This window comes from Thermopolyspora flexuosa, from assembly GCF_006716785.1.
GTDB lineage: Bacteria > Actinomycetota > Actinomycetes > Streptosporangiales > Streptosporangiaceae > Thermopolyspora > Thermopolyspora flexuosa.
Map to the genome: position 1 here is coordinate 2,527,837 of NZ_VFPQ01000001.1, position 112,974 is coordinate 2,640,810.

The 112,974-nt window shown below is 74.1% G+C and carries 101 protein-coding genes, 1 tRNA gene and 1 pseudogene (1 of these 103 only partly in view); 64 read left to right on the forward strand and 39 right to left on the reverse strand.

Going from position 1 to position 112,974, the window contains the following annotated elements; translation table 11 throughout:
• The 5 genes from FHX40_RS10620 to FHX40_RS10640 form a co-directional block, all read left to right on the forward strand.
• Nucleotides 1-70 carry the final stretch of an alpha/beta fold hydrolase gene (locus FHX40_RS10620; RefSeq protein WP_142259451.1) on the forward strand. 638 nt of this gene lie to the left of the window's left edge, so only the last 70 of its 708 coding nucleotides appear in the window; the start codon falls outside the window, past its left edge; the stop codon is at nt 68-70.
• Nucleotides 71-112: 42 nt separating this feature from the next.
• The gene (locus tag FHX40_RS10625) at nt 113-394 is read left to right on the forward strand and encodes a muconolactone Delta-isomerase family protein (protein WP_142259452.1); all 282 of its coding nucleotides are present in this window, start codon (nt 113-115) and stop codon (nt 392-394) included.
• A gap of 46 nt (nt 395-440) precedes the next feature.
• On the forward strand, nt 441-1,346 hold the full coding sequence (locus tag FHX40_RS10630; protein ID WP_142259453.1) for an EamA family transporter: 906 nt from the start codon (nt 441-443) through the stop codon (nt 1,344-1,346).
• 32 nt (nt 1,347-1,378) lie between these two features.
• Nucleotides 1,379-1,777 carry a hypothetical protein gene (locus FHX40_RS10635; RefSeq protein WP_142259454.1) on the forward strand — a complete coding sequence of 133 codons (399 nt, stop codon included), beginning with the start codon at nt 1,379-1,381 and terminating at the stop codon, nt 1,775-1,777.
• Between the two features lie 111 nt (nt 1,778-1,888).
• A complete protein-coding gene (locus tag FHX40_RS10640; RefSeq protein WP_142259455.1) occupies nt 1,889-2,131 on the forward strand; it encodes a hypothetical protein in 243 nt (80 codons plus the stop codon).
• A 475-nt stretch (nt 2,132-2,606) separates the two neighbouring features.
• On the opposite strand, the gene FHX40_RS10645 is transcribed toward FHX40_RS10640, so the two are convergent.
• Both FHX40_RS10645 and FHX40_RS10650 read right to left on the reverse strand, forming a co-directional pair.
• On the reverse strand, nt 2,607-2,897 hold the full coding sequence (locus tag FHX40_RS10645) for a hypothetical protein (RefSeq protein ID WP_142259456.1): 291 nt from the start codon (nt 2,895-2,897) through the stop codon (nt 2,607-2,609).
• The gene (locus tag FHX40_RS10650; protein WP_142259457.1) at nt 2,894-3,268 is read right to left on the reverse strand and encodes an ATP-binding protein; all 375 of its coding nucleotides are present in this window, start codon (nt 3,266-3,268) and stop codon (nt 2,894-2,896) included. Before FHX40_RS10650 ends, FHX40_RS10645 begins: the two co-directional genes overlap by 4 nt.
• 558 nt (nt 3,269-3,826) lie before the next feature.
• On the opposite strand from FHX40_RS10650, the gene FHX40_RS10655 reads away from it, so the two are divergent.
• The 6 genes from FHX40_RS10655 to FHX40_RS10680 all read left to right on the forward strand — a co-directional run bounded on the left by FHX40_RS10655 (nt 3,827) and on the right by FHX40_RS10680 (nt 9,967).
• The gene (locus tag FHX40_RS10655; RefSeq protein WP_142259458.1) at nt 3,827-4,672 is read left to right on the forward strand and encodes a helix-turn-helix domain-containing protein; all 846 of its coding nucleotides are present in this window, start codon (nt 3,827-3,829) and stop codon (nt 4,670-4,672) included.
• 8 nt (nt 4,673-4,680) lie between these two features.
• Complete coding sequence (locus tag FHX40_RS10660) at nt 4,681-4,881, forward strand: DUF397 domain-containing protein (RefSeq protein WP_142259459.1); 201 nt, start codon at nt 4,681-4,683, stop codon at nt 4,879-4,881.
• Nucleotides 4,882-4,981: 100 nt separating this feature from the next.
• Nucleotides 4,982-5,182, forward strand: coding sequence for a DUF397 domain-containing protein (locus FHX40_RS10665; protein WP_142259460.1), 201 nt, complete (start codon nt 4,982-4,984; stop codon nt 5,180-5,182).
• A gap of 258 nt (nt 5,183-5,440) precedes the next feature.
• On the forward strand, nt 5,441-6,103 hold the full coding sequence (locus tag FHX40_RS10670; RefSeq protein WP_142259461.1) for an ABC transporter ATP-binding protein: 663 nt from the start codon (nt 5,441-5,443) through the stop codon (nt 6,101-6,103).
• Between the two features lie 28 nt (nt 6,104-6,131).
• Entirely contained in the window at nt 6,132-6,938 is an 807-nt protein-coding gene (locus FHX40_RS10675) for an ABC transporter ATP-binding protein (protein WP_170198792.1), read from the forward strand.
• On the forward strand, nt 6,935-9,967 hold the full coding sequence (locus FHX40_RS10680) for an ABC transporter permease (protein WP_142259462.1): 3,033 nt from the start codon (nt 6,935-6,937) through the stop codon (nt 9,965-9,967). Before FHX40_RS10675 ends, FHX40_RS10680 begins: the two co-directional genes overlap by 4 nt.
• A 26-nt stretch (nt 9,968-9,993) precedes the next feature.
• Here FHX40_RS10680 and erm read toward each other — a convergent pair whose 3' ends face one another.
• The 4 genes from erm to FHX40_RS10700 form a co-directional block, all read right to left on the reverse strand.
• Nucleotides 9,994-10,749 (reverse strand): ErmE/ErmH/ErmO/ErmR family 23S rRNA (adenine(2058)-N(6))-methyltransferase, encoded by a 756-nt coding sequence (gene erm / locus FHX40_RS10685; protein ID WP_373286868.1) that lies wholly within the window; start codon nt 10,747-10,749, stop codon nt 9,994-9,996.
• A 416-nt stretch (nt 10,750-11,165) separates the two neighbouring features.
• A complete protein-coding gene (hypB, locus tag FHX40_RS10690; RefSeq protein WP_142259464.1) occupies nt 11,166-11,990 on the reverse strand; it encodes a hydrogenase nickel incorporation protein HypB in 825 nt (274 codons plus the stop codon).
• 2 nt (nt 11,991-11,992) lie between these two features.
• Nucleotides 11,993-12,331 carry a hydrogenase maturation nickel metallochaperone HypA gene (locus tag FHX40_RS10695; protein ID WP_142259465.1) on the reverse strand — a complete coding sequence of 113 codons (339 nt, stop codon included), beginning with the start codon at nt 12,329-12,331 and terminating at the stop codon, nt 11,993-11,995.
• 122 nt (nt 12,332-12,453) lie between these two features.
• Nucleotides 12,454-13,542 (reverse strand): AraC family transcriptional regulator, encoded by a 1,089-nt coding sequence (locus FHX40_RS10700; protein WP_229788154.1) that lies wholly within the window; start codon nt 13,540-13,542, stop codon nt 12,454-12,456.
• Nucleotides 13,543-13,716: 174 nt separating this feature from the next.
• On the opposite strand from FHX40_RS10700, the gene FHX40_RS10705 reads away from it, so the two are divergent.
• The 18 genes from FHX40_RS10705 to FHX40_RS10790 all read left to right on the forward strand — a co-directional run bounded on the left by FHX40_RS10705 (nt 13,717) and on the right by FHX40_RS10790 (nt 31,468).
• Nucleotides 13,717-14,253: a helical membrane plugin domain-containing protein gene (locus FHX40_RS10705; protein WP_142259466.1), complete on the forward strand. Its 537-nt coding sequence runs from the start codon at nt 13,717-13,719 to the stop codon at nt 14,251-14,253.
• Between the two features lie 134 nt (nt 14,254-14,387).
• Nucleotides 14,388-15,359: an NADH-quinone oxidoreductase subunit B family protein gene (locus FHX40_RS10710; RefSeq protein WP_142259467.1), complete on the forward strand. Its 972-nt coding sequence runs from the start codon at nt 14,388-14,390 to the stop codon at nt 15,357-15,359.
• 102 nt (nt 15,360-15,461) lie between these two features.
• Nucleotides 15,462-17,069 carry a nickel-dependent hydrogenase large subunit gene (locus tag FHX40_RS10715; RefSeq protein ID WP_142259468.1) on the forward strand — a complete coding sequence of 536 codons (1,608 nt, stop codon included), beginning with the start codon at nt 15,462-15,464 and terminating at the stop codon, nt 17,067-17,069.
• Nucleotides 17,070-17,092: 23 nt separating this feature from the next.
• Nucleotides 17,093-17,905, forward strand: a complete 813-nt coding sequence (locus FHX40_RS10720; protein ID WP_142259469.1) for a hydrogenase maturation protease — start codon at nt 17,093-17,095, stop codon at nt 17,903-17,905.
• A gap of 47 nt (nt 17,906-17,952) precedes the next feature.
• Complete coding sequence (locus tag FHX40_RS10725; RefSeq protein ID WP_170198793.1) at nt 17,953-19,230, forward strand: hypothetical protein; 1,278 nt, start codon at nt 17,953-17,955, stop codon at nt 19,228-19,230.
• A gap of 2 nt (nt 19,231-19,232) precedes the next feature.
• Entirely contained in the window at nt 19,233-19,592 is a 360-nt protein-coding gene (locus FHX40_RS10730; protein ID WP_142259470.1) for a hypothetical protein, read from the forward strand.
• Entirely contained in the window at nt 19,589-20,551 is a 963-nt protein-coding gene (locus FHX40_RS10735; RefSeq protein ID WP_229788155.1) for a Rieske 2Fe-2S domain-containing protein, read from the forward strand. Before FHX40_RS10730 ends, FHX40_RS10735 begins: the two co-directional genes overlap by 4 nt.
• Nucleotides 20,548-21,741: an NHL repeat-containing protein gene (locus FHX40_RS10740; RefSeq protein WP_170198794.1), complete on the forward strand. Its 1,194-nt coding sequence runs from the start codon at nt 20,548-20,550 to the stop codon at nt 21,739-21,741. The genes FHX40_RS10735 and FHX40_RS10740 overlap by 4 nt, the downstream gene beginning before the upstream one ends.
• 172 nt (nt 21,742-21,913) lie before the next feature.
• Nucleotides 21,914-24,289, forward strand: coding sequence for a carbamoyltransferase HypF (gene hypF, locus FHX40_RS10745; RefSeq protein ID WP_142259471.1), 2,376 nt, complete (start codon nt 21,914-21,916; stop codon nt 24,287-24,289).
• Nucleotides 24,286-24,561 carry a HypC/HybG/HupF family hydrogenase formation chaperone gene (locus FHX40_RS10750; protein WP_229788156.1) on the forward strand — a complete coding sequence of 92 codons (276 nt, stop codon included), beginning with the start codon at nt 24,286-24,288 and terminating at the stop codon, nt 24,559-24,561. Before hypF ends, FHX40_RS10750 begins: the two co-directional genes overlap by 4 nt.
• Complete coding sequence (locus FHX40_RS10755) at nt 24,558-25,310, forward strand: HypC/HybG/HupF family hydrogenase formation chaperone (protein ID WP_229788157.1); 753 nt, start codon at nt 24,558-24,560, stop codon at nt 25,308-25,310. The genes FHX40_RS10750 and FHX40_RS10755 overlap by 4 nt, the downstream gene beginning before the upstream one ends.
• Entirely contained in the window at nt 25,307-25,978 is a 672-nt protein-coding gene (locus FHX40_RS10760) for a D-sedoheptulose-7-phosphate isomerase (protein WP_142259472.1), read from the forward strand. Before FHX40_RS10755 ends, FHX40_RS10760 begins: the two co-directional genes overlap by 4 nt.
• A gap of 35 nt (nt 25,979-26,013) precedes the next feature.
• On the forward strand, nt 26,014-27,162 hold the full coding sequence (hypE, locus tag FHX40_RS10765; RefSeq protein ID WP_244941590.1) for a hydrogenase expression/formation protein HypE: 1,149 nt from the start codon (nt 26,014-26,016) through the stop codon (nt 27,160-27,162).
• Nucleotides 27,163-27,189: 27 nt separating this feature from the next.
• The gene (locus FHX40_RS10770; RefSeq protein ID WP_142259474.1) at nt 27,190-27,462 is read left to right on the forward strand and encodes a HypC/HybG/HupF family hydrogenase formation chaperone; all 273 of its coding nucleotides are present in this window, start codon (nt 27,190-27,192) and stop codon (nt 27,460-27,462) included.
• Between the two features lie 92 nt (nt 27,463-27,554).
• On the forward strand, nt 27,555-28,688 hold the full coding sequence (gene hypD / locus FHX40_RS10775; RefSeq protein WP_142259475.1) for a hydrogenase formation protein HypD: 1,134 nt from the start codon (nt 27,555-27,557) through the stop codon (nt 28,686-28,688).
• A complete protein-coding gene (locus tag FHX40_RS10780) occupies nt 28,685-29,458 on the forward strand; it encodes a DUF6390 family protein (RefSeq protein WP_142259476.1) in 774 nt (257 codons plus the stop codon). The genes hypD and FHX40_RS10780 overlap by 4 nt, the downstream gene beginning before the upstream one ends.
• 49 nt (nt 29,459-29,507) lie before the next feature.
• Nucleotides 29,508-29,603, forward strand: a tRNA-Sec gene (locus FHX40_RS10785).
• Between the two features lie 32 nt (nt 29,604-29,635).
• Nucleotides 29,636-31,468 carry a selenocysteine-specific translation elongation factor gene (locus FHX40_RS10790; protein ID WP_142259477.1) on the forward strand — a complete coding sequence of 611 codons (1,833 nt, stop codon included), beginning with the start codon at nt 29,636-29,638 and terminating at the stop codon, nt 31,466-31,468.
• A 622-nt stretch (nt 31,469-32,090) separates the two neighbouring features.
• Here FHX40_RS10790 and rraA read toward each other — a convergent pair.
• Together rraA and FHX40_RS10800 are read right to left on the reverse strand one after the other, a co-directional pair.
• The gene (rraA, locus tag FHX40_RS10795; protein ID WP_142259478.1) at nt 32,091-32,561 is read right to left on the reverse strand and encodes a ribonuclease E activity regulator RraA; all 471 of its coding nucleotides are present in this window, start codon (nt 32,559-32,561) and stop codon (nt 32,091-32,093) included.
• A gap of 113 nt (nt 32,562-32,674) precedes the next feature.
• Entirely contained in the window at nt 32,675-33,598 is a 924-nt protein-coding gene (locus FHX40_RS10800) for an SDR family oxidoreductase (protein ID WP_142259479.1), read from the reverse strand.
• 140 nt (nt 33,599-33,738) lie between these two features.
• On the opposite strand from FHX40_RS10800, the gene FHX40_RS10805 reads away from it, so the two are divergent.
• Entirely contained in the window at nt 33,739-34,653 is a 915-nt protein-coding gene (locus FHX40_RS10805) for a PaaX family transcriptional regulator (protein ID WP_211350231.1), read from the forward strand.
• Nucleotides 34,654-34,818: 165 nt separating this feature from the next.
• Here the strand turns inward: FHX40_RS10805 and FHX40_RS10810 are convergent, their stop codons facing one another.
• From FHX40_RS10810 to FHX40_RS10825, 4 genes are read right to left on the reverse strand one after another with little or no spacing between them, the layout of a single operon-like run.
• Complete coding sequence (locus FHX40_RS10810) at nt 34,819-35,277, reverse strand: MaoC family dehydratase (RefSeq protein WP_142259480.1); 459 nt, start codon at nt 35,275-35,277, stop codon at nt 34,819-34,821.
• Nucleotides 35,278-35,313: 36 nt separating this feature from the next.
• Nucleotides 35,314-36,987 carry an AMP-binding protein gene (locus FHX40_RS10815; protein ID WP_142259481.1) on the reverse strand — a complete coding sequence of 558 codons (1,674 nt, stop codon included), beginning with the start codon at nt 36,985-36,987 and terminating at the stop codon, nt 35,314-35,316.
• A 1-nt stretch (nt 36,988) separates the two neighbouring features.
• Nucleotides 36,989-37,900 carry an amidohydrolase family protein gene (locus tag FHX40_RS10820; protein WP_280525111.1) on the reverse strand — a complete coding sequence of 304 codons (912 nt, stop codon included), beginning with the start codon at nt 37,898-37,900 and terminating at the stop codon, nt 36,989-36,991.
• Entirely contained in the window at nt 37,897-38,817 is a 921-nt protein-coding gene (locus FHX40_RS10825; RefSeq protein WP_142259482.1) for an SDR family NAD(P)-dependent oxidoreductase, read from the reverse strand. Before FHX40_RS10825 ends, FHX40_RS10820 begins: the two co-directional genes overlap by 4 nt.
• Nucleotides 38,818-39,551: 734 nt before the next feature.
• Here FHX40_RS10825 and FHX40_RS25045 point away from each other — a divergent pair.
• The gene (locus FHX40_RS25045; RefSeq protein WP_170198795.1) at nt 39,552-39,698 is read left to right on the forward strand and encodes a hypothetical protein; all 147 of its coding nucleotides are present in this window, start codon (nt 39,552-39,554) and stop codon (nt 39,696-39,698) included.
• Nucleotides 39,699-39,824: 126 nt separating this feature from the next.
• Here FHX40_RS25045 and FHX40_RS10830 read toward each other — a convergent pair whose 3' ends face one another.
• The gene (locus FHX40_RS10830; RefSeq protein ID WP_142259483.1) at nt 39,825-40,313 is read right to left on the reverse strand and encodes a hypothetical protein; all 489 of its coding nucleotides are present in this window, start codon (nt 40,311-40,313) and stop codon (nt 39,825-39,827) included.
• A 284-nt stretch (nt 40,314-40,597) separates the two neighbouring features.
• On the opposite strand from FHX40_RS10830, the gene FHX40_RS10835 reads away from it, so the two are divergent.
• From FHX40_RS10835 to FHX40_RS10855, 5 genes are all read left to right on the forward strand, one after another.
• A complete protein-coding gene (locus FHX40_RS10835; RefSeq protein WP_142259484.1) occupies nt 40,598-41,059 on the forward strand; it encodes an Lrp/AsnC family transcriptional regulator in 462 nt (153 codons plus the stop codon).
• A 170-nt stretch (nt 41,060-41,229) separates the two neighbouring features.
• Nucleotides 41,230-43,617: a HelD family protein gene (locus FHX40_RS10840; RefSeq protein WP_211350425.1), complete on the forward strand. Its 2,388-nt coding sequence runs from the start codon at nt 41,230-41,232 to the stop codon at nt 43,615-43,617.
• A 667-nt stretch (nt 43,618-44,284) separates the two neighbouring features.
• Complete coding sequence (gene lnt / locus FHX40_RS10845) at nt 44,285-46,018, forward strand: apolipoprotein N-acyltransferase (RefSeq protein ID WP_229788159.1); 1,734 nt, start codon at nt 44,285-44,287, stop codon at nt 46,016-46,018.
• Complete coding sequence (locus FHX40_RS10850; protein ID WP_142259486.1) at nt 46,018-46,770, forward strand: polyprenol monophosphomannose synthase; 753 nt, start codon at nt 46,018-46,020, stop codon at nt 46,768-46,770. Before lnt ends, FHX40_RS10850 begins: the two co-directional genes overlap by 1 nt.
• 897 nt (nt 46,771-47,667) lie before the next feature.
• A complete protein-coding gene (locus tag FHX40_RS10855; protein WP_142259487.1) occupies nt 47,668-48,237 on the forward strand; it encodes an FxsA family protein in 570 nt (189 codons plus the stop codon).
• A gap of 343 nt (nt 48,238-48,580) precedes the next feature.
• On the opposite strand, the gene FHX40_RS10860 is transcribed toward FHX40_RS10855, so the two are convergent.
• From FHX40_RS10860 to FHX40_RS10895, 8 genes are all read right to left on the reverse strand, one after another.
• Nucleotides 48,581-48,925: an RNA polymerase-binding protein RbpA gene (locus FHX40_RS10860; protein WP_142259488.1), complete on the reverse strand. Its 345-nt coding sequence runs from the start codon at nt 48,923-48,925 to the stop codon at nt 48,581-48,583.
• Between the two features lie 129 nt (nt 48,926-49,054).
• Entirely contained in the window at nt 49,055-50,431 is a 1,377-nt protein-coding gene (locus FHX40_RS10865) for an MFS transporter (protein ID WP_229788160.1), read from the reverse strand.
• Nucleotides 50,398-51,201, reverse strand: coding sequence for a glycerophosphodiester phosphodiesterase family protein (locus tag FHX40_RS10870; protein ID WP_142259490.1), 804 nt, complete (start codon nt 51,199-51,201; stop codon nt 50,398-50,400). The genes FHX40_RS10865 and FHX40_RS10870 overlap by 34 nt, the downstream gene beginning before the upstream one ends.
• Nucleotides 51,202-51,367: 166 nt before the next feature.
• Complete coding sequence (locus tag FHX40_RS10875; protein ID WP_373286842.1) at nt 51,368-51,979, reverse strand: TrmH family RNA methyltransferase; 612 nt, start codon at nt 51,977-51,979, stop codon at nt 51,368-51,370.
• A gap of 68 nt (nt 51,980-52,047) precedes the next feature.
• On the reverse strand, nt 52,048-52,644 hold the full coding sequence (locus FHX40_RS10880) for a class I SAM-dependent methyltransferase (RefSeq protein ID WP_142259491.1): 597 nt from the start codon (nt 52,642-52,644) through the stop codon (nt 52,048-52,050).
• Nucleotides 52,645-52,724: 80 nt separating this feature from the next.
• Entirely contained in the window at nt 52,725-53,672 is a 948-nt protein-coding gene (locus FHX40_RS10885) for a VWA domain-containing protein (protein ID WP_142259492.1), read from the reverse strand.
• Nucleotides 53,669-54,631: a DUF58 domain-containing protein gene (locus FHX40_RS10890; RefSeq protein WP_142259493.1), complete on the reverse strand. Its 963-nt coding sequence runs from the start codon at nt 54,629-54,631 to the stop codon at nt 53,669-53,671. The genes FHX40_RS10885 and FHX40_RS10890 overlap by 4 nt, the downstream gene beginning before the upstream one ends.
• A gap of 4 nt (nt 54,632-54,635) precedes the next feature.
• Nucleotides 54,636-55,775, reverse strand: coding sequence for an AAA family ATPase (locus FHX40_RS10895; protein WP_142259494.1), 1,140 nt, complete (start codon nt 55,773-55,775; stop codon nt 54,636-54,638).
• A 100-nt stretch (nt 55,776-55,875) separates the two neighbouring features.
• Here FHX40_RS10895 and FHX40_RS10900 point away from each other — a divergent pair, with 100 nt between their 5' ends.
• The 7 genes and pseudogenes from FHX40_RS10900 to mnhG all read left to right on the forward strand — a co-directional run bounded on the left by FHX40_RS10900 (nt 55,876) and on the right by mnhG (nt 63,347).
• Entirely contained in the window at nt 55,876-56,613 is a 738-nt protein-coding gene (locus FHX40_RS10900; RefSeq protein ID WP_189136116.1) for a hypothetical protein, read from the forward strand.
• 473 nt (nt 56,614-57,086) lie between these two features.
• Nucleotides 57,087-59,966 (forward strand): Na+/H+ antiporter subunit A, encoded by a 2,880-nt coding sequence (locus tag FHX40_RS10905; RefSeq protein WP_211350233.1) that lies wholly within the window; start codon nt 57,087-57,089, stop codon nt 59,964-59,966.
• Nucleotides 59,963-60,319: pseudogene (locus tag FHX40_RS25775) on the forward strand (Na(+)/H(+) antiporter subunit C); the annotation flags it as partial. The gene FHX40_RS10905 and the pseudogene FHX40_RS25775, both read left to right, overlap by 4 nt.
• Before the next feature lie 92 nt (nt 60,320-60,411).
• Entirely contained in the window at nt 60,412-61,986 is a 1,575-nt protein-coding gene (locus tag FHX40_RS10915; RefSeq protein ID WP_142259497.1) for a Na+/H+ antiporter subunit D, read from the forward strand.
• A complete protein-coding gene (locus FHX40_RS10920; protein ID WP_229788161.1) occupies nt 61,983-62,669 on the forward strand; it encodes a Na+/H+ antiporter subunit E in 687 nt (228 codons plus the stop codon). The genes FHX40_RS10915 and FHX40_RS10920 overlap by 4 nt, the downstream gene beginning before the upstream one ends.
• Nucleotides 62,666-62,977, forward strand: a complete 312-nt coding sequence (locus tag FHX40_RS10925) for an MrpF/PhaF family protein (protein WP_142259498.1) — start codon at nt 62,666-62,668, stop codon at nt 62,975-62,977. Before FHX40_RS10920 ends, FHX40_RS10925 begins: the two co-directional genes overlap by 4 nt.
• Nucleotides 62,967-63,347, forward strand: coding sequence for a monovalent cation/H(+) antiporter subunit G (mnhG, locus tag FHX40_RS10930; RefSeq protein ID WP_142259499.1), 381 nt, complete (start codon nt 62,967-62,969; stop codon nt 63,345-63,347). The genes FHX40_RS10925 and mnhG overlap by 11 nt, the downstream gene beginning before the upstream one ends.
• Nucleotides 63,348-63,675: 328 nt before the next feature.
• On the opposite strand, the gene FHX40_RS10935 is transcribed toward mnhG, so the two are convergent.
• Nucleotides 63,676-64,425: a DeoR/GlpR family DNA-binding transcription regulator gene (locus tag FHX40_RS10935; RefSeq protein ID WP_142259500.1), complete on the reverse strand. Its 750-nt coding sequence runs from the start codon at nt 64,423-64,425 to the stop codon at nt 63,676-63,678.
• A gap of 71 nt (nt 64,426-64,496) precedes the next feature.
• Here FHX40_RS10935 and FHX40_RS10940 point away from each other — a divergent pair, with 71 nt between their 5' ends.
• Together FHX40_RS10940 and FHX40_RS10945 are read left to right on the forward strand one after the other, a co-directional pair.
• Entirely contained in the window at nt 64,497-65,543 is a 1,047-nt protein-coding gene (locus FHX40_RS10940; protein ID WP_142259501.1) for a helix-turn-helix transcriptional regulator, read from the forward strand.
• A gap of 233 nt (nt 65,544-65,776) precedes the next feature.
• Nucleotides 65,777-66,409: a LysE family translocator gene (locus tag FHX40_RS10945; RefSeq protein ID WP_142259502.1), complete on the forward strand. Its 633-nt coding sequence runs from the start codon at nt 65,777-65,779 to the stop codon at nt 66,407-66,409.
• 81 nt (nt 66,410-66,490) lie between these two features.
• On the opposite strand, the gene FHX40_RS10950 is transcribed toward FHX40_RS10945, so the two are convergent.
• Nucleotides 66,491-67,003, reverse strand: coding sequence for a MarR family winged helix-turn-helix transcriptional regulator (locus FHX40_RS10950; protein WP_142259503.1), 513 nt, complete (start codon nt 67,001-67,003; stop codon nt 66,491-66,493).
• Between the two features lie 203 nt (nt 67,004-67,206).
• Between FHX40_RS10950 and FHX40_RS10955 the strand changes: the two genes are divergently transcribed.
• From FHX40_RS10955 to FHX40_RS10965, 3 genes are all read left to right on the forward strand, one after another.
• Nucleotides 67,207-70,389: an efflux RND transporter permease subunit gene (locus FHX40_RS10955; RefSeq protein ID WP_142259504.1), complete on the forward strand. Its 3,183-nt coding sequence runs from the start codon at nt 67,207-67,209 to the stop codon at nt 70,387-70,389.
• A 104-nt stretch (nt 70,390-70,493) separates the two neighbouring features.
• A complete protein-coding gene (purB, locus tag FHX40_RS10960) occupies nt 70,494-71,927 on the forward strand; it encodes an adenylosuccinate lyase (protein WP_142259505.1) in 1,434 nt (477 codons plus the stop codon).
• Between the two features lie 369 nt (nt 71,928-72,296).
• Nucleotides 72,297-73,061, forward strand: coding sequence for a MerR family transcriptional regulator (locus FHX40_RS10965; RefSeq protein WP_142259506.1), 765 nt, complete (start codon nt 72,297-72,299; stop codon nt 73,059-73,061).
• 125 nt (nt 73,062-73,186) lie between these two features.
• On the opposite strand, the gene FHX40_RS10970 is transcribed toward FHX40_RS10965, so the two are convergent.
• The 4 genes from FHX40_RS10970 to FHX40_RS10985 all read right to left on the reverse strand — a co-directional run bounded on the left by FHX40_RS10970 (nt 73,187) and on the right by FHX40_RS10985 (nt 77,452).
• Nucleotides 73,187-74,164 carry an aldo/keto reductase gene (locus FHX40_RS10970; protein WP_142259507.1) on the reverse strand — a complete coding sequence of 326 codons (978 nt, stop codon included), beginning with the start codon at nt 74,162-74,164 and terminating at the stop codon, nt 73,187-73,189.
• Between the two features lie 55 nt (nt 74,165-74,219).
• On the reverse strand, nt 74,220-74,603 hold the full coding sequence (locus tag FHX40_RS10975) for a M24 family metallopeptidase (RefSeq protein ID WP_142259508.1): 384 nt from the start codon (nt 74,601-74,603) through the stop codon (nt 74,220-74,222).
• 147 nt (nt 74,604-74,750) lie between these two features.
• Nucleotides 74,751-75,836, reverse strand: a complete 1,086-nt coding sequence (locus FHX40_RS10980; RefSeq protein ID WP_142259509.1) for a tyrosine-type recombinase/integrase — start codon at nt 75,834-75,836, stop codon at nt 74,751-74,753.
• 335 nt (nt 75,837-76,171) lie between these two features.
• On the reverse strand, nt 76,172-77,452 hold the full coding sequence (locus FHX40_RS10985; protein ID WP_142259510.1) for a hypothetical protein: 1,281 nt from the start codon (nt 77,450-77,452) through the stop codon (nt 76,172-76,174).
• 844 nt (nt 77,453-78,296) lie between these two features.
• On the opposite strand from FHX40_RS10985, the gene FHX40_RS10990 reads away from it, so the two are divergent.
• The 5 genes from FHX40_RS10990 (at nt 78,297) to FHX40_RS11010 (ending at nt 83,700) form a co-directional block, all read left to right on the forward strand.
• Complete coding sequence (locus FHX40_RS10990) at nt 78,297-79,301, forward strand: tyrosine-type recombinase/integrase (protein ID WP_142259511.1); 1,005 nt, start codon at nt 78,297-78,299, stop codon at nt 79,299-79,301.
• 314 nt (nt 79,302-79,615) lie between these two features.
• A complete protein-coding gene (locus FHX40_RS10995) occupies nt 79,616-80,548 on the forward strand; it encodes an ABC transporter ATP-binding protein (protein ID WP_142259512.1) in 933 nt (310 codons plus the stop codon).
• 40 nt (nt 80,549-80,588) lie between these two features.
• Nucleotides 80,589-81,458, forward strand: coding sequence for an ABC transporter permease (locus tag FHX40_RS11000; protein ID WP_229788162.1), 870 nt, complete (start codon nt 80,589-80,591; stop codon nt 81,456-81,458).
• 10 nt (nt 81,459-81,468) lie between these two features.
• Entirely contained in the window at nt 81,469-82,269 is an 801-nt protein-coding gene (locus FHX40_RS11005) for an ABC transporter permease (protein WP_229788163.1), read from the forward strand.
• A 183-nt stretch (nt 82,270-82,452) separates the two neighbouring features.
• Nucleotides 82,453-83,700, forward strand: a complete 1,248-nt coding sequence (locus FHX40_RS11010) for an FAD-dependent oxidoreductase (RefSeq protein ID WP_142259514.1) — start codon at nt 82,453-82,455, stop codon at nt 83,698-83,700.
• Nucleotides 83,701-83,773: 73 nt separating this feature from the next.
• On the opposite strand, the gene FHX40_RS11015 is transcribed toward FHX40_RS11010, so the two are convergent.
• From FHX40_RS11015 to FHX40_RS11025, 3 genes are all read right to left on the reverse strand, one after another.
• Nucleotides 83,774-84,346, reverse strand: coding sequence for a GNAT family N-acetyltransferase (locus FHX40_RS11015; protein WP_142259515.1), 573 nt, complete (start codon nt 84,344-84,346; stop codon nt 83,774-83,776).
• Nucleotides 84,347-84,825: 479 nt separating this feature from the next.
• Entirely contained in the window at nt 84,826-85,851 is a 1,026-nt protein-coding gene (locus tag FHX40_RS11020) for an aminotransferase class V-fold PLP-dependent enzyme (RefSeq protein WP_142259516.1), read from the reverse strand.
• 238 nt (nt 85,852-86,089) lie between these two features.
• Entirely contained in the window at nt 86,090-87,310 is a 1,221-nt protein-coding gene (locus FHX40_RS11025; protein WP_142259517.1) for an MFS transporter, read from the reverse strand.
• A 301-nt stretch (nt 87,311-87,611) separates the two neighbouring features.
• Between FHX40_RS11025 and FHX40_RS11030 the strand changes: the two genes are divergently transcribed.
• On the forward strand, nt 87,612-88,616 hold the full coding sequence (locus FHX40_RS11030) for a radical SAM protein (protein WP_244941591.1): 1,005 nt from the start codon (nt 87,612-87,614) through the stop codon (nt 88,614-88,616).
• A gap of 123 nt (nt 88,617-88,739) precedes the next feature.
• Nucleotides 88,740-89,606: an alpha/beta fold hydrolase gene (locus FHX40_RS11035; protein ID WP_142259518.1), complete on the forward strand. Its 867-nt coding sequence runs from the start codon at nt 88,740-88,742 to the stop codon at nt 89,604-89,606.
• A gap of 88 nt (nt 89,607-89,694) precedes the next feature.
• On the opposite strand, the gene FHX40_RS11040 is transcribed toward FHX40_RS11035, so the two are convergent.
• Nucleotides 89,695-90,864, reverse strand: a complete 1,170-nt coding sequence (locus FHX40_RS11040) for a L,D-transpeptidase (RefSeq protein WP_142259519.1) — start codon at nt 90,862-90,864, stop codon at nt 89,695-89,697.
• Between the two features lie 267 nt (nt 90,865-91,131).
• Between FHX40_RS11040 and recD2 the strand changes: the two genes are divergently transcribed.
• The 4 genes from recD2 (at nt 91,132) to FHX40_RS11060 (ending at nt 96,990) form a co-directional block, all read left to right on the forward strand.
• Entirely contained in the window at nt 91,132-93,402 is a 2,271-nt protein-coding gene (gene recD2 / locus FHX40_RS11045) for an SF1B family DNA helicase RecD2 (RefSeq protein ID WP_229788165.1), read from the forward strand.
• Nucleotides 93,403-93,662: 260 nt separating this feature from the next.
• Entirely contained in the window at nt 93,663-95,228 is a 1,566-nt protein-coding gene (locus tag FHX40_RS11050; protein WP_142259521.1) for a hypothetical protein, read from the forward strand.
• 758 nt (nt 95,229-95,986) lie between these two features.
• A complete protein-coding gene (locus tag FHX40_RS11055) occupies nt 95,987-96,619 on the forward strand; it encodes a hypothetical protein (protein ID WP_142259522.1) in 633 nt (210 codons plus the stop codon).
• Complete coding sequence (locus FHX40_RS11060; RefSeq protein ID WP_170198796.1) at nt 96,616-96,990, forward strand: hypothetical protein; 375 nt, start codon at nt 96,616-96,618, stop codon at nt 96,988-96,990. The genes FHX40_RS11055 and FHX40_RS11060 overlap by 4 nt, the downstream gene beginning before the upstream one ends.
• 281 nt (nt 96,991-97,271) lie before the next feature.
• Here the strand turns inward: FHX40_RS11060 and argG are convergent, their stop codons facing one another.
• Nucleotides 97,272-98,720 carry an argininosuccinate synthase gene (gene argG, locus FHX40_RS11065; RefSeq protein WP_142259524.1) on the reverse strand — a complete coding sequence of 483 codons (1,449 nt, stop codon included), beginning with the start codon at nt 98,718-98,720 and terminating at the stop codon, nt 97,272-97,274.
• 125 nt (nt 98,721-98,845) lie between these two features.
• Nucleotides 98,846-99,781: a TetR/AcrR family transcriptional regulator gene (locus tag FHX40_RS11070; protein WP_170198797.1), complete on the reverse strand. Its 936-nt coding sequence runs from the start codon at nt 99,779-99,781 to the stop codon at nt 98,846-98,848.
• A gap of 170 nt (nt 99,782-99,951) precedes the next feature.
• Here FHX40_RS11070 and FHX40_RS11075 point away from each other — a divergent pair, with 170 nt between their 5' ends.
• Entirely contained in the window at nt 99,952-101,214 is a 1,263-nt protein-coding gene (locus FHX40_RS11075; protein ID WP_229788166.1) for an MFS transporter, read from the forward strand.
• A 156-nt stretch (nt 101,215-101,370) separates the two neighbouring features.
• Here FHX40_RS11075 and FHX40_RS11080 read toward each other — a convergent pair whose 3' ends face one another.
• A complete protein-coding gene (locus tag FHX40_RS11080) occupies nt 101,371-102,576 on the reverse strand; it encodes a cysteine desulfurase-like protein (RefSeq protein WP_142259527.1) in 1,206 nt (401 codons plus the stop codon).
• Between the two features lie 182 nt (nt 102,577-102,758).
• Between FHX40_RS11080 and FHX40_RS11085 the strand changes: the two genes are divergently transcribed.
• Nucleotides 102,759-103,280 carry a beta-class carbonic anhydrase gene (locus tag FHX40_RS11085; protein WP_142259528.1) on the forward strand — a complete coding sequence of 174 codons (522 nt, stop codon included), beginning with the start codon at nt 102,759-102,761 and terminating at the stop codon, nt 103,278-103,280.
• 613 nt (nt 103,281-103,893) lie between these two features.
• Here the strand turns inward: FHX40_RS11085 and FHX40_RS11090 are convergent.
• A complete protein-coding gene (locus tag FHX40_RS11090; protein WP_244941592.1) occupies nt 103,894-104,976 on the reverse strand; it encodes a hypothetical protein in 1,083 nt (360 codons plus the stop codon).
• Nucleotides 104,977-105,367: 391 nt separating this feature from the next.
• Here FHX40_RS11090 and FHX40_RS11095 point away from each other — a divergent pair, with 391 nt between their 5' ends.
• Together FHX40_RS11095 and FHX40_RS26050 are read left to right on the forward strand one after the other, a co-directional pair.
• Complete coding sequence (locus FHX40_RS11095) at nt 105,368-106,618, forward strand: cytochrome P450 (RefSeq protein ID WP_425329291.1); 1,251 nt, start codon at nt 105,368-105,370, stop codon at nt 106,616-106,618.
• 213 nt (nt 106,619-106,831) lie between these two features.
• A complete protein-coding gene (locus tag FHX40_RS26050) occupies nt 106,832-107,491 on the forward strand; it encodes a class I SAM-dependent methyltransferase (RefSeq protein WP_142259531.1) in 660 nt (219 codons plus the stop codon).
• Nucleotides 107,492-107,548: 57 nt separating this feature from the next.
• Here the strand turns inward: FHX40_RS26050 and FHX40_RS11105 are convergent, their stop codons facing one another.
• From FHX40_RS11105 to FHX40_RS11115, 3 genes are all read right to left on the reverse strand, one after another.
• Nucleotides 107,549-107,923, reverse strand: a complete 375-nt coding sequence (locus tag FHX40_RS11105; protein ID WP_142259532.1) for a DoxX family protein — start codon at nt 107,921-107,923, stop codon at nt 107,549-107,551.
• A 140-nt stretch (nt 107,924-108,063) separates the two neighbouring features.
• Nucleotides 108,064-108,738: a response regulator gene (locus FHX40_RS11110; protein WP_142259533.1), complete on the reverse strand. Its 675-nt coding sequence runs from the start codon at nt 108,736-108,738 to the stop codon at nt 108,064-108,066.
• Nucleotides 108,735-109,862, reverse strand: coding sequence for a sensor histidine kinase (locus FHX40_RS11115; protein ID WP_142259534.1), 1,128 nt, complete (start codon nt 109,860-109,862; stop codon nt 108,735-108,737). The genes FHX40_RS11110 and FHX40_RS11115 overlap by 4 nt, the downstream gene beginning before the upstream one ends.
• A gap of 220 nt (nt 109,863-110,082) precedes the next feature.
• On the opposite strand from FHX40_RS11115, the gene FHX40_RS11120 reads away from it, so the two are divergent.
• Nucleotides 110,083-110,556 carry a DUF6223 family protein gene (locus tag FHX40_RS11120; protein ID WP_229788168.1) on the forward strand — a complete coding sequence of 158 codons (474 nt, stop codon included), beginning with the start codon at nt 110,083-110,085 and terminating at the stop codon, nt 110,554-110,556.
• Between the two features lie 93 nt (nt 110,557-110,649).
• Here the strand turns inward: FHX40_RS11120 and FHX40_RS26255 are convergent, their stop codons facing one another.
• Nucleotides 110,650-112,944 (reverse strand): TSUP family transporter, encoded by a 2,295-nt coding sequence (locus FHX40_RS26255; RefSeq protein ID WP_142259535.1) that lies wholly within the window; start codon nt 112,942-112,944, stop codon nt 110,650-110,652.
• Between the last annotated feature and the right edge of the window lie 30 nt (nt 112,945-112,974).

The window sequence follows — 112,974 nt, forward strand, 5'->3', positions numbered from 1 at the left end:
CGGGCACGAGGCGATGGTCACCGCCCCGGCCGAGCTCGCCGCGCTGCTGCTGAAGATCGCCGAGTCCTGACCCGCCGTACCGTCCCGACCAGCCTTTCGACCGGGAGAGCACGTGGAGTTCCTCGTCCGGACCGTGAACAACCTGCCCCCCGACACGCCGCCCGAGCGCCGGGAGGAGCTGCGCCGCGCCGAGCGCGCCCGCGCCAGGGAGCTGCGCGAGGCGGGCATCCTCAAGCGGCTGTGGCGGGTGCCGGGGACCACCGGGACGGTCGGCCTGTACGAGGCGGCGGACGCCACCGAGCTGCACGACGCGCTGGCGTCGCTGCCGATGTTCCCGTGGATGACCATCACGGTGGAGCCGCTGGCCACCCACCCGCAGGAGCGGGAGGCCTAGCCGCGGTGCGGCCCGGCCTCCCGTCATCCGGAAACGACGCCGCATCGTGACGAAGACCCCGGTCGTCGCCGCCACGGCGGTCGCCCCGATGCTGTGGGGCACCACCTACGTGGTGACGACCGAGTTCCTGCCGCCCGGCCGCCCGCTGCTCGTCGGGGCGGTGCGGGCGCTGCCCGCCGGGATCGTGCTGTGCGCCGTCGTCGCCGCGCTCGCCGGGCGGCTCGCGCTGCCCCGGGGCGCGTGGTGGTGGCGGTCGGCCGTGCTCGGCGCGCTCAACATCGGGCTGTTCTTCCCTCTGCTGTTTCTGTCGGCCTACCGGCTGCCCGGCGGCATCGCCGCCATGATCGGCGCGATCAGCCCGTTCGTGGTCGCGGGGTACGCGTACCTGCTGCTCGGCGAGCGCCCCACGCGGCGGCTGCTCGCCGCCGCGGCCGTCGGAGCGGCCGGGGTCGCGCTGCTCGTGCTGCGCTCGGCCATCGCCCTCGACCCGATCGGCCTCGCCGCGGCCGGCGGCGCGGCGCTCACCATGGGCCTCGGCACCGTGCTCGGCCGCAAGTGGGGCCTGCCGCAGGGCTACCGGAACCGCGGCACCGCCCTGCTCGCCCTCACCGGCTGGCAGCTCGCCGCGGGCGGCGCGGCGATCCTCGCCGTCACGTTCCCGCTCGAGGGCGCGCCGCCCGCGCTCACCTGGACGAACGCGGCCGCCCTCGGCTACCTGTCGCTCGTGGTCACCGCGCTGGCGTACCTGCTGTGGTTCCGCGGCGTGACCACGCTCGCCCCCACCCAGAACACCCTGCTCACCCTGCTGAGCCCGCTCGTGGCCACCGTGCTCGGCTGGGCCGTGCTCGGCCAGGCGTTGTCGCCCGGCCAGCTCGTGGGGATCGCCGCGGTGATCGGCGCGGTGCTGCTCGGCACCTCCGCCCCGCACGAGGCCGGCCCGGCGGAGCGGTGACCCGCCCCGGACCACGGTGCACGAGGGCACGGATGACCGCGAATGCGCCGTGCTTGCGTGAAACCACGCACACGCGGCGCAATGTTCGTTATTGTTTTGTAACAACCGGCGAGGATGCGTTCCGTGTCAGGGGTGCGCTGATCAACATGCCGCTGGTCAGCGGGCGGTACGGCGTGCTTCCCTGCCGTCGCGCTCCGGCGCGTGTGGCGGGGCGGTGCGTCCGGCCGGCCGGTGAGCGGCGGGTGAAAAAGCTCACTTTTGGTACGTTTGTCCGTTATCCGCGCCGGATTCTGGCAGGGTGGAACACCGTGTCGGAGTCCTTGCCGACACCTGCCGATGAGAACATTGGCGGGACGGTGTCCCCGGGGATGGAGCCGGGAAAACGGGATGACGAGCGGTGGTCCGTTGCGGGAGACGGTGAGGCAGGATGAAGTGAGCGACCGATTCCTGCGTGCGACCGTCGCCGCGCCTCAGGCCCGGATGTCGGCGGCCACGCCGATCACCCTGCTGTCCCACTCTTTCTGGAAAACAGGACGACGCCAATGAGTATTCAGTTGTGCGACCGATGCGGCCGGGTTCCGGTGGTCCAGGAGCGCTCCGCCTACAGCGTCGAGCGTGCCAACCTGATCGTGCGCCACGGCTTCTGCGCCTGCCCTCCGGCCGCGAACGCCGAGCCCGAGCCCGTCGTGCGGAGCGGGAACGAGCCGGAAGTCGTCACGCGGACCGGTCCCCAGCCCATCGTGACCGAGGCGTTGGAGAGCGCGGGAGCACGGCAGAGCCACTGATCCGCCACCGGCGCCAATGATCTTCGCATGCCCGGCCCTCCTACGCAACCGTAAGTCAGGCGCCGTGTGGAGTGCGTGGACACCGCCGTCCACGCTCCGGGCCGCCGGGCACGAACGGGCGCCCGCCGGCTACCTGTCGGGTCCGTAGCGCGCCTTGTGACGCCCTGCGAAGGCAGGCCAGCGCACGGCAGCGGGCTGCTCTCACATCGTGACGCGCCCGTGGGCCGCCGTACTCCGGCTCACGCGGCGTGGACCGGGTTTGAGGCCGGTCAGGACCCCCAGCGTCCTGTGCTGATCTCGACGTCCACCGTCTTCCACAGTGAGCACGTCGTCCTTTCCCTGTGGCCTGAGTGCCCGGCCGGGCGGTGGGGCGGGTGTGGGGCCCGGCCGGGCGGCTTGTGGAAGTACGCCGCTCGGTCCCTACTTCTCGCAGGGCGATTCCGTGCCGCCGTACCCGGATGCGCATGCCGAGGACTCATCGATCAACCGGCCGACGGGGGAGCGGCCGAGGATGGTCCAGTAGTGAGATCGCGAGCTGGTTGGACAGTTCGTTCATGAGCTGGATGAGGGTGGGACGGGCGAACCAGCCGACCTCCCCGGCTCTCCGGGTCTGTCGCGTCGGCGACTCACGCCGCCACGCCCACCACCAGATCTGGGTGCCTCGTCCCTTCACGTTCACGGGCCAGCGGTAGACACGCCAGCCCGGATGGTCGTGCCGCAGGATCTCCAGGAGACGTTCCTCGCGGCCGGGTGAGGGGCCCGTCATGGCACATCCGTTCGGTAGTCGAACCACACGCGCTTGCCTCGATCGAGCGGGATGACTCCCCAGCTCCTGGTGTACGCTGCGACGATCTGCAGTCCTCGGCCGCCGTCGTCGTCGGCGGCAGGGGTGCGGGGCCGGGGCAGCCCGGGACCGCGATCCGTGACCTCGCCCCGGACGCATCCCTCGCCCAGGGCCAGGGTCAACGTGATTTCGGGACGGCCGTGGCGGACGGCGTTGGTGACGAGCTCGCAGATGACGGTAAGCAGGTCGTGGGCGTCGTCGAGTCCGTTGTCCGCCAGGTACTTACGTGCGGTGGCACGGATCTCGGGAACCGCCTGGCGGTGGGCAGGGACGTGCCAGGTGCGCTCGGTCATAACGGGTCCTTGCCGAACCGCGGCAAAGCCGCGGATGCCGTGTCGGTGGTGGGGTTCTGCGGGATTGACGGTCAGGGCCGACCGAGGACGGCCGGGCCGCGTTGTACACCGGCGGTCGGCACGTTCATCGCGGGAGGCCGGCCCCAGGTGGGATGTGCGGCCCGTCTTCGCCGATGCGAGCGCACCGGTCGTGAGCGAGGACGCTCCCGGAGGGTGGCTGACGCGCGGTCCGTCATTGAAGACCGCGGCGCCTGCCCCTCGATAAGTCGTTCCAGCTCGTTAGGCGTGTCCGCGTCCACCGAGCCGCGCTGACGGGCGAGCGGATGGTGAGCGGTGAGCTGCACCCAGGCCCACGTGCGGTTCTCAGGAATGTCGAAGATCACCCAGCCGGGGAACCGCTCGCGTGGCCTGCGGAACCGTTCCTTGGACATCTTCCTCACGTACCGTGATCAAGCGATTACACTCCTATAGTCGTTCTTCAAGAGAAGACTCGCAATAGCAAACTTCATATAGGAAAGAAATTCCGGTTCGTCCCGATTGTGTAATTTGACAGGGATCATGACAAATTACAGCCCTACGGTTCGCCGACGCCGCCTCTCCCTGGAACTCGCCCGGCTCCGGAAACGCGTCAACCTGACCGCGACCGAAGCGGCGAAACGGCTGGAATGGGATCCGGCCAAGGTCGCCCGGATGGAACGCAACCAGTGGAAGCGCCCGGATCTGCACGACATCCGGCTCCTGTGCGACCTGTACGGCGCGAGCGACGCCGAGCGGGAAGCGCTGCTCACGCTCGCCCGCCAATCCCGTCAACGCGGCTGGTGGGCCGCCTACTCGGACGTTTTCCGGTCGAGCCTGCCGGATTTCGAGGCGGAAGCCTCGTTCATCCGCACATACGAGGCGCTGCTTATCCCCGGCCTGCTGCAGACGCCGGCGTACACCGCCGCGGTGCTGCGCGGCGGCGACGTCCTGGACGAGGTCACCGTCCAACGGTGGGTGGAGGCCCGCCAGGCGCGTCAGGAGATCCTCTCCCGCGAGCGGCCGCCGGTCCTCATGGCGGTGATCGACGAGGCTGCTCTGCTGCGCATGGTCGGAGGCCCCAAAGTGATGCGGGAGCAGATGCAGCACCTCATCGAGATGGCCGCCCGCGAGAATGTCACACTCCAGGTGTTGCCGCTGGCCGTTGGGGCGCACCCGGCGCAGACCAGTGGCGCATTCATGATTCTGGATTTCCCGGAGGACCCGAGCCTGGTTTACATGGAGACCTCCACGGATAATCTTTGGCTGGAAAAGCCGCCGGAAGTCCAGCACTACACGGCCGTCTTCAGCAAGCTGCAGTCGCTGGCGTCGTCCCCGGACGCGTCACTGCGGCACCTGGAGTTACTGGCCGATCGAATCGAAGGGTGAGGAGAGGCATGCAGGCGATCACCCGGCCGTCCGACGGCTGGCGTAAGTCCAGCTACAGCGGAGTCAACGACAACTGCGTGGAGGCAAAGGCCCTGCAGGACGGCAGCGTCGCGGTTCGCGACAGCAAGAACCCCGGTGGCCGTGTCCTACGGTTCAGCAGGAAGGAGTGGGGGGCGTTCCTTACCGAAATCAAGGCCGGCCGATTGTAGGCACCTGGAGGCTCGGCGATCGGTGGAAAGTCTATGGCGAACCTTCGGCGGCAGAGGCTTCGGAAGCCGGCACTATACGGCACCAAGCGTGAGGAGAAGCATGCAGGAGGTCATCCGGCCGTCCGGTGGCTGGCGTAAGTCCAGCTACAGCGGAACCGGCGACAACTGCGTGGAGGTGAAGGTGCTGGACCATGGTGGCATCGGCGTCCGTGACAGCAAGAACCCGGACGGCGATGTCCTACGCTTCGGCGGCAAAGAGTGGGGTTTGTTCCTTGCCGAAATCAAAGTCGGCCGATTGTAGGCACACGGCGGCCCGGCGACCGACAGAAAGGCTCTCGGCGTAACGCCAGAGCCTTTGCACTTACCTAAGGGCCTTCGGCATGACGTTCCCGAGTGTTTCGGACATGTATTTCAGTCGACTTGCTGTCTGCGCCAGCCGTACCATCGGCGCACAGGCGAGATTGTGACGCGTTCGTGACGAGGGTGTCCCCCGGGGCACACGATTCCGATCTGGACTTGGAGTCTGACAGGACCGTCGAGGGATTCGCCGGAGGCGCGCATGGCCGAGCCCGCGTTGGCCTGCCACGCACTGCACTGCCGGGCTGGTGGCAGGGACCTGTTCACCGATCTCTCGTTCCAGGTGCACGCCGGGGAACGGCTCGCGCTGATGGGGCCGTCCGGGTCGGGGAAGACCACCCTGCTCACCACCCTTGCCGGGCTGCTGCCGCCCGTGGGCGGGCAGGTGCTGGTGGGCGGGGTGCCGCTCGCCGAGAACCCCGGGCTGCGCCGGGAGATCGCGCTCGTCCTGCAGTCGTACGGCCTGCTCACCCTGCTGACCGCGGCGGAGAACATCGAGGTGGTGCTGCGCGCGGCCGGGCGCGATCCGCGGCAGGCGATCGCGGAGGCGGCCGCGGCGCTGGAGCGGCTGGGGCTCGGGAGGCACGCCGGCCATCTGATCGAGGAGTTGTCCGGTGGCCAGCAGCAGCGGGTGGCGATCGCCCGGGCGATCGCGCTGCGTCCCCGCGTGCTGCTCGCCGACGAGCCCACCGCGGAACAGGACGCGGCGAACCGTGCGCTCGTGCTCGATGCGCTGATTGCCGCCGCGGACCGTGGCGCGGCGCTGGTCATCGCCACCCACGACCCGGAGGTCGCCGAGCGGTGCGACCGGGTGATCGAGCTGCGCGCGGCCGTCCCCCGGGCGCAGGGCTCCCCGGCCAGGTGATCCGGATGCGCACGGGGGTGACGCCACGGTGACGGCGGCGGTGCGGTGCCAGGGCATCGTGCAGATCTACAAGGCCCGGGAGCTGGAGGTCGTCGCGCTGCGCGACGTCGACCTGGTGGTCGAGGAGGGGGAGACGGTCGCGCTGCTCGGTCCCTCCGGGGCGGGCAAGTCGACCCTGTTGTGGCTGATGGCCGGGCTGCTGCGGCCCAGCGCCGGGCGGCTGTGGCTGCACGGCACCGAGGTGTCCCGGCTGCCGCAGGCCACGCTCGACCGGTTGCGGGCCGCCGAGATCGGGGTGGTGCTGCAGAACCCGGCGCGGAACCTCATCCCGTACGCCACGCCGGCGCAGAACCTGGCGTTCGCCCAGCGGCGGCCGGACCGGCGCCGGATCGGGGAGCTGCTCGAGCGGGTCGGGCTCGCCGGGGTGCGCCGCCCGGCGGGCGGGCTGTCCGGGGGTGAGCAGCAGCGGCTCGCCGTGGCGGTGGCGCTCGCCAACCGGCCCCGGCTGCTGCTCGCCGACGAGCCCACCAGCCAGCTCGACCTCGCCTCCGGCCGCGCCGTGATCGAGCTGATCCGGCAGACCGCGGCGGAGTACGGCACCACGGTCGTCGCCGTCACCCACGACGAGGCGGTCAGCCGGGCGCTGGGCCGTACCGTCACCATCCGGGACGGGCGGGTCGGCGCGGAGGGCCGCCGCGGCGAGGACCTGGTGGTGGTCGGCCGGGAGGGTGCGCTGCAGCTGCCGCCGGAGTACCACCATCTGCTGCCGCCGGGCAGCCGGGTGCGGGTGGAGGCGATCGAGGACGGCGTCGCGCTGCGGAGGGTCGAGCCGTGACCGGGCGGATCGCGGCCGCGGCGGCGCGGATCGCGCTCGGCGGCGGGATGCTGCTGCGCGGGCTGTGGGAGCGGCGCCGGCCGTCGCTGCTCGTGCTCGTGGTGGCGATCGTGCCGGTGGCGAGCGCCGCGGCCGGGCCGATCGTCGCCGACGCGGCCTCGACCGCGCTCGCCCGCGCCGGGGTGCAGGAGGGCACCGCGCCGGAGCGGCGCGGCTGGCGGCTCAGCTCCGAGGGCGGGCAGGTGGCCGGGTCGGCCCGGGAGCTCGCCGCGAGCGCGCCGTTCCTGCTGCCGCCGATCGACGGCATGGAGATCGTCGGCCCGGAGAGCCGGACCGGCCGCCTCCACCCGCTGATCTGGCAGGACGGCCAGTGCGACCACGTCGAGCTGGTGGCCGGGCGCTGCCCGGAGAACGCCCGGGAGATCATGGTGAGCGAGGCGAGCCGGTTCCGCCTCGGCTCGGCCGTACGGCTCACCGCGATCACCGACGCGTCCGGGCGGCCCGCCCCGCTGCGGGTGGTCGGCGTCTACCGTCCGGACCCGCCCGGCGACCCGTTCTGGTTCGGGCGCAACCTGTTCCCGCAGACCGCCGGGTTCGGGCAGGACCGGGGGGACGCGCTGTTCACGGTCCCGGCGACGGCCCGCGAGACGCGGACCCCGGGGAACGTGCCGTGGACGTCCACCGCGATCGTGATGATCGACCCGGCGCGGTTCACCGCCGGTGGCGTCGCGGCCCTCGAGGCCGCGCACGCGCTCACCCGGCGCCTCGGACCGGACAACCTGATCGTGGTCTCCCAGGTGCCCACGCTCATCGCCGAGCTGCGCGCGCAGAGCGGCGGGGTGGGCGTGCCGAGCCTGCTGGTGATCGCGCAGCTGGTCGCGCTCGGCTGGCTGCTGCTCTTCCTCACCGTCCGCGACCTGGTGACCGCCCGCGGGCCGGAGATCGCGCTCGCCCGGCTGCGCGGCCACGGCAGGCTGCGGGTGTGGCGGTTCGCGCTGGCCGAGCCGCTGATCCTGCTCGCGGCCGCGTTCGCCGCCGGGCTCGCGCTCGCCGAGCGGGCCGCGCAGTTCGCCGCCGACCGCGTGCTGCCGGTGCCGCAGCCGGTCGCGCTGAACGGCGCGGCGGTGCTCGCCGGGGCCGCGGTGCCGCTCGGCGGCCTGGTCGCCGCCGCGATCGCGGCCCGGAACATGGCGGTGCGGCCGATCACCGAGGAGTGGCGGCGCACCCCGCGCAGCCGGGCCCGCGGCTGGGTGATCGACGCGGTGGTGCTCGCCGTCACCGGGATCGGGCTGGTGGAGCTGCTCGGCGGCGGCGCCATCACCCAGACCTCCGGGCAGCGGGCGAGCTCGCTCGCCGTACCCGGGCTGCTCGCGGTCGCCGCTGCGCTGCTCGCCTGCCGGGCCGTGCCGTTCCTCGCCCGTCGCCTGTTCGGCCTCACCCGCCGGGCCGGCGGGGTCGCCGCGTTCCTCGCGCTGCGGCAGGTCGGGCGCGGGCCCGCCACCGCCGGGAGCGTGATCGTGCTCGCCACCGCGTTCGGCATGGCCTCGTTCTCGGCGGCGGCCGCGGCGGTGGTCGACGCCAACCACGAGCGCGTCGCCCGCGCGCACAACGGCGCCGACGCGGTGCTCACCGTCAACCCCGACAGCGTCGACGGGGCCGCCGGGCTCGCCGCGGCGGTGGCCCGGGCCGACCCGTCCGGGCGCGGGGCAGCGCCGGTGCTCGCCGTACCCGGGCCGCCCAAGATGATCGCGACCGATCCGGAGCGGTTCGCCCGGGTCGCGAACTGGGACCCGGCCTGGGCCGACCGGCCGCTCGCCGAGCTGGCCGCGCGGCTGCGCGCCGAGCCCGCGCCCCGGATCACCTTCACCGGGGACCGCATCCGGCTGCGGATGCGGCCGGTACGGGTGCCGCGCAACTGGCGGGCACAGCTCCACCTCGACCTGCGCGTGCCCGGTGAGCCGAAGGGCGTCTCGTTGCCGCTCGGCTCCCCGGACCGTCCGGTCGCGGAGTGGGGGCTGCCGCGGCGCTGCCATGTCGAGACGTGCGAGCTGCGGGGGATCCGCGGCGACGTGTCGATCGTCGCGCTCGGCGGCGACACCGAGCGGGAGGTGGTGCTGCGCATCCTCGCCACCGGCCTCGAGGTACGGCAGGGCGGACGCTGGCGGGCGCTCGACGCCGGGTTCACCGACCCGGCCAGGTGGCGGGGCACCGTCGCGCCCGGCGAGCGCGGGCTGACGCTCCTGCTCGCCGCGTACGGCGGGCTGCGGGCCGAGCCGGCCGTCTACCCCGACCCGGTGCCGGTGCTCGCCAACGGGCCGCTGACCAAGGACTTCCTGCCCGGCCTCGACCAGGCGTACCTGGCCAAGGGACGCCCGGTGGCGCAGACCGCCGCGCTGCCCGGGCACGACGAGGTCGGCACCGTGGTGGACCTCAAGGTCGCCGACGCGGTGGCGCTGTCGGTCGACCCGCGGGTCTCCTTCGAGGTGTGGGTGGCGCCCGGGCACCTGGCGGCCGTGCGGGCGGGCCTCGCCGCGCAGGGCATCGCGACCGGGGAACCGCGCCGGGTCGCCGACCTGGTCACCGGCTACCGCACCCAGGCCCCGGGCCTCGCGCTCATGCTGCTGCCGCCTGCCACGATCGCCGCGGCCGCGCTCGCGCTCGGCCGGGCCGTGCTCGCCCTGTACACCGCGGCCCGGCGGCGCCGCTACGAGCTGTCCGCGCTGGATGCGGCGGGCGTGCGCACCCGCTCGCTGCGCGCGGCGCTGCTGCTGGAGCAGCTCATCACGCTCGTGGCGGGCACGGTCGCCGGGGTGCTCGCCGGGACGGTGGCCGCCCGGCTCGCCCTGCCGTACATCCCCGAGTTCGCCCGGCCGCCGGTCACCCCGCCGCTGCTGTTCGACCCGCCCCCGGCGCCGCTCGCCGCCGTGGTCGGCGCCGCGCTGCTCGCGGCGCTGCTCGCCGCGACGGTCACCGCCGAGATCCTGCTGCGCGGCATCCGCGTCGAGCGGCTCCGCCAGGCGCCCGCCTGACCGGGCGCCCGGCGGCCGCCCACCGGTCAGGCCAGCTCGTGGAAGAGGGCGATCCACCGGTCCGGGTGGACGAAGGCGACCACCGCGTCCCGCGGGATCCCGGCCCGCTCGAACGCCCGCCGCAGCCGGTGGCGGTCGTGCCGTTCCCGCAGCGAGGCGTACAGGCTGCCGCCCCGGCCGCCGAAGCCCAGCTCGACCAGCGCCCGGTACGCGCCGAGCGCGTGCGGCGGGACGAGCGGGACCGGGCGGCGCTCGACGCGCAGGATCGCCGAGTCGACCGACGGCGCGGGCCGGAAGGCCGTGCGCGGGATGCGGCCCGCGGTGCGCCAGGCGAACAGCGGCCAGCTGCGCACGGTCACCAGGCTCCAGCGGCCGTAGCCGCCGGCGCGCTTGCGGGCGTACTCGGCCTGGGTGACCAGGGTGGCGGCGGTCATCGCGTCGGCGCGCAGGCACCAGTCCACGATCGCCGAGGTGAGGTGGTAGGGGATGTTGCCGACGACGGCGAACGGCTCGCGCGGCGGTACGGCGAGCAGGAAGTCCCCGCCGACGACGCGGACCGCGCGGTCGCCGCGGGTGCGTGCGGCGAGCCGGGCCGCCGCCACCGGGTCGATCTCGTAGGCGAGCACGCGGCGGCAGGCCCGGGCGAGCGCGAGGGTGAGCGCGCCGTCCCCGGCGCCGGGCTCGACCACGAGGTCGGCGGGGCGCAGCCGGGCGGCGGCGACCACCCGCTCGACCGCGCGCGGATCGATCATGAAGTTCTGCGAGAGCAGGCGCCGCCGCAGGTTGCCGGACGCGGGGAACGCGGCCGGTCCGGCGGCAGGCGGACGACGATGGTCGGCGTTGGAACGCGCCACGAGGATGCCCTTTCGGCTCCGAGACGACAGACGGGATCTCGGAGGCCCCGGGCACCGTCAGGTACGCGTCATGACGGCGTCATGAGGCGAGTCCGCGCAGGCCAAGGCCGCGCGCAGGCCGTACGGGAGCCGTTGAAAGGGCGCCGGAAAGCCGCGCGGTTGGCGTGCTGGGACTCAGCGGGCGTCCCGTCGGGCCGGGGCCCGGCGGGCGCGAGGACGCATCGCCGTGCCCGGCCCGGATCCGGGCAGGCCGGCCATCGCAAAGACCATCACGCGGCCGACGCTACGCACCCGGCGCGCCGGCACGCAAACGATTTTCCCCCGGCGGCGTGTCCCCGCCGGGCTCAGACGGCGCCGGGGGAGCGGCCGGTGACCGTGGTGAGCCAGGAGCACCACGCGTCCAGGCCCTGGCCGGTCTTCGCGCTCACCTCGAGGGTGATCGCCTTCGGGTTCACCGCGCGCAGGTTGGCGTAGAAGGCGCCGAGGTCGAAATCGAGGTAGGGGAGCAGGTCGATCTTGTTGACGAGGACGAGGTCGGCGGTGCGGAACATCACCGGGTATTTGAGCGGCTTTTCCTCGCCCTCGGTGATGGAGAACACCATCGCGCGGGCGTGCTCGCCGACCAAGAATTCGGCCGGGCAGACGAGGTTGCCGACGTTTTCGATGATGACCAGGTCGAGTTCCTTCAGCGGCAGCCGGGGGAGGGCCGAGCGCACCATAGGGGCGTCGAGGTGGCATTCGCCGCCGAACCCGTCACCGGTGTTGACCAGGGCGATCGCGGCGCCGAAACCCTCGAGGCGGTCGGCGTCGAGGCTGGTCTCGATATCGCCCTCGATGATGCCGATGCGGTGCCGGTCGTGCAGTCGCCGCAGCGTCTCCCGCAGCAGCGTGGTCTTTCCCGCGCCGGGCGAGGACATGAGGTTGACGACGGTCACCCCGGCGGCGTCGAAATCGGCGCGGTTGGCCTCGGCGGTGCGCTCGTTCTCCCCGAAAATGCGCTCCAGAACGGTGACCCGTTCCGTTCCGGTCTCGTATCCGGAATGGTCGCCGATCACGTCGCCGAACCGGCCGCCGGGCGCGTTCCCGTGGTCATGCCCATGACCATGCTCGTGATCGTGCCCGTGGCCGTGCCCGTGGTCGTTGTCGTCGTGCCGGTGGAACCGTCCCATGTTCAAGCCTCCGCGAGCTCGAGCGAGGTGATCAGGAACTCCTCGCCCGCAAGGATCGACACCCGGGTCCCGTCACAGCCGCCGCAGCGCAGCACGGGGGCCTCGAGCGTCTCGGTCCGGCCGCAGTCCTCGCACCGGATCCGCGCCGGGACGCTCTCCACCCGCAGCTCCGCGCCGGCGAGCGGGGTGTCCTCGACCACGAGCGACCAGCAGTAGGCGAGCGTGTCGGGGACGACCTGCCGCAGGTGGCCGATCCGGACGTGCACCACGCGCACCGGCCGGCCGGCGGCGTGCCGGTTGACGATGCCGGCGATCGAACGGCAGATCGACAGTTCGTGCACGGACGCCCCCTCGCCTTCCTCGGTGCGCTCCCGTGCGCGCCGACGTTACCCGGTCCACCCGCCGCTCTGCCACCCCGGTCCCGCCCCGCGGCGGTACGGCACGGCCGCTCCGGGCCGTACGGTCAGGCCGGGGAGCCCGAGCCGCGGCGCAGCGTGTCCGAGGGGGACTCGCCGTACCGCTTGCGGTACAGCGCGGCGAAGTGGCTCAGGTGGGAGAAGCCCCACTTCTCGGCGATCTGGGTGACGGTGACCCCGTCGGCCGGGATCGCGTCGGTGAGCTCCTCGCGCACCCGCTCCAGCCGCCGGTCCCGCAGGTAGTTCATCGGCGTGGTGCCGAGCTCGGCCTGGAAGCCCTGCTGGATCGCCCGCACGGACATGTTCACGTGCCGGGCGATGTCGCTCATCGTGATCGGCTCGGCGAGGTTCGCCTCGATGAAGTCGAGGGTGCGCCGCACCGCCGGCCGTACCGGCTTGCCCTGCGGGCGCACCAGCTGCTCGTAGTAGTTGGACGGCTGCACGAACAGCAGGCTGCTCATGATCAGCTCCTCGAGCGGGCCGATGCCGAGCCCGCGCTGCACCAGCGAACCGGAGTGGTAGATCTCGGTGTTGAGCAGCTGCAGCGCGCCGTTCCACCGCACCGCGGTGTCGGTGATCAGGTCCATCTGCGGCTCGAACACGATCGGCCGGGTGAGCGTGCGGCCGAGCAGCCGGGTGAGGTAGCCGTTGAGCGCCTCCGCCCCGATCTGGATGATCAGCTGCGGCGAGTCGTGGTCGAACCGCATCACCACGTGCTGCCCGGGGCAGGTGACGATCGCCCGGGTGGTGTTCGCCTCGATCGACCGGCCGTCGTCGTCGCACAGCGCCCGGCCGTTCATCGGCATGTGCACCGCGACGTACGGCCCGGCCGCGGGGAACTCCAGCGTGGCCGCGACGTGCAGGTCGAGGTAGAGCATGGACACGTCCCGCAGCCGCACCCCGTGCATCGTGGCGGCGAAGCCCTTGGCGCCGAACCCGACCAGGGTGAGCCGGCACGGCGACAGCGCCTGGCCGATCAGCGTCTCCGCCTCCTCGACGTCCTCGGTGTAGAAGAGCTCGTGCTTCTCCAGGGCGCGCGGAATGCCCCGGGACCGGGCGCGCGGGCGCACCGGGTTGACCGTACGGCGGGCGTCGATGAACCCGAACTTGGCGAGCCGGGACACTCCCTCGGCCACCCCCTGACCATGTCACGTAAACGATCTTCGTCCTGATGGCATCAGGTGTTCGCTTTCGTGATGATAGGTGCGCCCATCGGATAGCCAGTGCGCGTTACGTGTTTCTAACATTGGCGGCCAAAGAAAAATCCGCGGTTTTTACCCGTTCGGCGACTCAATCGTCCGGAGGCGTCCATGACCCTGGACCCAACCCTCATCGCCCCTTCGCCCGGGGACGCCGTCGTGGCCAAGCTGGAGGACCCGCGGGTCGCGGCCGCGCTGTGCGACCTGCTCGAGCACGCGGACCTGCTGGCCGTGCTGGTCACCGGGCTGGACGCCATGATCCGTCGCGGCGACACGATCACCGGCGGCCTCGCCAAGGCCGTCGGCGACTGGCGCGAGGCGATGGCCGAGACCGCGGGGGACCGCGAGCCGGTCGACCTGGCCAAGCTCGCGTCCAGCCTGCGCACCCTGTCCGCCGCGGTGAGCGACGCCACCCCCGGGCTGGAGGCGCTGTTCCGCTCCGCCCTCACCGACCCGCGCGCGGTCGACGTCGCCTCCTCTGTGGCACGTTCCATCATCGCGGGCGCCGAGGCGGCCAAGCGGGAGCCGGCCAAGCCCATGGGCGCGTTCGCGCTGCTGCGCACGCTCAAGGACGAGGACGTCGCCCGCGGCCTGAACTTCCTCATCCACGTCGCCCGGGCGTTCGGCCGGGAGCTCAAGGAGTCCTGAGCCGCGCCCGCCCGGAGGCGGACCCAACCACCGTCACCCCCACCCTCTCTCCCCCAACCGACCGTCCTTCGCCCACCTCGGCTCGAAAGCCGCCCACGGCAGCGGGCGCGGCGATTCGCCGGCAAGGAGTACCCATGTCATCAGTGCTGTGGTTGCAAGGCGGGGCCTGCAGCGGCAACACCATGTCGTTCCTCAACGCCGAGGAACCCAACGTCGTCGACCTGATCACCGACTTCGGTCTCGATCTGCTGTGGCATCCCTCCCTCGGCATGGAGCTCGGGGAGCACGCCCAGAAGATCTTCCGGGACTGCGCCGAGGGCCGCCGCCCCCTCGACATCTTCGTGTTCGAGGGCACCGTCATCCAGGGCCCGGACGGCACCGGCCGCTACGACATGTTCGCCGAGCGGCCGATGAAGGACTGGGTCGCCGACCTGGCCAAGGCCGCCCAGATCGTCGTGGCGATCGGCGACTGCGCCTGCTGGGGCGGCATCCCCGCCACCGACCCCAACCCGTCCGGCTCCACCGGCCTGCAGTTCCACAAGCGGGAGCGCGGCGGCTTCCTCGGCCCCGACTTCCGCTCCAAGATGGGCCTGCCCGTGATCAACATCCCGGGCTGCCCGGCGCACCCGGACTGGATCACCCAGGTGATCGTGGCCCTCGCCACCGGCCGCGCCGGCGACATCGCCCTCGACGAGCTGCACCGGCCGCAGACGTTCTTCAAGACCTTCACCCAGACCGGCTGCACCCGGGTGCAGTTCTTCGAGTACAAGCAGGCCACCCCGTCGTTCGGCGACGGCACCCGTACCGGCTGCCTGTTCTACGAGTTCGGCTGCCGCGGCCCGATGACCCACTCGCCGTGCAACCGCATCCTGTGGAACCGGCAGTCGTCCAAGACCCGCGCGGGCATGCCGTGCATCGGCTGCACCGAGCCGGAGTTCCCGTTCTTCGACCTCGCCCCCGGCACGGTGTTCAAGACGCAGAAGGTCAGCGGCACCATCCCCAAGGAGATCCCCGAGGGCACCGACCACCTCACCTACATGGCCCACGCCGCCGCGGCGCAGATCGCCGCACCCCAGTGGTCCAAGGAGGACATGTTCGTCGTCTAGGCCGCGCCCGGCCGCGGCCCCGCGCCGCGGCGCGATGCGACCGCGAGACGGTATGCGGCGCGCCTCCCGCGACGCGCCGGTTGAGAAAGGACTGATCGGCGAATGACAGCGATCGACCTGTTCGTCAGCCCGCTGGGCCGGGTCGAGGGCGACCTCGACGTGCGGGTGACGATCGAAGACGGCGTGGTCACCTCGGCCTGGACGGAGGCCGCGATGTTCCGCGGCTTCGAGATCATCCTGCGCGGCAAGGACCCGCAGGCCGGGCTGATCGTCACCCCGCGCATCTGCGGCATCTGCGGCGGCAGCCACCTGTACAAGTCCGCCTACGCCCTCGATGTGGCGTGGCGCACCCACCTGCCGCCGAACGCCACCCTGATCCGCAACATCTGCCAGGCCTGCGAGACCCTGCAGAGCATCCCGCGCTACTTCTACGCGCTCTTCGCGATCGATTTGACCAACAAGAACTACGCCAAGTCGCCGCTGTACGAGGAGGCGGTACGCCGCTTCGCCCCGTACACCGGCGAAAGCTACGGCCGCGGCGTGGTGCTGTCGAACAAGCCCGTCGAGGTGTACGCGATCTTCGGCGGGCAGTGGCCGCACTCCAGCTTCATGGTCCCCGGCGGCGTCATGTGCGCCCCGACCCTGTCGGACGTCACCCGGTCGATCGCGATCCTGGAGCACTGGAAGAACGAGTGGCTCGAGAAGCAGTGGCTCGGCTGCTCGATCGAACGCTGGCTGGAGAACCGCACCTGGGAGGACGTGCTCGCCTGGGTCGACGAGAACGAGTCCCAGCACAACAGCGACCTCGGGTTCTTCATCCGGTACGCCCTCGACATCGGCCTCGACAAGTACGGCGCCGGCGTGGGCAACTACATCGCCAGCGGCACCTACTTCGAGCCGACCAAGTACGAGAACCCCACGATCGAGGGCCGCAACGCCGCCCTGATCGGCCGCTCCGGCGTCTACGCCGGCGGGCAGTGGTTCGAGTTCGACCAGTCCCGCATCCGCGAGGACGTCACCCACTCCTTCTACGAGGGGGACAAGCCGCTGCACCCGTTCGAGGGCGAGACCCGGCCGATCGACCCCGAGCGCGGCCGGGCCCAGGGCAAGTACAGCTGGGCGAAGGCGCCCCGCTACGACGTGCCGGGCATGGGCTACATCCCGCTGGAGACCGGCCCGCTCGCCCGCCGCATCGCCGCCGGCGCGCCGGGCGCCGAGCCGCACCAGGACCAGGACCCGCTGTTCGTCGACATCCTCAACAAGATCGGCCCGTCGGTGCTGGTCCGCCAGCTCGCACGGGTGCACGAGGCGCCCAAGTACTACCAGTGGGTGCGCGGCTGGCTCGACCAGCTCGACCTGCACGAGCCGTTCTACACCAAGCCGGTCGAGCACCCCTCCGGCAAGGGCTTCGGCTCCACCGAGGCGGCCCGCGGCGCGCTGTCCGACTGGATCGTCATCGAGGACGGCAAGATCGCCAACTACCAGGTGATCACGCCGACCGCGTGGAACATCGGCCCGCGCGACCGCGACGAGGTGCCCGGCCCGATCGAGAAGGCGATGGTCGGCACCCCGATCAAGGACCCGGAGGACCCGGTCGAGCTCGGCCACGTCGCCCGCAGCTTCGACTCCTGCCTGGTGTGCACCGTGCACGCCTACGACGGCAAGACCGGGCGCGAGCTGAGCAGCTTCGTCATCAACGGCATGGTCTGACGCGAGGAGACGGGGGCGAGGGCATGGCGAGCGACGGCGGAGAGACCGGCCCTCGGGTGCTGGTGATCGGGTGCGGCAACCTGCTCCGCGGCGACGACGGGGTGGGCCCGATCCTCGTGCGGCACCTGTGGGAGCGGGGCATCCCGCCCGGCGCGCAGATCGTCGACGGCGGCACCGCCGGCATGGACGTCGCGTTCCGCATGCGCGGCGCCCGCCGCGTGGTGCTCGTCGACGCCGCCCGCACCGGCGCCGAGCCCGGGACCGTCTACCGGGTCCCGGGCCCGGCCGTCGCCGAGCTGCCGCCGCTGGCCGGGATGAACGCCCACAGCTTCCGCTGGGACCATGCCCTCGCCTTCGCCCACTGGCTGCTCAAGGACGACTACCCGGACGACGTGACGATCTTCCTGATCGAGGCCGCGTGCCTCGATCCGGGCGCCGAGCTGTCCGCCCCGGTACGGCGCGGCATGGAGCGGGTGATCGGCATCCTCGAGGCCGAGTTCCTCGCCCCGCTCGGCGGCCCCGAGCCGGACCGCCGGGTGGAGTTCACCGCCGACGGCCACCTGCACCTGGCCCCCCGCCTGGTCGCCCGGCACTTCCCCTCGGGCGCCGCCGCCGCGATCCGCCGGGGCGGCGAGCTGTGGCTCATCCCCCGCCCCGACGGGCCCGCCCGGCCCGGCGAGCTGCCGCTGCACCCCGGCACCCCGGACGGCGGGCACCGCATCGCCGTACGGGACGCGCTCGACGGCCTCGTCCCCACCGGGGCGCGCACCGCGATCTGGGACGACGCCCACGGCGCCCTGCGCATCCCCCTCACCCCGGAGGGGCGGCCCGCATGACCGAGACCACCCAGGCGGACGCCGCGGATCACGTGAAAGGGCGTGGCATGGCTGAGCGAACCACCACCGGACAGGCCCCGGACCGCACCGCGACCGGGATCACCACCGAGCCGCCCGCCCGGCCGCAGCCGATCGGGGCGTTCCCGCTCCCGGCCGGGTTCCTGCTCGTGCCCGCCGGGCCGGAGACCGAGCCCGCCCGGCGCGACCTCGTCGCCGGCAAACTGCCCCACACCTGGCCTGAGGCGCTGCGCGCGCACGAGCTCGCCTTCGCCGGCGACACCGACGGCGCGCTCGCCCACCTCGCCGGCGACGACCCGGTCACCCGGTACAACCGCTTCGTCATCGACCCCGACGCCGACGACCCCGCCGCGCTGCGGCAGGCGCTCGGCGAGCCGTACGGGGTGCTCGCCGACGTGGTCGCCTTCACCGTCGGCCGCGCCCCCGAGCCGCCCGCGCTCGGCGACGCCGACGGCGAGGTGGCCGCGCTCGTGCTCGCCGCCCAGGCGAGCCACGCCCTCGGCCGCGGCGAGCCCGCCCGCGCCGCCGAGCTGCTCGAGGAGGCCGCCGGGCGCGTGCCGCAGGAGGCCGCCCCGCTCGCCGGGGTGCTGCTCGGCTCCGCCGCGACCATCCGCAAGGACACCGAGGGCGCCACACCCGAGGTGATCGCCGCGCTGGAGCGGGCGCTTGGCCTGGTCGACGGCACCGACCTGCGGGTCGGCCGGGCCGAGCTGCACCTGGCGCTCGGGCTCGCCCTGCACGACCGGGCCGCCGAGGACGTCGGCGCCGCCGGCCGTGCCGTACCGCACTACCACGCCGCGCTGCAGCTCGTCACCTCCGCCGAGGCCCCGCAGGTGTGGGCCGCGGCGCACGCCAACCTCGGCGCCGCCTACCTCACCATGCCGATGCGGCAGGCCTCCGACCGGCTGCGGGTGGCGGTCGCGATGCGGTCGCTGCGCGCCGCGCTCACCGTCTACACCCGCGAGACCCACCCGGCCGAGTGGGCGAGCACCCAGCTCAACCTCGCCAACGCCCTCGTCTACGCCCCCTCGTCGCACCAGGCCGACAACCTCGTCGAGGCGGTCGAGCTGTACGAGGAGGTGCTCGCGGTGCGCGACCGCGAGGCCGACCCGCTCGGCCGGGCCCGGGTGCTGGCCAACCAGGGCAACGCGCTCGCCCACCTCGGCATGTTCGAACCGGCCGCGGAGAAGCTGGCCGAGGCCGAGGCGCTGTTCACCGAGGCCGGCGACGCCGAGGCGGCGCGCACCGTGCGCGACCTGCTCGACGGCGTGACCCGGCAGGCCGCCGTCGCCAAGGCGGGCGGATAGCCGTGGACCTCTACCAGCGCCAGCAGTTCGACATGCTGCTGCTCACCGCCGCCGACCGCCTCGCCGAACGCGCCGTGCAGCGGTGCGGCGGCCACGCCGAGGCGCTGCGGCGGCTGCGCGAGAACCCCGACGGCGAGGGCGTGTGGCTCACCGACTACGTGGACGCGCTGTTCGCCGAGTTCTGCCTCGACGACGCCGACGGCGCCGCGTTCGTGCTGCGCGCCCTGCGCACCCGCAAGGTCGCCGTCTCGGCCGAGGGCACCGTCACCGACGTGCTGGTACGGCTCGCCAAGGCGGCCTTCGCCGACCTGCTCGCCGCCAAGGTGATCGAGGCCCTCGACCGGGCCGAGCGCTACGGATGACCGATGAGGACGACCCGATGACCACGACCCCGCACGCCGGACCGGCCACCAAGCCCGACACCACCGGGCCGGACATCACCGAGCTCGCCGCGCGGGTCGACGAGGCCGCGCGCCGCGTCGCCGAACTCGACGAGCCCGCGCGCAAGGCGGCCGAGGAGCTCCGGCAGGCGGTCGAGGCGGTGCACCGCGCCGGACTCGTCACCATCGTGCGCCGCATGCGCGCCGACGAGCACGCCCGCGAGCTGCTGTTCGCGCTCGTCGACGAGCCCGAGGTGCGCATGCTGCTCATGCTCCACGGGATCATCCGCCCCGACCCGGCCACCGAGGCGGCCCGCGTCCTCGCCGGGCTGCGGCCCTGGCTGCGCGAGCAGGGCGCCGACGCCGAGCTGGTCGCGGTCGAGGACGGCGTCGCCCACGTCCGCCTCGACGGCGGCGGCCCGGCCTGCTCGGGCACCACCGCGGTGCTGCGCGACACGGTGGAGCGGGCGATCGTCGACGCCGTGCCCGCCATCCACCGGGTCGAGTACGCCCCGTCCCGGCCCGCGGCCACGTTCATCCCGCTCACCGCGATCCGGGTCGGCCGCCCCGACGCCGCCGACACGCCCCCCGCCGCCGAGGGGTGGGTGCGGACCATGCCGGTCGACCAGGTGCCGCAGGGCGTAGTCACCCCCATGCGGCTCGCCGCCGGCGGCCGGGAGGTGGAGGTGATCGTGGTCCGCCTCGCCGACCGGATCACCGCCTACGTCAACGCCTGCGCCCACCAGGGCCTGCCGCTCGACGCCGCGCTCGTCGACGCCGAGGACGGCACCCTCACCTGCCCCTGGCACGGCCTGTGCTACGACGCCCGCAGCGGCGAGTGCCTCAGCCTCCCCGGCGCCGCGCTGCGCCCGCTGCCGGTGCGCGTCGCAGGCGGCGAGGTGTGGATCCAAGCGACGGCCGCGGAAGGGGAGGCCGGATGAGGACGGTGCGCGTCTCGGTCTCCACCGCCGCCCGCCCCGGCCCCGGCGCGCGGGACGGGGCCGACCTGTCCGGCGGCTGGCGGCCGCACACCTGGATCGGCGCCCCCGCCCCCGGCGGCCTCGCCCTGCCCCCGGCCCACCCCACCATGGCCTGGCTGTACGCGCCGCGCGGCGTCTACCTCGACGACCGGTACCTGGTCGTCGCCGACTCCGGCAACCACCGGGTGCTCGTCTGGCACGGCGTGCCCGACCGCGACGGCACGCCCGCCGACGTGGTGCTCGGCCAGCCGGACGGCGAGAGCGAGGGCCCGGCCGCGGGCGGGCGCGGCCCCGAGCACGGCCTGCACCTGCCCACCGGGGTCCTCGTGCACGACGGCCGGCTCGTGGTCGCCGACGCCTGGCACCACCGCGTGCTCGTCTGGGACCGGGTGCCGGAGGACTCGGGGCGGCCGCCCGACCTCGTGCTCGGCCAGCCGGATCCTTCCGCCGCCGAGCCGAACCGCGGCGGGGAATGCTCGGCCACCACCATGTACTGGCCGTACGGCGTCGCCGTGGTCGGCGGCCGGTTCTACGTCGCCGACACCGGCAACCGGCGCGTGCTCGGCTGGTCGGGCGGCATCCCCGACTCGCCGGACCGGCCCGCCGACCTCGTGCTCGGCCAGCCCGGCCCGCAGGCCCGCGAGGAGAACCGCGGCGAGGGCGCCGGGCCGCGCAGCTTCCGCTGGCCGCACGACATCGCCGGGACCGACACGACCCTGCTCGTCGCCGACGCCGGCGACCACCGCGTGCTCGGCTGGCGGCCCCACCCGCAGGCCGACCGCGACGCCGACCTCGTGCTCGGCCAGCCGGACTTCCACAGCACCGCCGAGTTCCCCTACGGCCCGCAGCGCCCCGACCGGCTGCGCTTCCCCTACGCCATCTCCACCGGCCCCGACGGGGACGGGCTGCGGCTGGCGGTCGCCGACACCGCCAACAACCGCATCCTGCTCTGGCACGACCTGCGGCCCGGGACCGCGGGCCCGGCCGACGCGGTGCTCGGCCAGCCCACCTTCGCCGAAGGCGGCGAGAACCGCTGGGCGGCGGTCGCCCCCGACACGCTCTGCTGGCCGTACGGCATCTGCCTGCACGGCGACCTGCTCGCCGTGGCCGACTCGGGCAACAACCGCGTCATGATCTGGAGGCGCGGATGAGCGCGACGAATCGCCGGATGTCCGGCGCGCGTCGATACGCCGGGACGGCACGGATGCGGGTTAGGGTCGGTAGGACCGGCCCGGGACCCGCAACGCCGCAGGTCAGATACCCTGCAAGGGCCTCCGGGCGGTCCGGATGCGGCACACATCGCGAGGCGCCCGGGAGGCGAGCATGAGCGGAACACGGACGCCTTCGGCGTTCGAGCGCCCGCCCGCCGCGCTCACCCGGCGGCGGATCACGGTCGAGGGCGTGGTGCAGGGGGTCGGGTTCCGGCCGTTCGTCTACCGCCTCGCCGCCGAGCTCGGCCTGGCCGGGTTCGTCGGCAACGACTCCCGCTCGGTGTTCATCGAGGCCCAAGGGCCTGAGGAGGACATCGAGACGCTGCTGTGGCGGCTGCGCGCCGAGGCGCCCCCGCTCGCCCGCATCACCGCGGTGCACGAGCGGGAGCTGCCCGTCGACCCGGCCGACCGCGCCTTCCGCATCGCCGAAAGCCGCGAGGCCGCCGGAGCGCGCACCCTCGTCTCCCCGGACGTGGCGCCGTGCGACGACTGCGTGCGCGAGCTGTTCGACCCGGCCGACCGCCGCTACCGGCACCCGTTCATCACCTGCACCAACTGCGGCCCCCGCTTCTCCATCATCCGCGAGCTGCCCTACGACCGGGCCGCCACCACGATGGCCGCCTTCCCGATGTGCGAGGCGTGCGCCGCCGAGTACCACGACCCGCGCGACCGGCGGTTCCACGCCCAGCCGCTGTGCTGCCACGACTGCGGGCCGCGGCTGGCGTTCCACGCCGCGCCGTACCGCGGGGAGGCGGTGACCGGCACCGACGCCGCGCTCGCCGCCGCCCACCGGGCGCTCGCCGCCGAGCGGATCGTGGCGGTGAAGGGCATCGGCGGCTACCACCTCGCCTGCCTGCCGCACAGCGACCGCGCGGTCGGGCTGCTGCGCGAGCGCAAGAACCGGTCCGGCAAGGCGTTCGCGGTCATGGCCCGGGACCTGGCGGCGGCCCGCCGCCTCGCCGAGATCGGCCCCGCCGAGGAGGCCGCGCTCACCGGCCCGGCCCGGCCGATCGTGCTGCTGCGCCGCCGCCCCGACGCGCCGGTCTCCCCGCTGGTGGCCCCGGGCAACCCGCTGATCGGCGTGATGCTGCCGAACTCGCCGCTGCACCACCTGCTGTTCGCCCCGGTGCCCGGCCACGACACCCCCGTGCCGGACGTGCTCGTGCTCACCAGCGCGAACGTCTCCGACGAGCCGATCTGCTTCGACGATGAGGACGCCCGCACCCGGCTGCCCCGCCTGGCCGACGCGGTGCTCACCCACGACCGGCCCATCCACGTGCCGTGCGACGACTCGGTGGTGCGCGTCGTCGACGACCACGAGCTGCCGATCCGCCGCTCCCGCGGCTACGCCCCGCTCCCGGTACGGCTCGGCCGCCCGGTCCCGCCGATCCTCGCCGTCGGCGGCGAGCTGAAGAACACCTTCTGCGTCACCTCCGGCGAGCACGCCTTCGCCTCCGCGCACGTCGGCGACATGGGCAGCCTGGAGACGCTGCGCGCCTTCGAACGCGCCACCGGTCAGCTCACCGCCCTCTACGGCGTGACCCCCGGGCACCTGGCCGCCGACACCCACCCCGGCTACCTCACCCGCACCTGGGCCGAGCGCAACGCGGACGGCCGCCCGGTCCACCTCGTCCAGCACCACCACGCCCACGCCGTCTCCCTGCTCGCCGAGCACGGCAGGCTCGGCGAGCCGTGCGTCGCGGTCACCTTCGACGGCACCGGCCACGGCCTCGACGGCCAGGTGTGGGGCGGCGAGATCCTGCTGGTCGAGGCCGACGCCCACCGCTTCACCCGGGCCGCCCACCTGCGCGCCGTACCGCTGCCGGGCGGCGACGCCGGGGTGCGCAACCCCTGCCGCATGGCGCTGTCCCACCTGGACGCGGCCGGCATCCCGTGGGAGGCGGACCTGCCGTGCGTGGCCGCCTGCACCCCGGCCGAGCTGAAGGTGGTCCGCGCCCAGCTCGACCGCGGCATCGGCTGCGCGGACTGCACGAGCATGGGGCGGCTGTTCGACGCGGTGTCCTCCCTGCTCGGGGTACGGCACCGCATCGGCTACGAAGGGCAGGCCGCGCTCGAGCTGGAGGCGCTCGCCGCCACCGCCACCGGCGACGACGCCGACGGGGTGCCGCCGCTGCGCATCGCGGTCGGCGACGACGGCGTGCTCGACCCGGCCCCGCTGCTGCACGGCCTGGTCGCCGGGCTACGCGCCGGCGTGCCGACGGCGGCGCTCGCGGCCGGCTTCCACCGCGCGGTCGCCGACGCGGTCACCGAGGCCGTGGCCGCGATCGGCCGCGCCCACGGCGTCCGGCTCGCGGGGCTCACCGGCGGCGTGTTCCAGAACGTGCTGCTGCTGCGCGCCTGCCGCGACCGGCTGCGCGCGGCGGGCTTCGAGGTGCTCACCCACCGCGTCGTGCCCCCCAACGACGGCGGCCTCGCCCTCGGCCAGGCGGCCGTGGCGGCCCTGCGCGTGAACGCGAAGGAGGAATGACGATGTGTCTCGGCATCCCCGGAAGGATCGTCGAGGTGTGGGAGGAGAACGGCACACGGATGGCCCGCGCCGACTTCGCCGGTGAGCTACGCAAGGTGTGCCTCGCCTACCTCCCCGACCTGGCCGTCGGCGACCACATCCTCGCCCACGCCGGGTTCGCCCTCACCCGCCTCGACGAGCAGGAGGCCAAGGCCACCCTCGAGCTGATGCGCGAGTACGCCATCATCGACGCCCCGGCCGCCGATCCCACCACGACGGGGGTGACCAAGTGACCACAAACACCGCGGTCCCCGAGCGGGACGAGGTCCTGCTCGACGAGACCGGCGCCAGGGACCTCGCCGCCGCCGCGCTCACCCTCGCCCGCCGGTTTGCCGCCGGGGCCACGCTGTGGTGCGTCGCCCCCTCCTGGGAGCCGCACGCCCACCACGTCGCCGTCGAGTTCGTCCACCCGGTCATCGTCGGCAAGCGGGCCCTGCCCGCGGTCGCGCTCACCGGCCCCGACCTGGTCGACCAGGCCCGCCTCGCGGTACGGCCCGGCGACGTGATCGTCGCCATCGCCGCCGCCGACGACCCGCAGGTGCGGTCGATCATGCGCCGCGCCCCCGCCTGGGGCGCCACCACGCTGTGGATCGGCAACGGCCCCCGGCCCCCGGCCGGCGCCGCCGACCACGTGCTGTGGGTCGACGAGCCCGACCCGCTCACCCCCGCCACCGGCCGGTTCGTGCTCCGCTACCACCTGCTGTGGGAGCTCACCCACGTCTGCTTCGAGCACCCCGGCCTGCTCACCCCCGACACCGGCGGCGACTGCGCCGGCGAGGTCTGCGTCACCTGCTCCGACGAGGGCCGCCTCGCCGAGGTGATCGGCCCGGCCGGCGACCTCGGCGGCACCCTGGTGCGCACCGCCACCGGCGAGGAGCAGGTCGACACCACCCTCGTCGGCCCGGTCGCCCCCGGCGACCTGCTGCTCGTGCACGCCGGCGCGGCGATCACCCGCCTCGACGACGAGGAGGCCACCCGATGAGCTCGGACACCGGATTCCTCTATCCCTTCCTCGAGGCCGAGGAGCGCGACGCCGACCGGCTCCTCGCCGACCTCGCCGAGTCGGCCCGGGCGAAGGCCGCCGAGAGCGCCGCGCTGCGGCGCCGTACCCTCGCCGAGTGCGCCGGCCTGATCGAGACCGCCGCCGCCGAGCTGGCCCGCCGGTTCGCCGCGGGCGGCCGCATGTACGTGTTCGGCAACGGCGGCAGCGCCACCGACGCGGCCACCCTCGCCGCCCTGTTCGCCCGGCCGCCCGCCGCCGAGGGGGTGCGGCCGCTGCCCGCCTGGTCGCTCGCCGCCGACGAGGCCGTGGTCACCGCCCTCGGCAACGACGTCGGCTTCGACCTGATCTTCTCCCGGCAGCTGATCGCCCGGGCCCGGGAAGGCGACATCGCCGTGGCGCTGTCCACCAGCGGCAACTCCGCCGACCTGACCACGGCGCTCGCCGAGGCGCGCCGCCGCGGCCTGTACACGATCGGGTTCGCCGGGTACGACGGCGGCGCTTTCGCCGCCGAGGGCACGGTCGACGCCTGCTTCGTGGTGCGCTCCCAGAGCGTGCACCGCATCCAGGAGTCCCAGGCCCTGCTCGGCCACCGGCTGTGGGCCGCGGTGCAGCGCCACCTCGCCGCCCACGGGGGAGGGCCGCGATGACCACGACGGGCGCAGGCGAAGGCAACGGAACGACGGTGAGGCAGGACGTGGACGACAAGCACGCGAGCGGCACGAGCACGACGGGCGCCGCGAACGGGCGGCGCGGGCCGAGGTTCAGCGAGGACCAGGTGCTGGAGCGCATCGACGCCTTCCGGCGCCGCCGCCCCCGGCTGCACGAGGAGGTGGTCACCCTCGCCCACGGCGCGGGCGGCAAGGCCTCGGCCGCGCTCGTCGACGCGGTGTTCCTCGAGGCCTTCAGGGACGAGGAGCTGGACCGGCGCGGCGACGGCGCCGTGCTCGAGCTGCCCACCGGCGAACGCCTCGCGTTCAGCACCGACTCGTTCGTGGTGCACCCGCTGCGCTTCCCCGGCGGCTCCATCGGCCATCTCGCCGTGCACGGCACCGTCAACGACCTGACCATGATGGGCGCCCGCCCGCAGTGGATCTCCGCCGCGTTCGTCATCGAGGAGGGCCTGCCCGTCACCGACCTGCAGCGGATCGCCGCCGACATGGCCGAGGCGGCCCGCGCCGCCGGGGTGCGCATCGTCACCGGCGACACCAAGGTGGTCGCCTCCGGCGCCGCCGACGGCCTGTTCATCACCACCGCCGGCGTCGGCGTCATCCCGGCCGGCCGTACCCTCGCCGCCGACCGGGTACGGCCCGGTGACCGCGTGCTGCTGTCCGGCACCATGGGCGACCACGGCATGGCCGTGCTGCTCGCCCGCGGCGACCTGGGCATCGAGAGCGACATCGTCTCCGACACCGCCCCGGTCAACCACCTCGCCGAGGCCCTGCTCGAGGCCGCCCCGAACACCCGGTGGCTGCGCGACCCCACCCGCGGCGGCGTCGGCACCGTGTGCAACGAGCTCGCCCGCGACACCGGCCTGGGGGTGGTGCTCGAGGAGTCCCGGCTGCCCATCGCCCCCGACGTGGCGGGCGCCTGCGAGATGCTCGGCATCGACCCGCTCTACGTCGCCTGCGAGGGCCGCTTCCTCGCCGTCGTGCCCGCCGACGAGGCCGACGCCGCGCTCGCCGCGCTGCGCGCCCACCCGCTCGGCGCCGGGGCCGCGATCATCGGCGAGATCACCGAGCAGCCCGCCGCCACGGTGGCGCTGCGCACCGACTTCGGCGGCACCCGCATCGTGGACATGCTCGTCGGCGATCCGCTGCCGCGCATCTGCTAGCCGTACGCGAACACAAGGGGGCGTCACATGTGTCTGGGCATTCCCGGCCAGGTCGTCGAGATCGTCGACCCCGAGCAGCACCTGGCCAAGGTCGAGGTGAGCGGCGTGCGCCGCACGATCAGCGTGCGGCTCCTCGCCGACCAAGGGCTCGGCCCCGGCGACTGGGTGCTGGTGCACGTCGGCTTCGCCATGGCCAAGATCGATGAGGAGGAGGCCGCGCTCACCCTCGACGCCATGCGCAAACTCGGCCAGGCCTACCAGGACGAACTCGAGGCGTTCGACTCCACGGCGATCGTCTAGCGGCGACCCGAGGCCCGCGCCACCGCACCCCCCGACACCCGACCACCGCCCGGAGCCGATCCGCGGCGAACCCACGCACAAAGGAGATGCCGATGCGCTTCGTGGACGAGTTCCGCGACCCCGCGGCCGCGCGCGCCCTGGTGGCCGCCATCGCCGAGCTTGCGGGATCGGACCACTTCAAGTTCATGGAGGTGTGCGGCGGCCACACCCACACCATCTACCGGCACGGCATCGAGCACCTGCTGCCCGAGAACGTCGAGCTGGTGCACGGCCCCGGCTGCCCGGTCTGCGTCATCCCGATGGGCCGGGTCGACGACGCGCTGTGGCTCGCCGAACAGCCCGACGTCATCTTCACCACGTTCGGCGACATGATGCGCGTGCCCGGCAGCCGCGGCAGCCTGCTCGAGGCCAAGGCCCGCGGTGCCGACGTCCGCTTCGTCTACTCACCGCTCGACGCGCTGCGCATCGCCGTCGACAACCCCGGCAAGCAGGTGGTGTTCTTCGCCGTCGGGTTCGAGACCACCGCCCCGTCCACCGCCGTCACCCTGGTGCGCGCCCGCGACCTCGGGGTGAGGAACTTCTCGGTCTTCTGCAACCACGTCACGATCGTCCCGCCGATCAAGGCGATCCTCGAGTCGCCCGACCTGCGCCTGTCCGGCTTCCTCGGCCCCGGCCACGTCTCCACCGTCGTCGGCACCCGCCCCTACGAGTTCGTGCCCAAGGTGTACGGCAAGCCGCTCGTGGTCGCCGGGTTCGAGCCGCTCGACATCCTCGCCGCCGTCGCCATGCTGCTGCGGCAGATCCGCGAGGGACGCTGCGAGGTGGAGAACCAGTACGCGCGGGTGGTGCGCGACGAGGGCAACCCGCAGGCGCTGCGGCTGATGGCCGAGACCTTCGCGCTGCGGCCCCACTTCGAGTGGCGCGGCCTGGGGTTCATCTCGCAGAGCGCGCTCAGGCTCGCCCCCGCGTTCGCCGAGTTCGACGCCGAGCAGCGGTTCGACATGCCGGGCGTGCGGGTCGCCGACCCCAAGGCCTGCCAGTGCGGCGAGGTGCTCAAGGGCGTCATCAAGCCGTGGGAGTGCAAGGTGTTCGGCACCGCCTGCACCCCCGAGACCCCGATCGGCACCTGCATGGTCTCCCCGGAGGGCGCCTGCGCCGCCTACTACAACTACGGCCGCATGCACCGGGAGGCCGCCCAGCTCGTCGGGCGGGGCGGCGGGCGATGACCGCCGCCACCGGCTTCGCCGGGGAGCGGCTGTTCGCCCGCTACGCCTACGCCCCCAACGACCTGGGCTACTGCGGGCCCGCGCAGTCGCGCATCCTGCTCGAGTGCGGCGCGGGCGGCGGCGACCCGGCCCGGGTGCGCGAGGTCGCCCGCGCCTTCACCGGCGCCTGGCCGTACCTGCGGATCCTCGCCCGCCTGGCCGGGGCCGCCGACCCGCTCGACCCGCGCGTGGTCGACGCCTACTGGATCGGCGGCGGCCTCGGCGACCAGGTCGACGGGCGGGCGTTCGGCAAGGAGCTGCTCGCCGAGATCGGCGCCCAGGCCGGGCACTACTGGCGGCACCTCACCCCCGAGCTGGTGGAGGAGGCCGCGCCCAACCACTGCTTCCACGTGTTCGGCGTCTACCCCTGGTCGCGGCTGCTCGGCGCGGGCGCCGGCGACCACCCGCTGCGGGTGCTCGACGGCTGCCGCATCAACTGGGGCACCGTGCTGGAGCGGCCGGACGCCGGGCGGGTGAAGGTGCGCAGCCGCCGCCTGCTGTGGGACGGTACGCGGCTGTCGCTGTCCGAGCCGCGCGACGGCGAGGCCACCCTCGCCGTCGACGGGCACGCCTTCGTCCCCGACGTGCGGCCGGGGGACCGGGTCGCGCTGCACTGGGGCCTGGTCTCCGACCGGCTCACCGAGGAGCAGGCCGAGCGGCTGCGCCGTACCACGCTCGCCCAGCTCGAGGCCACCAACCGCCGCCTCGCCCGGGCCGCCGCCACCCCCTGAATCCCGCCGGCCGGGGTTTGATCCGCGCCCTCGGGAAAGAAGCGGGCCCGGAGGCGTCAGGGTTCCTGGTGGTCCCCTTGGTCTTCAAAACCAATGGGCGGCGCACCGCGTCGCCGGCGGGTTCGATTCCCGTACGCCTCCGCCACCGCACCACAGCGACCGGGGCCGGGGGCAGGCATGCAGGTGATCGCCACCGCGGGACACGTCGACCACGGCAAGTCCACGCTCGTGCGCGCGCTCACCGGCGTCGACCCGGACCGGTGGGCCGAGGAGCGGCGCCGGGGCATGACGATCGACCTCGGGTTCGCCTGGACCGGCCTGCCGTCGGGGGAGCGGGTGGCGTTCGTCGACGTGCCGGGGCACGTGCGGTTCGTCGGCAACATGCTCGCCGGGGTCGGGCCGGTGCCCGCGGTGATGTTCGTGCTCGCCGCCGACCAGGGCTGGCAGGCCCAGTCCCAGGAGCACTGGGAGGCGATCGAGGCGTTCGGGGTGAGGCACGGGCTGCTCGTGGTCACCCGCACCGACCTGATGGACCCCGAACCCGCCCTCGCCGAGGCCCGCGAGCACACCACCTGGCCCGCGGTCACCGTCAGCGGCCGCACCGGCGAGGGGCTGGACCGGCTGCGGCACGCGCTCGACCGGCTCGTCGCCGGCCTGCCGCCGCCGGACGTGCACGCCCCGGTGCGGCTGTGGATCGACCGGGCGTTCACCATCACCGGCGCGGGAACCGTCGTCACCGGCACCCTCGCCGCGGGCACGCTGCGCGCCGGTGACGTGCTCGACCTCGGCGGCGAGCGGGTGCGGGTCAAGGCGCTGCAGACCCTCGGCGAGCCGGCCGGCCGGGTCGAGGCGACCGCGCGCGTCGCGGTCAACCTGCGCGGCGTCGACCGCGACCGGGTGGCCCGCGGCATGACCCTGCTCACCCCCGGCGCCTGGGTGGAGACCGGCACCGTCGACGTACGGCACGGCGCGGGGGAGCGGCCGCCGCGCGAGGCGGTGCTGCACATCGGCTCGGCCGCGGTGCCGGTCCGCATCCGGCCGTTCGCGCCGGGCACCGCCCGGCTCACGCTCGCCCGGCCACTGCCGCTGCGGATCGGCGACCGGGCCCTGCTGCGCTGCCCGGGCCGCCCCATCGCCGGGGTGGTCGTGCTCGACGTGCACCCGCCCGTGCTGCGGCGCGGCGGGGCCGGGCGGCGGCGCGCCGCGCAGCTCGCCCCCTACGCGGCCGACCCGGACGGGCCGGGCGGGCCGCGGCTGCCGGACGCCGCCACGGTCCTGTCCTGGCGCGGGGTGGCGCGCCGCGCCGAGCTCGCCGCGAGCGGCTGCGACCTTGCCGGCCTGCAGGCGCCGGGCGCGGACGGCTGGCTCGCCGACCCGGAGCTGTGGGCGTGCCTCGCCGGGAGGCTCGGCGAGCTCGCCGCGGCCGAGCCCGGGCTGCCGGTCGACGCGGCGCGCGCCGCCCTCGGCCTGCCCTGCCGTGGGCTGGTCGAGGCGCTGGTGCGGGCCCGGCCGCCGCTGCGCGTGGAGGGCGGCCGCATCGTCGGCACCGGACTGCCCGCGCCGGTCGCCGCCGCGGTCGAGCGGCTGCGCCGCGAGCTCGCCGCCGCGCCGTACCGGGCGCCGGAGGCGGACGATCTGGCCCGGCTCGGCCTCGACGCCCGGGCGATCGCGCTCGCCGCCCGGGCCGGGCTGCTGCTGCGCCTGCGCGACGGGGTGGTGCTGCCCGCGGGCGCCGACACCGCGGCCGCGCGGCTGCTGGCCCGGCTGCCCCAGCCGTTCACCGCCGCCGAGGCCCGCACCGCGCTCGGCACCAGCCGCCGCGTGGTGATCCCGCTGCTGGAGCACCTCGACACCCTCGGCCTCACCCGCCGCCTCGACGACCGCCTCCGCGTCGTCGCCACCCCGGACACCTCCGCCGGGGACACGGCCCGGGACCCGGCCGCGGCCGGCGCCGCATCCCGGCGCGGTGCCCCAACGGCTTCCGGGACTGCCCGGCGAAGCCTGCCCTAGTGCTTGTGTCCGCACGTCAACACGCTCAGAGCGCGCCTTTTCCCAGGGGGCGGCTGGTTTCCCGTGGACAGGACGGCGAGCACCTTACGCGCGAGCGGGAGAACCGTTTCGAAACCAGCGGCGCTGGGATGCCCCATCGCCGACGGGCCCGGTCACCCCTGACGGTGAGCCGCCCCGGCAGACGTCCATCGGGGCCAGATCACGGAGCCGGGCGGCGGTCCGGCGACGACGGTACATCCGCGCATCTCCGTGCAGCGGACCGTGGCGAAGGTATACGGCGCGGCGAGCACGCTCTCTTGGTGTTCACATCCAGCCGGTGGGCCGGCCAGAAGGGAACAGCACTCGTTCGCCCACCGCAGCGACGTCACACGGGGACGCCGAGGACGGGGAGTCCGGATGCTCCGGCGGGTAGCACGGCAACCCGGGGTTCTCCGGGTTCAGCCCCGCCGAGCAACGTCTCGACCGTAGGGCCTGCCGGAGCAGGGCAAGGCGAACCGGAAGCATCGCGCCCGTGCCGGCGCGTCGTTCTCGGAGATCCCGTCGGCTTGCCGGCCTCCGACCGGATGGTCACCGGTGATGCGGCGGTCCCGGTGCTCCCCGCCGGCGGGCGTGGCCGGGGCCGTCAGGGGCGGCCGACGAGGATGCCGTCGTCGTCGCTGAACAGCTCCGCGCCGGGATGGAAGGTGACGCCGCCGAAGGTGACCGGCACGTCGCGTTCCCCGGCGCCGGTCTTGGCGCTCTTGCGCGGGTTGGAGCCGAGCGCCTTGATGCCGAGGTCGAGCCTGCGCAGCGCGGCCACGTCCCGCACCGCGCCGTTGATCACCACACCGGACCAGCCGTTCGCCACCGCCATGCCGGCGATCACGTCGCCCATGAGCGCGGTGTGCAGCGACCCGCCGCCGTCGACGACCAGCACCCGGCCCTCGCCCGGCTCCGACAGCACCGACCTGACCAGGGCGTTGTCCTGGAAGCAGCGCACCGTGACGATCCGGCCGCTGAACGCCGACCGCCCGCCGTACTGGCGCAGCTGCAGGTCACAGGAGTCGAGTTCGTCGCCGCGCTCGTCGTACAGGTCCGCCGTGGAAACGGTCATCTCCGGCCTCCCGTCGACCTCGTCCGTACCACCGCATCATAGGGACGGCGATCACCGGCGGCGTGGAGGGGTGGCCCGGCGGCCTCGCGGTACCGCCGGGCCGGGACACAGGGTCAGCGGTAGCCGGTGACGTCGGCGGGCTTGCCGGCCTGCTCCACCTCCACGATGTACCGCCAGGCGTCGGGACGGCTGCCGTCGAGGTCGGTGAAGCCGTACACCTGGGCGAGGCCGCCGCTGGAGAGCGACCTGCCGTTCCACCGGTGAACGTCGGGGTCGGCGGCGAGCGCGGCCACGGCGCGGCCGACGAAGCGGGGCGTCTCGGAGATGGCGAAGTGGGGCTCGCGCTCCAGGGCGTCCCGCCGGTTGTCCTCGGTGACGCCGACGTGCTCGAGCATGATCTCCGAGCGCAGCCGGCCCGGGGTGAGGCCCACCGCGGTCGCCCCGTGCTCGGCGACCTCCTTCGACAGGGCGAAGGCCATGCGGTTCACCGACACCTTCGCCAGGTCGTAGAAGAAGGAGTGCCGGTAGTTCTCCCGGTTGAACTCGGCGGTGCCGTCGGTGACCTCGACCACCAGCCCGCCCGGCCGCCTCAGCAGCAGCGGCAGCGCGACGTGGTTGGTGATGATGTGGGTGTCGATCGCCGGCCGCAGGATGCGCAGCCCGTTCTCCAGCGAGTGCTCCCACAGCTTCGAGTGCCACTCCCACAGCAGCTCGCCGCCCCAGATGTCGTTGACGAGCACGTCGAGCCGCCCCTGCTCCCGCTCGATGCGGTCCACCAGCGCCCGCACCTGGTCCGGCTCGAGGTGGTCGACCCGGACCGGGATCGCCTCGCCGCCGGCCGCGGCGACCAGCTCGGCGGTCTCCTCGATCGTCTCGGGCCGGTTCATCTCCGAGCGCCCGCCGCGCCAGGACCGGCCCGTGACGTAGACGGTCGCCCCCGCCGCCCCCAGCTCGATCGCGACGACCCGCCCCGCGCCGCGCGTGGCCCCCGCGACCAGCGCGACCCTACCCGCCGGCGGCCTGCCCGAAATCGCCATGCGGCGATCCTGGCAGGCGGCACCGACAATTCCGGCCCGCGGCCGCCGCGCCCTGCCGTACCGTCTCGAACTGGGATATTCGTTGATGTTCTACTAAAATGCGACGGCCGTTAGGAAACCGCACAAGGACAGGGGGCCGGGTGAGCGAGCGTGGCAGCGGCGCGCCACCGCGGGACGCCACCGACCAGGGCGCGCACGCCGCCGCGAACGCCGCATCGGCCGTCGGCGCCGCCGGTGCCGCACCGGCCCCGGCGCCCGCGCTGCGCCCGCAGGCGCTCATGCTCACCTTCTGCGCCCTCTACATGCTCGACCGATGCCACGCCGTCTACTCCGGCAGCCTCATCGAGGTGCTCGGCCGGGTGGGGGTGGGCGAGCACACCGCCCGATCCACCCTGTCCCGGATGAGCGCCCGCGGCCTGCTCGAACGGCACCGCTCGGGCAAACGGGTCTACTTCGCGCTCACCGACCAGGCCGTCGCCGTGCTGCAGGAGGGCGGCCGCCGGCTCGGCCGGGTGGTGAACCGGGAGTGGGACGGCGCCTGGACGCTGCTCGGCTTCTCGCTGCCCGAGTCCCGCCGCGCCGACCGGCACCTGTTGCGCAGCCGCCTCGCCTGGGCGGGCTTCGGCCCGCTGCAGAGCGGGCTGTGGATCGCCCCGCACCCGGTGGACGTGACCGAGCTGCTCGCCGGGCTCGACGTCGTCGACCACGTCAAGGCGTTCCGCGCGCACACGCTGCCGCCCACCGTGATCGACGAGATGATCAACGACGCCTGGGACCTGGAGCGGATCGGCGCCGGGTACCGGGCGTTCCTCGACCGCTGGGCGGCGGCCGGGACCGAGGCGGGCGGCGGCGACCCGCTGTCGGAGCTGCTGCTGATGTCCGCCGAGTGGCTGCTGCTCATCCGCCAGGACCCCCGCCTGCCGCTGCGGCACCTGCCGCCGGACTGGCCCGCCGTACCGGCCGAGCGCATGTTCCTCGCCCGCCGCGCGACCCTGATGGAGCGGGCCCGCCCCGTCGTCGACGCGCTGCTCGACCGGCTCCCGCTCGACCACTGACATCGCCCCCGACGGGTACGGTGACCCGCGTTCGGGCATGAAAAGGCCCCGGCCGCGACCACCCTCCGGGAGACGGTCGCGACCGGGGCCCGGCCCAGGCGAGACGGCTCGGCGAACCGAGCCCCCGCGGCGCCCCGGCACGGGCGGGACGCCGCGGGCCGCCGCTCAGAGGTAGTGCCGGACGATGATCGTGGCCACGCAGGCCGGCTTCTCGCTGCCCTCCACCTCGAAGGTGAGGGTCAGCTTCATCTGCACGCCGCCGGCGATCTCGGTGACCTCGTCGACCTGGGCGCCGCAGCGCAGCTTGCTGCCCACCGGCACGGGAGAGGGGAAACGCACCCGGTCGGTGCCGTAGTTGACCCCCATCGAGAAGCCCTCGATCTTGAGGATCTGGGGCAGGAAGTAGGGGGTCAGCGACAGGGTGAGGTACCCGTGCGCGATCGGGCCGCCGAACGGGCTCTGCTTGGCCCGCTCGGGGTCGACGTGGATCCACTGGTGGTCGCCGGTGGCGTCGGCGAAGAGGTTCACCCGCTCCTGGGTGATCTCCAGCCACTCGCTGTAGCCGACGTGCTTGCCGGCGAGCTCCTTGACGCCCTCAACGCCGACCGCGGTGGTGGCTGCCATGAACGTTCCTTTCCTTTCCGGGGGACACCTGGACGGTCAGCCCGCCTGGGAGCTCTTGGCGCGGTACTCCTCGACGGCCTTGCGCGCCCAGGTCAGATCGGACTTGCCGGAGGGGCTGCGCCGGATCTCCGGCACGAACACCACCTCGCGGGGCTTCTTGTAGTCGGCGAGGTTTTCGCCGACGTGCGCACGGATGTCGTCGGCGGTGAGCGTGGCGCCGGGCTTGAGCGCGACCACGGCGACGATCCGCTGCCCGAACCGCTCGTCGGGCATGCCCACCACGTTGGCGTCGGCGACGTCCGGGTGGGTGACGATGACGTTCTCCACCTCCTCGGCGAAGACCTTCTCGCCACCGGTGTTGATCACCCGGCCCTCCCGGCCGAGCAGGGTGAGCGTCCCGTCGGCCTCGAGGATCGCCATGTCGCCCGGCACGCAGTACCGCTTGCCGTCGATGTACTTGTAGACCTCGGCGGTCTTGGCCGGGTCACCCAGGTAGCCGGAGCCCTCCTGGGCGGGCGCGGCGAGGTAGCCGATCTCGCCGGAGCCGGGCACCACGTCCTTGCCGTCCTTGGTGACCACCCGCGCGCCGGGGAACAGCACGAACTTGGAGCTCATCTGCTCCTGGCCGCGCCGGGTGAACCCGATGGCGAACGGGCCGCCCTCCGAGGCCGCGATCGTGTCCTGCAGCACGATGTCCATGTGGTGCAGCAGGCGCTTCTTGACCTCGGGGGTCCAGGCGACACCCACGCTGAAGATCCGCAGCATCGAGCTCATGTCGGCCGGGCTGCCGGAGGCCTCCGCCGCGTCGAGCGCGTCGGCCAGCGGGCGGGCGAACGCGTCGCCGACCAGGCAGATGTCGGTCACCCGGTACTTGGGGACGAGCTCGAGGATGTGCTTGGGGTCGTAGGACCGGCTCGGCAGGAAGACCACCGTACCGGAGGCGAGCATCGCGCCGAACGCGCTGTACAGGCCGGCGGCGTGCATGAGCGGGGGAGCCACCAGCATGATCGGACGGCGCGGGTGCTCGAGGTTCTCGCGCGCGAGCTTGGGCATCTCCGCGAGGTCCTCGGGGACCTCCCGGTCGAGCAGCTTGAGACCGTTGGTCTCCACCACACCGATCAGCCACTGGTGGTTGTTCCGCACGCCCTTGGGGCGACCGGTGGTGCCGCCGGTGTACAGCAGCCACTCGTCCTCGCCCGAGCGCTCGATGCGCGGCATCGGCTCGGCCGACGCCACCGCCTCGTGGTAGTCGCGGACGTCGACGCCCTCCCAGCGGGACGGGTCGTCGCCGGTCACCCCGGACTGGTCGGTGACGAGGCGCAGCATGCGGAGCCCGGGCAGCTCCTTGGCGACCGCGCTCATCCGGTCGTCGAGGGCGGCGTCGAAGATCACACCGTCGGCCTTCGCGTCGGTGAGGATCTCCAGCAGCTCACGCTCGCGGTAGCGGTAGTTGAGGTTCACGGGGACGGCCCGCAGCTTCATCAGCGCGTAGACCGCCTCCATGTACTCGAACCCGTTGTAGAGCGCGATGCACACGCGCGAACCCTGGCCGATGCCGCGATCCGCGAGGTGCTGGGCGAGCCGGGCCGAGCGCTCGTCGTACTCCTTCCAGGTGAGCGTCCGGTCACGGTGCGCGATCGCGGGCTTGTCGGCCATAACGTCGGCCACGATCTCGAGGAGCGTGGCGAGGTTCTCGTTGGGGGACGCCATCTCAGCCCTCTCCTGTCAGGCCGAACAGCCGGGCGGCGTTCTCCTTCAGGATGAGCGGCCGTACGTCGGGCCGAATGTCGATCTTCTCGAAGTCCGCCAACCAGCGGTCCGGCGTGATCACGGGGTAGTCCGAACCGAACAGTACCTTGCGCTTGAGCAAGGTGTTGGCGTATTGGACAAGCAGTGGCGAGAAGTACTTCGGGGACCAACCGGACAGGTCGATGTAGACCTGCGGCTTGTGCAGCGCCACCGACAGCGCCTCCTCCTGCCAGGGGAAGGAGGGGTGCGCCATGATGATCGGCATGTCGGGGAAGTCGACCGCGACGTCGTCGAGGTACATCGGGTTGGAGTACTTCAGGCGGATGCCGCCCCCGCCCCGGGTACCGGCGCCCACCCCGGTGTGGCCGGTGTGGAACAGCGCGACGCAGCCGTGCTCGGCGATCACCTCGTACAGCGGGTAGGCCGCGCGGTCGTTGGGGTAGAACTCCTGCGCGTTCGGGTGGAACTTGAAGCCGCGCACGCCGTACTCGGTGATGAGGCGGCGGGCCCACTCCACGCCGGCCCTGCCGCGCGCCGGGTCGACGCTGGCGAACGGGATGAGCACGTCGGGGTGCTCGGCCGCGAGCTCGGCGATCTCCTCGTTGCTCGGCTGGTGGTCGTTGTTCGGGTCGCGGATGTTGTCCACGCCGAACACCACGGCGGCCATCTTCCGCTCACGGTAGTACGCCGCGACCTCGTGGACGGTGGACGCCATGCTCTCGGTCTTGAAGTAGGCGGCCATGTCCTTGAGGCGCTCCTCGACCTCCGCCTTGCCGCGGCGCACCGAGGCGTGCACGTGGACGTGCACGTCGATCGCGGTGAGCTCCTCGGCGTTCATGCGGGCGGCCGTGGTGCCCTTCTCCTCGCCGCTCACTTACCCGCCCCCGGCTTCTGCCCCGGGACCTCCAGCGGCTCGGGACGGTACTCCTGGAGCCGCGGCGTGAACACCGAGGGGAAGATCTCGGCGATCGCCTCGGCGCTCCAGCCGCCCTCGCGGACGGCGCTGACCACCTCGGACGGGTGGGACCACAGCGCGATGCGGTCACCGCCGACGCCGATCGCCTGGCCGGTGACGTGCGCGGCGGCGTCGGAGGCGAGGTAGACGACGAGGCCGGCCGCGTCCTCCGGGGTGCCCAGGCCGCGGAGCCGGACGTCGCGCGGCACCGGGGCGCCCTTCTCGACCTCCTCGACGAGCTGGCCGAGGCCGGGGATGGTGGCGACCATCCGGGTCAGCGCGGTGGGGATGATCGCGTTGACCGTGACGTTGGCCTTGGCGCACTCGACCGCCCAGGTACGCGCCATGCCGACGATCGCGGCCTTCGCCGCGGAGTAGGCGGTCTGGCCGAAGCTGGCCCGCTGGCCCGCGGGGGAGCCGACGAGGATGAGCCGGCCGCCCTCACCCTGCTCGCGGAAGCGGAGGAACGCCGCCCGGCCGCAGGTGAACGTGCCGCGCAGGTGGGTGCGCAGCACCAGGTCGAAGTCCTCGTCGGTGACGTTGCGCAGCGTGCGGTCGCGCAGCACGCCGGCGTTGGTGACCATGATGTCGAGCCGGCCGAACTCGTTCACCGCCCGGTCGACGAGGGCCTGCGCGGTCTCGGTCTCACCGACCGGGCCCACCTCGGCGACGGCCTTGCCGCCGTTCTTGGTGATCTCAGCGACGGTCTCCTCGGCGACGTCCGCGTCGATGTCGTTCACCACCACGGCCGCACCCGCGGCGGCAAGCGCCTTGGCGTACGCGCGTCCCAGGCCCCGTCCGGCCCCGGTGACGACCGCCACCTTGTTCTCGAGCATGCGTCCTTACACCCTTCACTCTCTCGGCTGTCGGCAAAGTTAGCCACATTCATGACGGCCGTCAACATTTTGCTTCATGACTTCGCCTGGGCCGGAGCCGGGTTCGGCCGGCGTGCGACGGCCCGGTGACCGGCGGAAACGCGACATGACACGGGGCCGTGGTACGGCGGGCCGGGCGCGGCGGCGCCACGGGGGGCTCCGGATGCCCGGTGCGCGAGGCGAACGGGCATGCACATGCCGGCGGCGTCTGCGGCGGTGACGGCGGCGCACCCGGCGCGGCCGGTCGTGCGCATGCCGCGCGGGGCGGTGCGGGCCCGGGCCGGGCGGCGTGGGGTGTGGCGGGGAGTTCACCGCCTGCCGGACGGGCGGCGACGGCCCCGGCGGGCGCCGGGATGCGGAACGTGTGACAGGCGCGCGTCGGCCGCGGGGAACCCGTGCGCCGGCGCGGGAGGGGCGGGGTGGGGGAGTGGAAGGAGAAGAAGAGGAGGAGCGGCGATCCGCGGGCGTGGGACGGCGTCGGAGGGCGGTCCCGGCGGGCGGGGCCGGTCGGGGAGGAGGAAGGGGGCGGCCGGCGGGCCGGAGGGCAAAGGCGCGGGTGGCCGGGGTGGCGGGCCGATCTCGCTACGGGGTCGTCGCCGTTTGTTCACCAAACGGACACCTTCTCGCGCCCTGCGCCTCACCCAGACGGACAAACATGTACATAACACTCATTCGGTTCGTTCTGTGAGGTTTCAGTGCCAGCTTTCCTTGGATCCCTCCTCGCCAAGGTGGCCGTGATGCTGCTGGAGGCGCTTCTCGCGGAGCTCGTCAAGGCGATGCTGAGCGGTGTGTTCCGCAACGCCGGCGCCCGCCTGGCGATGGCGGCCGCGGCGAACGGCTGATCGGCGTTACCTGACCGGCGCGACCGAGGACGCATGACCGCGGCGCAGGCCGCGCCACCGGCCGGCACGGCATGACGAGGGCGGCGCGGGGCGCCGGCCCGGCCGCCGTCGCCCCTTGGCCGCCCGTCAGCTCGGCTCCTCCTCGTCGCCGCCCTTGCCGGTCCTCCGCCGCTTCGGGGTCACCCCCGGTTGCGGCCCGGCGGTGGGGTCCGCGGGCGGGGGCGCCGACCGCTCCGCGGTCCGCTGGGTACGCTCACCGCCGCGGCGCATGCGCTGGCCGATCGCGGTTCCGACGCCGATGGCGACCGCCACCGGCCACTCGATCGCGCCGAGCGCCGCCGCCGCGCCGAGGCCCCCGTAGTAGGCCAGCCGGGCGGGCGGGGGCAGCGCGGACCGCGCGGCCCGGGCGGCGCGCTCGGCCGGCTCGGTGCTCACCCGCGGCAGGCGCAGGTGCGGGCGGTGGATGCGCAGGCTCATCACCGGGGTGTCGAGCGCGAGCAGGTCGCGGTCGTGCGCGGCGCGCTCGGGCCGGTCCTCCCGGGTGACCTGCGCCCTCTCCTCGGCCGTCGTGGTCGCGCCCTTGCCGGACGCCTGCTTGGTTCCGGCCACGGTCATGGATCGTCCTCCCCACGGCGAGACGGTCAATCCGGAACGGTTGCCGGGACACGGCCGGTTATGCGCTGCTTTCCGCCTGCTACCCGATCCTTTGAGCCGGTTTGACGCGGCACGTCCGGCTCGCTCGCGGCCCGTGCACGGATGTACTTGATCTACAAAGTAAAGGGCGCCGGTTCGGTACGGCACCGCCCGCACCCCGGCGGACGCCCCAGGAAAACGGTCGCGTCCAGGCCGTAATCCACAAGCGGCCGAAAACCGTCCCCGGCGGCGATACCTTTGGTCGGGTGGAGGAGATCGATCGCCGCATCATCACACTGCTGGCCAGGGACGGCCGCATGAGCTTCACCGACCTCGCCCGCGAGACCGGCCTATCGGTGTCCGCGGTGCACCAGCGGGTGCGCCGCCTGGAGAAACGCGGCGTGATCCGCGGCTACGCGGCCCTGATCGACTACGACGCGATCGGCCTCCCGCTCACCGCCTTCATCTCGATCAAACCGATCGACCCCGCCGCGCCCGACGACGCGCCGCAACGCCTTGAGCACCTGACCGCGGTGGAGGCCTGCCACAGCGTGGCCGGCGACGAAAGCTACATCCTCAAGGTGCGCGTCGCCTCACCCCAGGCCCTCGAGGACCTGCTCCAGCGCATCCGCGCCGCCGCCAACGTCTCCACCCGCACCACCGTCGTGCTCAGCACGCCGTACGAGCACCGCCCACCGGACCTGTCGGCCCTCGACGGCACCGACTGACCGCCGCCCGCGCCGCGCCCCGACCCGCCCCCGTCTCGCCGTACCGTGACGGGGGCGAACAGGCGGTAATCTCCGTGGTGACCGCCGGGGCCGCGCCGCGCGCCCCGACACGCCCCACATCCCCGCGCCGCGCCCCGGCCGCGGGCACCAGCACAGGCCCGGAGTACCCGATTTCCAGAGAAGCCGGAGACCGGCCCACCGCCCGACAACGCGAGCTGGCCAGGGAACAGCGCTACGTCTCCACCCTGTACGCCCGCCTCGACGAGCTGCGCGAGCGGACGCAGCGGCGCCTCGACGAGGTGCTGGCCCAGGGCGCCACCGGCACCCACCAGAACCGCTCCGAGCGCGACACGTTCGCCGCCATGTACGCCGGGCGGCTGGCGAGCCTGTGGGCCGTGGAGAACGGCCTGTGCTTCGGCCGGATCGACCTCGCCCCCGACGAGCACGACACGGCCACCGGCGAGAGGAACGGGACGGGCACACCCGGCGCCGGCCGGGAGCGCACCCTCTACATCGGCCGCATCGGCCTGTCCGACGACGACCAGCGGCGGCTGCTCGTCGACTGGCGCGCCCCCGCCGCCCAGCCGTTCTACCGCGCCACCCCGGCCGCCCCCATGGGCCTGCGGCGCCGCCGCCACCTGCGCACCAGGGGCCGCCGCGTGGTCGGCATCGACGACGACCTGCTCGACCCCGACACCCTCACCGACGCCGACCACGCCACGCTCAGCGGCGAGGCCGCCCTGCTCGCCTCCCTCGCCGCCAGGCGCACCGGCCGCATGCGCGACATCGTCGCCACCATCCAGGCCGAGCAGGACCGCATCATCCGCGACGACCTGAACGGCGTGCTCGTCGTCGAGGGCGGCCCCGGCACCGGCAAGACCGTGGTCGCCCTGCACCGCGCCGCCTACCTGCTCTACACCCACCGGGAGCGGCTGGAACGCCGCGGCGTGCTCATCGTCGGCCCCAACCCCACCTTCCTCCGCTACATCGAGCAGGTGCTGCCCTCGCTCGGGGAGACCGACGTGCTGCTGTCCACGATCGGCGAGCTGTACCCGGGGGTGCGCGCCGAGGCCGCCGAGGAACCGCGGGCGGCCGCGCTCAAGGGCGAGGCGCGGATGGCCGAGGTGATCGCCGCCGCCGTACGGGACTGGCAGCGCATGCCCGACGGCCCGGTCGAGATCCCCCTCGGCCGCCACACCCTCCGGCTCGACCGCCGCAGCCTCGAGGCCGCGCGGCAGCGCGCGCTCCGCTCCCGCCGCCCGCACAACCAGGCCCGCGCGGTCCTGGTACGGCACCTGCTCACCGTGCTGGCCCGCCAGGCCGCCCGCCGCCTCGGCAAAGGACTCATCGACGAGACCGAGCTGGAGGACCTGCGCGAGGAGCTGCGCACCGAGCCCGCCGTACGCGCCGCGCTCAACCGCCTGTGGCCCTACCTCACCCCGCAGCGGCTGCTCATCTCCCTCTACACCAGCCCCGAGCGCATGGCACGCGCCGGGCTCGCCCCCGCCGAGCGCGACCTCCTGCTGCGCGACCGGCCCCGCCCCGGCGAGCCGTACTGGACCGAGGCCGACGTGCCGCTCCTCGACGAGGCCGCCGAGCTGCTCGGCGAGATCGACGAGGCGGTGCTGCGCGCCACCGCCCTGGCCGAGGAGGAGGCCGCCGCGGCCCGCGCCGCGCGCGACGAGGACGAGCGGCAGCGCCTCGCCTACGCCCAGGAGGTGCTCGAGCTCACCGGCATGGCCGAGATGATCGACGCCGGACGCTTCGCCGCCCGCCACCAGGGCGACGAGCCGTACCTCACCACGGCCGAGCGCGCCGCCGCCGACCGCACCTGGGCGTTCGGGCACGTCATCGTCGACGAGGCGCAGGAGCTGTCGGAGATGGCCTGGCGCATGGTGATGCGGCGCTGCCCCACCCGCTCGATGACGATCGTCGGCGACCTGGCGCAGACCGGCTCGAGCGCCGGAGCCCGCTCCTGGGCGGACGTCCTCGACCCCTACACCGCCGGGCGCCGCCGCGAACGCAGGCTCACCCTCAACTACCGCACCCCCGCCGAGATCATGGCCGTCGCCGCGGACGTGCTCGCGCTCGTCGGCCCCGGCCTGCGCGCCCCCGAGTCGGTGCGGGAGACCGGCGCGGTGCCGTGGGCGGTACGGCTCGACGACCTGTCCGGCCTGCCGGAGATCGTCAACGCGGAGATCGTGACGGACGGCCGCCTCGGGGTGATCGTGCCGCACTCCCGCGCCGCCGAGATCGGCGCGCTCGTGGCCGCCAAGGTCGAGGGCGCGGTCGCCGGGCCCGGCGCGGAGGCGCTGGACGCCCCCGTGGCCGTGCTCACCGTCACCGCCGCCAAGGGCCTGGAGTTCGACGTCGTCATCGTGGTCGAGCCCGGCCTGATCCTCACCGAGTCCCCGCGCGGCCCCAGCGACCTGTACGTCGCGCTCACCCGCGCCACCGGCGGCCTCGGCGTCGTCCACACCGGCCCGCTGCCCCCGGCGCTGGCCCGCCTGCGGCCCCGCGAGGCTCCCGCGGGCCGAAGCGGCCCCGCCCGGCGCTGAGAACGCCCGCGCGCCGGGGACGGAAAAGGGCCCGGAAGACCCTTCGGACCGGACCCGTCCCGTCGGCGGCGAGCTCGGAATCCGTTGTCTACTGGGTATCCGGGCCCCTCCCGGGTCCAACCCCCCGATCCGGCTGGGGTGCCCCGACTCGACGGAACGCCAGCACTGCGCCTGGCTGTGCTGACGGAGTTTCCCTCCGTCATGGACGCAGAGTCCGACGATGTCAGAAGACGGCCAACCGGTCAGTCCCGTGCTGGACTGGCAGCAAACTACCGACCTCAGCTCAGATGTCAACCGCGTCCCGATCAGCGGCGATCCAAGTTTTCCCAGTTGGTGCGCAATCCTTGTGATACCGCTGACCTGCGATGACCCGGCCGGGCACGGCGTGGCGGCCACCCGGCGGGGCCGCGGCGGCCGCCGGGCATCGTTATCGGACCGCGAGACGACGGCCCGGCATCCGGACGCCCGCGGCGGCACTCACAGCGATCTTGAAGGTTTCCCCGCGGCGGTGGCGGCGAGGATGAGGGGTACGCGCGGTGTCCGTCCGCGGCGCGCCCCGGTGGTTTTCCACAGGCGGCGGGCGGGCGGGACCGGGTGGCCGCGGAACACGGTAGCGTGCAGTGCAGTCGGGACCCCGTCGGTGACCGCAAGGAGATCGACCTCCGCCGTGGCAGCCACAACCGCCAACACGACCGGCGGGCGGGCGGATCGGCCCGCCCCCGCCGCCCCGTCACGCCTGTGGGCACGCATCGCCGCGGGCATCCTGGGCGGCGCGGCGCTGTTCCTCGCCTTCCCGCCGATCGGCTGGTGGTACCTGGCCCCCGTCGGCGTGGCGCTCATGACGCTCCAGGTGTACGGCGTGCGCGCCCGCCGGGCCGCCTGGCTGGGCTTCGTGGCCGGGGCCGCGTTCCTGCTGCCCACGCTCGCCTGGGTGCGCCCGATCGGGCACGACGCCTGGCTGGGCCTGGTGGCGGTGGAGAGCCTGTTCTGGGCCGCGATGGGCGCCGGGGTCGCCGTGGTCACCCGGGCGCGCGGCTGGCCGGTGTGGACGGCCTGCATGTGGGTGGCCCAGGAGTGGCTGCGCGGCAACCTGCCCGTGGTCGCCTTCCCGTGGGCGCGGCTCGCCTTCAGCCAGGGGGAGTCGGCGTTCACCCCGTTCGCCGCGCTCGGCGGCGCTCCGCTGGTCACCTTCTGCGTGGCGCTGTGCGGCGGCCTGCTCGCCTTCGCCGGGCACGCCGCCGCCCGCGCGCGGGCGCAGCGGCGGCAGCGGCCCGGGCCCGGGCGGGAGGAGGCCGCGGACGGCGCCGGGACGGGCCCTCTGGGGCGCGTCCGGGCGAGCGTGCGGGGGAGCGCCGCCCGCTCGGCCGTCGCGGCCTTCGCGGGGGTTGTCGCCGTGCCGCTGGCCGCGTTCGCCGTGCCGCGGCCGGGCGACGAGGGACGCACCGTGCGCATCGGCATCGTGCAGGGCAACGTGCCCGGCCGGGGCATGTACTTCCTCGGCGACGAACCCGCCGTGGTGCTGCGCAACCACGCCAACGTCACCCATCAGATGGCCCGGGCGGTGCGCGAGGGCAGGCTGCCCAGGCCCGACCTGGTGATCTGGCCGGAGAACTCCACCGACATCGACCCCTACCGCAGCGCCTTCGCCCGCGACACCATCCACGCCGCGGTGCGCGACATCGGCGTTCCGGTGCTGGTCGGCGCGGTGGTGTACACGCCCGACCGGCGCAACCGCTACACCCGCAGCCTGGTGTGGGACCCGGAGACCGGGGCCGGCGCCTACTACGACAAGCAGAAGCTCGTGCTGTTCGGCGAGTACATCCCGTTCCGGGACCTGCTGACCCGGTTCATCGGCCGGCTGCGCCTGTCCGGGGTGTCGGCGCTGCCCGGCGACCGGGACGGCGACCTGGTCATGGGCCCGGTCACGATCGGCGCGATCAACTGCTACGAGGTCGCGTTCGACTCGGTGGTGCGCGGCACGATACGGGCCGGCGGCACGCCGCTGGCGGTGCAGACCAACAACGCCACCTACGCGCTGAGCAACCTGCCCGCCCAGCAGCTCGCCATGTCCCAGGTCCGCGCGGTCGAGCACAACCGCGCCGTGGTCGCCGCGGCCACCACGGGGATCTCGGCCTACGTCGACCCCGACGGGCGGGTGCGGTGGCGCACCGACGAGCTCGTCGCCGACATGACCGTTGTGGAGGTGCCGGTGCGCACCGAGCCGACGATCGCCACGCGGCTTGGCGCGTGGCCGGAGTGGATATTCATAGTGGTGGGTATGGGCGTTTTGGGAGCCGTGGTGCTTCGGCAGCGGCGGACAAACCGGGCACGGAGGGCAGAGGCGATGACCGGCATACGAGACGAGGCGGAGTCCGCCCTGGCCGCCACCGGGGACCGGTGATGGAGCCGTCGCTGGGACGCGTCCTGGTCATCGTCCCCACCTACAACGAGCGCGAGAACCTGCCCATGATCACCGGCAGGCTGCGCGCCGCCGTACCGGACGCGCACATCCTCATCGCGGACGACGCCAGCCCGGACGGGACCGGCGAGGCCGCCGACGCGCTCGCCGCCGCCGACGACCACATCCACGTCCTGCACCGGCCCGGCAAGCAGGGCCTCGGCGCCGCCTACATCGCCGGCTTCCGCTGGGGCCTCGCCCAGGGCTACGACGTGCTCGTGGAGATCGACGCGGACGGCTCGCACCAGCCCGAGGAACTGCCGCGCCTGCTGGAGGTCCTCGCCCGCGGCGCCGACCTGGTGATCGGCTCCCGCTGGGTCCCCGGCGGCAAGGTGGTGAACTGGCCGTGGACCCGCGAGCTGCTCTCCCGCGGCGCCAACACCTACGCCCGCATCGTGCTCGGCATCCCGGTGCGGGACTCCACCGCGGGCTTCCGGGCCTACCGCGCCGCCACCCTCGAGAAGATCGGCCTCGACGACGTGCAGTCCCAGGGCTACTGCTTCCAGGTCGACCTCACCCTGCGCACCATCCGCAGCGGCCTGCGGGTCCGGGAGGTCCCCATCACGTTCGTCGAGCGCACCGCGGGCGCGAGCAAGATGAGCCGCACGATCGTCTTCGAGGCGCTGTGGCGCATCGCCGCCTGGGGCATCGCCGGGCTCCCCGACCGCCTGCGACGCCGCCGCCACCGCCGCTGACCGCGCCGGGCTCCCGCAGCCTGGCCGGGCCGTGCCGCTGTGGCGTCCGGGGCCGTCGCCTGCACCGGGAGCGCCGAGGCGCCGGGAACTGCGATGTGCCGGGACGGCATGCTGATCCCGCGGTCGGCTCGCCGTGCGTGACCAGGGAGGGTGGCCGCCCCCTGGCCCCGCCGTGCCGCCTCGCCGTCTTCCACCTCGGGGGCGGCACGGGATCCTGCTCCGGCACGGCGGCCAGGTCACACTCCACGACGAGCGGTCGGCCTCGAGACGTGACACAGGGTCGCGGCACCGCCGGCCGGGCGGCGGCGGACGGGAAGGCTCCTGGATGCCCGGTGCGCGGGTCGAAAGTGCGCGTCGCGCTCAGGGCGGGCCGGGCCGCCGGAAGAGGCTTTCGTCGCCCCACCGGCCACTGGCGCGGCGGAGGCGGCGGGCGTGGCCGGAATCAGGGATGGTCGCAGGCCTCTGGAGCCGCTTGGCCGTCACCGGGTCGGCCGAGGCGGCCAAGGTGGCCAAGGTGGCCAAGGTGGCGGCGAGCGCCGCTTAGACGAATGCCTCGAACCGGTTTGATCTACAAAGTAAAGGTCAGCGCTTGAGTTCATCCACGCCCCGGTGTCGGCGGAGGTGCCGCACCCATCCTCGCTGTATACGGCCGACACAGGCGCGACGAGCCGAGCGCCGCCGCCATCCCGCCGCTCGCGGCGCGTCGGCCCCCGCGGCGTCCGGCAGTGCCATCGGCGCAGGCGGCATTCCGCGGAACTTCCGCGGGCGGCCCGCCCGTTGCCCGGATGAACGTGGCAGTGTGGTCCGGGCCTCGCGGGCACCGGGGAACAACGGGGTCACATCCCCCGTTGCCTCCAGTACTGGTCGGGGACGGTCTAGTCGGGTGAAGTAGGAGTCATGCTGCGTCTGCTGTTGTTCATCGCCTTCCTGGTCGTGCCGATCGCCGAGATCTGGCTGCTGATCCAGGTGGGCCAGACCATCGGCGGGTGGCAGACGGTCGGGCTGCTGGTCCTCGCCGGCATGTTCGGCACCTGGCTCATACGCCGCGAGGGCCGGCGGACCTGGCTCGCCGTTCAGGAGGCGCTCGCCGCGGGCCGCATCCCCGACCGCGAGCTCGTCGACGGCGCCCTCGTGGTGGCCGGCGGCACCCTGCTGCTCACCCCCGGCTTCCTGTCGGACCTGCTAGGGGTGTTCTTCGTCCTCCCGGTCACGCGCCCGATCGCCCGCCGCGCGGTGGCCTGGTTCTTCGCCCGTCGCGTGCGGCTGCTCACCGCGGGCACGCCGTACGGCCCGCTGTTCGGCACCGGCCCCGGCGCCGCCCACACCCGGCCCGGCGGCGACGCCCCGTACGACGGGGCGCGGCCCCGCCACCGGGTGGTGCCCGGCGAGGTGATCCGCGACGACACGGGCGACACCGGCACCCCGCCGCCGTACCCGGCGGCCCCCGCCCAGGACGGCCGCCCCTGAAGCCTGTCGCCGGCCGGAACGGCCCGCAGCAGCGGCGACCACGCCGCGGCGTACCGCAAGGCCGATGATCCTGCTGCAGCGGCGGCCAAGGGACCGCGTGAGCGGTTGAAAACAGCGTCTTCAGCCCGTTTCGACCCCGTCGCAATGCCACGACGGCAAGGCCGATACCGCCAGGCGGGGCCGTACCCGCGCTCAGCACGCCATCGGGACGCGTGGACGTGAAAGACCCCCGGCCCTGCGGGGCCGAGGGTCCTCGGTCGGCTATCGGGTCTGACGGTCTTCCGTGGTTGCGCGCCCGGCGGCGGACGCGGGCCGGTACCGCCCGGTCACCGGCCCGGCACCGTCACGCGCTGCGGCGCCGCTGTGCCCTCAGGATCGCCAGGCGCTCGTTCAGCACTTCCTCCAGATCCTGGATCGTACGGCGCTCCAGCAGCATGTCCCAGTGCGTCCGCGGCGGCTTCGACTTCTTCTGCTCCGGCTGCCGGGCATTCACCTGCAACGCCATGCTCCCGCAGTTACGACACTCCCAGGTCGCCGGGACCTCCGCCTCGGCGGCCAGAGGCACGACGAACTTGTGGCCCTTCGGGCAGTTGTAGGCAACCTCCTTGCGCGGCGCCAGGTCGGTGTTGCGGTCGTTCTCATAGCTGGTTGCCCCGAGCCGGGTACCGCGAAGTGCACGCTCGCCCATGTTCAATGCCTCCTGAGGGCCCCGATAATGAGGGGTTGGTCTCCACGGCTTACAACGCTTGGTACCGTGGATGGATTCCCGCGCAGGAGGTGATCCAATCGCGCTCTTTCGCCGCGAACGGCGGAGCGCTCAGATGTGGGCGGGCACCTCGTTGCCGGCCTCCCGGATCGCCCGCGGCAGGTTCGCCACCGCGAGCAGCACGAACCCCAGCACGAAGAACACCACCAGCGACAGGATCGCGGTCCGGTAGCTGTCGGTGAGCTGCAGCGCCAGGGTGAGCGTCAGCGAGCCGATGAACGCCGACCCCTTGTCGCTCACCTCGAACAGGCTGAAGTACTCGGCCTCCTTCCCCTGCGGGATCACCAGCGAGTACAGCGACCGCGACAGCGCCTGGGTGCCGCCCATCACGATCGCGATCAGGAACGCCAGCGCGTAGAACTGCAGCTCCGCACCCGCCTCCAGGAAGTACGCCACGCCGAGCACGCCGGTCCAGACCACCAGGGCGCCGAGCACGGTGCGCTTGGTGCCGAACACCAGCGCCAGCCTGCCCAGCAGCAGCGCCCCGCCGAACGCCACGAACTGCACCATGAGGATCGCGCTGATCTGCACCTCGGTGCCGAGGCCGAGCGCCTGGTCGGCGTAGACCGCCGAGAACGAGATCACGGTCTGCACCCCGTCGTTGTAGACGAGGTAGGCCAGCAGCACCAGCAGGCTGCGCGGGTAGCGCCGCAGCTCCAGCACGGTGTGCCACAGCTGGCGCAGGCTGCCGGCCATCGCGTGCGCCACGCTCGGCTCGCGCCGCTCGGGCAGCCGGTTGCGCAGCCGCAGCATCGGGATGACGGTGAAGGCCCCCCACCACAGCCCGGCCGAGGCGAGGCAGATCCGCACCGCCAGGCCCTCCTCCAGGCCGAGCGGCTCCCGCCCCAGGTAGAGCACGAGGTTGATGGCGAGCAGCAGCCCGCCGCCCAGGTAGCCGAACGCCCAGCCGCGCGAGGACACCGTGTCGCGGGTCTCGGCCGAGGAGATCTGCGGCAGGAACGAGTTGTAGACGACCGTGGCCGCGCCGAAGCACACGTTCGCGATCACGAACAGCACGCCGCCGAGCAGGTAGGCGTCGCCGGAGACGAAGTAGAACCCGAGCGTGGCGATCGCCCCCACGTAGGCGAAGGCGCCGAGCAGCTCCCGTTTGCGCCCGGTGTGGTCGGCGATCGCCCCGGCCAGCGGCATGATCACGATCTGCAGCAGCACCGAGATCGTCACGATGCCGCTGAAGTACGCCTTGGCCCGCAGGTCGAGCCCGAAGAAGCCGACGAACCCGTCGGGCCCGGCCGCCGTCTCGGCCACGTTCGTCAGGTACGGGCCGAGGAAGACGGTGATGACCGTGGTGTTGAACGCCGAGGTCGCCCAGTCGTACCAGTACCAGCCGCGCTGCTCGCGCCGCAGTTGCGGGTCGACCGGGGGTGTCTTGACCTTCACGCCGCCGCCGCCGTCCGCACAGGGTGCCACTGGCCGCGCTCCTCGAGCACCTTGCGCAGGCCGCCGATGTTGTCGGTCATGATCCCGTCCACTCCCAGGTCGAGCAGCTCGTGCATGCGTTCGGGGTCGTCGATCGTCCACACGTGCACCTGCAGGCCGATCGCGTGCGCGGTGCGCACGAACGACCGGGTGGGCAGCCGCAGCCAGGGGATGCCGAGCGGCACCTGGGCGCAGGCGGCGCCGGACCGGGCCAGGCCGCTCAGCAGCCGGCCGTACCCGGCGCTGGCGGAGGCGGTGCGCAGCGCGGCCACCCCGCGCGGGCCGAGCGAGTGGCACACCGGCCGCCCGATCGCGCGCAGCGTGGCCGCCAGGCGCGCGTCGGAGAACGAGGTGAGGCACACCCGGTCGTAGGCGTTGGTGCGCTGGATCGCCTCGGCGAGCGGCCAGATCGCCGGGGCCTCCTTCACGTCGATGTTGAACCGCACGTCGGGCCAGGCGGTGAGCAGATCCTCCATGCGGGGGATCTCCTCCACGCCGCCGACCTTGGCCCGCCGTACCTCCCGGTAGGGGAGCTCCGACACCCGCCCGCGCCGGTCGGTCACCCGGTCGAGCGTGTGGTCGTGGAAGGCGAGCAGGACCCCGTCGGCGGTGGCGTGGGCGTCGGTCTCCAGGTACCGGTAGCCGAGCTCCACCGCGCGGGCGAAGGCGGGGTAGGTGTTCTCGAGGTTCTCCTTCGCCCCGCCGCGGTGCGCGAACGCGAGCGGCCCGGGGTGGTCGAGGAAGGCGAATCGGCGGTGCACGTCCGAAGAGTATGCCGGTTGCGGCCGTGGTACGGCAGAGCGCCGCCGGTGAACGTTCCGTCACGAATTCGGCGGGCCGGCCGGCGGGCCGCCCGGTGATCGCCGACCGCCGCGGCGCGGCTCCGCAGGGTGACCGCCAGAGCCGCGGGACGGGCGGGGGTGGCGGTCAGGCGCCGCCGGGCACGACGCCGGGGCGGGCGGCCCACTCGCGGCGGCGGACCTCGGCGAGGGCGATCGCGGCGGCGACGGCGACGTTGAGCGAGCCGACCCGGCCGGTCTGCGGGATGTAGCAGACCGCGTCGACGGCCTCCAGCAGGGCGGGGGAGCAGCCGTGGTCCTCCCCGCCGACGGCCAGGCACACGTCGCCCTCCAGCTCGGCCTCGTGCAGCGGGACGGCGTCGCCGGTGAGCTCGACCGCGACGACCCGGTAGCCGTCCTCGCGGGCCTGCCGTACCGCCTCGCGGGGGGCGACCCCCTCCTCCCAGGCCACGAACCGGTCGCAGCCGAGCGCGGTCTTCTGCACCTTGGCGTTGCCCGGCCCGATGGAGTTGCCCGCGAGCCAGACGCGGTCCACGCCGAAGGCGGCGGCGGTGCGGAAGATCGAGCCGACGTTGAACGGGCCGGTCACCGACTCCACGATCAGCGCCAGGCGGCCGTGGGTCTCGCGCCGCCAGGCCCGGTTGAGCCGCTTGACGTCGGTGGGGCGAAGCTGCCTGCGCAGGCCTCCGGGGCGCGCGGCGCCGCGCCGCCCGCCGCCGGTGTTGCCGAGATCGTTCATGTCACCGTTTCCGGGTCGAGGTTTCCGGTCGAGACGCTCGCCCGGCCGCGCGCACGGCCGGGCGGTGGTCAGGTGCGGGCCGCCACCCGCAGCACCCGGTAGGCCGAGCGGGAGGTGACGCGGGTGGTGGCAAACCCCTGGCCGTCGAGCCAGCGGTGCAGCGAGTCCGAGCCGAGGTGCCTCTGCACCACCAGGTGGGCCTCCCCGCCGGGGGCGAGCCGCCCCAGCCAGGTGGACAGCAGCGCGTGCAGGGCCTGCTTGCCGATGCGGATCGGCGGGTTGGACCAGATGGCGGCGAACCGCACCTCGGGCGGGACCTCGTCCACATGCACCGACCTTACTTTGTCAAGGCCGGCGCGTTGCGCGTTCCGCGCACACAGCTCCAGCGCCCGCCGGTTGACGTCCACGGCCCAGACGGTCGCCCGCGGCGCCCGCGTGGCCATGGCCAGGGCGATCGGGCCGTACCCGCAGCCCAGGTCGAGCAGGTCGCCCTCCTGCGGCGGCGGGGGCACGGTCTCCAGCAGCACCCGCGTGCCCGGGTCGATCCGGGTGGGGGAGAACACCCCGCTGTCGGTCTCCAGCCGCAGGTGCAGGTCGGGCAGGACCAGGTCGACCGTGCCGGGCCGCTGCGCCGCCTCCGGCCGCTCGGCGAAGTAGTGCGTCACCCGCAGAGGTATATCCCATCCGGCGGCCTGCCGTGTCCCGCCGGGCAGCCGGTACGGCCCGGCCGCGGCAGGGGAGCGGGTCAGGGGATGCGCGAGCCGAGCGCCATCGCGGTCCCGGCGAGCACCACCCCGGTGAGCACGGCGGCGATCACGAACCGGTGGGTGATCTCCTGGTGCTCGATGCGGTACCCGAGCGAGGTCCCGATCTGGCTGTAGACCTCGCGCAGCTCGGCCCCGGACTCGGCGGTGTAGGCCCGGCCGCCGGTGCCGTCCGACAGCGCCTGCAGCGCCGCCTTGTTCACCGGCACGTTCACCGGGCGGCCGTCGATGTCCACGGTGCCGTCGGGCGTGCCGTACGCGATCGTGGAGACCGGAACCCGGGCCGCCACCGCCGCCTCGATCGCCTCGTTGATCGACCGGCCGGAGGTGTTGTCCCCGTCCGACAGCAGCACGATCGCCGACGGCGGCGGGTCGGTGACCGCCTGCTGGTCGAACGACCGGATCGCGTCCAGCGAGTTGAACACCGCCTCGCCGATCGCGGTGCCCGGCCGGGTGGTGAGGTTCTGGATCGCGGTGATCACCGCGTGGTGGTCGGTGGTGGGGGAGACCACCACCGCGGCCGACCGGGCGAACGACACCAGCCCCACGTTGAACCGCTCGGGCAGGTCGCTGACGAACTGCTCGGCCGCCTGCCGGGCGGCGATCAGCCGGCTCGGCGCCACGTCCCGCGCCTCCATCGACAGCGAGACGTCCACCGCGACGATGATCGTGGCCCGGTCGCGCGGCACCCGCACCGCGTCCGCCGGCCGCGCCGCCGCGAAGATCAGCAGGCCCATCATGACGAGGAACAGCGCCGGCGGCAGGTGGCGCCGCCACCCCGGCCGGGACGGCGCGACCAGCGACAGCAGCGCCAGGTTGGTGAACCGCACCGTGTAGCGCCGCCGGGCGAACTGGAGCGCGACGTACGCCACGACCAGCACCGCCAGCAGGGCGAACAGCCACAGCCAACCCGCGGAAAGGAAGATCACCTGCTCGGCCTCCCTGCTCCCCCGGCCGCAGGCGCCCGGCGCAGCAGGTGCGCGGTCCGCCGCTGCCGGAGCACGAACTGGGCGATGTCGTAGATCCAGTCCCGGTCGGTGCGCAGCACCAGGTGCGCCACGCCGCAGCGGCGCAGCGCCCGCCGGGTCGACTCGCGCTGCAGCAGCGCCGCCTCGGCGTACGCCTCGCGGACCCTGCGGGTGAGGTGGACCGTGGCGGCGCGGCCGGTCTCGGGGTCGGTGAACGTCACCATGCCCACGTCCGGCAGCTCCAGCTCGCGCGGGTCGATCACCTCGATCGCGAGCACCTGGTGCCGGGCCGCCAGCCGCCGCATCGGCCGCTCCCAGGGCCGCTCGGCGTACGGGTCGCGCGGGTCGACCGGGTCGAGGAAGTCGGACACCACCACCCGCATGCCGCGCCGCCGCCGGGCCCGGGACAGCAGCTCGATGCCGTCGGCGAGGGTGGTGGCCGCGTCCGCGCCCACCTCGCCGCGCGGCGCGGCCACCAGCGTCTGCAGCAGCGCGTACAGGCCGGGCCGCCCGGTGCGGGCGGGGAAGCGGTGCACCCGCCCCCCGTGGATCACATAGGCGCCGAACCGGTCGCCGACCCGGCTCGACAGGAACCCGATCGCCCCGACCCCGGCGATCACCAGGTCGCGCTTGTCCATGTCGGCGGTGCCGAAGTCCATGCTCGCCGACAGGTCGGCCAGCGCCCAGGTCTCCAGCTCCCGGTCGGCGACCAGGTCCCGCACGTGCGGCACGGTGGTGCGGGCGGTGACCGCCCAGTCCATGCGGCGCACGTCGTCCTCGCCCGGCACGTACGGGCGCGAGTCGCCCAGCTCGCTGCCGGGCCCGGGCAGCAGCCCCTGGTGGGCCCCCTGCAGCAGCCCGTCGAGCCGGCGCACCACGGTGAGCTCCAGCCGGCGCAGCACGTACTCGGGCGAGGTCATCGGCTCACCCCTGGCCCTGGTTCCACACCACCAGCGGCGGGGGCACGGCCGCCAGGATCCGCCGCACCACGTCCTCGGGGTCGACGCCGTCGGCGAGCGCGTCGAAGGTGAGCATGAGCCGGTGGGCCATCACGTCGACCGCGACGTCCCGCACGTCGTCGGGCAGCAGGTAGTCGCGGCCGCGCAGCAGCGCCAGGGCGCGCCCGGCCGCGACCAGGCCCAGGGTGGCGCGCGGGCTCACCCCGATCTCGATCACGTCCTCCAGGTCGCGCAGGCCGTACTCGGCCGGGGCGCGGGTCGCCATCACCAGCCGCACCACGTAGTCGGCGACCAGGTGGTGCACCGAGACCCGCTCGGCGGCGTCCTGCAGCGCGAGCAGCCGCGGCGGGTCGAGCACGGTGGCCGGCCTGGGCGGGGTGACGCTCATCCGGTGCAGGATCTCCAGCTCCTCCTGCGCGGTCGGGTGGTGCACCCGCACCCGGAACAGGAACCGGTCCCGCTGCACCTCCGGCAGCGGGTAGACGCCCTCGGACTCGATCGGGTTCTGGGTGGCCAGGACGATGAACGGCCTGGGCAGCGGGTGGGTACGGCCGGCCAGCGTCACCTGCCGCTCGGCCATGACCTCCAGCAGCGCCGACTGCACCTTCGCCGGGGCCCGGTTGATCTCGTCGGCGAGCAGGAAGTTGACGAACACCGGCCCCAGCTCGATGTCGAAGCTCTCGGAGGAGGGGTGGTAGACGCGGGTGCCGACGATGTCGCTCGGCACCAGGTCGGGGGTGAACTGGACGCGGGCGAACGTGCCGCCGACCACGGTCGCCAGCGTGGAGGCGGCGAGCGTCTTGGCCACGCCCGGCACGCCCTCCAGCAGGCAGTGCCCGCGGGCCAGCAGCGCCACCAGCAGCCGCTCGACCATGTGCTCCTGGCCGACGATGACCCGGCGCACCTCGGCGAGGGCCTGCCGCAGCAGGTTGGCGTCGGCGGCGACCGCGACCTGGTCGCCGGGGCGGGACGGTTCGGCGGGCACCGCGGGCGGGCCCTGAGCCGGGGTGGCCTGCTGTCTGTCGGGTCCGGGCTGGTGTCCCGCGCCCGCGGCGGCGGCGCCGTGCCCGGCGCCCTCCGGGACCGGTTCTTCGGCAACGGTCATGTTGTCATTCCATCAAAGTCGCGGCGAACTCGCACGGCCGTGCGACGGCGGGCGGCCTGGCAGCAGGACCCCTACCCGGCCGGTGTGCTTTCATGGCAGCGTGCCCACTCCGCTGCAGTACGGTGATCCCCCGCGCCTGGGGCCGTTCACCATCCAGGCCCGGCTGCAGACCATGCCGGCCGGGTTCGTCTACCTGGGGCAGGCCGCCGACGGCCGGGTGGTGTCGATCGCCGTGCTCACCCGCGGCGCGGCGCTGGACGCGGCCGCCCGCGACCGGTTCGTCACCGCGATCCGCGAGGCGATGCCCGGCGGGGTGCGCGGCCGGCTCGCCCGCGCCCGGGGGAGGGCGGCGGTGGCGAGCCCGCAGGTGGTCGCCTCCGACCTGGGGAGGGCGCCGTGGGTGGCCGTGCCGTTCCGGCCGGGCGGGCCGGGGGCCGAGCGGTTCCTGGAGCCGGTGTACGTGACCGGCATGCTGATCGGCGAGGCGCACGGGCCGGACTTCGTGCCGTACTGGATGGGGGACCGGGCCCCGGCGCTGCCCGCGCCGCCCGGGCCGCGGCCGCCCGCGACCGAGCCGCGGCGGTCGGTGGTGCTGGCGAGCGTGGCGCTCGCCCTGCTCGTGCTCATCCTGATCCTGCTCGCCTGGCTGCTGCTCGCCCGGGACGACGAGCCCGTGGCGCCCGCCCAGCCGCTGCCGGCCACGCTGTTCGTGCCGACGCCGCCCCCGGTGCCGACCAGCGAGCCGCCGAGCCGGCCGTCGCCGTCGCCCACGCCGGGGGAGACCCGCAGCGGCAGCCCCGGACCGGAGGAGGGCGACGACGCCGAGGGCGCGATCTGACGCCCGCGCGCCCCGGGCGCCGATCTTTTCCCCCGCCCCTTCTCGCAGACGGGGGACTCACACCATCTATGTGATCTACGTTGTAAAGCCGCGGGCTGGACGCACTTCCCCCGTATCACGCATACCGCCCACACAAAAGGGAAAAGAAGCCCCAACCCGCAACCCGCCAGCGCGATCCGCCGCCCCACCTCGTCCCGGGGCATGACAGGCCGTGTACGGGGGAGCACTCCCTCCGTGACACCGCGGCCCGGCCTCGCGTGCCCGGCGGACGCCGTACCGGGCACGCGGGCGACAGTTCCGCGAGCGACGCGTCCCGAGGACCGGAAACAGGCGAAGGTGAGTCAGACAACGCGCGACCCGGCCGCAGCCCCGCCCTCCCCGTGCGGCCGCCCCGCCGGGCGCGCCCGGCCCACCCGGGCCCCGGGCGCCACATGCCCGTCCCGAGCGGGCCCGCGACGGGCGGAGGGCCGCCCATGACCGCGGCCCGCGCCGACGCGGTGCTCGTCCTGCTCGCGGCGCACGCGCTCGCCGCCGCGGCCGCCCCCGCCCTGGTACGCCTGCTCGGCCGCCGCGCCCTCTACGGCCTGGCCGCCGTCCCGGCCGCGGCCGGCGCCTGGGCGGCGGCGATCACCGGCCACATCGCCGCGGGCGGCGCCGTGTCCGGCGCCTGGCCGTGGGTGCCGCGGCTCGGCATGGAGATCGCGATCCACGTCGGCGCCCTCGGCTGGCTGATGGTGCTGCTCGTCGGCTGGATCGGCGCCCTCGTGCTCGCCTACAGCGCCCGCTACTTCACCCCCGGCGACCCGGGCCTGGGCCGTTTCGCCGGGGTGTTCGTCGCGTTCGCCGGGGCGATGCTCGGCCTGGTCGCCTCCGACGACCTGCTCACCCTGTACGTGTTCTGGGAGCTCACCACCGTCTGCTCCTACCTGCTCATCGGCCACGACCCGATCCGGCGCGCCGGCCGCCGCGCGGCCATGCAGGCCCTGCTCGTCACCACCTTCGGCGGCCTGGCGATGCTCGGCGGGTTCGTCATGCTCGGCGCGCACGCCGGCACCTACCGCTGGACGCAGATCGCCACCACCCCGCCCGGCGGCGCCTACCTGACCGTCGCCCTGCTGCTCGTGCTGCTCGGCGCGCTGAGCAAGTCCGCGATCTTCCCGTTCGGGTTCTGGCTGCCCGCCGCGATGGCCGCCCCCACCCCGGTGAGCGCCTACCTGCACGCGGCCGCCATGGTGAAGGCCGGGGTGTTCCTCGCCGCGCTGATGACCCCCGTCTTCGGCGGCGACGCCGCCTGGCGGTGGACGCTGCTCGCCGCCGGCGCGATCACCGTGCTGCTCGGCGGCTGGGCCGCGCTGCGGCAGAACGACCTCAAGCTCCTGCTCGCCTACGGCACGGTCAGCCAGCTCGGCCTGCTGATGGCCGCGTTCGGCGGCGGCACCCGCGACGCCGTGCTCGCCGGGGCCGCGATGCTGCTCGCCCACGCGCTGTTCAAGGCGTCGCTGTTCCTCGTCGTCGGCGTGATCGACACCGTCGCCGGCACCCGCGACCTGCGCCGCCTGAGCGGCCTCGGCCGCCGGGCCCCCGCCCTGCTCGTGATCGCCGCCCTCGCGGCCGCGTCGATGGCCGGGATCCCGCCCACCGCCGGGTTCGTCGCCAAGGAGGCGATCTTCGAGGCGCTGCTGCACGGCACCGCCGCCGACCGGGCCGTCCTCGCCTGCCTGGTGCTCGGCGCCGCGCTCACCGTCGCCTACACCCTCCGCCTGCTGTGGGGCGCCTTCGCCGCCAAACCCGGCGTGCCCGAGGCCAGGCCGCAGCCCGCCGGGTGGGTGTTCCTCGCCGCGCCCGCCCTGCTCGCCGCCGCGGGCCTCGCCGCCGGGGTGGCCGCCCCCGCGGCCGGGGCCGTCCTGGCCCGCTACGCCGACACCGCGCCCGGCCTCGGCCCCGGCTACCGGCTCGCGCTCTGGCACGGGCTCACCCCCGCGCTCGGGCTGTCCGTGCTCGGCCTGGCCGCCGGCGCGGGCCTGTTCGCGGTGTGGCTGCGCCGTACCCGCCCGGTCCGCCTCCGCCTGCCGGTCACCGGCGCCGACATGTTCGACCTGGTGGTGCGCTGGACGGGCCGCGCCGCCGTGGAGGTCACCGGCGCCACCCAGCGCGGCTCGCTGCCGTTCTACCTCGGCGTCATCCTCCTCGCGCTGGTGGCCGGCCCCGGCACGGCGCTGCTCACCGCCCTGCTCGACGGCCCACCGGCGCCGGTGCGCGTCTGGGACGTGCCGGTGCAGCCGCTCGTCGCCGTCATGGTGATCGCCGCCGCGGTGTTCGCCGCCCGCGCCAAGGTCCGGTTCACCGCGATGATCCTCGTCGGGGTCTCCGGGTACGGCATCGCCGTGCTGTTCGTCCTGCACGGCGCCCCCGACCTGGCGCTGACCCAGTTCCTCGTGGAGACCGTCACGCTGGTGATGTTCGCCCTCGTGCTGCGCCACCTGCCCGCCCGGTTCTCCGAACGCCCCATCCCCGAGGTACGGCGGGCCCGGGTGGCGATCGGCGTCGCGGTCGGCGTGGTCGCGGCCGGCATGGCCTACGTGGCGGGCGGGGCACGGCGGGACCCGCCGGTGTCGGACGCCTACCCCGGCCCGGCGGTGACCTTCGGCGGCGGCGACAACATCGTCAACGTCACCCTCGTCGACATCCGCGCCTGGGACACGATGGGGGAGATCTCGGTGCTGGTCGTGGCCGCCACCGGCGTGGCGAGCCTCATCTACCGCCGGGCCGCCGCGCTGCGCCGCCGCGCCGCCGGGCCGGCCGCGCGGCTGCGGGAACAGGCGCCCGGGCAGTGGCTGCTCGCCGGCGCCAGCCCCGAGGCCCGCCGCCAGTCGATCATCCTGCAGGTGGTGACCCGGCTGCTGTTCCACACCATCGTGGTGTTCTCGGTCTTCCTGCTGTTCTCCGGCCACGACGCGCCCGGCGGCGGCTTCGCCGCGGGCCTGGTGGCCGGGCTCGCCCTCGCCGTGCGCTACCTGGCCGGCGGGCGGACCGAGCTCAACCTCGCCGCCCCGGTCGGCGCGGGCGCGGTCCTCGGCGCCGGGCTGCTGGTCGCGGCCGGCACCGCGGTGGCGCCGATGGCGCTCGGCGGGCAGGTGCTGCAGAGCGCCGTGATCGACCTGCACCTGCCCGTGCTCGGCCAGGTCCACCTGGTCACCTCGACGTTCTTCGACGTCGGCGTCTACCTCATCGTCGTCGGGCTGATCCTCGACATCCTGCGCAGCCTCGGCGCCGAGATGGACCGCCTCGCCGACGAGACCCCCGGCGCCCCCTCGGGCACCGGCACCACCACCGGCGACCGGGAGGCGGCGTGACGACCAACCTCGTGTACGTGATCACCGTCGGGGTGCTGATCGCCGCCGGGGTGACGATGCTGCTGGAACGCAGCCTCACCCGGGTGCTGATGGGCGTGATCCTGTTCGGCAACGGCGTCAACCTGCTCATCCTCTCCGGCGGCCGCCTCGGCGCGCCCCCGATCGCCGGCAAGGACTCCGGCGAGCCGCTCGCCGACCCGCTGCCGCAGGCCATGATCCTCACCGCGATCGTGATCACGCTCGGGGTGAGCGCGTTCCTGCTCGCCATGGCCTACCGCAGCTGGCAGCTGGTCGGCCACGACGAGGTCCGCGACGACGTCGAGGACCGCCGCATCGCCGGGCTCGCCGCCCGCGACCAGGGCCTCGACACCGGGGACGGCGACGTCCCGGCCGGCCGTACCGGGGACGACCGCGACCGGGACGGCCGTGACGGGCCGGAGGCGCCATGACCGCCCTGGTGCCGATGCCGGTGATCATGCCGCTGCTCGCGGCCGCGCTCGCCCTGCTGCTCGGCCGCCGCCCGCGGCTGCAGCGCGCGGTCAGCGTCGCCGTGCTCGGCGCCGTCCTGGCCGTCGCCGCCGCGCTGCTCGTGCTCACCTCCCGGCACGGGCCGCTCGTCGTCGAGGTCGGCGGCTGGGCGGCGCCGCTCGGCATCGTGCTCGTCGCCGACCGGCTCGCCGCGCTCATGCTCGTGGTCTCCGCCACGGTCACCCTCGCCGTGCTCGTCTACTCGATCGGGCAGGGCATGGCCGACGGCGAGGAGGAGGCCCCGCTGTCGGTGTACCACCCCACCTACCTGATCCTCGCCGCCGGGGTGGCGAACGCGTTCCTCGCCGGAGACCTGTTCAACCTCTACGTCGGCTTCGAGATCCTGCTGGTGGCGAGCTACGTGCTGCTCACCCTCGGCGGCACCGAGACCCGCGTGCTGCTCGGCACCACCTACGTGGTGGTGAGCCTGCTCTCCTCGCTGGTCTTCCTCACCGGGCTCGGCCTGGTCTACGCCGCCACCGGCACCCTCAACCTCGCCCAGCTCGCCGGCCGTCTCGACGCCCTGCCCGAGAACGTCCGGCTGATCCTGCAGGCCGTGCTGCTGCTCGCCTTCGGCATCAAGGCCGCGGTGTTCCCGCTGTCGGCATGGCTGCCCGACAGCTACCCCACCGCCCCCGCCCCGGTGACCGCGGTGTTCGCCGGGCTGCTCACCAAGGTCGGCGTGTACGCGATCATCCGCGCCGAGACCCTGCTGTTCCCCGGCGGGCCGGTCACCGGGCTGCTGCTGGTGCTCGCGCTGCTCACCATGCTCGTCGGCATCCTCGGCGCGGTCGCCCAGTCCCGCATCAAGCGGCTGCTGTCGTTCACCCTGGTCAGCCACATCGGGTTCATGCTGTTCGGGATCGGCCTGGCCGGGCCGCCCGGCCTGTCGGCCGCGATCTTCTACGCGGTCCACCACATCGTCATCCAGACCACCCTCTTCCTCGCCGCCGGTCTCGTCGAGCGGCGCGGCGGCACCACCGACATGGACCGGCTGGGCGGGCTCGCCCGCATCTCGCCGCTGCTCGGGGTGGTGTTCCTGGTGCCCGCGCTCAACCTCGCCGGCATCCCGCCGTTCTCCGGCTTCCTCGGCAAGGTCGGGCTGCTGCAGGCCGGGGCCGCCGACGGCAGCCCGCTCGCCTGGACGCTCGTCGCCGGCGGACTGCTCACCAGCCTGCTCACGCTGTACGCGGTGGCCCGGGTGTGGGACCGGGTGTTCTGGCGCGCCCCGCACGCGGAGATGCCCGGCCCGGACGACACCATGCACACCGTGCGGGCCCGGGCGGGGCGCGAGCCGTACCCGGACAGCGCCGGCCACGCGGGCGCCATGCTGCCCCGCCTGATGGTCGGGCCCACCGTCGCGCTCACCGTGCTCAGCGTGGCGCTCACCGCCGCGGCCGGGCCGCTGTTCGAGCTCAGCGGCGCCGCGGCCGCCGACCTGCTGGAACGCGTGCCGTACGTGCGCGCGGTCTTCCCCGAGGGGGTGCCGTGACCGGAAACGCGCACACGCCGAACGGGCCCCCGCCGCCCGGCGGCCGGATGCCGGCGACCGGGCCGGAGGGGGAGCGGCCGCCGCTGACCCGGCGCGACCGGCGCCGCAACCGGATCATCGCGCTCACCGCCCTGGTGCTGGTGTGGTGCCTGCTGTGGGGACAGTTCTCCTGGGCGAACATCATCGGCGGCCTGGCGCTCGCGCTCGCCGTGCTCGCCGTGTTCCCGCTGCCGCCGGTCACCTTCGCCGGGCGCATCCACCCGCTGGGGCTGGCCCGGTTCACGCTGCGGTTCCTGCGCGACCTGGTCGTCTCCAGCGTCCAGGTCGCGGTGCTGGCGTTCCGGTTCGGGCACCTGCCGCGCAGCGCGATCATCGCCGTCGCCCCCCGGATCCGGTCCGACCTCAACCTCACCCTCACCGGGATCGCGCTGTCGCTGATCCCCGGCAGCCTCGTCATCGAGGTCGACCGGCGCGCGGGCGTGCTCTACGTCCACGCCCTCGGGCTGCGCGACGCCGACGAGGTCGAGCGGTTCCGCCGCAGCGTGCTCGACCTGGAGGCCCGGATCATCGGCGCCGTCGGCTCGACGGAGGAGCGGCGCGTCATCGCCGCGGCGCGGGGCACCTACCCACCGCCGCCGCTCCCGCCGACACCACCCGCCGCCGGAAAGGACCCAACGGCATGACCGTCGTCATCATCGCCGTCACCGTGCTGTTCGCCGCCGCCGGGATCCTCGCGCTGACCCGGATCATCCGCGGCCCCTCGGTGCTCGACCGGATCGTCGCCACCGACGTGCTGCTCGCTACCATCGTCGCCGCGATCGCCGCCGAGGCCGCCTACACCGGCGACGCCACCGCGCTGCCGGTGCTGGTGGTGCTGTCCATCCTCGGCTTCACCGGGTCGGTGAGCGTGTCCCGGTTCGCCACCCGCCGCCGCGGGGACGGCGACGCGCCACGCCCGCCGCTGCGCAGGGGAGGCACCGATGAGCGTTGAGGCGATCATCGACGTCGTCGTCGGGGTCTGCCTGATCGGCGGCGCGCTGCTGTGCCTGTCGGCCGGGGTCGCCCTGCTGCGGTTCCCCGACCTGATGTCGCGGATGCACGCGGCGACCAAGCCGCAGACGCTCGGGCTGCTGCTGGTGCTGCTCGGCTGCGCGCTGCGGCTGCGCACCCGGGAGGACGTCACCACGCTGGTGCTGATCGCGCTGTTCCAGCTCGGCACCTCGCCGGTGGCGGCGCACATGGTGGGCCGGGCCGGTTATCGCGGCCGCCTGGTGCGCACCGATCTGCTGGTCACCGACGAGCTGAAGGCCGAGGCCGACCGCGTGGGCCGGGAGAACGGGGAACGCGACCCGGCCACCTGACCCCGGGCGGTGCGGTCGGATCGCGCAGCGGGGCAGGGGAGTGCGCTCCCGGAGGAATGCGGACGAGGGGATTGCCCGGGGTGCGTGATGCCGCGGCGAGGTGAGCGCGGACGGCGGGTGACGTGCGGTGACCGGTTCTGTTGTCGGGGGTTTGGACATCTAGTGATCTACGCTGTAAAGGTCGCCGGTTGTGTGTTCCGAACACCCGGCTCTCACCCCACCGAACCATCCCCTCCATCGCCCACAGGGTGACCGCCGACACCCGCACCGTCGCCGTCCTTTTCCGCATCCGCTGACGCCTGACGGCGCGAGCGCGCGGCGATGCCGGTCAGACGACGTGGACGCTCACGTCCGCATCGGTCAGGGCTTCGTGTTCCTCTTTGGGGATGCCCTCGTCGGTGACCACGACGTCGAGCCGGTCGATCGGGCAGACCGCGCCGAACGCGGTACGGGTGAACTTCGCCGAGTCGGTCGCGGCCACCACCCGCCGGGCGGAGTCGATCGCGGCCTGTTTGATCGCGACCTCCGACAGGTCGTGAGCGGTCAGGCCGTGCGCCGACGACAGGGCGCAACAGCCGATCACCGCGGTGTCGAACCGCAGGGACCGGATCGTCTTCTCGGTCAGCGGGCCGACGAAGTCGAGCTCGCCGGGCCGTACCTCGCCGCCGGGCAGCACGAGGCGGATCCGTGGCGCGCCGGCCAGCTCGCGCGCGGCGTGCAGGGACAGCGGGACCACGGTGAGCCTCCGGTCGCGCAGCGCGCGGGCGACCTCCAGGGCCGTGGTGCCGCTGTCGAGCAGCACCGCCTCGCCGTCGGCGATCAGGTCGGCGACCTCGGCGGCGATACGGCGTTTCTCCTCCACCGCCTGCAGCTCGCGCACGGTGAACGGCGGCTCCTCGCCGCGCAGCAGCAGGCTGAGCGCCCCGCCGCGGATGCGCCGCACCACGCCCTGCCGGGCCAGGTCGTCCAGGTCGCGCCGGATCGTCATCTCGGACACGCCGTACCGCGCGGCCAGCTCGGCGACCGACACCTGGTCGCGGGTGCGCAGCGTGTCCATGATGGCCCGCAATCGATCCATGTGTTCATATGAACACACGTCATGTTCGCTCGGCAAGGTCCGTGGCGGGCGGCGGGGGCGAGAATGAGGGTATGCGCGCGAGCCGGTTGCTCTCCCTGTTGCTGCTGCTCCAGTCCCGGGGGCGGATGACCGCCGGCGAGCTCGCCGAGGAGCTCGAGGTGTCGGTGCGCACCGTGTACCGGGACGTGGAGGCGCTGTCGGCGGCAGGGGTGCCGGTGTACGCCGAACGCGGCCCGGCCGGCGGGTACCGGCTGCTCGACGGCTACCGCACCCGGCTCACCGGGCTGACCGCCGAGGAGGCGGCGTCGCTGTTCCTCGCCGGGCTGCCCGGACCGGCCGCCGAGCTGGGCCGCAGCGAGGTCGCCGCGGCCGCGGAGCTGAAGCTGCTCGCCGCCCTGCCACCCGAGCCGCGATCCCAGGCGCGGCGCATGCGCGAACGGCTCCACTTCGACGTGCACGGCTGGTACCAGGCGGGCGGCTCGCGGTTCCTCGGGGAGGTGGCCGACGCGGTCTGGGAGCAGCGGCCGCTGCACATCACCTACCGGCGGTGGGGGCCCGCCATCGTCGAGCGGGTGATCCACCCGCACGGGCTCGTGCTGAAGGCCGGGACCTGGTATCTGGTCGCGTGCGCCGTACCCGAGGCCGGCGGCGGGCAGGGCGAGGAGGTGTCCGGCCCGGACGGCGGGGGAGCGGACGATGCCGGCCGGGCGGGCGGCATGCGCACCTACCGGGTGGACCGCATCGACGCGCTGAAGGTGCTCGACGGCCACTTCGAGCGGGTCCCGGGGTTCGATCTGGCCGCGTACTGGCGGGACTGGTCGGCGGACTTCCTCGAGCGCTTGTACCGGGAGGAGGCGGTCATCCGCATCGCCCCCGACGGCGTTCCGCTGCTGCGGGTGACCATCGGGCCCGTGGCCACCGACGCCGCGCTCGCCACGGCCGAACCGCCGGACGCCGACGGCTGGATCCGGATGCGGCTGCCGGTGGAGTCGCTGCGGCATGCCTGCTGGCAGCTCATGCGCCTGGGCGCCTCGGTCGAGGTGCTGGAGCCGCCCGAGCTGCGCGCCACGATGATCCGGACGCTCCGCGAGATGTCCGCGCTGTACGGCCGGTCCTGATCGCCTCCATGCCGCCGGGCGCGGCGGGTACCCGCGCAGCCACCGTGCCCGGCCACGTTGCCGCGCGGCCGGTGACCGGTTCGTGCGGGTATGTGGGCGTGAGGCCACCGGTGACGGCTTCGGGTTCGGCCGGGGCGTGGCCGCCGACCGGGTACGGCACACGCGCCCCAGGCCGGCCGGGGCGGCGAATAAATCCGTTGCCGCCGGGAGCGGGCGGGGGCGAGTATGCGCAGATGCATGTGCTTTTCTTCATCGGATCGTGTCTGCTGCTCGCCATGATCCCCGGGGTCAGCTCGGCGGTGATCCTGCGGCAGACACTGCGCGGCGGACGGTCGCAGGGGATCGCGGCCACGCTCGGCAACGAGACCGGGGTGCTGCTGTGGGCGCTGGCCGCGGTCTTCGGGCTGTCGGCGCTGGTCATCGCCTCGCAGATCGCCTACGACGTGATGCGCATCGTGGGCGCGGTGGTGCTGGTGGTCATCGGGGTGCAGTCGCTGTGGCAGTCCCGGCGGGGCCGTACCGGCCCGTCCCGGCAGGAGGCGGCCGAGGAGCGGGCACCGGTCCACGGGTGGCGGCGCTCGTACCTGCTGGGCCTGGCCACGATCCTGGCCAACCCGAAGGCGGCCGTGTTCGCGGTCTCCTTCCTGCCCCAGTTCGTGCCCGCCGGGGCCAACGTGCCGCTCACGCTGACCCTGCTCGCGCTGATCTGGGTCACCGTGGACACCCTGTGGTACCTGGCGTTCGTCTGGTTCGTCGGCCGGCTGCGGCTGGTGTTCGACCGCCCCGCCGTACGGCGCCGCATGGAGCAGATCTCCGGCGTGGTGCTGATCGGGCTGGGCGTACGGCTCGCGGCGGACGCCCCCTGACCTCCCGCCGGACGGGCCGGCCGCGCACCGGGTGCCCGCGCGCCAGATGGTCGGCCGCCCGGTGCGGTCCCGCCCCGGTGATCAGCGGCCCGCGCGGGACGGCGCGGGGGAGGAGGCCTTTCCGGCGGCCTCGCGGGCGCGGTCGGCGCACATCCGGGCGGCCGCCTGCCGGATGCGGTGCATGATCGTCTCGAGGGTGCGCAGCGTGTCCAGGTCGAGATAGGACAGCAGGGCGCGGAAGTGCTCGTTGCCGGCGTCGATGAGCCGGTCGGCGAGCGCCCGGCCCTCGGCGGTGAGGCGCACGCGGCGCACCCGCCGGTCGGCGGGGTCCTCGTGGCGCTCCACCAGGCGGTGGTTGACCAGGCGGTCGACGATCCCGGTGACGGTCGCGAGCCCGACGCCGAGGCTGCGGGCCAGATCCTGGCCGGACTGCGAGCCGTGGAACGCCAGGATCATGATCACTTTCAGCTGGCGTATCGTCAGATTCGAGTCGAGCAGCGGCGACGACCGGTCGTGGGCCAGCGCCCGGGCCAGGTCGCGCTGGACCTCGATGATCCGGCCGATCACCCTGCTGCGTTCGTCACCGTCGTCCACGTCAATCCTTTCCCGCGCGGCCAGGCTACCAGCAGTTCAACACCGCGCTAAATATTCGCCTCGCGCAAAGTGTTAGGGTGGGTCGAAAGAATCGCCGGAGAACACGGCCCACACGGCCGCACGACTCTTGAGAAGGAGACCCCAGTGAGCGAGCAGAGCGAGGCCCCGGCCGCCGCGGCCTCCGGCCCGGCGGGAGGCCGGGCATGACCGGCCTGGCACGGCTGAGCCTCACCAACCGGGCGCTGATCATCCTGATCGCGGTACTGCTCGGCGGATTCGGCCTGTACGCGATCCCCTCGCTCAAACAGCAGCTGCTGCCCTCGCTGTCCTACCCGGCAGCGTTCATCGTGGCCCCGTACCAGGGTGCCTCCCCGCAGATCGTCGAGGAGCAGGTCACCCAGCCGATCGAGGACGCCGTCAAGGGCATCGCCGGGGTCACCGCGATCAACTCCACCTCCCGCGACGGCGCCGCCCAGATCCAGGTCGAGTTCGAGTACGGCACCGACGTCGACAACGCCGTCGCCCAGCTCCAGCAGGCCGTCGGCCGCGTGAGCTCCCGCCTGCCCGACGGCGTCGACCCCCGGGTGATCGCCGGCAGCACCGACGACCTGCCGGTCATGGTCCTCGCCGTCGGCGACGGCGGCGACCCCCGCGGCATGCTCGACAAGATCGAGCGCGTCATGGTGCCCGAGCTGCGCCGCATCGAGGGCGTGCGCGAGGTCACCGTCACCGGCGCCCGCGAGGAGACCCTCGTCATCCACCCCGACCACGGCAAGCTGTTCCGGCTCGGCATCCCCGTCACCGCCATCGCCGACGCGCTGCGCGTCAACGGCACCCCGATCCCGGCGGGCACCGTCACCACCGACGGGCGCAGCCTCACCGTCGAGGTCGGCAGCCGCGTCGAGACCATCGACCAGCTCAAGAACCTCTACCTCACCCCGAGCCCGCAGGCAGCCGCACCGGCCGCCGGCCAGAACCCCCTGGCCGGAGCCGGCGCCGCGACCGCCCGGCCCAAGCCGGTACGGCTCGGCGACGTCGCGATCTTCGAGCGCAAGCCCGCCGACACCACCACGCTCACCCGCACCGACGGCGCAAGCAGCCTCGGCGTCTCCATCACCATGACCCCCGACGGCAACGCCGTCGCCATCTCCCGCGCGGTCAACGACAAGCTCGGCGACCTGGTGCGCGCGCTCGGCGACTCCGCCCCCATCACCGTCGTCTTCGACCAGGCCCCCTACGTCGAAAAGTCGATCAAGAACCTCACCACCGAGGGCCTGCTCGGCCTGGTGTTCGCGGTCGCCGTCATACTGGTGTTCCTGCTGTCGGTCCGCTCCACCCTGGTCACCGCGGTGTCGATCCCGCTGTCGGTGGTGATCGCGCTGCTCGCGCTGTGGATCGGCGACCACTCGCTCAACCTGCTCACCCTCGGCGGCCTCACCATCGCCATCGGCCGCGTCGTCGACGACTCGATCGTGGTGCTGGAGAACATCAAGCGCCACCTGTCGTACGGCGAGCCGAAACAGCAGGCCATCATCACCGCCGTCCGCGAGGTCGCCGGCGCCGTCACCGCCTCCACCCTCACCACCGTCGCGGTGTTCGCCCCGATCGCGCTCGTCGGCGGCATGGTCGGCGAGCTGTTCGCCCCGTTCGGGATCACGGTCACGGTGGCGCTGCTCGCCTCCCTGCTGGTGTCGCTCACCGTCATCCCCGTCCTCGCCTACTGGTTCCTGCCCGCCCCCAAGGTCACCGGCGAGCAGGCCCGCAAGGTACGCGAGGAGGCCGAGCGCAAGGAGCTGCGCAACCCGCTGCAGCGCGCCTACCTGCCGGTGCTGCGCTTCGCCACCCGCCGCCGCCTCACCACCGTGGTGATCGGCCTGGTGGTGTTCGCCGGCACCATGGCCCTGCTGCCCGGGCTGAAGACCAACTTCATCGACTCCAGCGGCCAGGACACCTTCCAGATGAGCCAGCGCATGCCCACCGGCACCGACCTGGCCACCACCGACGAGGCCGCCAAGAAGGTCGAGAAGGTCCTGTCCGAGGTCGACGGCATCGCCTCGTACCAGGTCAGCGTCGGCACCGGCGGCACCTTCGCGTTCGGCGCGGGCAGCCCCGACCGCGCCGCCTACTCCGTCCGCCTCGAGGAAGACGCCGACGGCGCCGAGGTCCAGGAGACGCTCCGGCGGCGGCTCGCCGAGATCGACGGCATCGGCACCGTCACCGTCGGCGGCGCCGAGGAGGGCGGCTTCAACGTCAACCAGCTCGAGGTCGTGGTCAAGGGCCCCGACATGGACGCCCTCAAGACCGCCTCCGCCGCGGTCGCCGACGCCATGTCCCGCATCGACGGCGTACGCGACGTCAGCGACAACCTCGAGGACAGCGGCGAACGCATCCAGGTGCAGGTGAACCGGCGCGAGGCCGCCCGCCACGGCCTCACCGAGGCCCAGATCGGCCAGATCGTCGCCCAGGCGTTCCGCGGCGCCACCATCGGCCGCATCGACCTCGACGGCCGCCCCGGCGACATCATCCTGCGCACCGGCGACGCCCCCAAGGACCTCAAGGAGATCCGCGACCTGGCCCTGCCCGGCCAGGGCGGCGTCGTCAAGCTCTCCCAGGTCGCCGACGTCAAGCGGGTCGAAGGCCCCCAGCAGATCTCCCGCAGCGACGGCGAGCGCACCGCCCGCGTCACCGGCACCGCCGAGGTCACCGACCTCGGCCGGGTCAGCGCCGAGCTGTCCGACGCGCTGGAGAGGCTCTCCCTGCCCGCCGGGGTCGGCTACGAGATCGCCGGTGTCAGCGCCGAGCAGGACGAGGCGTTCGAGCAGCTCGGCCTGGCCATGCTCGCCGCCACCGCCATCGTCTTCCTGATCATGGTGGCGACGTTCCGCAGCCTGATCCAGCCGCTGATCCTGCTGGTGTCGATCCCGTTCGCCGCCACCGGCGCGATCGGCCTGCTCCGGCTCACCGACACCCCGATGGGCGTGCCCGCCCTCATCGGCATGCTCATGCTCATCGGCATCGTGGTCACCAACGCGATCGTGCTCATCGACCTGATCAACCAGTACCGCCGCCAGGGCATGGGCATCACCGAGGCGGTGCTCGAGGGCGGCCGCCGCCGCCTGCGGCCCATCCTGATGACCGCCGTCGCCACCATCTGCGCCCTGATCCCCATGGCGCTCGGCATCACCGGCGAGGGCGGGTTCATCTCCCAGCCGCTGGCGATCGTCGTCATCGGCGGCCTGGTCTCCTCCACCCTGCTCACGCTCGTGCTGGTCCCGACCCTCTACACGATGGTCGAGCGCACCCGCCGGCGGCTGCGCCGCGACGGCGACGCCGAGACGCCCAAGGTCGCCCCGGACCCCCAGCCGGAGCCCGCGCCCGCCGGCTGACCGGCACGCCGTACCGGCACACCTGTCGATCAACACGCCCGCGCCCCGGCCACCGCGCACCCGGTGGCCGGGGCGCGGCCGCGCCCGCCCTAGACTGGGGCGGCGTGAGCACCGCCAAGCCGCGTATCCCGAACGTTCTCGCCACCCGTTACGCCTCCCCGGAGCTGGCCCGCCTGTGGTCGGCCGAACACAAGGTGGTGCTGGAGCGCCGCCTGTGGCTGGCCGTGCTCAAAGCCCAGGCCGACCTCGGCGTCCCCGTCGACCCGGGCGTGATCGCCGACTACGAGAAGGTGATCGACCAGGTCGACCTCGCCTCGATCGCCGAGCGGGAGCGCGTCACCCGCCACGACGTCAAGGCCCGCATCGAGGAGTTCAACGCCCTCGCCGGGCACGAGGACGTGCACAAGGGCATGACCTCCCGCGACCTCACCGAGAACGTCGAGCAGCTGCAGATCCGCGACAGCCTGCTGCACGTGCGCGACCGCTGCGTGGCGATCCTCGCCCGCCTGGGCCGCCTCGCCGCCGAGCACGCCGGGTTGGTGATGGCCGGCCGCTCGCACAACGTCGCCGCCCAGGCCACCACCCTCGGCAAGCGGTTCGCCACCGCCGCCGAGGAGCTGCTCGTCGCCTACCGGCGGCTGGAGGAGCTCATCGAGCACCTGCCGCTGCGCGGCATCAAGGGCCCGGTCGGCACCGCCCAGGACATGCTCGACCTGCTCGGCGGCGACCACGCCCGCCTCGCCGAGCTGGAGGACCGCGTCGCCGCCCACCTCGGCTTTGCCCGCCGGTTCACCAGCGTCGGCCAGGTGTATCCGCGGTCGCTCGACTACGAGGTGGTCACCACCCTGGTCCAGCTCGCCGCCGCGCCCTCCAGCCTCGCCAAGACCATCCGCCTGATGGCCGGGCACGAGCTGGTCACCGAGGGCTTCACCCCCGGCCAGGTCGGCTCCTCGGCGATGCCGCACAAGATGAACACCCGCTCCTGCGAGCGGGTCAACGGCCTGGCGGTCATCCTGCGCGGGTACGCGTCCATGGTCGGCGAGCTCGCCGGCGACCAGTGGAACGAGGGCGACGTGTCCTGCTCGGTGGTGCGCCGCGTCGCGCTGCCCGACGCCTTCTTCGCCTTCGACGGCCTGGCCGAGACCATGCTCACCGTGCTCGACGAGTTCGGCGCGTTCCCCGCCGTCATCGCCGCCGAGCTCGAGCGGTACCTGCCGTTCCTCGCCACCACCAAGATGCTCATCGCCGCGGTACGGCACGGCGTCGGCCGGGAGACCGCCCACGAGATCATCAAGGAGCACGCGGTCGCCTCCGCGCTGCACATGCGGGAGACCGGCGGCGCCAACCCGCTGCTCGACCGGCTCGCCGCCGACGAGCGCTTCCCGCTCGACCGGGCCGCGCTCGACGCGCTGCTCGCCGACCGCGCCGCGTTCACCGGCGCCGCCGCCCAGCAGGTCGCCGCGGTCACCGACCGCATCGCCGAGATCACCGCCCGCCACCCGGAGGCCGCCGCCTACACCCCCGGGCCCATCCTGTGACCGTGCCGCCCACCCGCCTGTAGCGGCCGCGACCCGGCTCGCCAGGCGGGTGGGGGAGAACGGCCGGGCGGCCCGAGGGCGGCAGCGGATCCCGGGCGGCACGCCCCGGGTGAAGGCCGCATCCGCACACGCCGCGGGACGGCGACGCCCCGGCCTGCCGTACCGTTCCCGCCCGCGGGCCCTTGGGAACGGCCCCGCCGGGATCCCACCCGGTACGGCCCGGCGGCCCCGGCAGCCTGCGCGCCCATCCGCACCCTCCCGCGGGTCCGCACGCTTCCGGCCCGGGAGCCGGCGGCCGGAAAACGGTTTGACCCTCACGCTACGTGAGACTTCAAGGTAGGGCCCCGTAAGGAAACGAGGGGGAGAGGCGTGAGCGGGTACTCGGTCGGCCAGGTCGCCCGGCTGGCCGGAGTGACGGTGCGCACGCTGCACCACTACGACGAGATCGGGCTGCTCAGCCCGAGCGAACGCACCGCCGCAGGCTACCGCCGCTACACCGAGGCGGACCTCGACCGGCTGCAGCGGGTGCTGTTCTACCGGGAGCTGGGATTCCCCCTGGAGGAGATCGCGACCATCCTGGATCGGCCCGGCACCGACCCGCTCACCCACCTGCGGCGCCGACGCGAGCTGCTGTCCCGCGAGATACGGCGCCTGCAGCGCATGGTCGCGGCCATCGACAAGGCGATGGAGGCACACCGAATGGGCATCTCGCTCACGCCCGAGGAGCGGCGCGAGGTCTTCGGCGACTTCCGCCCCGAGGACTACGCCGACGAGGCCGAGCAACGCTGGGGCGGCTCCGACGCGTACGCCGAATCCCGCCGCCGCACCGCCGCCTACGGCAAGCAGGACTGGCAGCGGATCAAGGCCGAGTGGGGCGAGCTGGTCAACGGCTTCGCCGCCGCGTTCACCGCGGGCGAGCCCGCCGACGGGGAGGTGGCGACCGGCCTGGCCGAGCGGCACCGCCGCCACATCAGCACGTGGTTCTACGAGTGCGGCTACCAGATGCACAAGGGCCTGGCGGACCTGTACGTCGCCGACGAACGGTTCACCGTCCACTTCGACCGGCTCGCACCGGGCCTGGCCGCATACGTCCACGACGCGATCCACGCCAACGCCGCCCGCGCGGGCGCCTGACACGTCACCCGCGCCGGACCGCATCGATCCGGTCCGGCGCGGGACGTCCGGCGAGGGTGGCCGGCGGCCGGTTCAGGCGGCGGTCCGCCGGGCCGCGCGAGGGCCGGCCGTACCGGGCCCGCCGGTCACCAGCGGTGATGCACCTGCGGGCGGATCAGCTCGTCGTAGACCGCGCGCACCTGCTCGTGCACCGGCTCCGGCAGCGGGTCGAACGCGGCGGCGGCCGCGTTCGCGCGGGCCTGCTCCGGGTTGCGCGCCCCCGGGATCACCACGCTCACCCCCGGCTGGTCGATCACCCAGCGCAGCGCGAACTGCGCCATGGTCATGCCCTCCGGCACCAGCGGGGCCAGCCGCGCCACCGCCTCCAGCCCGCTCTCGAAGTCGACGCCGGAGAACGTCTCGCCCACGTCGAACGCCTCGCCGCGCCGGTTGAAGGTGCGGTGGTCGTTGGCGGGGAACACGGTGTCGCGGCCGTAGCGGCCGGACAGCAGGCCGCTGGCGAGCGGCACCCGCGCGATGATGCCCACCCCGGCCTCGGCGGCCGCGGGCAGCACCCGCTCCAGCGGCTTGAGCCGGAACGCGTTGAGGATGATCTGCACCGTCGCCACGCCCGGCCGGGCGATCGCGGTCAGCGCCTCCTCGCAGGTCTCCACGCTCACCCCGTAGGCGGCGATGCGGCCCTCCTCGACGAGCGTGTCGAGCGCGTCGAACACCGCGTCGGTCGAGTACACGGGGGTGGGCGGGCAGTGCAGCTGCACCAGGTCGATCGTGTCCACCCCCAGGTTCTTCCGCGACCGGTCGTTCCACGCGCGGAAGTTCTCCAGGGTGTACGCCGAGGGGTCCTGCGGCACCCGGCGGCCCATCTTGGTGGCCACCATCACCTCCGGGTGCTCCTTGAGCAGCCTGCCGACCAGCCGCTCGCTGCGGCCGTCCCCGTAGACGTCGGCGGTGTCGAAGAAGGTGATGCCGGATTCGACGGCGGCGCGCAGCGTCGCGAGGGCCTGCTCCTCGTCCACGTCGCCCCAGTCGGCGCCGAGCTGCCAGGTGCCCAGCCCGACGACGCCCACCTGCCTGCCGGTCCTGCCCAGCGTTCGCTGTTCCATGGCCACCAGTATTCCGGAGCCCTCGCCCCGGCCGTTCACGTGGTCACGGGGCCGGTCACAGGGCGGTGAGCACGCGCGGCCCGTCCTCGGTGATCGCCACGGTGTGCTCGACGTGGGCGGCGCGGCTGCCGTCGATGGTGTGCAGCGCCCAGCCGTCCCGGGCGATGCGGTAGCGGTCGTGGCCGCCCGCCATGAACATCGGCTCGATCGCGAGCACCAGGCCGTACCGGAGCCGCAGCCCGCGGCCGGGGCGGGACTCGTTCGGCACGCCGGGGTCCTCGTGCATGCGCCGGCCGATGCCGTGGCCGCCGAGGTCGGTGACGATCCCGTACCCGGCGGGGCGGCCGACGCTCGCGATCGCGTGCCCGATGTCACCGAGCCGGCCGCCCACCACCGCGGCGGCGATTCCCGCCTCCAGGGCCCGCTCGGTCGTCTCCAGGTAGAGGTGGTCGCGATGATCACCCGCACAATGCCACCCCGGTAACCGGTCAGCCGCTCAGCGTCGATCACCGGCACCCGGCCCGTCCTCGGCGCTTCCACAGGACACATGTGATCGGCCGAATCCCGTGCGGGGACCTCGGCGAGCTCAGTTCCCCGCCGCCGTCGCGGACGGGCCGTCGCCCTTGAGCAGGGGATGGGAGCGCATCGCCACCTCCAGCTCGCCCGGCAGCTCATCGCGGTAGCGGCCCAGCGTCGACAGGTCACCGTGCCCCAGCACCCGCCGTACCACGTCCATGTCCACCGCGTCCGCGAGCAGATGCGTCGCGGTCGTGTGCCGCAGCCCGTGCGGCGTCACCGAACGCCGCCGCGCCGGGTCCACGTGCCGCTGCACCCGGTCGATCACCGCCTGCACGTCGCCCCGGGCCAGCCGCCGCCCCCGCCACGACAACAGCAGCGCCTTCTCCTCGCTGCGCGGCCGCGCATGCTCGAGATAGGCGTCGAGCACCCGCGCCACATCGTGGGGGAGAGGCACGTCACGGGTGCGCCCGCCCTTGCCGAAGATCCGCCAGTACCGCACCCCGTCGTTGACGTAGAAGTCCTCCACGTTCGCCCGCACCAGCTCCGACACCCGCGGCCCGACCGTCGTCAGCAGCAGCACGATCAGGGCGTCACGGACCTCCACCCGCTGGTCCCGCCGCGGCCGCCGCCCTCGAGGACCCTTCGCCCCGCCGGGGACCGGCCCGGCCGGGCCCGAGCCGTCGGCGGCCGCACCGGCGAGCGCCTTCGCCGCCCCGATCAGCCCGCGCGCCTGCTCACGCGTCAACGCCCGCCGCTCGGGTCGCAGACCCCCGCGTTCCCGGGCCGTCACCGTCGAGGCCGTCATCGGATTGATCTGCACCCAGCCCGCCAGCACCGCGTGCTTGAACAACGCCGACACCGATCGCCGGAACCGCGCCTGCGACGCCGCGCTCTGCACCCCCGGCACCGGCCGGGCGCGCCTGCCGTCCGGCTTTCGCGCGAACGCCAGCAGCACCGCGTCCACGTCCTCGCCCGTCAGATCGTCGAGCACCCGGTCGGCCCCCGCCAGCTCGGCGAACGTGCGCACGTCACGCACGTACACCTCCGCGGTCGCCGGGGACAGACCTCCCGTCACCGTCCTGGCCCGGACCAGCTCCACGTAACGATCGACAGCCTCCTGCACGGTGAGGCGCTGCAGCTCCGCGGGACGCATGATCCCTAACGCTACAGCTCCCCACCGACACCGCGCGCCCCGCCCGACGGCGATGGGGGAGAGGGGGCCTTGAGCCCGCGCTCACGGCGTTCCGTGATCGCGTTGCCCGGCCCGGCTCGCGAGCATGAGGGCATGGGGCCGCAGGCGGTGATCGAGCGCCGTGACCGGCGCCACCGGCTTCGTATGCGGGGCCGGCGGAGGCAGGCGGAGGCACCAGGGCTTCCACGGGCGGCACCCGGTCATCGGGCGGCGACCGCTCCCGGCCTCGCCGGAGCCGGCGCTGATGCGGCGGCTGGGCAGGATCCCGCCCGGCCCACGGCCGTCCCGCTCGTCCGTCAAGCGGTGTCCGGCACCGTCCGTACCGCCGCCCGGCCTCGCGACCGGCGCCGCAGCATAGCGGGCACCCACGGCGCGGCACCGACGACGGCCAGGAGCACGAGCAGCGGCACCCGCCACCACGACGAGACCGCCTCCGGCGGCGAGGACGGCGCCTCGGCGACCCACGGGTGTGCCGTCTTCGACCACGCCAGGAACGCGTCGCCGATGGGCAGCAGGCCGAAGGCGTACCGCTTGGTCGACGGGGTGTCGACGGGCAGGCCCGCCAGCTCGCCGTAGTTGGCCAGGGCCGCGGCGAGCGAGTGGTCGCCGTGCGCCTGGGCGGCGCCGAGGGTGACCACGGTGGCCGACAGGCTCACGCCGAGCAGCAGCGGCCCGGAATCGACGTCGGCGGGGCCGTCGGTGCCGTGCGGATACTCGCGCACGGCGGGGCCGAGGCCGAGCGGGAAGGCGAGGAAACGGTCGCGGAACCGCAGGTACTGCTCGCGGGCGAAGGCCGGGTCGACGTCGATGAGGAACCGGTTGATCAGGGCCTGCGAGCTGCCCCGGGCGCCCTCGAGGGCCTCGCCGGTGGCGGCGTCGACCCGGTGGGGGATCAGCCCGGTGGCCGGGTCGAGCCCGCGCCGCACCTGGCCGAGCCAGCGGGCCACGGTGTCGCCGAAGCGCGGGGTGAGCAGGCTGTCGTGCAGCCGCAGCGACGCGATCGCCACGGTGGAGTCGACCGGCCAGGCCTGGCCCGGGTAGGCCTCCAGGTACGGCGTGGCCGAGGCGCGGAAGGCCTCGGCGATCTCGGCGGAGTCGGCGGCGAACCGCCGTACCTGGTCCGGGTCCCGTTCCTGTGGCTGCTGCAGCTTCAGCAGGCCGCCGCGCAGCCAGTTGATCCAGCCGCGGTAGAAGACGCCGTGGGCCGGGGTGAGGGCGGGGTCGAACGGCTCGCGCCCGGCCGGCGACTCCAGGCGGTCCAGCGCCCACCGGGCGGAGGCCGGCGCCTCGCGCCGGTGGCCGGGCTCGCGTTCGCCCAGCTCGATCCAGGCCAGGCCGTACAGGACGTGGGAGAAGAAGTAGCCCTCGGGGAACAGGCGCTGCGCCTCCTCGGCCGCGCCGTCCTCGAGCGCCGCGCGGATGAAGGCGAGCTGCCGGTACACGCCGGGTGGTTCGCCGGTGGCGGCCGTGGCGGGCAGCACCAGCCGCAGCATCCCCGTCAGCGCGCACAGGCTGATCAGTACGGCGAGCAGCCGGCGCACCCGGCGCAGGACCCGGCCCGGGGTCGGCTCTTTCATGATCGTTTGATCCTATCGGCGTGCGGGGGAGCGGTTGCCCGGCCTCGTGGGCCGCGGGACAGCGTTGTGCCGACGTGATTGACGCTCGGTCCGCGCTGATGGTTTCTCGGGCCGGAGGGGGAGAGGCACATGGGCCGCCGGGCGCGGTCATGGCGCCGGGACCGCCATATATAAGACGCATTCGTCCGTTAACCGTTAAACCAGACAGAATTCACCTTCTGTATGGTTTAACATGGCAGGGCCTCAATAACCGGACAAAATCTGCCCGGATACGCGTGCTGAGGCGGGGCCTGGACTTGGTGTCGCACTTGACGCACATGACGCGCCACGCGAAACGGGGAGTCGCCGGATACCCGGCCCTCGCGGCCGCCGGTCACGGGGTGCCACGTCATCCGGCGCGCAGTCGCGGACAAGATCTCCCTGGCCGTCGCGCGAGACACCCGGCCGGACGCGGCGGGCATGAGTCACGCGTCGCGGCGCTCGGTCGCAGGCCCTCCAGGGCGCGCGAATGGAGGACGCCGTGCCCGGGCTTTCGATGCCCGCCTGTGGCGCGCGCCGCCTGGGCTGCCGGACGCGACTTCGCACGCGCGACACGCCGCGGTGCCGGTGCGATCCGGCGCAGCGTGACGACGGCGCTCCTGCGTATCGAATCGCGAGCCGGCTCGGATGTTCCGCCTTGCGCGCAGCGGCCGAATCGAGATGTGCGTGGCTGCGCCGACACGGGTACGAGACGACGCGAACACGACTCGCCGGGCCCTCTTCCGGCCCGTCAGCGGCATGTTTCATGCATAATCTTTATTATGCATCAAACATCTGGGCTCCCCTCCGTGGCCGGGGCGGTGTGATGGCCGGGCTCGGGCAGCCCGCGGACGGGCGGGTGTTGGAGGCGATCGGCGAGTTCGTGCGGTCGCTGCAGGCGAGGAAGATGTCGCCGCACACGATCGCCGGGTACGAGCGTGATCTGCGTACGGTGGCGGAGCTGGCCGCCGCGCAGGCCGGTGTCCCGCTGAGCGACCTCGAGGTGCAGGCGCTCGGCGGCAGGCTGATGCGGGCGGCGTTCGCCGAGTTCTCCGCGCCGCGGTCGGCGGCGAGCGTCAACCGGGCGTGGAGCGCGTGGAACCGGTTCTTGACGTTCTGCGTGGCTGAGGGGCTGCTGGAGGGCAATCCGATGGCGGCGGTCCCCCGGCCGCGGCAGCCCGCTCGGGCGCCGAAGCCGCTGCTCGGCGAGGGTGATGCGGCGGTGACGCTGCTGGAGCGGATCGCCGCGGGCGCGCGTAAGGCGCGGGACCCGTGGGTGGAGCGGGATCTGGTGGTGCTGGCGCTGGGGCTGCTGACCGGCATGCGCTCGGCCGAGCTGCTCGGCCTGACGATCGGCTCGATCGGCGGCTTCCCCGGCGACCGCCGTATCCAGGTGGTCGGCAAGGGCGGCAAGACCCGCTCGCTGCCGATCGAGCCGGGCCTGGAGCGGCTGATCGACGCCTATCTCGACAGCCGCATGCGGCGATTCAACCTGGCCTCTCTCCCCCGCTCGGCGCCGCTGCTGGTCGACACCCGTAACCGTCCGCTGCAGCGTGGTGGCCTTCAGTATCTGGTGCGGCAGTGCTACCGGTACGCGGGCATCAGTGACCGGGTGCAGAAAGGCACGCTGGTGCACGCGCTGCGGCACGAGTTCGCCACCCGCCTGGCCGAGCGCGGCGCCTCGGCGCACGAGCTGATGGAGCTGCTGGGCCACGCGTCGATCGTGACCGGGCAGAACTACATCGCATCCACCGCCCGCCAGGTACGCGCCGCCGCCCGCGCCAACCCGATCTATCCGGTGCTGGACCGCCTCTCTTCCGGCGGTGACTGACCTCCCGCGAACCGCAGGCCTCTCCCCCGGCCCGGCACGGCCGCCGCGCCCGCCGACGACTTACCCTGTCGCGCCACCATCCAGGCGTCCGCAGCGCCGCCCCGGCCAAACGTCGACACCCAGCCGCGCCGACCGCGGCGCATCGCCGCGCGCCGCGGCGAGGCCGCCCCGAGGGCGAGCATGCCGTCGTGACGCGGCCGGGAAGAAGCCCGGCCGGGCCGTACCGGCCGCTCTCGGCCGTACGTGGCGAAAAGCGTTCCACGTGCTCAAAAACCCTTTGCGAAAGTGTCGCAGCCGTGGGTTATGGTCGCGGGGTGGTTGGTGAGCAGCCGTTGATCTATGCCGAAGGGCTGGTCAAGAGGTTCGGGGACTTCGTCGCGGTCGACGGCATCGACTTCCAGGTTCGGGCCGGTGAGGCGTTCGGGTTCCTCGGGCCGAACGGCGCCGGGAAATCCTCGACGATGCGGATGATCGGCTGCGTGTCGCCCCCGTCGGGCGGGGTGCTGCGCATCCTCGGCATGGACCCGGTACGGCAGGGCGCGCAGATCCGGGCCCGCCTCGGGGTGTGCCCGCAGCTCGACACCCTCGACCAGGATCTGACGGTACGCGAGAACCTGATCACCTACGCCCGCTACTTCGGGATCCCCCGGCGGGAGGCCCGGCGGCGGGCGGACGCGCTGCTGGAGTTCGTGCAGCTCGCCGACCGGGCGGGCGGCAAGGTGGAGCCGCTGTCGGGCGGCATGAAGCGCCGCCTCACCATCGCCCGGGCGCTGGTGAACGAGCCGGACATCGTGCTGCTGGACGAGCCGACCACGGGGCTCGACCCGCAGGCCCGGCACCTGGTGTGGGAGCGGCTGTTCCAGCTCAAACGCCAGGGCACGACGCTGGTGCTGACCACCCACTACATGGACGAGGCCGAGCAGCTGTGCGACCGGCTGGTGGTGATGGACGGCGGGCGGATCGTGGCCGAGGGCTCCCCCAGGACGCTGATCGAGACGTACTGCCCGGCCGAGGTGCTGGAGCTGCGGTTCGCCGACGGCACCCCGGACGAGTACGCCGACAAGCTCGCAGGCGTGGGCGAACGGCTCGACCCGCTGCCGGACCGGCTGCTGGTGTACACCGGCGACGGGGACGCGGCGCTGGCCGAGGTGCAGCGCCGCGGCCTGATCCCGTCGGCGACGCTGGTGCGGCGGGCGACGCTGGAGGACGTGTTCCTGCACCTGACCGGCCGGACCCTGGTGGAGTGACGTGGGCGCGCGGCCGAGGGGCGACGAAGGGATGTCACGGGTGCGGCGCGAAGGAGCACAGGCCGGCGACCGCTCCCCCGCCGCCGAGCCGTACGGCGGGGCGGTGACGGCGGTGGCCGCACGGCCGCCGGTGCGGGGCGCGGCCATCGGACTGCTCGGCCAGACGCTGGCCGTGCTGGAGCGGCAGCTTGCGCTGTACCGGCGGGTGTGGCGCGGCTCGGCGTTCTCGTCGCTGATCCTGCCGGTGCTGTTCCTGCTGAGCATGGGGATCGGCGTCGGCGGGTATGTCGGCGAGCTCGAGGGCGTGCCGTACCTGCAGTGGATCGTGCCGGGGCTGCTGTCGATGAGCGCGTTCGAGATCGCGCTGGTGGAGTCGACCTACCCGGTGATGAGCGACTTCAAGTGGACGCGGGCCTATCACGCGATCGCGGTGACGCCGGTGGGGGTGGCCGGGATCCTGCAGGGCTGGCTGCTGTACCTGATCCTGCGGGTGGTCTTCGCCGTGGCGGTGTTCCTGGTGGTCGCGGCGGCCTTCGGCGGGCTGGTCTCGGCGTGGGCGGTGGTCACGCCGCTGGTGTGCCTGGTGCTCACGGTCGCGGTGGCCTCGCCGGTGACGGCGCTGGCGGCCGCGGTGGACAACGACTCCTACTTCGCGCTGCTGTTCCGGTTCGCGATGGTGCCGTCGTCGCTGTTCGCCGGGGTGTTCTTCCCGGTGGAGCGGCTTCCGGCGGCGGCGCAGGCCGCGGCCCGGGCGACGCCGCTGTGGCACGCGGTGGAGCTGAACCGGGCGGCGACGCTGGGGATCCCGCCGGCGTGGCCGGTGGCGGCGCACCTGGCCTACCTGGCGGTGTGGGGCGTGGCTGGCTGCCTGCTGGCGGCGGTGGTCTTCCGCAGGCGGTTGTACGGGTGAGGGGTGTGTGGTGATCGCGCTGCTGGCGGCGCGGCGGTCGGCCGGTCGGGTGGGTGCGGTGGTGGGCCGCAACATCGGGGCGATGCGCTCGGGCCCCTCGTACCTGCTGGTCCTGCTGTCCGGGCTGGTGGAGCCGCTGCTGTACCTGCTGTCGATCGGTGTGGGCGTGGGTGCGCTGATCGGCACGATGGAGCTGGACGACGGGTCGCGGGTGCCGTACGCGGTGTTCGTGGCGCCGGCGATGCTTGCGGTGTCGGCGATGTCGGGCGCGCTGGCGGAAACCGCCTTCAATTTCTTCCACAAGATGAAGTACGCGCGGATCTACGACGCGGTGCTGGCGACGCCGGTGGGGCCGTTCGAGCTGGTGCTGGGCGAGCTGACCTGGGCGATGATCCGCGGCGCGCTGTACGCGGGGATCTTCCTGGCCGTGATGGTGGCGATGGGGCTGGTGCCCGCGGTCGGCGCGGTGGCGGCGTTCCCGGCGGCGCTGCTGGTGGGGCTGGCGTTCGGCGGGTTCGGCGCGGCGGTCGCGACGTTCATGCGCGGCTGGGAGGACTTCGACCTGGTCACCACGGGGCAGTTCGCGCTGTTTCTGTTCTCCGGCACGTTCGTCCCGGTGCGGGACTATCCGGCGGTGCTGGAGGTGGTGGTGACGCTCACGCCGCTGTATCACGCGGTGGAGCTGCTGCGCGGGCTCGCGCTGTGGCGGCTGGAGTGGGACCTGCTGGTGTCGGGGGCGTACCTGCTGGTGATGGTGCTGGGCGGGCTGTGGGTCGCGTCCCGGCGGCTGGGCCGGTACATGTGCCCGTGACCGCCCCGGCCCGTGCCGAGCCGGGAGGCCCGCGCCGGCGCCGCCCGGCCTTGTCGGTGGCCGGTGCCGATCGGCCGAGCCCTGTGGAGGGCTCTTCTCCCCCGGGTGTGGCCGGTCCGGGCCATGAGGGTGTACGGCGCCGCCGACCGGTCATGAAGTCCTATTGGGGCCGGAGGAGGCGCGATGCGGAGCCAGGCCACGACGTGCGCGATCGTCGGCGGCGGCCCGGCCGGGATGGTGCTGGGGCTGCTGCTCGCCCGCCAGGGTGTGCGGGTGACCGTACTGGAGAAGCACGCCGACTTCCTGCGCGACTTCCGCGGTGACACCGTGCACCCCAGCACGCTGGAGCTGCTCGACGAGCTCGGTCTCGGGGAGCGGTTCGCCGCCCTCCCCCACACCCGGGTGGAGCGGCTGGCGTTTCCGCTGCCGGGCGGTGGCGAGGTGACCGCGGTCGACTTCCGGCGGCTGCGGACGCCGTACCGGTATGTGGCGATGGTGCCGCAGTGGGACCTGCTCAGCCTGCTCGCCGAGGCGGCCGGACAGGAGCCGTGCTTCACGCTGCGGATGAGCACCGAGGTGACCGGGCTGCTTTGGGAGAACGGCCGGGTGGCGGGGGTGCGGTACCGGGACCGTGACGGGCCGGGCGAGCTGCGGGCCGACCTGACCGTGGCCTGCGACGGCCGCTGGTCGCTGGTGCGCCGCGAGGCAGGGCTGCGGCCGAGGGAGTTCCCGGTGCCGCTGGATGTGTGGTGGTTCCGGCTGCCGCCGCTGCCGGGGGTGAGCGGCGCGCTGGTGCCGCGGGTGCGGGACGGTGCGGTGTTCGGGCTGATCCCGCGCGAGGGGTACGTGCAGGTCGCCCGCCTCATTCCCAAGGGTGCCGACGCCCGGCTGCGGGCCCGTGGCCTGGATGCCTTCCGCCGGGATCTGGCCGCGGCGGTCCCGGAGGCGGCGGGCGTCGCCGGCACGATCCGCGGCTGGGACGAGGTGCGCGTGCTGGACGTGCGGCTCAACCGGCTGCGCCGCTGGCATCTGCCCGGGCTGCTGTGCATCGGGGATGCGGCCCACGCCATGTCCCCCGCGGGCGGGGTGGGCATCAACCTGGCCGTGCAGGACGCGGTCGCGGCGGCGCGGCTGCTGGCCGGTCCGCTGCTGCGCGGCCGGGTCACCGAGCGGGATCTCGCGGCGGTACGGCGCAGGCGGCTGCTGCCGACCGTGGTCACCCAGATGGTGCAGCGGGTGTTGCATCGGCTGGTGTTCCGGCCGCTGCTGGCCGGTCGGCTTCCTCGCGTGGCGCCGGTGGCGGCTCCGCTGCTCCGGCTGGTGCCGGGGCTTTCGGTGGTGCCGGCCCGGATGATCGGGGTGGGTGTCCGCCCCGAGCGCGCCCCGGCCGCGGCCCGCCGCCCTCCGGCCGGAACGCGGCCCGGCGGTTGAGCGGACCGTGCGGCCGTGCCGGGGCGGAACACCCGCACGCCGGGGCGAGGACGAGGACGCGGATCGGCGGTGCTCAGGCTCCCGGCTCGCGCTGCCGCAGCCACTCGCGGCGCAGGATGGCGTAGACGTACTCGTCGGTCCACTCGCCCTTGACGAACTCGTTCTCGACGAAGTGGGCCTCGCGGCGCATGCCCAGGCGTTCCATGACGCGGGCGGAGCGGATGTTGCGGGCGTCGCAGCGGCCGGTGACGCGGTGCAGGCCGAGCTCCTCGAAGCCGAGGCGGAGCAGTTCCCGGGCGGCCTCGGTGGCCAGGCCGCGGCCGTGGTAGGCGGGGTTGAACACGAACCCGATCTCGCCGTGGCGGTGGGTGCGGCTGTGCCAGAAGAGGGTGAGGTCGCCGACGAGGACGCCGCTGTCGGCGAGCTCGGCGGCGAGGCTGAGCGCCTGCCCTTCGTCGTAGAGGGCGGAGCGGAGGATCTTGTCCTCCAGGGCCTGGCGGGTCTGGTCGAGGTCGCGTGCCTCCCAGTACAGGTACCGGGCGACCTCGGGCAGGGAGTGGAAGGCGTGCAGGTCGTACAGGTCCCCGAGGTTGAACGGCCGGATGATCAGGCGCTCGGTACGTAGCGGATAGTCGGGTTTGAGCACCCGTACAGCCTAGACAAAGGCCTGCGCGGACGGCCTTTTCGAGAGCCGCCCGGGCGGGTGGCCGGGTTGACGGCGGCGGCATGGAGGCACCGGAACAGCCGGGGTGTGCGTCGTGAGTCCACGCATCACGCACCTGCTCTGACACCGCCGACGCGGCGTGGCCGGCGGCCCGCCGTGGCCGGCGTGGTGGCGCCGTACGTCATCTGCGCCGCCGCATGCCCGCATCGAGGTGCCGCGCGTCGGCGTGCCGTCCGGCGTCAACGTTGCCGCGCTCCCCCGCTCCTTGGTGACGTCGCCCCCGCATGCGGTCCGGCTTTCCGGCCGCCGGTCCCGCCCTCCGCCTAGCGGGTGCCCGGTGACCACCCGCTTCCGCGCGGGTACGGCGCGGCCGCGGCGCGGGGCGGCGGATGGCGCGCCCCGGGCCGGGGCCCGGGGCGCGCACCGAGGGTCACGGTCCTGCCCGGCGGGCGCCGGTCGTTTCAGGTGAGGGCGGTGATGGCCCGTTCCAGGTCGGCCTCGCCGGTGTAGAGGTGGAACGACAGCCGGGTCCTGCCGCCGCGGGCGGCGGCGCGCACCCCGGCCGCGGCGAGCCTGCGCTCGGCGTCGGGCACCTCGATGGAGACGATGGCGCTGCCGCGGGGCGGCAGGCCGAGGGCGGCCAGGAAGCGGTCGGCGAGGGCGACGTTGTGCCGGTGAATCCGCTCGATACCGATCTCGTTGAGCAGTTCGAGGGCGGGGGCGGCGGCGAGGTAGCTGAAGAACGCCGGGGAGACGTCGAAGGCGCGGGCGTCCTCGGCCAGGCGCATGGGCAGGCCGTAGTAGGAGGCGGCGCGGTCGGCGCCCGCGTACCAGCTCGCGCAGTACGGGCGCAACCGGTCCCGGACGTGCGGGGCGAGGTAGGCGAAGGCGGTGCCGCGTGGGCAGGTGAGCCATTTGTAGGCGGCGCAGACGAGCACGTCGAAGCGGGTGGCGTCGACGGGCAGCCAGCCGCAGGCCTGGGTGGCGTCGGCGAGGATGAGCGCGTCGTGGTCGCGGGCGGCGGTGACGATGTCGTCGACGGCCGCGATGTGGCCGTTGGCGGATTGCACGACGCTGAAGGCGACCACGTCGGTGTGCGGGCCGATCGCGTCGGCGAGCCGGTCGAGCGGGACGGTCGCCACCTTGGCGTCGGCGACCACCCACGGGAACAGGTTGGAGGTGAACTCGCCCTCGGGGACGAGGACGCGGCTGCCGGGCGGGAGCGAGGCGGCCACGATCGAGACGAGCTGGGATGCCGCGGCTCCGATGGCGATGTCGCCGGGGTCGGCGCCCACGAGCCGGGCGAAGGCGGCGCGGGCGCGTGGGGTCGCCACGTCCCATGCCTCCCATCCGGCCGGGCCGTGCCGCCACTCGTCGATCGCCGTCCGCAGGGCGTCGGCGGCGGGCTTGGGGGCCAGGCCGTGGGTCGCGGTGTTGAGGTAGCCCGGGTCGGGCTCCCAGTACTGGAGTGCTTCGGCCAGTTCCATGACGTCAGCCTAGCCACCGCGATCTTGTGCTTTCACACCTTCCGCCCCCGAGGTGTGGGGTGTGGGGTCGCTGTCCCGTTCGCACGAAGCCCGCACGCCGCACGGCCGTCGGTGCCGGCCCCGGGCCGGCGCGCGCCGCGGGTGGCCCGAGCGGCGGTGGTGAGCGTTCCCGCCGGTGCGGCCCGGGCTCGCGGCAGGCCGGTCGGCCCGGGGCGGGTGGCCGCGCGGGGTCTGGGGTTCAGCCGTGGACGCGGTCGGCCAGCGCCCGGGCGAGGGCGGCGGTGACGATCCCGGCCGCGACGACCGACAGCAGGCCGACGCGCAGGCCGACGAGATCGGCGACGACCCCGACCAGCAGCGGGGAGACCAGGAAGCCGCCGCGCAGCAGCCAGCTGACCACGGTGAGGCCGGTGCCCGGCGGCAGGCCGGGGAGCTCGTCGGCGGTGTGCATGGCGGCGGGGACGAGGACGGCGACGCCGAGCCCGGCGAGGGTGAATCCGGCGAGGGTGGCGGGGGTGGACGGCAGGGCGAGGGCGGCGCCCATGCCGGCGGCGGTGAGGACGCCCCCGGCGCGGGTGACGGTGCGCTGGCCGAAGCGGTCGACGACGCGGTCGCCGGTGAGGCGGCCCGCGGTCATGGCGGTCTGGAAGGCGACCACGGCGAGCCCGGCGGTGGCGGCGTCGGCGCCGAGGCCGCTGAGGTAGAGGGCGCCCCAGGAGGCGCCGGCGTCCTCCACGAGTGCCCCGCAGGCGGCGAGCACGCCGAGCGCGGCGAGCGCCCGCGCCGCGGCCCGGGTCACGCGGCGGCGCCCGCGATCGCGGGTGGGTGCGCCGCGGTCGCGGTCCTGGCCGGAGGGGCGTTCGGCGTCGTCGGGGCCGGGCAGCAGAAAGCGGTGGGCGGCCAGGGCGACGAGGCTGATCAGGGCGGCGGAGACGCCCAGGTGGACGGTGAGGGGCAGGCCGAGCCCGGCGGCGGCCGAGCCCATGAGGCCGCCCAGGACCGCGCCGATGCTCCACACCCCGTGCAGCGAGTTGACGATGGAGCGCCCGTACAGCCGCTGGACGCGCAGGCCGTGGGCGTTCTGGGCGACGTCGACGACCGCGTCCAGGGCGCCGACGGCGAAGAGCGCGGCGCCGAAGACGGCCCAGTTCGGGGCGAACGGGATGGCGAGCGTGGCCGCGGCGGTGGCGACGATGCCGAAGGCCGCCACGCGTGCCGAGCCCAGGCGGCGGATGGCGAGCCCGGCGAGCAGCCCGGCGAGCAGGGCGCCGGCCGGGTGCGCGGCCAGGGCGGTGCCGAAGACGGCGTTGCCCACGCCGAGGTCGTCTTTGATCTGGGGGTAGCGCGGGACGACGTTGAAGAACACCGCGCCGTTGGTGAGGAACAGCGCGGCGACGGCGGCGCGGGCCAGGCGCAGCCGCCGGGTGGGGGTGGCGGGTGGTGCGGAGGCGGTGGGCATCGTGTGTTCCGGTTGGCTCGGTGCGGGGATGCGGCGGCGGGCCGCAGACGACTGGGTCGGCGGCGTGGCGTGCAGGGGTGTGGCCGCCTGCGAGCCCGTGCCGGTGCAGGCCGGTCACGGCGGGCCCGTCTCCCGCGGGGGTGTGGCCGGCTCCGGTGCGGTGCCGCAGGCTCGCGGCACGTGGCGAGGGTATCCGGCGCCCGGGTGGGTGGCCAGGTTTTGTTGCGCCGGGCCACGGCTTTGTCGCGCCGGGCAACGGCGGCTTTCGCATCGCCTTGGGGTGGCTTGGCAGCCGGGTCGAATGCGTGTTCTACTGAAGCGCATGCGGTGGGAGGCGACTTCGCTTGTGGACGCCGGTCCCGCCCGGCCGCGGATCGAGCGCCGTGCGGTACGGCGGTCGCATGGCGCCACCGTCTTCTACGAGGTTCAGGCCCGGTCGGTGATCGAGGCGGTGCCGCGGGCCACCGGGCTGCCCTACCGCTGGTCGGTGAACCCGTACCGGGGGTGTGCGGCGGCGTGCCGGTACTGCCCGGGGCGGGGGTCGCATCGCCGTCTGGGGCTGGACGCGGGCCCGGGGTACGGCGAGGCGATCGTGGTGCGGGTGAACGCGGCGCGGCGGCTGCGGGCGGAGCTGGCCCGGCCGTCGTGGCCGGGTGATCCGGTGGCGGTGGGGGTCGCCGGGGACTGCTACCAGGGCGCCGAGGAGATCTACCGGCTGATGCCGCGGGTGGTGGCGGCGCTGCGGGACGCCGGTACCCCGTTCACGGTGGTGACCAAGAGCCCGCTGGTGCTGCGGGATGTGGAGGTGCTGGCCGACGCGGCCCGGTATGTGCCGGTGCGGGTGATGGTGTCGGTGGGGTTCGTCGACGACCGGCTGCGGCGCATGGTGGAGCCGGGCGCGGTCTCCCCGCAGAAGCGGCTGGAGGTGTGCGCGGCGCTGAACGAGGCGGGGGTGCCGTGCGGGGTGCTGTTGGCGCCGGTGCTGCCGTGCCTGACCGACTCGTTCGACCAGCTGCAGGCGGCGGTGCGGCGCGCGGCCGAGGCCGGGGCGGTGGAGGTGACGCCGGTGGTGCTGACGCTGCCGCCCGGGGCGCGGGAGTGGTATCTGGCGTGGCTGGCGGAGGAGCATCCGGGCCTGGTGCGCCGGTACGGCGAGCTGTACGCGGCGGGCCCGGCGGCCGCGGCGGGGTATCGGGAGCGGATCGTTGCGGAGGTCGGGCGGCTGGCCGAGGTGTACGGGGTGGGGCGTTCGGCGCGGCGGTGGCGGCGGCGCCGCTCCCCCGCCCGCCAGCTCGCCCTGCTGTGACCCCGCCCGGTACGCCCGGCCGCGCCGCGAGGCCGTACCGGGATTTCCGTGGGCGGGCGGCGATGAGTTTCACCGCTTTTTTGGGTCTGTAGGGGCAGAGGTCGTGCGACGAAGGAGCGAGCGATGACCGAGCCGAAGACCCACACCCTCGAGGTGCCGGGGGCCGTGTTGCAGTACGACGTGCGTGAGGGCGCGGGGGACGGGGAGCCGCCGCTGCTGATGATCGGGTCGCCGATGGACGCGACCGGGTTCGTCAGCCTGGCGGCCCGGTTCCCCGAGCGCACGGTGGTGACCTACGACCCGCGCGGGACGGGCCGCAGTGCGCGGACCGACGCCACGGTGCCGTCGCCGCCGATCCACGCCGACGACCTGAGCCGGGTGATCGCGGCGGTGGGCGGCGGGCCGGTGGACGTGTTCGCCTCCAGCGGCGGGGCGGTGAACGCGCTGGCGCTGGCCGCCCACCACCCGGGGGCGGTGCGCACGGTGGTGGCGCACGAGCCGCCGCTGCTCACGCTGCTGCCCGACCGCGAGCGGGCGCTGGCCGCGGTCGGGCACATCCGCCGCGTCTACGAGCGGGACGGGCTGGGCGCGGGCATGGCGTGCTTCATCGCGCTCACCTCGATCCAGGGGGAGATCCCGGCGGACTTCGCCGAGCTGCCGATGCCGGATCCGGCCGCATTCGGGTTCCCGCCGGGGGACGACGGCTCGCGCGACGACCCGCTGCTCGGCCAGAACCTGATCACCTGCACCCACTACGAGCCGGATTTCGAGGCGCTGCGGGCGGCGCCGGCGCGGGTGGTGTTCGGGGTGGGGGTGGAGTCGGCCGGTCAGCTCACCTACCGGGCGGCGGTGGCGGCCGCCGAGCGGCTGGGCGCCGAGCCGGTGGAGTTCCCGGGCGGGCACGCGGGGTTCCTCGGCGGCGAGTACGGCGTGCAGGGGGATCCGGACGGGTTCGCCGCGGTGCTGCGCCGGGTGCTGGGGCAGGGCTGAGAAAGGGTCCGCGCCGGGGCTCGCGCCGCCGTCGAGGGGGTGGTGGCGCGGGCCCCGGCGCGGTGCCGTACCGCTCAGGTCCCTTGGGTCAGGTGGCCAGGGCGCTGCCCTTCTTCCACTCCTTGAAGGACAGCTGCCAGAACCCCCAGCCGTTGTTCCACTCCAGCGGCCGGTCGGTGCCCACGATCTTGACGACGTCGCCGCGGTGGAAGTTGTCGTAGAACCACTTGGCGTCGCGCGGGTGGGCGTTGATGCAGCCGTGGCTGACGTTGGCGCGGCCCTGGGCGTGGATCGACCAGGGGGCGGCGTGCACGTACTCGCCGCTGCTGGAGATGCGTACCGCGTGGTTGACGACCTCGCGGTAGTAGCCGGGGTCGCCCGGCTTGCGGCCCGGCGAGATCATCACGACCGGGTTGCCGCGCTCCATGGTGAGGTGGATGCCGCTGGTCGTGGTGTACTCGCGGGTGGTGGCCTTGCCCGCGCTGATCGGCATGGTCCGCATCACCTTGCCGTCCTTGCGGACGACCATGGTGTGGGTCTTGACGTTGACCGTGCTGATCCAGGCGGCGCCGATGCGCAGGGTGTGGCTGACGTTCCTCACCCCCCAGGTGCCGGGTCCGGAGCGTACCCCGGCGATGCGGGCGGTGAAGCGCACCTTCTGGTGGGCGGGCCAGAAGCGGGCGGTGCGGTAGATCACCTGCCGGTCGCTGACCCACCGCCAGGCGCCGGGGACGGGTTTTTCGGCCTCGACCTCCAGGGCGCGTTCGACGGCGGCCTTGTCCTCGACCGGCCGGTTGAAGGTGACGATGATCGGCGCGCCGACGCCGAGGATCTCCCCCTTGATCGCGGGGGTGACGTCGATGACGGCGAGCTCGTTCTGGGGCTTGAGCGTGGTGAACCTGCTGGTGAGCTGGGTGGGGCCGCCGTCCCCGGTGGCCTGGGCCTCCACCGTGTAGGTGGTGCCGGGGCGGAGGCGTTCGGTGGAGCGCCAGCGGGTTCCGGATGCGTCGAGGCGGCCGTTGACGACCTTGCCGCCGGCGCGGACGACGACCTTCTCGAGCCGTCCGCCGGAGGCGGCCACGACGACCCGCTTGTCGGGGCGTACCCGCTTGGCGCCCTCGGCCGGGGCGACGGAGATGGTGGGGGGTGCCGGCTTTTCCTGCTTGTGTCCCTGGAAGCCGCTGGCCACGGGCTCGCCGCCGCCGGAGCAGGAGCCCAGCAGCAGGGCGGCTGCGGCGGCTAGGGCCGCGATCGGCATCCTTCGGCGTTTGGCAACGGACGGCACTGCACTCTCCCGACCAAGGTCAACACCACGTTCAAAACCCTAATAGGGGTAACAACGGAGCATTGGAACGTTCAGCCCGCGGTGAGATTACGGTTTCGTCGCTATTTATCGGCCCTCACCGCAGAAACCCGACACACCCGACCCGTCACCGGGGTCGGCCGGGGCGTCACCGAAGGTCACCAGGGGGGTGATGCGGCCGCGAAGGGCGGCCGGGGCGGGGTTTGCGGCAGAATGCGGCTCGTGGGTGAGCGCACCGAGACCGGCGGCCCGGCGGCCCGGCCGCCCGGGGTGGTCCTGCAGGCCGTGCTGGAACGCATCACCTACGTCAACGAGGAGACCGGCTACACGATCGCGCGCGTGGCCACCGAGCGCGGCGGCGACGAGCTGACCACCGTGGTCGGGCCGCTGCTGGGGGCGCAGGTCGGCGAGAGCCTGCGGCTGACCGGCCGGTGGACCTCGCACCCCCGCTACGGCCGCCAGTTCGAGGTGTGGTCGTACACCACGGTGCTGCCGGCCACCATCCAGGGCATCCAGCGCTACCTCGGCTCGGGCCTGATCAAGGGGATCGGGCCGAAGATGGCCGAGCGGATCGTCGCCCACTTCGGCACCGACACCCTCGAGGTGATCGAGAAGACCCCCGAGCGGCTCATCGAGGTGCCGGGCCTGGGCCCCAAGCGCCAGAGGATGATCGCCGACGCCTGGGAGGAGCAGAAGATCATCAAGGAGGTGATGGTCTTCCTCCAGGGCGTGGGGGTGTCCACCTCGATCGCGGTGCGGATCTTCAAGCAGTACGGCGAGGCGTCGATCTCGGTGGTGCGCAACCAGCCCTACCGGCTCGCCGAGGACGTGTGGGGCATCGGGTTCAAGACCGCCGACACCATCGCCCAGGCCGTCGGGATCCCGCACGACAGCCCCGACCGGGTCAAGGCGGGGCTGCGGTACACGCTGTCGCAGGCCGCCGACGACGGCCACTGCTTCCTTCCCGCCCCCAACCTGATCGCCGACGCGGTCAAGATCCTTCAGGTGCCGGCGGACCTGGTGGCCGCCTGCCTGCGGGAGATGGCCGAGCAGCAGGAGCCGCAGGCGCCGGGGTCGAACGGCAGCGGCGTGGTGTGCGAGGACATCCCCGCCCCCGCCGGCGGGGAGGGCCGCATCCCCGCGGTGTACCTGACCCCGTTCCACCGGGCCGAGGTGTCGCTCGCCGCCTCACTGCGCGCGCTGATGACCACCTTCCGCGACCGGCTGGCCGCGTTCGCCGGCGTCGACTGGGACGCGGCGCTGTCGTGGGTGGCCGGCCGTACCGGGGCGCGCCTGGCGCCCGAGCAGGCCGAGGCGGTCAGGCTCGCGCTCACCGGCAAGGTGGCGGTGCTCACCGGCGGCCCGGGCTGCGGCAAGAGCTTCACCGTCAAGTCGATCGTCACCCTCGCCCGGGCCAAGAAGGCCAAGGTGATCCTCGCCGCCCCCACCGGCCGGGCGGCCAAGCGCCTTTCCGAGCTGACCGGGCACGAGGCCACCACGGTGCACCGGCTGCTGCAGCTGCGGCCCGGCGGGGACGCCGCCTACGACCGGGACAACCCGCTGGATGCGGACCTGGTGGTGGTCGACGAGGCCTCCATGCTCGACCTGCTGCTCGCCAACAAGCTGGTCAAGGCGATCGCGCCGGGCACCCACCTGCTGTTCGTCGGCGACGTGGACCAGCTTCCGTCGGTCGGCGCCGGGGAGGTGCTGCGCGACCTGCTCGCCTCCCCCGAGATCCCCCGGGTACGGCTGACGCAGATCTTCCGGCAGGCCCAGCAGTCGGGCGTGGTGGTCAACGCCCACCGGGTCAACCAGGGCCTGCACCCCTACACCAAGGGCTACCCGGACTTCTTCCTGTTCCCCTGCGAGGAGCCGGAGCGGATCGCCGAGCTGACCGTGGACGTGGTGGCCAACCGCATCCCGCGCCGCTTCGGCCTGGATCCGCGGCGGGACGTGCAGGTGCTGGTGCCCATGCACCGCGGGGTGGCGGGCGCGGCCGCGCTCAACGCCGCCCTGCAGGAGGCGCTCACCCCCGCCCGCGAGGGGGTGCCCGAGCGCAGGTACGGCGGGCGGGTGTTCCGGGTCGGCGACAAGGTCACCCAGCTGCGCAACAACTACGAGAAGGGCGCCGCCGGGGTGTTCAACGGCACGGTCGGGGTGGTGACCGCGATCAACCCCGAGGAGCACACGCTGACCGTGCTCACCGACGAGGACGAGAGCGTCGACTACTCCTTCGACGAGCTGGACGAGCTCGCCCACGCCTACGCCGTCAGCATCCACCGCTCGCAGGGCAGCGAGTACCCGGCGGTGGTGATCCCGCTCGCCACCAGCGCGTGGATGATGCTGCAGCGCAACCTGCTCTACACGGCGATCACCCGGGCCAAGCGGCTGGTGGTGATCGTCGGGTCGCGGCGGGCGCTGGCGCACGCGGTGCGCACCCGCGGCGCGGGCCGCCGCCACACCGGCCTCACCCACCGCCTGCGCCGCGACTGACCGGCCCGGCCGCCTCACCCACGGCGCCCTCGAGGGCCGGGTGCTGCGCACGGCGATCGGGGGCGTCGCCGGCCGAGCGGCGCGGCGTACCCGGCTTCCGCCGCGGCGCACGTGCCGGTTCCCCTTGTCCGGGACGGGACATGGACCGGGTGGTCCGCGAAACCGGCCCCCGCGCGGACGCGTGTACGGACAGAATCATTGCCGTCACTTTCGGTGGCGGAGGGGGCGGTTGCGCCCTCCGCGGACGAGCGGGAGGTCGGATGTCCCAGAGGGTGGACGTCATCATCGAGCCGGTCCGGTTACCGGGGGTCTCCGCCGAGCGGCTGCGCAAGGCCGCCGCGGCCCACCCGGCGGCCGCCGCGCACTTCTCGGGCACGGGCGGCGAGCCGGACGCGGACCGCCTGAGGGTGGGGCCCGCCGAGCCGCTCGGCCACGACCCCACCGAGGAGGCGCCGTTCCGGGCCGCGGTGTTCGACCCCCAGGCCAACGTGGCGGTCGAGCTGCGCGGCCGCCTTGACGCCCTGGACAACGCCGAGGTGGTGCCGAGCACGCTGCGTCCCCTCCCCTCGGCCGCCGAGCTGCGCGCCGCCGCGGAGATCCTGCGCGCCGACCCCGGGTTCCCCGCCGCCTCCGGCGTGATCGTCTACCGGCCGATGCCGCCGCTGGCCGACCTGGAGCTGCCCGACGGCACCCGAAGGCGCCGCCCGGTGCTGGGCGTCTACAACCCCTCCGGCCGGCCGGTCCACCGGTTCGCCGCCGTCGACATCGCCGCCCGCAAGGTCGCCTGGGACGCCAGAGGGCTCCACGAGCCGAGCGACAACGACTGCGAGGAGCGGCTGCCGCGCGGCGTCGACTCCATCGAGGACCAGGGCGGGCACGCCGCCGTGCGGGTCCGGGTGGTGCGGGCCGGGGGCGAGGAGCTGTGGAACCTGGTGGTGGTACGGCCCCGCGACTCGGCGCCGCAGTGGAACGGCAAGGGGTCGGGCGTGGAGCTGCGCGAGGTGCGCTACCGGGGCCGGCTGGTGCTGCGCCAGGCCCACGTGCCGATCCTCAACGTGCTGTACGACGACGGGGTGTCGTACCGCGACTGGCAGAACGGCGAGACCCTGTTCCGCGCGCACGGCAGCGACCCGGTCGGCAACGGGTGGCGGCTGTGCGACCGGCCGCCGGAGACGATCCTGGAGGCCGGGGACGACGAGGGCGACTTCCAGGGCGTGGCCCTCCACCACGACGGGCGGGAGCTGCGGATCGTGTCCGAGCTGGAGGCCGGCTGGTACCGGTACGTCTCGGACTGGCGGCTCGCCGACAACGGCGTGATCAGGCCCCGGTTCGGTTTCGCGGGCGTGCGCAACCCGCGCACCTGCATGCGGCACCATCACCACGCCTACTGGCGGTTCGACTTCGACATCGGCGGGGCCGCCTCGGATACGGTCGAGCAGCTCGGCGCGGACGGCCGGTGGACCACGATCGTGCGGGAGACCTCCCGCAGGCGGGGTCCGGACGTGCGCGAGTGGCGGGTGCGCGACAAGGTGAGCGGCGCGGGCTACCGGATCGTGCCCGGGGCCCGGGACGGCCGGGCGGACGAGTTCGGGGTGGCCGACGCGTGGTTCCTGCGCCACCACCCGGACGAGCTGGCCGACCGGGTCGACATCGTCGGCGGCGACCCGGCCGAGACCCGCATCCGGATCGACCCGTTCGTCAACGGCGAGAACATCGACGGCGCCAACCTGGTCGTCTGGTACGCGGGCCACTTCCTGCACGACGAGAACAACCCGGCCGCCCACACCGGCGGCCACATCGTCGGGCCCGACCTCATCCCGCTCTGAACCCCGCGGTGACCCGCCCGGCCCGCAGGCCGCGCCCCTGCCGGGCCGGGCGCTGCGCCGTCGCGGTGCGGCCGGCCCGGGGCGGGTGCCGGGTGGCGGGCCGTCCCCCGCCATCCGGCCGCCCGGGTGAGGCGGCACTCCGGCGGTTCCGCGTTCGCGCCGCGGGGCCTCCGTCCGGCCCATGCCGCGGGGCATGTCGTCCGTGTGCGCAGCCGCGGGGCACCGCCGGGGTGCGGCCCGGCCGTACGCCGCCGCAGGCCCACGCTCACCGGGCCACCGCATACGGCGGGCATCGCACCGAGGGCGGCGTGCCGGGGATATCGGGCGGGCTCGCGGCGCGGTATACCGCGTTTCCCGGCGCCCGTCGGTGTTCCGTTGTTCACCATCCTGCGTGCATTTGCGACGGGCGAGCCGCCGTATCGGCCGGCATCGGCCTGTCGGGTCGCGTGACACGTCCGCCCATCCGGCCGGCGTGGCAGGTGGATTCGCGCGCCTACGGCGCCGACCGGCGGTTTGTTGCCCTGGCCGGCTGCGCCAGGCTCCGCCACCTGGGCGAAGTCCACCCGAGGAAGGCGCGCACGCCCCGCGCCCGAGATGTCGCCTTAATCCGCTAAACCCCATACGCGCCGAGTGGTATTGATGCGCGATTAACGCCGAAAATCCCATGCAGACACATTTCCGACGGTGTTTAATTCGCGGCGCGATGCGGGAGGATATTGGCGCACGGGGGAAATTGATATTTATTACGGGGGATTTTCATGCGCTCACCTTCTCTGCTGGCCTCCGGCCTGAGCGGCGTCGCCCTGGCCGCGACCCTGACGGGGACGATCACGCCCGGCCACGCGCAGGCCACGCGGTTCGTGCCCTGCAGCGGCCCCAACGGCGGACCCGACGGCCTCGTCCAGGCGATCAACCAGGTGCAGAACAACGGGGGCTCCGCTCTCATCGAGCTGGAGAAGGGATGCACCTACACCTTCACCGCTCCGCGGGGAGGCAACAACGCCCTCCCCGTCATCACCGGCAGGATCGCGATAACCGGCAAGAACGCGGTGATCGCCCGCTCCGCCAACGCCGCCACCGATTTCCGCATCGCCGAGGTGGCTCCCAGCGGCTTCCTCTCGCTGACCGGCGTGACCATCAGGGGCGGCTCCACCACCGGCAACGGCGGAGGGATCCTCAACCGGGGCACCCTGTCCCTGAAGTTCACCACCCTCACCGGTAACAAGGCCCGCAACGGCAGCGGAGGCGGCTTCGCCGCCACCGAGGGCTCGCTGACGCTGCTTTACCGCAGCACGATCAGCGGAACACCGCCGCACTCGGCGGCGGCGGGGTCACATTCCAGGGCACCCTCCGGGCGATCGCCACCCTCTTCACCCGCAACGCGGCCGTGATCGGCGGGGCGCTGGCGCTGAGCGGGCAGAGCAAGCTGGTCGGCAGCGTCGTCACCGGCAACCATGCACTGGGTGAGGGAGGCGGAATCGTCAGCAGCGGGAGCGTGCAGATCCGGGACAGCAAGATCACCCGGAACACCGCCGACACGGGCGGCGGGCTGTACGCCGACAACGCAGCCGTCGCCGAGTTCCTCAGGAGCCACGTCACCGCCAACAAGGCCAGGACCACGGGCGGCGGGATCTTCGCCGTGGGGACCGTCACCCTCCAGAAGAGCAGGGTCACCGGCAACGTCCCCGACAACTGCGCGGGCCCGGCCACGGTTCCCGGCTGCGTGAACAAGGTCAAGGACCCCGCCGCGATCAGGCGCTAGGGCCCGGCGAGGCCGTACCGGCCGCGCCGTTGGACGCACGGGCCGGGTCTGGGACGCGGCCGAGCGCGCGCCGGCGGGCGGCGTCACCGGCCCCGCGGCGCGGCATGGGGCCCGGCCCTGGCCACGGCCCGGACCGGGCACGCTGCCGCACCACGGGGCCGTGCTCCCCGGGGCCGGGGAACCGGGCAGCCCGCCGGGCCGGGTGTGCCAGGCAACGCGTCGCGCCCCGGGGGTGGTGAGGCCCCGGGGCGCGATGGCGTGGTGCGATGTGGTGCGGCCGGTCAGTCGGTGCCGGACTCCATCGCGGCGCTGTCGAGCAGCTCGTCACCGGTCTCGGCGGGGCCGCCGGAGGCGATCGCCTCGGCGCCGCCCGCGGGCATGGTGCCGATCAGCTTGCTCGCGGTGACCGGCGCGGCCCCGACCAGGGCCGGGTGCGGGCTGCCGACCATGCCGAGCTCGGCGTAGCGCTCGAGCTTGGCGCGGGAGTCGGCGATGTCGAGGTTGCGCATGGTGAGCTGGCCGATGCGGTCGAGCGGGCCGAACGCGGCGTCCTCGACGCGCTCCATCGACAGCTTGTCCGGGTGGTAGCTGAAGCCCTCGCCCTGGGTGTCGAGGATCGAGTAGTCGTCGCCGCGGCGCAGCCGGAGCGTGACCTCGCCGGTGATCGCGGCGCCGACCCAGCGCTGCAGCGCCTCGCGCAGCATGAGCGCCTGCGGGTCGAGCCAGCGGCCCTCGTACAGCAGCCGGCCCAGGCGGCGGCCCTCGACGTGGTAGGCGGTGATGGTGTCCTCGTTGTGGATGGCGTTGACCAGCCGCTCGTAGGCGATGTGCAGCAGCGCCATCCCGGGCGCCTCGTAGATGCCGCGGCTCTTGGCCTCGATGATGCGGTTCTCGATCTGGTCGGACATGCCAAGGCCGTGGCGGCCGCCGATGGCGTTGGCCTCCAGGACCAGGTCGACGGCCGAGGCGAACTCCTTGCCGTTGATGGTGACCGGCCGGCCCTGCTGGAAGCCGATCGTGACGTCCTCGGGCTCGATCTCGACCTTGGGGTCCCAGAACCGCACGCCCATGATCGGCTCGACGATCTCGATGCCGTTGTCGAGGTGCTCCAGCGCCTTGGCCTCGTGGGTCGCGCCCCAGATGTTGGCGTCGGTGGAGTAGGCCTTCTCCACGCTGTCCCGGTACGGCAGGCCGCGCTCGGCGAGCCACTTGGACATCTCGGTGCGGCCGCCCAGCTCGGCGACGAACGCCGGGTCGAGCCAGGGCTTGTAGATGCGCAGCGACGGGTTGGCGAGCAGGCCGTAGCGGTAGAACCGCTCGATGTCGTTGCCCTTGAAGGTGGAGCCGTCGCCCCAGATCTGCACGCCGTCCTCGAGCATGGCGCGCACCAGCAGGGTGCCGGTCACGGCGCGGCCGAGCGGGGTGGTGTTGAAGTAGACGCGGCCGCCGGACCGGATGTGGAAGGCGCCGCAGGCGAGGGCGGCCAGCCCTTCCTCCACCAGGGCCGCCTTGCAGTCGACGAGCCGGGCCACCTCCGCCCCGTAGGCGGTGGCGCGACCGGGCACCGAGGCGATGTCGGGCTCGTCGTACTGGCCGACGTCCGCGGTGTATGCGCAGGGCACCGCCCCCTTCTCGCGCATCCACGCGACCGCTACAGAGGTGTCGAGGCCGCCGGAGAAGGCGATGCCGACACGTTCACCGACAGGCAGGGAGGTAAGGACCTTGGACACGGACCAAAGTATATGCACACCAATGCATGATCATGCAACCTAGGGTGTGGTGAGCCGCGCCACGGCCATGGCCGCCGCGCCGTACGGCCGGGCCGGCAGCCGGGGCGGGTGCGGCGGCGGGGAGGTCAGGGGCGGCGTTCCGCGGGCGGTGTGCCCAGGTGGAGGGCGAGGCCGTCGAGCATGCGCTGCAGGCCGAACTCGAACTCCTCGTCCAGTCCGACGTCCTCCTGGTCCTCCGCGGCGATCCGCGCCAGCAGCGGGTACGGCCCGCTGGTGGCCAGCGCGCGCCAGCGCTCGCGGTTCAGCTCCCACCACCGCTCCTTGGCGATTCCGGTGCGGCGCTCGGCGTCCATGTCGTTGACCAGGAACATCGCCATGCCCTGCACATAGCCGGTCACGGTGACCACGGCCCTGACCATGGTGGGCGGATCGTGGCTCAGCCCCTCGGCGGCGCGCAGCAGCCACTCGGTCGTCGCCATCCCGCGCGGCACCAGCCGCGGCCGGGTCGCCGACAGCACCTGCAGCAGCCAGGGGTGGCGCCGGTACAGCGCCCACATGGCCCGGGCGTAGGCGGCCAGCCGTTCCCGCCAGCCGTCCGGCCCGGCGGCGGACGAGGCGACCTCGGCCCGCTCCAGCACGGCCTCGGCCATCAGGTCGACCAGGTCGTCCTTGCCGGAGACGTGGCGGTACAGCGACATCGTGCCGGCGCCCAGGGCGGCGGCCACCCGGCGCATCGACAGCGCCTCCAGTCCCTCCCGGTCGGCGATCTCGAGGGCGGCGCGGACGATGCGGTCCAGGCTGAGCGCGTCCCTGCCGTCCGCCTCCCGGCCGGTGCCGGCCTCCTGCGGCCCGGTCTCACCCGGCGCGTCGATCGGCGCGCGGCCGGCGGCGGGTGTGTCCTGCCGCAGTGCCTGCTCGCGCCGTCCGGCACGCTCGGCCAGGCGTGCCCGGTAGGCGCGCGCCTGGCAGGCCCGCGAGCAGTAGCGCGGGCGGCGGCCCCGGGCGGCGGGGGCCAGCGTCGCGCCGCACACCAGGCAGCTCCGCACGGTCTCGCCCGCCATGATTTCGTCACACCCCCCGTGGTGCCGTGAGGAAACCCGAACCCGCTTCATTGTGACGTTTTTAGTGACGTAAATCAATCAGATCTCGATTTACCGCGCAAAATCCGGGAGATGCTTATCCGGACGTACGGTGTATGCGTCATTGCATACGACGTACGCAAGGAGTGACGTTGGCGCACCCGACGAAGGCAGGCGCCAGGGACTGGGCCGGGCTGGCGGTGCTCACCCTGCCCTGCGTGCTGGTCTCGATGGACATCTCGGTGCTCTACCTCGCGCTCCCCCTGCTGAGCGCGGACCTCGCCCCCACCGCGACGCAGACGTTGTGGATCGTCGACGTCTACGGGTTCCTGCTGGCCGGGTTCCTGCTGGAGCGCTTCTGGTGGGGGTCGGTGTTCCTGCTCAACACCCCCGTGATGCTGGCGCTGCTCGTGGCGGCGCCGCTGCTGGTCCCCGAGCATCGCGACCCGGCGCCGGGCAGGCTCGACCTGGCCGGTGTGGCGCTCTCGCTCGCCGCCGTGCTCCCGGTGGTGTACGGGGTGAAGCTGCTGGCCGAGGACGATCCGGGCTGGGCGGCGCCGGTCGCCGTGGCGTCCGGGCTCGCCGCCGGGGCGCTGTTCGCCCGCCGCCAGGCGCGCTCGGCCCATCCGCTGATCGACCCCGGGCTGCTGCGCTCCAGGACGGTCGCCGTGCCGCTGGCCGTCAACTCGCTGACCATGTTCGCCCTGGTGGGCGTGATGCTGTTCACCGCGCAGTACCTGCAGCTGGTCGCCGGGCTGGGCCCGCCGGCGGCCGCGCTGTGGATGCTGCCCGCGATGCTCGCCACGGTGGCCGGGGTGGCGGCGGCCACGGTGCTGGCGCGCCGCCTGTCGCTGGGCGCGGTCATCGCCACCGGGCTCACCACGGCCGTGGCCGGCCTGCTGGCGGCCACGCGCCTTGAGGTCGGCTCCTCCCCCGCCTTCCTGGTGGGGTGCGCTGGGGTCCTCGCGGCGGGCGTGGGGATGGTCGCCACGTCGGCCACCGATGCGGTCGTGGCGGGCGCGCCGCCGGAGCGGGCGGGCGGCGTCTCGGCGCTGTCGGAGGCGGGCACCGAGCTGGGCGGGGCGCTGGGCGTCGCCGTGCTGGGCACGATCGCCGCCGCCGTCTACCGTGCGCGTTCGGCGCCGCCGTACCTGCCCGAGGTCCCCGGCGAGCCGGCGGCATCGGCCCGCGAGACGCTCGCCGGGGCCGTCGCCGCCGCCGCGCAGGCGCCGCCGTACCTGCGCGAACCCATGTTGGAGGCGGCCTTCGCCGCGTTCGTCTCCGGCCTGCGGGTCACCTGCCTGGTCGCCGCCGCCGTCCTGGCCTGCGCGGCCGTGCTCGCCGCCGTCCTGCTGCGGAAGGCGCGGCCGGGCGCGCCGTCCCCGCAGCCCCACCGCGACCCGCCCGCCGGGTGAGGCACGCCGGTCCGGTACGGCGAGAGCGGGGCGTGGCCCCGGCGGCGGCAACGGCGTGCCGGCCGGGGCCGGCCGGGACGCGCCGCGGCCCTCGGACGCCACGGCCTGCCGCCTGCGTCATGCTCGCCGTACCGGACCTGTGCGCCCGCGGGAGGGTCAGGGCGCCAGCTCCTCCAACGCGGCCAGCAGCCGGTCGACGTCGGAGCGGTCGTTGTAGTGCACCAGCCCCGCCCGTACGGCCGAGCCGTGGTCGCGGATGCCGAACGCGCCGGTGACCTCCCAGGCGTAGCAGTGCCCGTCCCACACGTTGATCTTGCGGGCGGCCAGGTGCTCGGCGACCCGGCGCGGGCTGTGGCCGTCGACGGTGAAGTAGACGGTGGCGGTACGGCGGGCCGGGGAGCCGATCAGGTGCACGTGCGGCAGCGCGGCCAGGCGCTCGCACAGGTAGGCGAGCTCGGCCTGCTCGTAGGCCTCGACCGCGGCCATCGAGGTCAGCACGCGGCGGCGGCGCGACCCGGTGGCGTGCGGGTCGAGCCCGGCCAGGTGGTCGACGGCCGCGGCCACCCCGGCCAGGTCGGCGAACGGCAGCGTGCCGGTCTCGAACCGGTCGGGGATGTGGTCGGGCGCGGAGGCGAGCTTGTCCGGCCGCAGCCGCTCCAGCAGGGCCGGGGCGGCGATGACCGCCCCGACGTGCGGGCCGCACCACTTGTAGGCGCTGGTGGCGTAGAAGTCGGCGCCGAGCGCGAGGACGTCGATCGGGGTGTGCGGGGTGGCGTGCACGCCGTCGACGTACACCAGCGCCCCGGCGTCGTGGGCCTTGCGGGCGATGCGCGGCACGTCGGGCATGGTGCCGAGCACGTTGCTGGCGGCGGTGACGGCGACCAGGCGGGTGCGTTCGGAAAGCAGCTCGTCGTACTGGGCGGCGGGCAGCTCACCGGAGGGCACCTCCACCTCGGCCCAGCGCACCACGGCGCCGGCGGCCTTGGCGGCCTGCACCCAGGGGCGCACGTTGGCGTCGTGGTCGAGGCGGGAGACGATGATCTCGTCCCCGGGGCGCCACTGCCGGGCCAGGGTGCCCGCGAACCGGTAGGTGAGGGTGGTCATGTTGGGGCCGAACACCACCCCGTCGGGGTCGCCGCCGACCAGGTCGGCGACGGCGCGGCGGGCCTCGGCGACGATCGCGTCGGATCGGGCGCTGGCGGCGAACGCCCCGTGGGCGTTGCCGATGCCCGCGGTGTAGGCGGCGACGATGGCGTCGATGACCGGCTGCGGCATCTGGGTCCCGGCGGCGGCGTCCAGCCAGGCCCAGCCGTCGGACAGTGCGGGATAAAGGGCACGTACCCGGGCGACGTCAAAGCTCATGCTCCATGATTTCCCGGCCCGTCCGCGCCCCGGCAGGCACCCCCGGCCTATGCCGCACTTCGCCGCGGGCCCGGCGGTGAGACGCGCCGGGACGTCCGGAAGCCCCCGCCCGCCGGGGGTTCGGTCATCGGCCGTCGCGAAATCTTTGACACCGGGTGGCGTGGTGCGCTGTCCTCACATGCGTGAATGCGTTCGATGACCTGCTTGCCGCCAACGCCGAGTACGCCGCCGCCTTCGAGCACTCCGGGCTGACCGGGAAGGCCGCCCGAGGGCTTGCGGTGGTCACCTGCATGGACTCGCGCATCGACCCGCTGGGCCTGCTGGGGCTGCGGCCGGGCGACGCCAAGATCCTGCGGAACGCGGGCGCCCGCGTCACCGACGACGTGCTGCGCACCCTGGTGCTGGCGGTGTTCCTGCTGGGCGTCGAACGGGTGCTGGTGATGCCGCACACCGACTGCGGCATGACCAAGGTGACCGACGCGGACGTGCACGAGCTCACCGCCCGCCAGGGGGTGGACACCCGCAGCATCGACTTCCACACCATCCCCGACCAGGAAAAAGCGCTGCGCCACGACCTGACCAAGATCCGCAGCAGCCCGTTCCTGCCCCCGGGCATGCCGGTCGGCGGCGCCATCTACGACGTGCGCACCGGCAGGCTCCAGCCGGTCGACCTTGGCGCACCCCTCAACGGAACACTGGCCTGACCCGCCGGTGCCGCCCGGCCTCCGGGCGCGGGGAGCGGCCGGCCGCCCGCAGCTCATGGGGTCCGCCCGCCCGCCGGTCGCGGGCGCGGCGGTGACGACACCGAGGCACGGTGTGCTCGCGGCGGCGCATCCGGCCCTCATCTCCGTACGGCCACGCGGTGCGGCCGCCCGACGGGGTGGCCCGCAGAGCCAGGATGGGGGTCCGGATGGCGCCAGCGTTCCGCTGGCGATCGCGAGCAGGCGGAATCGGCGAGCAGAGCTCTCTCCCCGGCCGATGCGCGGGCACGGTCCCCGCCGGTCGGCTTCCGTTTCCCGCGAGCAGGCCGTACGGCGGGCGGCCGCTGGTGGCGTGCCGGCGCCTCGGGCACGATGAGCCGCCCGGCAGCGGCGTCCTCATGCCGCGCCGCATCGGCTCGCTCCGGCGGCGTCCGCTCGGCCGCCCCTCGCGGCCGGGGAGCCCGCACGGGCCGGGTCCCCGCCCTGATCGGCCGGACCCGGCGCGTGCCGGACACGAGCGGCGGGTGGCGGCGCCGGGGCGGCTGCGCACCGCTTCGAAAATCCAGCGGAAAAGGCCGGAAAAGGAGCGCGGCCCGCGGTGTCGCGGGGACGGCGGTCACGACCGGCGGGCGCGCAGCTCGGCGGCGACGGCGCGTTCGCGCAGCTCGGCGGCCTCGGCGCGGGCGGCCTTGAGCTGCTCGCGCAGGTCGCGGACGAGGGCCTGGTGGACCGACAGCTCCCGGCGCAGCCGGTCGCGCTCGGCCTCGGCCTCGCGTGCGCGCCGCTCGGCGTCGGCGACGCGGGCTGCTGCCTCGCGTTCGGCCTTGGCCGCCTGCGCCTCGGCCATCTCGGCGCGGGCGCGGGCCGCGGCGGCGTCGGCGAGGGCCTCGGCGCGGGCCTGCTCGGCTGCCTCCGCGCGGGCGACCGCCTTGCGCCGTTCGGCCTCGGCGGTCTCGGCGCGGGCCTGGGCGGCGGCGCCGGCCCGGGCGGCCTTCTCGGCGGCGCGGCGGGCGTGCTCGGCGCCGTCGTGGGCGCGGCCGGACTGGGACCGGGCCTGCTCGGCGGCCTCGATGGCGCGGCGGGCGCGTTCCTCGGCGGCGCGGACCTGGGCGAGCGCCGCGTCGACGCGGTCGGCGAGCTCGCGTACCGCCTGGTCGCGGGCCTGCTCGGCGAGCATGGCGCGGCGCAGCGCCTGGTCGGCGGCGGCCTGGGCGCGGCGTTCGGTGGCGGCGGCCTCGCGCAGCGCGGCCAGTGCCTGCTCGCGGGCGGTCTCGGCGTCGGCGAGGGCGGCGTCGCGTTCGGCGATCGCCGCCTCGGCCTCGCGGCGGGCGGCCTCGGCGGCCTGGCGGGCGAGCCGTACCTGTTCGGCGGCCTGCTCGCGTTCGGCCCAGGCGGCGGCGACGCGGGCGGCGGCCTCGGCCTTCACCGCGCTGATCTTGGCCTCGACGCCGGCCGGGCTGAGCTCCTGGGTGAGCGCGGCGGCGAGCGGGGCGATGGCGGCGGCGAGGCCTTTCTCCATGCGCTCGTACAGCTCCTCGGCCCGGGCGAGCGCGCCCTCGAGGCCGGGGGCGGCGCGGCGGAGCTCGCGTTCCCGTTTGGCGGCGGCCTGGCAGCCCTTGTCCGGGCAGTAGGCGCGGCGCCGTCCGCGGCCGCCGCGCTGCTCGATCGGTGAGCCGCAGTACCTGCAGGGCGTGATCACCGGCGGTCGGGCACCGTCTCCGCGCGACATGACCCGAAATTTAGCATTTCCAATTTCCAGAAATTGGAGTTCGCCGCGAGGTCGGCCGGGTGTGGCCATCCGGGCAGCGGCTGCCCGGATTCGGACGCGCGATCAGGGCAGGCACTGCCCGGATTCGCGCAGGTGATCAGGGCAACCGCTGCCCGGATTCGGCGGTGCCGCGTCCGGCCACTCCCGATCGGCGGCAAAAGGTGCATGACGCGCGTCGGTGCATGTTGTGCACGATCGCCGGAAATGTTCCGGGCGGCGCCGGCACCGGCGACCGGCCGCATCGACGGATCACAGGGAAAGGGGTGTGGTGATGACGAGCACCGGCGAGACCACCGCCACCGCCCAGGCGACCGGCTCCCCCATGCTGATGCACCGGCTGCTCGAGGAGGACCTGCTGGAACGCGGCGGCGGCAGGCCCTTCGACCCGGCGCCCGGCCTGCTGCGGCGGCGCGGCCAGGGCCCGGTGCAGCCGCTCCGGCTGCGCAACGGCGCCCCCGCCTGGCTCGTCACCGGCCTGGACGAGGCCCGCACCGTGCTGTCCGACCCGCGCTTCAGCGCCGACCGGGTCCGCCACCCCGACGCCACCGGCCTGAGCCCGCAGGAGGCCGAGGCCTTCGCCGCCACCGGCGTCGCCCCGGCCCGGCCGCACGTCGAGCGGCGCACCGACGGGATGTTCATCTTCATGGACCCGCCCGAGCACACCCGGCTGCGCAGGCTGCTCACCGGCCAGTTCACGCTGCGCCGCATGAAGGCGCTGGAGTCCCGGATCCGCGAGATCGCGGCCGGCCTCATCGCGGAGATGACCGCGGCCGGCACCGAGGCCGACCTCGTGCCCGCCTACGCGCTGCCCATCCCCTCACTGGTGATCTGCGAGCTGCTCGGCGTCGACCCCGCCGACCGGGCCGGGTTCCAGGAGCGCACCGCGATCTCGCTCAACGTCAAGGCGAGCGAGCAGGAGCGCGCCCGCGCCCAGCTGGAGATGCACGCCTTCATCCAGGGGCTGATCGCGGCCAAGCGGGCCCACCCGGCCGACGACATGCTCTCGGGGCTGGCGCACGAGGCCGACCCGCCGCTGTCCGACGCCCAGCTGGTGGACATCGCGTTGCTGCTGCTCGCCGCCGGGCACGAGACCACCGCCAACATGCTCGGGCTCGGCGCGTTCGCGCTGCTGGAGCACCCCGGGCAGCTCGCCGCGCTGCGCGCCGATCCCTCGCTGCTGGAGACCGCGGTGGAGGAGCTGCTGCGCTACCTGTCGATCGTGCAGATGGGCGTGTCCCGGGTGGCCGTCGAGGAGGTCACGCTCGGCGGGGTGACGATCCCCGCCGGCGGCACGGTGGTCATCGCGATGCCGGAGGCGAACCGCGACCCCCGCCACTGGGACGATCCCGACCGGCTCGACGTGCGCCGCCCCCGCGCGCCGCACCTGGCGTTCGGGCACGGGGTGCACCAGTGCCTGGGCCAGCAGCTGGCGCGGGTGGAGCTGCAGGTGGGGCTGGGCGAGCTGGTCGCCCGGCTGCCGCGGCTGCGGCTCGCCGTACCGGCCGGGCAGGTGCCGCTGCGCAACGACATGCTGATCTTCGGTGTGCATTCGCTGCCCGTGACGTGGGCCTGATTCGGTGCACCGGCCCGGCCCGGGGCGCACTCCGCCGGGTACGACCGGCCCCGGCGCAGGTGTGATCGCCGCGATACGGCGCGCACCGGGCGATCGGGCGGCCGTGATCGTAGAGTGGTCGGCAGTACGCGACGGACCGGACACACGGCTTGGCGGCGCGCGGCGGGCCGGGGTGTCCGCGACCGGACGGGTTGTCGGCAAGGAGAACATCCGATGGGCCTCGCGACACGGCATGACCACACCACCGGCCACACCGGGCACGCCGGGGAGCGGCTGTTCCACCACCCGCTCGTGTTCGAGCTGGCCGCCGAGACGCTGTTCGCCGGGCGGCGGCGGGAGATGTACCTGCGCCTGGCCGCGCTGTCGGGGGTACGGCCGGGCCGCAGGGTGCTGGACGTCGGCTGCGGCACCGGGTACCTGTCGCGCATCCTCGCGGCGGTCGCCGGACCCGAGGGGCACGTGACCGGCGTCGACCCCTCGCCCGACATGATCGGGCGCGCCCGCCGCCAGGCCCCGGCCAACTGCACCTACCTGGTGGGCGAGGGGCAGTCGCTCGAGCTGCCCGACGAGTCGTTCGACGTGGTGGTCTCCAGCCTCACGCTGCACCACGTCCCGCAGGAGCATCGGGCCGCGGTCATGGCCGAGATGTTCCGGGTGCTGCGCCCCGGCGGGCGGCTTCTGGTCGCCGAGTTCCGCCCGCCCGCCAACCCCCTGCTCGCCCGCCTGGTCAACCTGCTCGCCGGCCCGGCCCTGCGGGAGGACACGCGCCGCATGCTCGCCGAGCTCGTCCCCCAGGCCGGCTTCCGGGTGGAGGAGACCGGGGAGCTGCCGGTGGCGCTCCACTACGTGCGGGCCACCCGCCCCGCCGTCTGACCCGCGGCGGCCGTGCCGTACCAGGGCCGCCCCCGGTACGGCACGGCCGCCGCGGGGTCAGAACGCGTACGGGCCGAACCGCCCCCAGGCCACCAGGGCGGCGAGCAGCCCGGCCACCACGTTGACGGCGATCTGGGCGCGCTCCTTGCGGCGCAGGTGGACGACGGCGGCGCCGCACATCAGCAGCACGACACCGGCCGCGGCCAGCGGCGCGAGCACCGGCGCGATCCCGGTGGCCGGGGGCAGGATCAGGCCGGCCGCGGCGAGCACCTCCAGCACGCCGATGAGCCTGACGGTGCGTTCGGGGAAGTCCTCGGTCCAGGTCATCCCGGAGGCGGCCAGGTCCTGCTTCGACCGGGCGAGCTTCATCACGCCGGCGACGAGGAACATCAGCGACAGCAGCCCGGCGATCACCCACAGCACGATGTTCACGCGGTCAATCCTTCCAAGCGGCGCGGCTCCCGGTCCTGGTCGTGGAGGCCGCCGCCGATCTGCGGTCTGGTCTGGAGTTGGAGGGTAGAAGACGGGCGGGCCCGCCCGCGCCGCGGGGCCGTGCCATGCCCGCCCCGGGGTCAGCGGGTACGGCGCGGCGACACCAGCCCGGACTCGTAGGCGAACACCACAAGCTGCGCCCGGTCGCGGGCGCCGAGCTTGGCCATCGCCCGGTTGACGTGGGTTTTCGCGGTCAGCGGGCTGATCACCATGCGCTCGGCGATCTCGTCGTTGGACAGGCCCTGGGCGACGAGGGCGACCGCCTCCCGCTCCCGGTTGGTCAGCTCCTGCAGCCCGGCCGCCGGGGCGGGGCCGCGCGGCCGCTCCGCCTCCTGCACGTAGCGGGCGATGAGCCTGCGGGTGATCGACGGGGCCAGCAGCGCGTCCCCGCGGGCCGCCACCCGCACGGCGTGCAGCAGGTCCTCGGGCACCACGTCCTTGACCAGGAACCCGGCGGCCCCGGCGCGCAGCGCGTCGAGCACGTACTCGTCCATGCCGTAGTTGGTCAAAATCACCACGTGCACGCCGGTCAGGTCCGGGTCGGCGGCGATCCGCCGGGTCGCCTCGATGCCGTCGACGACCGGCATCTGGATGTCGACGAGCGCCACATCCGGCCGGTGGCGGCGGGCCAGCTCGACGGCCGCCGCGCCGTCGCCGGCCTCGGCGACCACCTCGATGTCGTCCTCCAGCTCCAGCAGCGCGCGGAACCCGCTGCGGATGAGCGGCTGGTCGTCGGCGAGCAGGACACGGATCACGGCACACGCTCCACGGGCAGCTCCGCCTCCACGGCAAACCCTCCCTGCTCGCGCGGCCCGGCGCGCAGGCGGCCGCCGAGGGCGGCGACGCGTTCCCGCATGCCGAGCAGGCCCACCCCGGGCACCGGGTCGGCGCCCGGCCGGGCGGTGCCGTCGTCGTCGACGCGGACCGTCACCGCGTCCGGGCGGCATTCGACCCGCACCGCCACGGTGGCCGCGCCGGCGTGGCGGGCGGTGTTGGTGAGCGCCTCCTGCACGATGCGGTAGACGGTGCGGCCCACCGCGGCCGGCACCTCCTGCTGCGGCCCGTCGACGGTCAGCGTGGCGGAAAGGCCCATGTCGCGGGCGCGTCCGACCAGCTCGGACAGGTCGGCCAGGCCGCGGGGCGGGGCGGTGGCGTCGTCGCGCAGCGCCTGCAGGGTGGCGCGCAGCTCCCGGCTCGCCTCCCGTACGGCCTGCCGGATCACCAGCAGTGCCTCCGGCACCTCCTCGCCCCGCTTGCGGGCGGCGTGCACGGCGACCTCGGCCTGCACCTTGATGATCGAGATCTGGTGGGTGAGCGAGTCGTGCAGCTCGCGCGCGATGCGCAGCCGCTCCTCGTCGGCGCGGCGGCGGGCGGTCTCCTCGCGGGTGCGCTCGGCCTCCTCCGCCCGGCGTTCGGCCTGCCGCAGCGCCTCCCCGGCGGCGCCCGCGGCGATCAGCCAGGCCAGCTCCAGCACGCCGCGGGCCTGCGCGAACGCCTCCGCGGCCCCGGCGGCGCCCGAGGCGAGGGCGGCCAGGAGCAGCCCGGCCGGCAGTGCCACGCCCGCGATCACCGCGGCCCGGCGGTGCCCGGCGCGGACGGCGAAGTACACCGCGAACAGGAACGCGACGGCGGGCACGTCGAACCCGGCCGCCTGGTAGCCCGCCACGCACAGCCCGGTGACGGCCAGCACGGCGACCGGGTGGCGGCGCCGCAGGCCCAGGGCCAGGCCGCCGGTGGCCAGCAGCGCGTACCCGGCCGGGGCGGGCAGGGCGCCGGGGTGCGGCCCGGGAAGGCCGACCACCAGCAGCACCGCCGCCACGCAGGCGGCGATCGCCCAGTCGAGGAGGCCGGCGGGCAGGCCGGGCCGTGCCGTACCCATGGGCGCACTCTAACCCGGGGGCCTGCGGGGGCGGATCTTCCGCGGGGAGGAGGCTCGGCTACCGCGTTCGCGGTATGCGGGCGGCCGCTGCCGCGGGTGCGGCAGCCGGGCCGCCGCGGCGGCGGCAGCGGGAAGTGTCCGCGCCGGGCGGACGACGCGGCCCGGGCCCGGCGCCCATCATCGGGCGGAATCGCAGTCGGCAGGACACCAAGGAGCAGCCATGCCGGTTCGTAGCGTTTCCTCCCGGTTCGCATCCGCCGGGCGTACGGCGGTCGCCGCCGGTGCGGGCCTGGCCGCCGCTTTCCTGGCCACGGCCCTGTTCGCCGAGCCCGCCGCGGCGCACGCCGGGCTGCAGCCCGCTCCCGTGGGCGTCGGCTACTGGACGCCCGGGCGCATCTGGTCGGTGGTGGCGGGGACGACGGGCCTGGCGGGCGTCGTCACCGGCGGCCTGGCCCTGGCCCGCGCCGCCGTCCGCGCCCGGGCCGTCACGGTACGGCTGGCCGGGACGGCCGTGACGGCGGGGCTGGCCTGCGCGATCATCGGCGCCCTGGTGGTGGCCGCGGCCGAGGGCGGCCCCGGCACCGGGTACGGCATCGTCGGCGGCGTCATCGACCTGGTGATCGGGCCCGCCGCCATCGCCCTCGGCGGCCTGGCCCTGGCCCGCTCCCGCCGTACCGCCGCGCCCGAGCGCTGACCCGGTACGGCGGGGCGGCAAAGGGGTCCCGTGGCCGGGGCGCGGGCGGCGGGCCGGCCCTGCGCCCCGGCCACGGGACCGTGCCTGGAACGGTCAGGCGGCGGCGGGGGCGACGGTGCGCTTCCAGGCCTGGTAGCCGCCGATCAGGTCGGCCACATCGCCGCGGCCCTCGCGCTCCAGCAGGCTCATCGCGGTGACCGAGCGGCCGCCGCTCGCGCAGTAGACGACCACCGGCCGGTCGGCCGGGACCTCCCCCAGCCGGGCGGGAAGCTCGGCGAGCGGGATCCGGGCCGCGCCGCCGCCCGCGTCCTGGATGGCGCCGTCGGCGGCGGCCTCCCCCTCGTTGCGCACATCGAGCAGGAACGGCGGCGCCTCGCCCTCGAGGGCGGCGCGCAGCTCGGCCGCGGTCATCCGGCGGCTGCGGGCGACCTCGCCGGGCATGGCCAGGAAGGCGGCCTCCGGTTCGCGCAGGTAACCGGCCACGTTGTCGAACCCGATCCGGGCCAGCCGGGTGACCACCTCGCTCTCGCGGTCCTGCGGGGCCACGACGACGATCTCCGCGCCGGGGGCGACGACCATGCCGGCGCGCTCGGCGAACCGGCCGTCGAGGGCGACGTTGATCGAGCCGCGCAGGTGGGCCAGGGCGTAGGACTGGGGGTCGCGGGCGTCGAGGACGACGGCGCCGCCGTCGCGCCGGGCGATCACCTCCTCGGCGGTCAGCGGCACGGCACGGGCGGTCACGTCCAGCAGCCCGTGCCGCTTGCGGTTGAGCACCGCGTCGTACCCGAAGTAGCCGGGGGCGGGCGGCTGCCCCTGGGTGACGAGGGCGACGAACTCCTCCTCGCTCATCGGGGCGCAGGCGTGGTTGGTACGGCGCTGCTCGCCGATGGTGGACCACGGCTCGGCCGAGAGGTTCTTGCCGCAGGCCGACCCGGCGCCGTGGGCGGGGTAGACGCGGGTGCCGTCGGGCAGCTCCATCAGCCGCCGGACGCTGCGGTGGAGCATGCGGGCGAGCTCGCCGGCGCCGTACCCGAGCGAGGCGAGCAGGTCGGGGCGGCCCACGTCGCCGACGAACAGCGTGTCGCCGGTGAGCACCCCGTACGGGGCGGGGTCGGTGGCGTGCTCGTAGACGAGGATGCTGATCGACTCGGGGGTGTGCCCCGGCGTCTCCATGATCTCCAGCACGACGTCGCCGAGCTCGATGCGCTCGCCGTCGGCGAGCCTGCGGATGGGGTACTCGGCCTCGGCGCGGCTGCCGTAGCCGATCCACGCCCCGGTGGCGGCGGCGAGCTCGAGGTGGCCGGCGAGGAAGTCGGCGTGGAAGTGGGTGTTGATCACGCCTTCGATGCGCAGCCCGTGCCGCTCGGCGTCGGCGAGGTACTCGCCGATGTCGCGGCGGGGGTCGACGACGACGGCGCGCCCGGTGGCGCGGTCGCCGACCATGTAGGAGGCCTGGGAGAGGCAGTCGAGGTAGTAGCGGGCGAAGAACATGGTGGATCTCCTTTCGGGTTTCCCGGCACGTCGCGCGGCGGGGCCGGCCGCCCGTCTCGCGGCGAGCAGCGCGGCCGCGGCGACTACCAGGGCGGCGGCGAGCGCGGCGATGCCCCAGCCGGTGCCGAGCAGCGCGGCGGCCAGGCCGGGCGGGGCCTGCCCGGCGAGCACGAACACCCCCATGGCCAGCACGAACCAGCCGAACGCCCGGCGCAGCCGCTCGGCCCGCACCCGCGCGGCGAGCCGACCGCCCGCGACGGCGCCGGCCACGGCCGCGGCGGTGACCGGCAGCGCGACCGGCCAGTCGATCGCGACCGCGTGCAGGTAGCCGGCGAGCCCGGCGAACGACTTCAGCGCGATCACCACCAGCGAGGTGGCCACCGCGGCCGGCATCGGCATGCCGCCGAGCAGCACCAGCGCGGGCACCACGAGGAATCCGCCGCCGGCGCCGACCAGCCCGGTGACCAGCCCGACCGCGGCCCCTTCGGCGAGCACGTGCGCAAGCGGGAGTTCCCCGTCGCGGCGGCGGGCCGGGTGCGGGGTACGGCGGCCGCGGATCATCGCCACGGCGGTGGCGAGCATCATCAGCGCGAAGGCGGCCAGCAGCAGCGGCGCGGGCAGGTGCGGGCCGACCAGGCCTCCGCCGTACGCCCCGGCCATGCCGGCCAGGCCGAAGATCAGGCCGGTGCGCCAGCGGATGCGCCCGGCGCGGGCGTGGCCGGCCAGACCGGCGAGGCTGGTCACGCCGACGACGAACAGGGAGGTGGCGATGGCGGGCTTGGCGGGCATGCCGGCCAGGTAGACCAGCAGCGGGACGGTGAGGATCGACCCGCCGCCGCCGAACAGGCCGAGCGTGACGCCGATGGCCACGGCTCCGGCCACGACCGGAAGGCTCATGCGTACGTACCTCCGCGCGTGCGTCCGGCG

What these genes read in the sequence shown, in the direction of transcription:
- FHX40_RS11035 (WP_142259518.1), top strand. Translation starts at nt 88,740, where the DNA reads ATGACCGAGCCGAAGACCCACACCCTCGAGGTGCCGGGGGCCGTGTTG.
- FHX40_RS11070 (WP_170198797.1), bottom strand. Translation starts at nt 99,781, where the DNA reads ATGGCGGGCGAGACCGTGCGGAGCTGCCTGGTGTGCGGCGCGACGCTG.
- FHX40_RS10760 (WP_142259472.1), top strand. Translation starts at nt 25,307, where the DNA reads ATGAGCTCGGACACCGGATTCCTCTATCCCTTCCTCGAGGCCGAGGAG.
- FHX40_RS11115 (WP_142259534.1), bottom strand. Translation starts at nt 109,862, where the DNA reads ATGGGTACGGCACGGCCCGGCCTGCCCGCCGGCCTCCTCGACTGGGCG.
- hypD (WP_142259475.1), top strand. Translation starts at nt 27,555, where the DNA reads ATGCGCTTCGTGGACGAGTTCCGCGACCCCGCGGCCGCGCGCGCCCTG.
- FHX40_RS11095 (WP_425329291.1), top strand. Translation starts at nt 105,368, where the DNA reads ATGCTGATGCACCGGCTGCTCGAGGAGGACCTGCTGGAACGCGGCGGC.
- FHX40_RS10860 (WP_142259488.1), bottom strand. Translation starts at nt 48,925, where the DNA reads ATGGGCGAGCGTGCACTTCGCGGTACCCGGCTCGGGGCAACCAGCTAT.
- FHX40_RS10725 (WP_170198793.1), top strand. Translation starts at nt 17,953, where the DNA reads ATGGCTGAGCGAACCACCACCGGACAGGCCCCGGACCGCACCGCGACC.
- FHX40_RS10970 (WP_142259507.1), bottom strand. Translation starts at nt 74,164, where the DNA reads ATGGAACAGCGAACGCTGGGCAGGACCGGCAGGCAGGTGGGCGTCGTC.
- FHX40_RS10895 (WP_142259494.1), bottom strand. Translation starts at nt 55,775, where the DNA reads ATGACCGTTGCCGAAGAACCGGTCCCGGAGGGCGCCGGGCACGGCGCC.
- FHX40_RS10915 (WP_142259497.1), top strand. Translation starts at nt 60,412, where the DNA reads ATGACCGCCCTGGTGCCGATGCCGGTGATCATGCCGCTGCTCGCGGCC.
- hypF (WP_142259471.1), top strand. Translation starts at nt 21,914, where the DNA reads ATGAGCGGAACACGGACGCCTTCGGCGTTCGAGCGCCCGCCCGCCGCG.
- FHX40_RS26050 (WP_142259531.1), top strand. Translation starts at nt 106,832, where the DNA reads ATGGGCCTCGCGACACGGCATGACCACACCACCGGCCACACCGGGCAC.
- hypB (WP_142259464.1), bottom strand. Translation starts at nt 11,990, where the DNA reads ATGGGACGGTTCCACCGGCACGACGACAACGACCACGGGCACGGCCAC.
- FHX40_RS10770 (WP_142259474.1), top strand. Translation starts at nt 27,190, where the DNA reads ATGTGTCTGGGCATTCCCGGCCAGGTCGTCGAGATCGTCGACCCCGAG.
- FHX40_RS11050 (WP_142259521.1), top strand. Translation starts at nt 93,663, where the DNA reads ATGTCCCAGAGGGTGGACGTCATCATCGAGCCGGTCCGGTTACCGGGG.
- FHX40_RS10825 (WP_142259482.1), bottom strand. Translation starts at nt 38,817, where the DNA reads ATGCTCGAGAACAAGGTGGCGGTCGTCACCGGGGCCGGACGGGGCCTG.
- FHX40_RS10665 (WP_142259460.1), top strand. Translation starts at nt 4,982, where the DNA reads ATGCAGGAGGTCATCCGGCCGTCCGGTGGCTGGCGTAAGTCCAGCTAC.
- FHX40_RS10905 (WP_211350233.1), top strand. Translation starts at nt 57,087, where the DNA reads ATGACCGCGGCCCGCGCCGACGCGGTGCTCGTCCTGCTCGCGGCGCAC.
- FHX40_RS10815 (WP_142259481.1), bottom strand. Translation starts at nt 36,987, where the DNA reads ATGGCGTCCCCCAACGAGAACCTCGCCACGCTCCTCGAGATCGTGGCC.
- FHX40_RS10800 (WP_142259479.1), bottom strand. Translation starts at nt 33,598, where the DNA reads ATGGCGATTTCGGGCAGGCCGCCGGCGGGTAGGGTCGCGCTGGTCGCG.
- FHX40_RS10735 (WP_229788155.1), top strand. Translation starts at nt 19,589, where the DNA reads ATGACCGATGAGGACGACCCGATGACCACGACCCCGCACGCCGGACCG.
- FHX40_RS10980 (WP_142259509.1), bottom strand. Translation starts at nt 75,836, where the DNA reads ATGCGTCCCGCGGAGCTGCAGCGCCTCACCGTGCAGGAGGCTGTCGAT.
- FHX40_RS10790 (WP_142259477.1), top strand. Translation starts at nt 29,636, where the DNA reads ATGCAGGTGATCGCCACCGCGGGACACGTCGACCACGGCAAGTCCACG.
- FHX40_RS10875 (WP_373286842.1), bottom strand. Translation starts at nt 51,979, where the DNA reads ATGAACGATCTCGGCAACACCGGCGGCGGGCGGCGCGGCGCCGCGCGC.
- rraA (WP_142259478.1), bottom strand. Translation starts at nt 32,561, where the DNA reads ATGACCGTTTCCACGGCGGACCTGTACGACGAGCGCGGCGACGAACTC.
- FHX40_RS11040 (WP_142259519.1), bottom strand. Translation starts at nt 90,864, where the DNA reads ATGCCGATCGCGGCCCTAGCCGCCGCAGCCGCCCTGCTGCTGGGCTCC.
- FHX40_RS10670 (WP_142259461.1), top strand. Translation starts at nt 5,441, where the DNA reads ATGGCCGAGCCCGCGTTGGCCTGCCACGCACTGCACTGCCGGGCTGGT.
- FHX40_RS26255 (WP_142259535.1), bottom strand. Translation starts at nt 112,944, where the DNA reads ATGAGCCTTCCGGTCGTGGCCGGAGCCGTGGCCATCGGCGTCACGCTC.
- FHX40_RS10855 (WP_142259487.1), top strand. Translation starts at nt 47,668, where the DNA reads ATGCTGCGTCTGCTGTTGTTCATCGCCTTCCTGGTCGTGCCGATCGCC.
- FHX40_RS10780 (WP_142259476.1), top strand. Translation starts at nt 28,685, where the DNA reads ATGACCGCCGCCACCGGCTTCGCCGGGGAGCGGCTGTTCGCCCGCTAC.
- FHX40_RS10890 (WP_142259493.1), bottom strand. Translation starts at nt 54,631, where the DNA reads ATGACCTCGCCCGAGTACGTGCTGCGCCGGCTGGAGCTCACCGTGGTG.
- FHX40_RS10710 (WP_142259467.1), top strand. Translation starts at nt 14,388, where the DNA reads ATGTCATCAGTGCTGTGGTTGCAAGGCGGGGCCTGCAGCGGCAACACC.
- FHX40_RS10705 (WP_142259466.1), top strand. Translation starts at nt 13,717, where the DNA reads ATGACCCTGGACCCAACCCTCATCGCCCCTTCGCCCGGGGACGCCGTC.
- FHX40_RS10640 (WP_142259455.1), top strand. Translation starts at nt 1,889, where the DNA reads ATGAGTATTCAGTTGTGCGACCGATGCGGCCGGGTTCCGGTGGTCCAG.
- FHX40_RS10635 (WP_142259454.1), top strand. Translation starts at nt 1,379, where the DNA reads ATGACCGCGAATGCGCCGTGCTTGCGTGAAACCACGCACACGCGGCGC.
- FHX40_RS10660 (WP_142259459.1), top strand. Translation starts at nt 4,681, where the DNA reads ATGCAGGCGATCACCCGGCCGTCCGACGGCTGGCGTAAGTCCAGCTAC.
- FHX40_RS10655 (WP_142259458.1), top strand. Translation starts at nt 3,827, where the DNA reads ATGACAAATTACAGCCCTACGGTTCGCCGACGCCGCCTCTCCCTGGAA.
- FHX40_RS10925 (WP_142259498.1), top strand. Translation starts at nt 62,666, where the DNA reads ATGACCGTCGTCATCATCGCCGTCACCGTGCTGTTCGCCGCCGCCGGG.
- FHX40_RS10810 (WP_142259480.1), bottom strand. Translation starts at nt 35,277, where the DNA reads ATGGCAGCCACCACCGCGGTCGGCGTTGAGGGCGTCAAGGAGCTCGCC.
- FHX40_RS10645 (WP_142259456.1), bottom strand. Translation starts at nt 2,897, where the DNA reads ATGACGGGCCCCTCACCCGGCCGCGAGGAACGTCTCCTGGAGATCCTG.
- FHX40_RS10650 (WP_142259457.1), bottom strand. Translation starts at nt 3,268, where the DNA reads ATGACCGAGCGCACCTGGCACGTCCCTGCCCACCGCCAGGCGGTTCCC.
- FHX40_RS10740 (WP_170198794.1), top strand. Translation starts at nt 20,548, where the DNA reads ATGAGGACGGTGCGCGTCTCGGTCTCCACCGCCGCCCGCCCCGGCCCC.
- mnhG (WP_142259499.1), top strand. Translation starts at nt 62,967, where the DNA reads ATGAGCGTTGAGGCGATCATCGACGTCGTCGTCGGGGTCTGCCTGATC.
- FHX40_RS11120 (WP_229788168.1), top strand. Translation starts at nt 110,083, where the DNA reads ATGCCGGTTCGTAGCGTTTCCTCCCGGTTCGCATCCGCCGGGCGTACG.
- FHX40_RS10720 (WP_142259469.1), top strand. Translation starts at nt 17,093, where the DNA reads ATGGCGAGCGACGGCGGAGAGACCGGCCCTCGGGTGCTGGTGATCGGG.
- FHX40_RS10850 (WP_142259486.1), top strand. Translation starts at nt 46,018, where the DNA reads ATGGAGCCGTCGCTGGGACGCGTCCTGGTCATCGTCCCCACCTACAAC.
- FHX40_RS10945 (WP_142259502.1), top strand. Translation starts at nt 65,777, where the DNA reads ATGCATGTGCTTTTCTTCATCGGATCGTGTCTGCTGCTCGCCATGATC.
- FHX40_RS10715 (WP_142259468.1), top strand. Translation starts at nt 15,462, where the DNA reads ATGACAGCGATCGACCTGTTCGTCAGCCCGCTGGGCCGGGTCGAGGGC.
- FHX40_RS10935 (WP_142259500.1), bottom strand. Translation starts at nt 64,425, where the DNA reads ATGGATCGATTGCGGGCCATCATGGACACGCTGCGCACCCGCGACCAG.
- FHX40_RS10985 (WP_142259510.1), bottom strand. Translation starts at nt 77,452, where the DNA reads ATGAAAGAGCCGACCCCGGGCCGGGTCCTGCGCCGGGTGCGCCGGCTG.
- FHX40_RS11080 (WP_142259527.1), bottom strand. Translation starts at nt 102,576, where the DNA reads ATGAGCTTTGACGTCGCCCGGGTACGTGCCCTTTATCCCGCACTGTCC.
- FHX40_RS11020 (WP_142259516.1), bottom strand. Translation starts at nt 85,851, where the DNA reads ATGGAACTGGCCGAAGCACTCCAGTACTGGGAGCCCGACCCGGGCTAC.
- FHX40_RS10830 (WP_142259483.1), bottom strand. Translation starts at nt 40,313, where the DNA reads ATGACCGTGGCCGGAACCAAGCAGGCGTCCGGCAAGGGCGCGACCACG.
- FHX40_RS10990 (WP_142259511.1), top strand. Translation starts at nt 78,297, where the DNA reads ATGGCCGGGCTCGGGCAGCCCGCGGACGGGCGGGTGTTGGAGGCGATC.
- FHX40_RS11055 (WP_142259522.1), top strand. Translation starts at nt 95,987, where the DNA reads ATGCGCTCACCTTCTCTGCTGGCCTCCGGCCTGAGCGGCGTCGCCCTG.
- FHX40_RS11025 (WP_142259517.1), bottom strand. Translation starts at nt 87,310, where the DNA reads ATGCCCACCGCCTCCGCACCACCCGCCACCCCCACCCGGCGGCTGCGC.
- FHX40_RS11030 (WP_244941591.1), top strand. Translation starts at nt 87,612, where the DNA reads ATGCGTGTTCTACTGAAGCGCATGCGGTGGGAGGCGACTTCGCTTGTG.
- FHX40_RS11010 (WP_142259514.1), top strand. Translation starts at nt 82,453, where the DNA reads ATGCGGAGCCAGGCCACGACGTGCGCGATCGTCGGCGGCGGCCCGGCC.
- FHX40_RS10955 (WP_142259504.1), top strand. Translation starts at nt 67,207, where the DNA reads ATGACCGGCCTGGCACGGCTGAGCCTCACCAACCGGGCGCTGATCATC.
- FHX40_RS10750 (WP_229788156.1), top strand. Translation starts at nt 24,286, where the DNA reads ATGACGATGTGTCTCGGCATCCCCGGAAGGATCGTCGAGGTGTGGGAG.
- FHX40_RS10940 (WP_142259501.1), top strand. Translation starts at nt 64,497, where the DNA reads ATGCGCGCGAGCCGGTTGCTCTCCCTGTTGCTGCTGCTCCAGTCCCGG.